This is a genomic window from Prochlorococcus marinus subsp. pastoris str. CCMP1986 (assembly GCF_000011465.1).
GTDB lineage: Bacteria > Cyanobacteriota > Cyanobacteriia > PCC-6307 > Cyanobiaceae > Prochlorococcus_A > Prochlorococcus_A pastoris.
Map to the genome: position 1 here is coordinate 342815 of NC_005072.1, position 110663 is coordinate 453477.

Here is a 110663-nt window from a genome sequence, read left to right on the forward strand (position 1 = left end):
ATCTTGATGTCAATGGAGGGAAAAAGTGGTTCATAAATAAATTTATTAATACTCAAAATACGCATTGTAGTGGATGTACTTTAAGTGCTGCAATTTGTGGCTATCAAGCATTAGGATTTGATCTTATCGAGTCAATTCAAAAATCAAAAATTTTTATTGAAAGATCCTTGAAGAACTCTTATCAAATCGGATCAGGCCCAGGACCTCTTGGACATTACCAATCACTCTGAAATAATTGATTTTAAAAAAATTTAAGAAAAGAATAAATTATTAAAATCTTTTATTTGAAAATCTTATTAAAACCACCATTTTTTATTTTTATTTTTTAAAAATAAAATTTCTTCTGTTTCCCACCCACCTTCTAACCACTCAAGATGTTCTAGCAATAAAGATTCGCTTTCTCCTTTTGTTAAATGACCTAGTCTATTTGCAATTCCATCAAATCTTACTTTCATTAACTCTTCGATTTTGATGTTATTCACAATTAAAACAGATAATTTTTATCTAAATAAACTTGATTGATTGTTAATGTCAATGAAATTATTCTTTTTTTATATTTTTAAATATGTAATTTGTATTAAATGCAACTATTTTGTAGTGATAGTAATTAAGACTTATTCTCAAAGATTGTATTTCTAGGTATTTTAAAAAATAAATCAGAAATTTTTTATGAAAAACCAAGAAAAAACAACTTCAAAAACAGTTGTTAATGTCGGTTATTGTGAGAGCACTTCTGAGTGGCTTAATAGGATAATGACTGAACTTGCAGATGAAAGTAAGAATTTTGTGGATCTATCAGTTTTGTGCGCATAAATTAAATTATTGAAAGTCAATCGCTTAAGGCCTATTTAAGGCCTTTTTTTATTAGATAAACTTATATAAGTTATTTGAAAGGCATATGGTTATGACTTTTTATCGGTATATCTCGTGACAATAAATATATTTCAAAATAATTAATTTATTAAAAAATCCTTCCTTCTATGCGGCCTATCTCAGAGAAACTTTATAAGAAATTAGTTAAAGCTTCCAAAAAATGAATAGATTACTTCTTTACTTTTCAGCTCTATATTTTGGAGCAAATATCGGAAAAACTATTGCAAGTGATAGTTTTACATATTATTTAATGATTTCTAATTAATCTTTTTTTTTTTCTTGGAAATTTTTAAGCATTTCTTTTTGACTATAAAATATTGAAGTAATCTTAAAAAACTCTCAAAGTGCATTTAGATAAAAGTAGTTCTGAAATCATAAATAAATTTAAATTATCTCCTCACCCTGAGGGAGGATGGTTTAGAGAAATCATACGAAGTAAAAATCATGTAACCAGAAATGATGGTCAAAAAAGAAATAATATTACTAGCATTTACTATCTACTTTGTAAAAGTGAGAGAAGTAAATGGCATCGAGTAAATTCTTCCGATGAGATATGGATTTATCTTCAAGGGGCACCCCTTAATTTATATTTTCTCGATGATAATAAAGAATTAAGAAATATTAGATTAGATTTAAATAATCCTATTGAAATGATCCCCTCTGGATATTGGCAGGCTGCTAGCAGTACAGGAGAATTTACACTCACAAGTTGTTGTGTTGGCCCAGGGTTTGATTTTAATGATTTTCAAATGCTAAGAAATATAGATCCTTCTCTAAGACCAGCCAAGGCTATTAAAGAACTAATTTAATTTTTAAAATTTTTTTATAATATGATTGAAATGAATCATGATCTTATTAATACAATCGGCATAAAGCAGATAGCAAGAGAAGAAGCCCATCTTTACCAGGTGAGTGATGTTCAAGGATTAATTGATACTCTTGATAAGGATATTTCTGAATGGTCTGATTTTGATTGTTGGGAAAATATACGAGTTCAGCAATGGATTTTTGAGAGAGCTATGGATATTTATAAAGGTAAGAAAATTGATATTAAATGTAATTGTTGTGAATACAATTACATAAGTCAAAGAGACTTAGTAAAAAGTTCAAATAAAAAATGTTACGGGATAAAAAGTGCTTATATGATCGAAAAGGTTTTCCATGAAATTACATTAGCTGAAGCTAGAAGAGAAAGTGATGGTACATATTCAGCATAGAGTTGTTAAAAATTTACCTTTCTAAGATTAATAAGTGAAACTAAGCTATTAGTTCATAGACTTTATGAAGATTATGGATAATTTTGATGATGATCTTTCTTTAAAACAAAAAGAATTTGTAGAGCCTATAGATAAAGCTACAAATAAAGATTTATTTGAAAAAAAAGATGAATTTAAAGAGGCAACTCCAAAAGTTCTTCATCTTAATTCACTTATTACAAAAAATATTTATCTTTTTACAAAAGATCCAAACTATAAATTGTTTGCCTGGCTAATGGTTCAGCTATTTATATTTTCATTATTTGTTTTGGTGGCGACATTAATGAAAAATAATCTTGTCCCCTATATTAATTCTCTTTAAAGATTTAGACTGAGTTATATTTCTTATTTTTTTTATTCATTAATTATTATTTTGAATTGGTGATATAATCAAATCATTCCACTTATGGATCTATAATCACATATAGTCACTTTTAATATTAGAATTGAATAATATATATAGGTATGAAAAAGATATGACCCAAGCAAAATTGGAGGGTTTATTAAAAATAGATAACGAATCATATAACCTTTTACGAGTCCTCACAATGTTCATGAAGTTAGATAATTCTCAGGACGTTCCTCTTCAGGCAATGGCAGTATTTTGGTACGTAGCAACCTATCAAAATTGTACTAAGAAGGATATTGAAAAATACTTCGATATGAGTAAAGCTAGTGCTTCAAGGATGACGGACTATATAAGTCGATATCATAGGCTAGGTAAGGCAGGCTTAGGTCTAGTTTCTAAAGAACAAGATCCAAAAGATAAAAGAAGAACACTTTTGAAACTTACAAGGAAAGGTAAAGATCTAATTGAAAAGTCTTTTAATACTCTCTATGAGGATATGAAAAGTTTTGAAGCTGAATTTGAAGAATAAATACTTGCAGCTCTTTTGATTCCTTAGCTATTGGAAACTTTTAAAACATTTAAACTTGCTCTGAAACACAAATAACAGGTTATCCTTTTTCTTAATAGAAAATAACAACTTAGTAGTTACTCCATAGACTTTCTTAGAAGTTAGAATTTAATAATTCATTAATTCATTATCACCAGCAAAAACAGCAATTGAGGAATATAGAGAAAAGTTAGAAAAGATTTACCAACAATTAAATGAAGAAGAAGATCCCCTTTTAAAAAAATGGTATTAATCACTTATTCCTAAGGCGATATTATTATTTCCTGTAGTTGCTTTTGGTCTTACATTTTTAAAAGTAAATACTGATAAATCAATATTAGATTTACTCTCTTTTGCTGCAGTTGGTAGTTTATTAGTTTTTGGAGGTATTTTTTTGAATTATTTCTTATCTAAACGAAGATAATTGAAGCATTTAGTCAAATAAAAATCTTAAATATTAAAAAATTGATTTAGCTCTATTAGCTCTGCGGATTGTTTTTTTTAAAATATGATTTTTTATGGAAAGGTCAGAAATCGCATAGAGAGTTAAAAAGAAAACTGCTTTTGCAAAAATTGAAATTTGCATAATAAAAATAAACTTATTTATATAGAACCAAATCGCTAAATATAAGCAAGTCCTTAAAGACCTCAAAATCGTCAAGAAATAATTAATTAACAGTCCAATAAGAATAAAGAGGCAATTTACTTTTCTCCGATAATCTTTTTATTTGTAGATTATCTATATTAGAAATTATTAACAAAATTATTTTTAGTAATTAATACTCTAGATATTTAATACCTTCCCCAAGTAATGTAATAATATCAGAAACTCCTCACACACTAATTTCTGATAATCAGGCACCCTTATCTCTAAATTAGGGTGTTTTTTATTGACATAAAAACATAAAGTCATAACTGGCACATGTGACAATTAAATTACTTTTCTCATCCCCTTCCGGTTTAGGAGAATGTATGGCATATTAAAAAGGTGTGTAGGAGAGGTTTTACTGAAACAGTGGAAACAAGGAAACACTTGATTTAGTTAAACCAAGGAAAGACCTCTATTAGGGGTCTTTTTTTTTATGCTTCAAAATAGATTGAATATTAAATTATTTTATTGGTGAAAATTATTAGAGGAGCCAATGGTTAAATTCTGAGTTGAAATCTTATAGAACTTCTCATGTACTGAATCACTAAATTCCTTTTCATTTGAATAATTCATTAGGTCCAGCGGTTCAATATTTTCGTCGAACCATTCGTCATATTCAATATTATTAGGTTCAGCAAAATAAGTCATATTTAATTATTAGCTATCAAAAAATATGTAAACGGTACATGCTATACAAAATTAAAGATTAATTAATAGAAAGGAAATTGAAAAATCTAAATTCAGAGACAAATTAAGTGCTTCCTTAATTATTGGTTTTAAATTAGTAATTACACAACTATTTTTTATATGGCTCATTATCATGTTCATGGATTAATTCCTGATGGAATCTCTCAATCTGAAGGTTACAAAATGTTTGAGCAATATATTGCTTCCGGTTCACCAATGGATAACTTTGAAGGATTTGAATTAATAAGTAGACTTCATGCCCCTGAAACCGGAGAAGTCTTTGTGACTTTCAAAGCTGATAATCACTTAGCAATATCTGAACATTTCGGAGTATGGAGAGCAAAATTTGGCCTCGAATGGAATATCACTGCTGTTTTAAATGATGAAGAAGTCATTCAAAGAAATAAGCAGGTTGCAGATGCTGTTGCTGCGATGGGATAATTTAATTGATTGACAGTCGATCTATATTAGAGGGTTATAACCCTCTTTTTTTTAATAGCAAAGAACACTATCAGCTTTAATTGATTCTTCAATTAGTAAATCAGGCATAGCAAACTCTGCTTTATATCCATTTAGAAGCTTCTCATCGTAACCTCTAGATTTGGCTGACATTCCTGAGACATATATGGTAACTTTTGAATTTTTTAAATTTTCAAGATGTTCGTATAAATCTCCAGTACCTTGACCAACTATTTCTCCAGCTTGTTTGCAATTTAATATGTCTACTCCGTCTCCTGCCAGAAAAAGAGTTACTTTATGATCGTTTTTTTCTGCAGTAAGTGCAACAAGTAAACCTAAAGTTATTTTATTTTGGGATTCTAAACCGCTATAAATATGCACTAGCACTGTATTGTCGGTAATGATAGACATTTAAATCTCCCTAGAATTCAGTTATTTAATCTTAAAAAATTCTATCTTTATTAGCTGCATTTTTTATGAAACCCTTACCACTGGCAAAGCTAATTATTAGTAATTGAGATTCAATCTGAATTGAAGGGCAATTAGCTTCTTTTTTTCTTAATATTGAATTAAAAAGTATTCAAATTTATGAGATCTCTTTTATTCTTACCTTTACTTTTTGGTTTCTCAGGACCAGCTATTGCAGATTCAGAAGTATTTAAAATAGATGTATCAGCAGAGAGTTATCGAAACTATATTCTTAGTGGAACTGATAGGAATGGATCTGTAAGTGGGGAAGATCCTACCGTTACACTGAATAAAGGAGACACAATTATTTTTGATGTTGATGCATCTCGTCATCCGTTCTATATAAAGACTGAATTTTCTCGTGGAGGTGGTGATCAGGTAATCACAGGGACAATTTCTGGAACTCCTGGAACGCAAAATGGAAAACTATCATGGAATACCACGGGCGTATCAGCAGGTAAATACTTTTATGTTTGTTCTCCGCATGCATCTTTTGGAATGGGCGGGACAATTATTGTTGAATAAATAAATGAAACGCTTACTACTTACTCCTATATTTAAATGTTTTAAAAAGAGTGCTTTTTTCTCATCACTTAATCAGAATACTTGTCCTGTTTATGATGCTGAAGAAATAAAAAAACAAGAACAAAAAGAAGCTATTAATAAGTTATATCCATAAAAAAAGGGCGTTAAGAACGCCCTTTTTAAAAGCTAGATCATCCCCATCACCCAGCCTTTATAAAATCATAGCACTACATATGGTGTTTGACTGTAATATTTCTTGCTTTAGGTGGGGTTGTTTATTTCTATTTTATTTGCCATGATAGAAATCCCCATCACCTAGACTCGCAAGGGTCTTTTTTTTATGCCTAGTTTTGGATCAGACACTCCATTTATGCTTCTTGCAAAATTAAAGATTAAGGAAGATAAAGTTGCCGAATATTTAGAAATTGCTGATAAGACAGATAAGGCTGTTGAAGCAGACGAACCAGGAATGCTTCATCATACTTTTGATCAAGATCCAGACGATCCACTTTGTTTTGTATGGTCAGAAGTTTATAAAAACGATGATGCTTTACTTGCACATTTAGCTAATCCAGCAGTAGGTGAATATCTTGAAGCTCATGCTGAGTTAGGGACTGATTTTTCTGTTGAATTTTACGGGACTGTGGGAGATAAAGTGATTGAAGCTATGAAAGGAACTGGGGTTCCTTTTAAAGTCTTCAAAACACAATTCGGTTATAGCAGGTTTTAAGGTTAGTGAAATAGCTAATTATTTATTACGCCGCTGTTTCTATCTGATCTGTAACTGCAACGAACTCTTCATCAGTAAGAACAGGTGTTACTTCTATTTCATTTCCAAAGCCAGCACTCCAAGGCTGACACCACTGCCAAATTTTTGAATGGTCAGAAGCTTGAACTATTGCCCAACCATTAGCTCCCTGAGGATTTAAAACTCTATTTAAAACTTTGAATCCTTCGAAACTGTCATAGGGAGATCCCTCTTTTACATAATCAGTAAATGTTTTGGTTGCTTTCATTGAAGCTTCCATTGATGGGAACTGCCATTGAACTATGTATGTTTGCATAAAGTTTTTATTGATTAGTTAACTAATTATGAACAAAATTTTTTAAAAGAAAATTGAAAGTTAAATAACGAATACCAAAATACAGACAGCTATGTTTAACAGCAAGCCTAAAGTTTGAGAATTAAATTTTATCTCTAATTTGCATGACTAAAGGATCAAAAAGAATCTTAGTCCTAGTGGCAACCACAAACATAGAAGAAGCATAAGTAATAAAGAAATAGCATGGACATTTGGAATGTACCGCTCTTTAAAAATTTGTGTCTTCATAATCTATCTGGCTTTCCTAAGTTTGATTTCTCTTCTGACAAGTAAACCTAAAACTACAACACACATATTTATTAGAAAAACATCTAATGGCATTAAATAAAAAAAAGTATCTACTTAATTAATAGCAAGAATATTGGTATATGAATCAAGAAAGAATCACTAAAATACTTAGACTACTTATTCAGATTCTTTATGAAGTCTCTGAAAGAAACCTTCTCTTCTCCAATAATCTTCATATATAAGGTTTCTTTTTTGATAATCTAATGCGTTCATATTCTTGTCGAGTATGGCAAAAGGAGAATTAGTAAATTTCATAGTAAATCCTAAAATAATTGTTTATTAAATATCTATTAGATATGAGATCTTTTATCTCGAATAACTAGATCCTCTATAAGTAAGCTTTATTGTCTTCTCTTCTTGGCTCTTGCAATATACAAATGACTTGCCATTAAAATACATGTTTACCATGATGCAGCTCCTGAACTTGCTCAAGTCCCCGTCCTTTGGCTTGAGTCGTACTGCGGTCTATCTAGTGGTAGATCGGACGATTTGGTAGCTGTAGCTACACTTTATTTATAGAGTATTTGTACTCAATTGTCAATATATTTAGTTAAATTCAATATTCGGAGATTAAGCAGATTCGGTTAATTTGTTCTTCATATCTTCAATTTTATTAATTAATTCATCTAACCATTTTGTATTATTTTCTGATCTTTCTTTTAAATATGAAATTTTTGGTTGATTCATTTCATGTGTCTCGAAATCTCCGCTCATAAAATTTTTCCTTTTCTAAATTTTTTTATGTGATTAGTGAATTAATCAGCATCAATAATTAAATAAATAATTAGATAGAAATCCTGTCGATCATCAATACATCTTGGGTTTGTATTGTATCTCTCTTATTTTCATCCTCAGAATCTTTATAAGAATCGATTTCAGCTTGAACTCTTCTCTTATAAACTCCTTTTATGTAATCCAGTTCTCTTCTTTCTTTATTTAAAATTGAGAATGGTGAGGTTTTTAAGTTCATTAATAGCTCCTTTAAAATAATTTTGAATTAACACCAGTTTTTATCAGATTCAATAAAAATATCTATAGTTTGCTGATTTCTGGTTTCTTCCTCTAGAAGTTCTTCTTCTGATCTTTTTTGAATCTCGGAGTCATAAACTTCTTTTTTTGTTGGTGTGGTAGACATTTTGTTATGACAACTACTCATATGTTCTAACTAAATAGATAAGTAATACGATTAATAAAGATGTTCGGTTTGAGGTACTCCAATATACGGATAGAGGATCAACAATTAAATTTCAAAATGGTTAAAATTGGCAAGGTTTAAATAGAATAAGATAAAATATTTACTATTTACGAGGTACCTAAATAAGTATTAATTCGCAGGTTTAATCATAATTGGGATTCACTTCTTAGCAATATTTTTCATTCGTAAACAATATTTTTTTTGAGTTTGTTATGTAAGTAATCAAATTTAAAACAAAATTTGGAGGTAAATCTAAAGGCTTTAAAGTAGTAAAACCATTCCTTGAGTTACATTAAAACCTTTATGTTCCAATTAGCTAGGAAGTTGGTGTGTAGGTGGTGCATGAAATTTTCTCTTTTTTCTTTTTGATCTCTTGTAAATAACAAAAAGACCTAATCCTAATAAAGGAAATAATAAACCCTCTACAAATAAGGGAAAGTTAATCATAATCGTTACCCCTATGTAATCGTTATGGAATTATTTAGCCCAAAGTAACACTTTAATTATTATCGGTCGATCACTTGGGTCTCATGATTCAATTTTATGAGACCTTTTCCCTTTAAGAATCATCAATAAAGGCAAACCTAAAATCATCAGACCCCCATCTATCATTAAAAAAGTATTCAAACTCATTTATTTATTTCATCTAAGTGGTATTCCTTTTTTTACGGTGTCTTTTTTCATATCGTCCATCTCTTCCATGATTTTGTTGTAAAAGGCTAGCTCTTCAGGATCCTTAGAACCGAGTCCATATTTCAATGTTGCAGCAAGATATATTCTGTGCTTTCGATATGAAGATAATGCCATAGACGACCTTAATTACTAAATCATATCTAACTTCTTTGTACGTTATATGTATCTCCCTTACCAAGGGGAGTAGTTGCTAGATATAAGATAGTTATAGCAGTTATTTATAGCGAAAAATATATTAGATATTACTAAAATAGTGCAAAAACTAGTGCATAATAAGGTTAATCTGTTGTGCTTATGCAAAAAAGAGCATCAAAATTAGAAACGGATTTCAGGATTAGAGAAGCTGCTGATCTTGTCATTGAAGGTCTAGCTTTTAGTTCAATTACGTCCTATATGTCCAAAAAATATACCATTAGCAGAAGACAGGCTAGAAGGATAGCTGTTGATGCGTATAAAGTTATTAGAACTGATATCGAGGAAAGTGATTTAGATAGAAAAGAGATGACATCTAAATTAGTTTGTTTACTTGAGAATACAATGCACTTAGCGATGAAGGAAAAGCAATATTCTGCAGTTGCTACAAATGCGAGAGTATTGATGAGGCTTATTAGGCTTGAATAGTTATTTTGTATTTCTTAAATGGGATACTATGAGATTTTGTTAAATGTTTTAACAATAAATTTATAATTATTTTTTTATTTTTCTTTTACTAATGATTAATAATTTTTTTTCAACATAAAAAAATATTGATAATAATTAGATTCTTAAATTAATTCAAATTAAATATTTATAATTTAATAATTAATATGCATTCAATTAATAATTTATACTAAATATAAATTTATTTAATTAAAGAAATAATCTCTTCTTGTCCAGTTGAAAACTATATTTCTAGGTCTTATTTAGATTAAAAAAATATTTCACAAAATTATAAATGAAAATGATTATTATTTTTAAAGCTAATTTATTTTGAAAACTAAATTATTAAATCTAAGAAAAATGTATTTGTTAATACAACACAAGTGAAATTTAAAATAAATACTGGAGCTGTTATTAAATATTTAATTGATGCTTAATCCAGTAAATAATTCTACTAAAAAGTATAATTTTAAATGTGGTCCCTCATCTGCAGATAATTCAGATCAGTTCCAAGATAATTCTCAAAATTCATTAAATAATCTTTTAAATCCAGCTAATAATCATGGATATTTGTGTGCATGCGTTGAATGCAGACCAATAGGTAATGATCATGAAAACTTCATGTCAGATATGCCGGACGATCCAGTAGAGATAATATCTGATTTTTCTCGCATGGGTCTTATCAAAAATCAGGCTTACGAAGTAGCTGATGCCATTTCTACTGCAGAAATGCGAGATCTTTTATTCTACAAAAATGCATCTAATGGTGATCCTTATAAAGAGAAATTATTAAGAGAATTAGCTAAAGAGGCTGGTGGATTAGATCAAGCATTTAGAGCTGCCTTTGGACCTCAAGCAGGTAAGTTTTTTGCAAATACAAGGGCTTCATCTCCTATGGGTAGGAGAGCTTTTTTATCGAGTCTTGCAGCAGGTGCAGCTTTAATTACAGTAGCTTGTTCTAATCAAAATAAACCTACAAAACAACCTATTGATGATACACCGATAAATATTAATAACTTAGAAAAACAAACTTTACGAGTTGGTTTTATCCCAATAACATGTGCTTCGCCAATCATTATGGCAGAACCAATGGGCTTTTATAACAAGTTTGGAATGGATGTCAAAGTTGTTAAAATGCCAAGCTGGGGAGCTGTAAGAGATTCTGCCATAGCAGGTGAATTAGATGCTTACCATATGCTAGCTCCGATGCCAATTTCTATGACTCTTGGTCTAGGAACTTCACCATTTAGCGTAAAACTAGCAAGTATTGAAAATATTAATGGTCAAGCAATTACTGTTGCTAATCGTCATAAAGGCAAAGTAAAAGGACCTGCGGATATGAAAGGCTTCATTTTTGGAGTCCCTTTCCCTTATTCAATGCATAATCTTCTTTTGAGATATTATCTTGCAAAAGGTGGTGTTGATCCAGATAAAGACGTTCAAATTCGTCCTGTTCCACCCCCAGATAGTATTGCTCAATTAGTTGCAGGTGATATTGATGCTTACTTAATGCCTGATCCATTTAACCAAAGAGCCGTTTATGAAGATGCAGGATTCATTCATCTTCTTACAAAAGAATTATGGCCTGGTCATCCATGCTGTGCATTTGCAGCAGGAGAGCCTTGGATAAATGAGCACCCTGAAACTTTTAGAGCGCTCAATAAATCAATTATCGATGCGGCAGCCTATGTTTCAACACCTTCAAATAGAAAGGAGGTAGCTAAGGCTATTTCGGGAAGAGGTTTTTTAAATCAACCTACTGAAGTTGTTGAAGCAGTTCTTACAGGTAAATTTGAAGACGGATTAGGTAAAACTCAAAACGTGCCTGACCGAATTGATTTTAAACCTTATCCTTGGCAGAGTTTTTCTCATTGGATACAATCTCAGCTTATAAGATGGGATCTAGGAGGGGCTGTAGCGGCTATTCAGGCTGGTGATTTTAACCCAAATAGTGCCTCTATTTTTCTAACTGATGAAGCTCAGGCATTAGAAAGAGAAATGGGAGGTAATCCACCTACCGCTAGGTTTAGAAAAGAAGTTTTGGCTTATGATGAATTTGATCCAAGTAATCCAATCAAATATGTCAAAGATCAAATAAAAAGAGACGGTTTCTAATTTAAAAATTTTAATAAAAAAATAACTTAAATGAATAAGGTTATTTCCAAAAGACTTACTTTTGTAGTTACTATTTTCAGTCTTTTAATTTTCATAATTATCTGGCAAATAATTGCTCAACAGGGTTTGTTAGTTAAAAATTTTCCAGGCTCATTTAAAACTATAAATGCTTTGATTTGGTGGGTATCTGATCCGTTTTTTGATAATGGCCCAAATGATTTAGGGATTGGATTTAATTTACTCATAAGTTTGAGAAGAGTTTTAATTGGCTATAGTCTTGCCGTTTTAGTAGCTATTCCATTAGGTGTATTAATGGGGATGTCTAAATTGGCTCAATCATCTCTCAATCCATATGTTCAACTACTTAAACCAGTTTCTCCATTAGCTTGGCTACCTGTAGGACTATTTGTTTTTAGAAATTCAGAAATCACCGGTATTTTTGTTATTTTTATTACTAGTATTTGGCCTACTTTAATAAATACTGCTTTTGGTGTTGCAAGCATTAATCCTGATTATTTAAGAGTATCTAAATCCTTAGGCGCAAGTAAATCAATAACTATTAGAAGAGTTATTTTGCCAGCAATTATGCCAAATATTTTGGCAGGCATGAGAATTTCTATGGGAACGGCATGGCTTGTGATTGTAGCTGCTGAAATGTTGTTGGGAACTGGAATTGGTTATTTTATTTGGAACGAATGGAATAATTTATCTCTCGAAAATATATTTGTAGCAATCATTATCATTGGATTTACCGGTTTTATTTTAGATCAATTTTTTGGTTTTCTTCAAGATAAGTTCGATTACAGTATTTAGTTCGATAACTTTTATTATGCAAAAAAATTCAAATTCAAAAAAAAATTCAACTCATCTAGAACTGGCTAAACTAGGAAAAATTTTTTTCAAAGAAAAAAAATTTTTTGATTTCTATTCAAAACATAAAAAGAGTTCATTTGAGGCAATTAAGAATATTAATTTAAAAATAGAAAAAAATACATTTGTTTCGATAATTGGCCCTTCTGGTTGTGGTAAATCAACTTTATTAAATTTAATAGCGGGCTTACAAGCTCCAACATCAGGAAAAATTATTATTGATGGGTTGGCAATAAAAGGGCCGGGTCCAGATAGAGGTGTTATTTTTCAAAATTATGCTCTAATGCCATGGTTGACAACTATTCAGAATATTGAGTTTGCACTTAATACTGTTTTCCCAGAAAAAACAAAACCTGATATTAAAGAAAGAGCTATAAATTATCTCAGAATGGTGGGTTTAGAAAAAGCTTCAAATAAATTCCCAAAGGAGTTGTCAGGAGGGATGAAACAAAGAGTTGCAATAGCAAGAGCTCTTTCTATAAATCCAAATATGTTATTGATGGATGAACCATTTGGTGCTCTTGATGCATTAACTAGATCCTATTTACAAGAAGAATTATTGTCTATTTGGCGAAAAAATAAAGTAACAGTCGTTTTAATTACTCATAGTATTGAAGAAGCTTTACTCTTGTCAGACAAAATTATCTTGATGTCAAGTGGACCATCTGCAACAATTTCTGAGGAAATTTCAGTTGATTTGGACAGACCACGTGATAGGCAAAATATAGAACAAGACCCTAAATATTTAAAAATAAAAATGCGTCTTGAGAAGCATTTATTAAGAGAAACAAGAGCAGTAGAAGAGGTGACTTAGCTTCTCCTACTAAAAAAAAATTAAAATTTATCATGACTTTACCATCATTAACTAAATTATTATTAAAAGCAAAAAAGGAAAAAAATCTATCATTTGAAGATTTAGGAAATTTAATTAATCGAGATGAAGTTTGGGTAGCAAGTCTTTTCTACGGTCAAGCCACTGCTTCAGAAGAGGAAGCTACTTCTTTGATAGCCGCACTAGACTTGACCTCAGATTTAAAAGAAGATTTATCAACTCCTCCAGTTAAAGGATGTTTAGACCCTGTTATTCCTACGGATCCTCTTATCTATAGATTTTATGAAATAATGCAAGTTTATGGACTCCCAATGAAAGATGTTATTCAAGAAAAATTTGGAGATGGCATTATGAGTGCAATTGACTTTTCTATTGAAGTTGACAAGGTCGAAGACCCAAAGGGAGATAGGGTTCTAGTTAAAATGTGTGGGAAATTCTTACCCTATAAAAAATGGTAGTTGAATTGATTTAATGATTTCTTAATTCAAGAATATATAAAATACTTTGTAAATTAGAATCTTTATTATCAATAAATTTTTTAATTAATCATCATTCTCATTTAACTGTAAGGTTTTATTGATTTCACTCTCAAATTCTTTAGAAGCAGTTTGTATTCCTTTTAAAGTTTTACCTATAGTCTTACCAAGTTGAGGCAGACGTTTAGGACCAAAGATAAGTAAACCTAGAATTAAAATTACAATTATTTCTGGTAAACCAATTCCAAATATATTCATTAGAAATTTATAATTGATTATTATGTTAGAAAAATTTCAATTTTTATAAAGTAATCAAAGTAACAAATGATAATTTTTATTTAATCCGAATTTTTTAATATGGAACGAAGTTGGGATCCTTATTATAAGTATTTTAAAGAATTTGATTTTAATCTTTTTGAAATATTTTTACATAAAGAATTTCAAAAAGAAATTCTTGATTTAGGTTATCTAGAGCAAAATGAAATCAATCAATTTGTTCTTAATCCTGGTCAGTTTTGCGTTGTAAATGGTGTGATAAAGATAGTTCACGATTTGCCAATATTTTTAAATGATAAAAAATTTAAAGACAATTTGAATATAGAAAAATGGAAACTTGATTCTTACAATCTTCTATCAATTGATATTAAATGGGTAAAGGAGTCCTCCATAAAAATAATCTAAGTTGATTCTTAAAGATTAAAATTTAAGTTTTGTTTTTACTCTATTTTTATTTTCAGAATTAAATTTAAAAAGTCCCGAATCAGTAAATATAGTCAATTCATCGCCATATGATTTCTGGATAGATAAACCTTCAGATTCTAAATTTTTAACAAATACATTTCCAACTAGTTTTAAAGTTTTCGCATCTTTGTCGTAAGTAAGCTTATTTGAGGAGGCTTCAAAATTATTGTTAGTACTTTTGATAATTACATTTCCAATAGCTTCAAAATTGCCTTTAATACTTTGTATTTGAGAATCAGATGTAACCGTGTAATTCAGTTTCTCTTGTGCAAATGAAATTTCAGTGAAAAGAAATAGCACTGCTGAAAGTAGTGAGAGTTTCATTCACTCAATAAGTTCAAGATTATAAACAGTATCAACACAGTTGTTATCAATATCCCATTGTTTTAATTCTGGTTGTTCAAGCATGGAACCAAACTTTTCCAAATCAGAACAGCTCATAAGAATCATTGCTTTATGTTCATTAACTTTGATTATCTCCAGCTCAGAACAAAAAACGTATCCTTGTTCTTTATCTACTTTTTTAACCATTGCTTCAAATTCAGAGAAAGGGCAACCAAATGTCGAGACAACTAAAGTATTAGGCATAGAAAAAGGAGCTAGTTGCTCCTTATTTTAGATCGACTGTCAATCACTTTCTATGAGTAGACTTTGGCAACTAATGGACCAGCTTCCTCATCAGTAAATACAGGTGTGGTTTCCCAATTTAGAAATTCACCCCATTCAGCGGCATGTTGATATATTGCTTTTGGATCATCAGTCTTTAAAACTATCCAACCCTCTAAAGAACCAGGTGCGTGATATCTTCCAATCATCTCAACTCCAGGATAATCTCCCCCACCACCAAGAAATTTTTCTGCACCTTTTTGATGATATCCGGCCTTAAATGACCAATGCTGAACATAAAGCATTTTATTTTTTAATTTTTATTGGCTTTCTATTACTAGCAAAATAAATAATTCCTGAAAATAAATATTACTAATTGCCCATTTTTTTAGATCGACTGTCAATGATAAAAGTTTGTATCAAAAAAGAGGTTGAACTCAGCCTTTAAATGAAAACAACCTCTTTAGGAATACTTAGCTTATTTTTATTTAATAGGATTTGGCTGTTTAAACCAATCTCATTAAATTCTCTGGTGGACTATCAATCATTTCTGATCCCTCCATTTGATTAACTAGAAATTACTATGGATAATATTTTCTGTATATCGGTATTAATGCCGATTTTTAATATAGAAAGCCAATACTAATAAAACTACAGTAAAACTTAAAACAATAATCCCAATGTCTGGTTGCTTTGCATTTGTGAAATAAGTAGGATTTTCTACTGGAATTTCAATTATTTCTCCTTCTTCAATCATTACTTATATGTATTGAGTAAAAATATATAAAATCCCAACAATACTAATGTTGCTGTACCTACACCAATAACTGTAGCTGGTTGATTATTCCAAAGTTGATTAAAAAATTCCATTTATTTTAATTTTCTTGTTCCACCATAAGAATATTGGCTTTCTTTTGAAACAATATGCCAACACTTTTTACAGCAAAAAATCCACCTTTTATAATTTATAGATTTTACTCTGTAATGGATCACATCTTCCTTATTGCATAAATCACACTTTTTCATTTTTTTATCATTTTAAAAGTTAAATACGCAAAGCCACCAAGTAATAACAGACTAATAACTCCATAAGTAATTGCTATTCCATACATAATTATTCTTCCGAGTTATATCTCAAAATAGTTGCAATTGAACTCTTGTCACTTGAGGTAAGTTCTCTATCTTGATATTTCCATTCAAACCATGTAATACATTCATTTAACTTTGGATTTTCCTTATAAGTTTTTTTCCAGTTTTGTATCCAATTGGCTAATGCACTTGCTTCATCTGTATTTAACATTATCCATCTAACCTATCTGCGTAATCTCTTAAAACTTCAGCCATCTTTTGGGGTGGAATTTCTTCTTGATATTCTCTACATAAATCAAAAAATTTATCTAAGAAATCTTTCATTGAAGAGGACATGAAAAAAGGGGCTTCTGTACCTTCTACTTTAGATCGACTGTCAATAAGTAACTTAATGGTTCAAGTAGTTAGTGTTTCATTAACGATATAGAGCTACTGTTTCATCTAAATCTGCGCAAGGTTCAATAGTAATCTCCATTAATTCTCTCCAAGGTCGCCATTGACGCCAAATAGTTTCTAGAGAATCCGTATTTACCACAGAGTAACCGTTTCCATGTTGAGGTAAGAAAATCCAAGATTTAACGTTATATCCCTCTGGTCTATTTTGTGGACCTCCTTTGTCGTACCATTCAGTTAGCATTTTCGCCCCTTTCTCTTGGGCGTTTGCGTCAGAAAATTTATAAGAAATTAGAAAAAGCATTAATGAAAATGAGCTAATTTGCCCTTATTTTAGATCGACTGTCAATATCAAATCCCTAGCTCTGTGAGTCCAGGAAAATCTTTTGGACGGGGTCCATCTCCCCATGTAAAAAGACAATCTTTTTTATCTATAGAAATATCATTTATGCTCGCCTCTCTTCTACTCATTAAACCTGTTTCAGAAAATTCCCAATTTTCATTACCATATGCACGAAAATAATTAAATTCTGGATCGTGCCATTCATATTGAAAACGTACAGAAATTCTATTTTTATCATAAGCCCATAATTCTTTGATAAGTTTATAGTCAATTTCCTTGATCCATTTGCGTTTTAAAAACTCTATAATTTCTTCTCTTCCTTTAATAAATTCGCTTCTATTTCGCCAAAAACTATCTTCTGTATAAGCATGTGATACTGTTACAGGATCTTTTGTATTCCATGCATTTTCAGCTAATCTTACTTTTTTAATAGCTGTTTCAAAATTGAACGGAGGAATAGGTGGTTTTATTGACATTTAATATTTAATAAATTTACTTACTTAATAATATTTAGAAAAAACATCAATCGCCCCTATTTTTATATTGAAAATTTAAGAAACTTTTTTCTTTATAAGTTATTTTTAATTTGAAAAAAATATTTGCATAATTTCTTACAACTGGTAATTTTAGTTGACTTGGATAACTCAAATGCAAGATCAAAGAATTGAAAAGATAGCAGCAGTCACAGTAAACATAACTAAGGTTCTGGCAATAATTTATTTTGGCTTAGTAGAAGTATTTAAAATAGGCAAATTAACTAGAAAGATATTAGTTACTGAATCTAATAATTCTCAAAAATGGGCTTCAAAAACTTATTCAATTTTAAAAATACGACAAGCTAGACAAAAACTAGCAGCATAAAAAATTAGTTATTTTTAAGCCGCATTATATTCATCCCTATCTTCAAGCTCTCTCATAAATCTTTTATCTCCTATAAAATATTTTTTTATATTTAACTTTTCAGCTTCCTTTGCACTTGAAGGCATCTTTAGCCATTCAATAGGTATATCTTTTTTATATTTTATTTCATCATTTTCCACTAATAAAAATTTTGGTTTGTTTTAAATGACTGTTTTAAAGTTAATTACGTTTCCTCATTTGTTCAAACATTGTTAGGTATTGAAGAGGAAATACATCCGCTAAGTTTTCAATCCTTTCATCATCTAACTCAACCCCTTCGGGCAGTTTTTTTATTAATTTTGGAATAGCCAATTTTGTAGCATCTTTACAAAAATTGATTCTATATACTGACTCTTTTTGAATGGTCTCTTTAATTGACCCATCTTTTTCAAAAATAGAATTTATATCGAGATTGTTTCCCTTCAAGAGAGCAATCAATACGCCATCAGCAATCCTAAGTGCTTCTTTTGAATCTTTTCCATTTTTAATCCCAAATACCCATGTGCAAGCACCTACTCCAAAAGCTCTTGCAATACATTCATCATTACCTATTTCATCACAAGGCAATTTGAATGAATCCTCAATTTTCTTTAAGTCATAACCTTTTTCTCCCTCTGGAAAACCAGCAGAAGTTTTAATTGGAGAAATTAAACTTATTAATAGTGATAGAAGAAATAATTTTTTCATTTGGTAGAAGGATTTAAAAATAATTTGTTTTCTGATTTAACATTTAATTGTTTATGATCTCAGTATGACTTTAAGTTCTTACAGAATGCATAGAATTTATCTGGCAGCGACCATGGGCTATGGCCTCGGTTCTGATGATCCTGAGGAAGTTGCATACTACAAGAAATTAAGGAAAGAAATGGATGAAATGAAGAAGGATGTGGTTAAAAAAGGTATCCCACTTACATGGGATATCCCAGATGGAATGGATAAATGAATCTGAATACTTTTTTATTAATTGATGGGAGTCTTATGCTTATTGGATTTCCTTTACTGATGATCCTCAAAGGCAAAAAGAGGACTCCCTAATTCAATTATTTAACAGCGAAAGTTACTCCCATTACGGCAGTAATATCTTTCTTTATAGTAGACGTGTCATAAGATCCCCAGCTGCTTACACTTGTGGAATTAGGAACTGTTATCTGAAAAACTCCAGTATTAACTCTTTTCAAACCACCTACTTCAGAACCTGCCTGTAAAGCAATTGCCTCGGCTCTTACTCTTGCATCTTTCGCTGCCTTAGCGAGCATATCAACTCTTTTATCAGCAAGTTTTGAATAGGTAAATTCAGGACGACTTGGTTTTACTCTTACACCTTTACCAAGCAATTCTGTTATCTGACTATGAGTCTTCTGGATGTTATAAACATCCCTACTCTCAATCTCAATATTCTGATAAGTGATCCATTCAGTTCTAATGATTTCATTAGTCTTTGGATGCTTAGTTTTATATTCACTAATACTTGCAGGACCAAGATAAACGTCTTGCTTCACGCTGTCCTTAATTCCATTGGCGTTAAGAAATTCCATTGTCTTGTTTATAGACTGTTTATGCTTGGTAAATGAGTCAATCTGAGTTTTACCTGAGGTCTTTACCTGGACAGACCATTTTGCTATATCACTTTCAAAACTCTCAGTACTAGCACCAGTAACAGTAATCGTATTCTCCACAGTCCTGAACCCTCTGACAAGAACAGTGGATGCACCTATAAAACCCCCAAGAGACAAAACTGCCATTGCAAATACGAGTGGCGGGGTACGGCGAATAATACTCAGAGAATCGCCTGGAAGCGACCTGAGATATTTAATGATTTTCATTTTTATAAGTATGTGTGTAGGAACTTTTTAACAGCTGAACCGAAAGGAAAATATTTTTAAAAACCCTGATCTCAAATCCTTCAGTTCTATTTGGCCATTAAGGGAAACATCTTAAGTTGATGTGCCAATTTTGGAGTCGGTTACTAATATTGCCAAATGAAATAATGATACGCAAGAAGTATATTTGTATTATGAATAAAGGTAATTAGAATTAATTACATAAATAATATTTTTACTGATGAAGAGTTAATAGATTTAGTCTCTAAAATTTATCTAAATTTCAAATTCTTCTCTTGAAATTACAGTGTCGAAAAGTCCAACTTCATCATGAGTATTTTTTGTTAGACCGATATAACTAAGGCTCGAGTCCTCATATCTTTTGAAATTATAAATAGCATCATTCATCAAACTACTATTAAAGACATTTAGGCTAATAAGTAAATCAAAATCTTTGAGACTAAGACCAGTAACCTTTTTAAAAAGTCCTGGCTCTAATTGTGTAATTACATCTTTTAAAGACCTTTCTCTGTAATCAGTTAAATACATGAATATTGGAATTCTGGTAGCAAACTTGATAAGTTGCTTTTGAATTTTTTTTCTTAGATTGATAAATTCTTTTTCCTGTTCTGTTAGTTGTTTTTTTTCTTTTTTATTTAATTCCTCCTCATTAGCTTTTGTTTTTAAATTTTTTATTGATTCTGAGGAATTGATTATCGAAGTTATATCCTCATTTAGACTCCTAAATCCTTCAATAGCTTGTAAGGCTTTCATTGCTTCATCGTTACCCATAAGCCTTTCTAAAGTTGAATTATCTACGTTAACTAGAAGCGCACTTTCCCAACGACGAGCTAAAAGAGTAGCGGTTGTTCCGCTTATTGTCATGTCCAAAATTGATGTAGCATCTACCTCAATCATTGAGCTACCGTCATAAGATAAAACTGGTAAGAATTTTATAAACTCACCAACTTTTTTTTCAGGATCATTTTCTTGATAATTCAAGTTACAACTATAGTCTGAAATCTGAGTTAGAGCTCTGTTAGGAGCAAAATCAAATACATAACAATTATGCTTTAGGACGTCTTTCTCATTAGGCGATTTACTATCTGGATTTTCTATTTCCCATGGTGTTTGAACTCTGAAGGCAGATTGAAAATATGTTTCGGGACTTGATATATTTCTAAGCATGAATATCCCACTCCAGGGTTTAACAGAGACACCAGTTGTTAATTTTCCGCAAGAAAGTGTTATTGATTTTGACTCAAGTGGATTATCCATAGCATCCCTTACAGGCCATAAGGCTTTCAGACCAAGACCTGCTTTATTACCTGCAGCAACAATAATTTTATAACTATGAAAAAAAGTATTTTGTCTCTCTTGAAGTAAATTTCTCATCGCAAAACACGATGAAACATTTGGTAGGTACCAAAAAGTATGGCTAAGTAGTGATAATAATCTACTATCACTAAAAGGATAGGGTGGTTTCTTATCTTTTAATTTTAAAGTTGTTTTAATTTCTTCTAAATTTTGACCTCTAATAAGATCTAACCATTTTTGTACTTCATCTTTATAAATAAATTCAGAAGCATCGTCCTCATATTTTGCAGAGAAGAAGGTATTGAGATCAAATTCATCAAATTCCCCCTCATTTGCAACTTCTAAAATATAATCCGGCACTTTATAAGTCATTAAAATCATTCTTGGTAATGATGAATATGGATTTTTATCACCTACCCAATTATTTTTTGCATTTTGTTCATCTGAATAGGTCCAATTAAAAATTTGTTCTTCAATGAATTCTCCAGTTGATATTGCTCTGAAAGGCGTTCCTGAAAGATATAAATAAAAATTTGTTGAGATTGGCATATTTTCCTCTTTAAAAAAAGATATACCTTCACCCTCTTGCAGCTTTATTTCTTTATTTTCTTCCCCCTCAAATAGCTCTTTCGCTCTTTCTCTCCACGCCCCATAATGATATTCATCTAGTATTACGCAATCCCATTTTATGGTGTGAACCCATTCATTTTTTGGTTTAATTCCCCCTGCATTGTTTTTTCCAAGAAAATCTTGAAATGATCCAAAACAAACAAAAGGTTTACTTTTATCAGCTTCTCCAAATGACATCCCATTTCTGTTTATAAATTGCCAACCTTCAAAATCAATATGTGTAAGTAAATCCTCTTCCCACGCACTTTGAACTGCTGGTTTAAAAGTTAAGACAAGCACTTTCGTCCATTTCATTTCTAAAGCCAACTTATAAGCTGCAAAAGTTTTACCAAATCTCATTTTTGCGTTCCATAAGAAATGGGGAACTTTATTAGATTTTTCCTTTATGAAACCATTTATATAATTTTTTGTTTTCTCTATCGCTTCTTTTTGTTCTGGACGAAGTCCAAAATTATTTGGCCTGCCCTCTACTCCAATATCTCCAAAAGCAACTAGATCTATAGCAGCATTCACATCAGTTACTTTGCAGCGGAACCACTCACCGGCTGGATTAGGAAAACCTTTAGCTCTTAAAATTTTATGAACATCTTTATCAATAAAAGAAGTCCCATCTTTCCTAATAGCACTTCTATCTAAATGAATAGTATATGTTTCTTCTCCGGGAGTAATTATGGGATACTGTGCTTCAACTCTTTGCTTAACAGTATTTTTAGATGTGAATCCTACTTTTAATAAACCTTGATATTGCGGATGTGAATCAGAATAAGCATATATCTTGGGATTCCCTTCATACCTTTTATAGAAAAAGTCTTTAGCCATATTATTCCATTTTCATAATGGTCTTTTCAATAAAATTTATTTCCTCACTATCTAGTTCATACTTTGAATAAAGCTCGTTATCAGAGTACTTTTTATTCCAATTAAGTTTTGGTACAAATGCAAATCTTCCTTTTGTTATATGTTGAGAAACAGTCATCTGAGCAATTAGAAATCTAGTAAATTTAAGTTTTAGAAATGCTTCTAAATTCTCAGCCATTTCTTGGTTATCAAAAGTATCTATAACTAAATAAGTTTCAGTACATACTGTATTTGGAGGTGCTAAAAATAATTTTGCTAAAACCTTTCTCTCCCCATTTTTATTTGGTTGTCCAGCATGATCATAGGAAATGTTAGAGGTTAAGACTTTCCATTTTGGTATTAATTCTTTATTGTTAAGCACCTCACCTGAAGATATTTTGCCCTCACCTTTACTTGTTATGAGATTTAAGTCTCCCGTCTCTTTTGCTTTCACTGTTGTTGTCAAACCAAATGCTGCTCGACTACTAACGACAGAATCCAAAGTTAATTCATTTTTGGTTCTGATTTTTTTAATTATGTTTGAAGCTATTCCAAACCTTATAAAGGTGTCGAATTCATTTAATTTTCTATAAGAAATTTGTTTCTCATCTCTCCAGTTATTTATTACTTCAGTTAAGCCTTCATAATCTCTTTGCCAATGAAAATAGCAAACCCCACCTGCTATATCAACTCCTGGAAAACAATCTTTTGCTTCAGGATAATCAACAATTTTTTTTATTCTTTTATCATTCAACATTTCATTTCTGAATTCGTCTAATCCTTTACCCCCTGCATACCACCTTGATGGAATAATCATTAATAAATGTCTAGGATTTAATTTCTTCGCCTGTTCAATAAACCTATTGTAAATTGGTTTAGCACTCTTACCAAAACCACTATCAGATATTTGATAAGGGGGATTGCCAATAACTACATCAAATTTCATATCAAAAAATAAATTAGGATTATCTTTATGAATGAATGGGTAAGCATATGTTTCTAACTCATCATTCCTATTGTAGGCATCCTGCGGGGCTCCACAATATTTACATCGTGAATTTACCCATAAATGATTTGATCGACTATAAAAAATATTTCCACTCTCATTTACTGATGCATCAAAAAGAGAATATTTGCTATCAGCTTTTTTGGAACAGTACAAAGTCCTCCTACCCATGAGGCTTGTTAGTTCAGTTGTCGCGATTCCAAAAACTTGATTTTTAAAAATATTCTCAATACGTTTCGTCTTCTCAGGTAATGTATTTACTAATTGCTTATCTAATCTTTTAGCTATTTCCCTTAAAAATATTCCTGATTTCAAGCATGGGTCTATAAACGTAGAAGTTTTATCCTCAAAAATTTCTTTTGGCAAACTGTCCAAGATTTCATTGGCTAATGATGGAGTGGTAAAGACTTCATCGCTACTCAAATTAGCTAAACAATTTAGTACATCAGGATTATGTCTCTTTTTCATTTTTATTAATCTTCAGGAAATGAATTAAATCAAACTCAGCAATAGGCTCTGGTATAAAAGCTAATTCACCAAGATCTGAAAACAATGGCAATGCATTTAGTTCTTCATTATTAATGATTGATTTGAAAGAATAGTCAAGTCGTTTCACTTTATATTTGGATATTAAACTCCATTTTGAAAAAATAATAGGTGTATCACTTGAAGGGAGCTTTAAAGTCAATGCATCCCCCCAAGTAATATTTTTTGATAAAAGAAATTTAATTACTCCAAAGAAATCAGTATCTTCTTTGTATTTATTCTCGTAAAATTTTTTTATTTTTTTAAAAAGTCTTAATTGACATTTAGAAACATTTTCCTTCTGGATATCAATACCATAAAGGGATGAGACAGCAAGAAATATATCTATTTGATAATTTAATTTTATTGATTTATTTAACAATGAAATTGACTTAAGCTTTCTATCAAGTACTTCTATTAAAAAATTGCCATCGCCACATGCAGGCTCTAAAAAAGTAGAATCTAATCTTCTTGTTTCTTCATCAACAATATCCAGCATTCCATTAACTTCGTTTGATGAAGTGAAAACTTCTCCATATTTTTCAATTTTTGTTTTAATATTCTTAATCATTCCGTAATTCTAAAATTTCGAAAAATTTATACAACTAAGTTTTTAAAAATATTACCTTTATCTACATACTATAAAAATTTAAAATGTGGGAAAAACGTGGGCAAAAGTCAACCTCTAGTGAACATTTACGAACAATACAAAACACTAGCATATCGCTACTAATAAGGTTATGACTAATAATTCTAGTTATAGCTTATTTTGCACGGTTGCTTTGGGAGCACTAGGTCGCAGGTTCCAATCCTTTAGCCCTGACTCTAGAAATCCAAGTTATAAAAAAGCTTCCTTAGACTCACTTTTTTTAGATAATTATGATGAAATACGTTTCCATCATAATCCCAAAAAAAATGGAATCTCTATTTTTTTTTGATAACCATTAACACTATTTTTAATTGTTGTAATTTTGCATCATCGTATCCCGAAATTTCCTTTCGATGGGTAAGGTTTGAGAGGTTCTTTTGTTTGCAGAACCTAGTCCTTCGTTATAAACATATAAAAGTTTGGTCCTACCGCTATTTTCGCCATTCACTCTAAATCCACGACCAAAATTAGTGCAGATATTTTTTCTTAATTCTTTTTCCCAAGAAGTGCTGTTAGCACTAGTCATTATAAAAATGTAATTAGTGCAAATATAAGTGCAGAATTGCTATATTGTCGATATATCTAGATATATTTGGTGTTTATAGATTCTTCTTGAATTTCTTAAAAGCTAGTGATAGAGAGGTTTCGAGGTATGCCCTCGTCGGGACTTGAACCCGAGACCTCTCCCTTACCAAGGGAGTGCTCTACCGCTGAGCTACAAGGGCTGAAAAAAAGTGGGCCGGGTTGGATTTGAACCAACGTAGGCAGAGCCAGCGGATTTACAGTCCGCCCCCTTTAACCACTCGGGCACCGACCCCCACTATTTGAACTTATCAGTTAATGGTCACTTTGTGTGAAAATGTTTTGGTTTTTTTGTTTCTTTCTAGATAGCATTTAAAAGAAAAGACTTAATTGCTGATGAATATTTTATTGATAAATGGGCCAAACCTTAATTTGTTGGGTACTAGAGAACCTGAAATATATGGAAATAAAACCTTGAATGATATTGAAAAAGATTTAAACAAAGTTGCTAAGGAAAAAAGTATTAATCTTGAATGCTTTCAAAGTAATCATGAAGGTGAAATCGTTGATAAAATACAATCCTCGGTAAGTAGTATCAGTGGAATCCTTATTAATGCCGGTGCTTTTACTCATACTTCAATTTCTATAAGAGATGCTTTAATTGGATCAAAAATCCCATTTGTAGAACTACACATATCAAATATCTTTAGCAGGGAAGAATTTCGAAAAGAATCTTTTCTTACAGACAAAGCAATAGGAATAATTAGTGGATTTGGTATTACAAGTTATTTTCTTGCTCTTGAGGGAATAATTGAATTTTTAAGTATTAATAATTAAATGCTAGTAGATTTTAAAAGGCCCTCTTCTAATATTAAATATTTATCCTCATTATCCTCAGAAAGTTGGCTAGAGCAAGCTTTATCGAATCCAATAGAGATACTTATTGATCATGCTCATTGTGAAAGAAAAGCTGCTGGAGTTGCAATTCAATTAATGTTTAGATATCCATCTGAACCTGACCTGGCAGAAGTTTTGAGCCCCATAGCAAGGGAAGAGTTGGAGCATTTTGAAAAAATACTGGTTTTACTAAAGGATCTTGGTCATTCGCTTAAAGCTCTTAAGCCTCCCCCATATGGAGCTGAATTGGCGAAATGTGTCAGGAAAGAGGAACCATATAGAATGTTAGATAGTTTCTTAATAGCAGGACTTATTGAAGCAAGAAGTCATGAAAGATTAAGTTTACTAGCATTGAATTCTGAGCACAAATCTTTCAAGTTGCTTTATGTGTCTTTACTTGAAAGTGAAGCAAGACATTTTGGAATTTATTGGAAACTAGCACAGACTAAATTCTCTAAAAATGAAACTAACAAAAGATTAGAGGAATTATCTAATATTGAATCGGAGATCTTATCCCAAACGTTTGCTTTGCCAAGAATTCATAGTTAATTGAATTTTGTTATTAATTTATGGGAATTAGAAATACTCTAAAAAATCTGCTTGGTTTTAAAAGTGATCTTGCATCATTAACAGTAGTTGGTGTAGGTCCTGGAGATAGTTCTTTACTAACTTTTGCTGCAGTAGAAGCAATTAAAAAAGCAAAACTTATAGTTTTCCCAATTTCAAGTGATAATAGAAAGAGTGCATCTGCGGAAATAGTCAAAAAATATATCAAATTCAAGAAAAAAATACCCATTATTTTTCCAATGGCAAGACAAGAATTTGATCCAGATCAAATCTGGTCTAGTGCTGTGGATATAATTGTTAAATCTGTTAGAAACAATAAATCTGTTGCTTTACTTTGTCTTGGAGATCCTTCACTTTATGCAAGTTCCTCAAATATTCTGAGAATAATAAATAATAATTATCCTGAAATAATCACAAAGACAATACCAGGGATATCATCTATCTCAGCAGCAGCAGCTTTAAGTAATTTTGATTTAGTAAAGAAAGGCGAGGCTTTGATAGTAAAAGAATGTCCTTCTTCTAAATCCGAATTAATAACTCTAATAATTCAGACTAAAGCAAATAAAACAGTTTTAGTACTTATGAAAGTTGGGAAAAGATGGGGGTCAGTTAAAGAAATTTTAAAAAAAGAGAAAATCATTAATAAAGCTTTAATCGCTTTAAATGTAGGGATGCCTGATCAAATTATCCAACATGCTTCAAAATATAATGTGGAGACAATGCCTTATTTTTCTTTAATTTTGATAAGACCTAATTAATGAATAAGGACAAATTTCTAAGAAATGATTTTAAATGGTCCATAAGTAGGCAAATATTGTCTCTAATACTTGAAGATAAAGTAAGTGATATTTTTGTATGTGAATTAGTATGGGAAAGACTTTTTTATATCAATGAACCTTCTATTGATGGATGGACTTCAAGTTCCTTAACTCCATCATATTGGTCAGAAAAATTTTCAAAAGCCCCTCAAATTATTTCAGAACGATCAGCTTCTGTTCATTTGACACGATCTATACCGAAAGATCACAAACAAAATTTAAAAAAAGTTCTAAATTTTAAAGGTTATAAAATTAACGAACTCTATCCTAGAAGAACAAGAAGAGCAACTGCTGTCAATTGGCTTATCTATTGGTCTATTGACTCGAGTTCTTCTTTAGATGATTTTCCTAAGTTACCTAAAATATCTCCCCCATCTCCTAATCCAGCAAAAGGTCATTTTGGAGATCCTGAAATCAAATAAATACTCCTGGATAGAGTAAAAGATAGTATTGAGGTTATAGTTGTAATAGATCTAATTTTTTTAGGGGAATAATTGACTCTTCCATCAATAGCAATAATCGGAAGACCTAATGTTGGGAAGTCTACTTTGGTTAATAGGTTATGCCAAAGTAATGACGCAATTGTATTCGATAAACCAGGAGTTACTAGAGATAGAACTTATCAAAATGCTTCTTGGGCTGGGAGGGAATTTCAAGTTGTTGATACGGGAGGATTAGTTTTTGAAGATGATAGTGAATTCCTCCCCGAGATTCGCACTCAAGTATTTTTAGCATTAGAAGAGGCTTCTCTTGCTTTGTTTGTAGTTGATGGAAATCAAGGTGTAACTGACGGTGACTTATCCATAGCAAAATGGCTGAGAAATTCAGCTTGTAAGACAATTGTTGCAGTAAATAAATGTGAATCTACATCCTTAGGAGTTTCTTTGGCCTCTGAGTTCTGGAAATTGGGTTTAGGTGAACCTTATCCTGTCTCTGCTATTCATGGCTCTGGAACGGGGGATCTATTAGACCTTGTTATTGATGGATTCCCTAAAGATTTAAATGTTGAAGATAAAGAGGATAAAATAATGATGTCAATTATTGGGAGACCAAATGTTGGTAAATCGAGTTTGTTAAATGCTATTTGCGGAGAAAAAAGAGCAATAGTTAGTGATATAAGTGGGACTACAACTGATTCAATAGATACTCTTATTAAGAAAGATTCCCATCTATGGAAAATAGTGGATACAGCAGGAATAAGAAGAAAAAAAAATGTAAAATATGGAACTGAATTTTTCGGAATTAATAGAGCTTTTAAATCTATTGATAGAAGTGATGTTTGTGTCCTAGTTATAGATGCTATAGATGGAGTGACTGATCAAGATCAGAAATTGGCAGGGCGAATAGAAGAACAAGGTAGAGCATGTGTAATTGTAGTGAATAAATGGGATCTTGTAGAGAAGAATAATTCCACAATCTATCAAGTTGAAAAAGAACTTAGATCAAAATTATATTTTTTGCATTGGTCAAAAATGATTTTCATTTCAGCTTTGACTGGTCAAAGAGTTCAAAATATTTTTGAGCATGCTCTTAGTGCTGTAACGCAACATAGAAGGAGAGTTACAACTTCAGTCGTTAATGAAGTTCTTAAGGAGGCTCTTGGATGGAAAAGTCCACCAACAAAGAGAAGCGGAAAACAAGGAAGACTTTACTATGGGACTCAAGTAAAAAACCAGCCTCCAACTTTTACTCTTTTTGTAAATGACCCTAAATTATTTGGAATTACATATAGAAGATATATTGAAAAACAAATAAGATTAAATCTTGGGTTTGAAGGGTCTCCAATAATTTTACTTTGGAGAGGAAAACAGCAAAGAGACCTAGAAAAAGAGACATCAAAAAAGAATATTAATATTATTCAAAAAGATTAATGAATATTCTCACTAAATTTCCTATTGGACAATATGTTGATGGTAATAGAAGTTGGTTAAGAATTGTCGACAGTAGATTAAAGATAATTGCAGTATTTATTTTTCTAATTACTCCAATCTGGGCAGGCCCATTGTGGAGACTAAGTTTAGTTATTTGTTTGCTATTTATTACTTTTATCAGTTTGTTACCCTTTAGAGTTTGGTGGCGATCACTTCTCTTCCTTTTAGGATTATCAATGATAATTGGATTAATATCAACAATAGCATTTTCTGATATTCAATCTCTTGATAGCTCTTTAAGAGATCCGAATGAATTGAACTTGATTTTAGAAAGTCAGAAAACTTGGAATATTTTAGAAATTCCATCTAAGAAAATAGGATTTATAACTCTTGGGTCTTATAACTTATCTTGGAAAGCTTTCGAGTTAGGAATAAAAACTTCAACATTAATATTTACTGTTATTCATAGTGTGAATTTGATGCTGTTAACAACATTACAGGAGGATATAGTCTGGGCCTTAAGTTGGTTTATGATTCCTTTTAGAAAAGTTGGGTTGCCTATTGATAAATGGCTTTTCCAATTACTTTTAGCATTGCGTTTTATTCCTTTAGTTCAAGAAGAATTACAAAACATAATTAAATCAGTATCAGTTAGATCAATAAATCTTAGAAGTTTGGGTTTTAAGAAATCTATTAATGTTTTATTAACAATAATTGAAAGACTTTTTTTAAATATATTCTTAAGAATTGATCAAGGGGCAGATTCGTTACTTTCTAAAAAAAAAATAACTATAAAAACTTATAGATATAAAGCTTTTGATAAAAAAAATTCCCTAACTTTTATTTTTAATTCATTATCGATTTGTTTTATATGCATAGCAATTTTTCTTAGAAAACAGTATGGTGCATTGTAAATAAATAATTTTTTAGTTTGAGTTCAGAGCGTTATTTAAATCACCCAACATTTGGAATGTTATATCAAGTCTCTCTAGGGATTGAGGGAAAAGATATTTATGCGACTTTGTATGCACAAAAAATGTTTTTTTTAGTAGAAGTTAAACAACGAGAAGTCTTTTTTGAAGTTATACCCTATTTAGATGCTCGAAATCAGTCTGAATTAAACTTGCAAAGAGCAAGAAGACAAGGATCAGAAGATTTCTCAAAATGGGATAATTTATTTAGACAAACTTTTTTATAAAATTTGGAAATTTCAAATTACTTGCAAATTAAAAAACAATTACCTCTTAATGTAAATTTACTGGCTGTGAGTAAAGGGTTTAGTAGTAAAGAAATCAAAATTATAAATAATTTAGGACAAAATGATTTTGGGGAAAGTAGATTTCAAGAAGCTATTGAGAAGAAAATCTTATTAGATGATTTAAAAAATATAAAATGGCATTTCATCGGAAGAGTGCAGACTAATAAAATAAGAAAAATAGTCCAAAATTTTGAATATATTCATTCTGTAGACTCATATGAAAAATTGTTAAAGATTTCCAATGTTTCATTTGAAGAGAAGAGAAATCCAATAGTAATGTTGCAAGTTAAATTAAGTGATGATCCAAATAAAGGAGGATTTAATCCTAAAGTATTGCTAGAAAAATGGGATCAGATTAAGGAATTTAAAAGTATCAAAATTAAAGGCCTAATGACTATCAACCCAAAGGGTTTGAGTTCAATAGAAAATATTAAACTATTTAAAAAATGCAGGTACCTAGCAGATTCCCTCAAACTTCAGGATTGTTCAATGGGAATGTCTGGAGACTGGGAGGAAGCGGTTAAAGCAGGATCTACTTGGCTAAGGTTAGGATCAACAATTTTTGGTAACAGAACATATTAGTCAGCAATTAATTATATTTTATAAAAATCTTGTTTTTAAACTTGCAGTAAACTATAAGTAACGTTATTTAAGTATAGGTAGTTTATTCATTCATAAAAGATGGATACCTTACTAAAGGTTTTTTGGCCTTAGTTATCAATTTCAAGAGGATTTAAAAGTGTCACTTATTTCTCGATTAAAGGCAGTTGTTGCAGGGGATGATTTTCTGGATGATGATTTTGATGAGTTGGATTATGCATCAGAGGATGAATTTAATGGTAATGATGATTTAAAACAAAATTATAAAAAATCGAATGCACTTTCAAATTCAAATCCATTTGAATTTATGAACAATAATAGGACATCAAATGTGGTAGGAATGCCAGGTATTGCTAATTCATCTTCAGAGGTAAACTTGATGGAGCCTAGAAGTTTTGATGAAATGCCTCAAGCAATACAGGCATTAAGAGAAAGAAAGACTGTAATTTTAAATTTGACTATGATGGATCCTGATCAAGCACAAAGAGCTGTTGATTTTGTTGCAGGAGGTACATATGCAATAGATGGTCATCAAGAAAGAGTCGGTGAAAGCATTTTTCTTTTTGCTCCTAGTTGTGTAAATGTAACTAGTTCTTTCCCAGAGGAGGCTTCTCCCTCTAATGTTTCAAGCAAAAAAACATCTCAATATAAATTTGAAACTAACACAACTCCAGAGCCAGCTTGGGGAGAATCTAAACTATCGGCTTACAATTAACTAATCTGTGACAAGTAAAATTGCAGTAATTGGGTTTGGAAATATTGCAAAAGCTATTATAACTCCGCTATTTGATAAAAAATTACTAAAACCAAAGGATGTTTATTGTTTAGTAAATACAAAAAAAAGTTTAGAAAATATTAGAAAAAACTATAAATATGATATTAATATTTTTCAGGCAAACTCCAAAGGTTCGGAAATTATATGGGATTGCGAAGTTAAATTTCTCTCTGTAAAGCCTCAGCAACTTAAAAATATAATTGAATTAGAAAAAAATAAAAATTATTTATTGGTTTCTATTTTAGCTGGTGTATCTTTAGAAAAACTTATAAAAAAATTTCCAAATCATAAATGTGTTAGGGTAGTGACTAATATTCCAATAACAATTGGTAAAGGTTTAACTGGAATTTCATGGGGAGATGAAATAAAGGAAGCTCAGAAGCAATTCATAAAAAGATTATTTGAAAATTCTAGTAAAATTTATGAATTTCCTGAAGATTTACTCGATATTTTTTTATCATTAACTTCTTCCGGGCCAGCTATAGTTGCCCTGATTATTGAAGCTTTAAGTGACGGAGGTTTAAGCGGCGGATTGCAAAAAAGACTTTCTGAAGAACTTGTTGTAGAGATGATTTTAGGCACTGTTAGTTTAATAAAAGAAACTAATTTAACAACTGCTGAGCTTAAGAATATGGTAACTTCTCCTGGGGGCACCACCATATCAGCACTAAGGGTTTTAGAAAATAGGAGTTTAAGGTCTGCTCTTATAGAAGCAGTAGTTTCGGCCAGTAATCGTAGTAAAGAATTTCGTTAAGGGTTAGATATTTTTATAGTATTTAAGTAAAGTTTTTCCAGGGCTTCAATATTTTTTTTAATTGTATATCTTTCAATTACTCTTTCACGTCCTTTTTCCCCCAGAGCCTTTGTGAATGAAGGATGATCTACCAAAATTGGAATTATAGTTTTTAATTGAGTGACAACATTTTCAGTAGAGATCACAATGCCTGCTCCATTATCTAAAACTTCACCATCAGCTCCAGCATCAGTTGCAACACATGCCGTACCAGTGGACATTGCCTCTAAAAGTGATAAAGATAGTCCCTCTATTAAACTTGGTAAAAAAAACACCTCTGCGATTTGCATAATTGCTACTCTGGTTTCTAAATCAGTTTCTGATCCCCACCAAATTAATTTATCTTTTCCTAGGTTAGAAAAACTATTTTCCAGTGTAGGCTTCATTGGTCCGTCTCCAACAATTACTAGTTTGCAATTATTAGTTTTTGTTTGACGCCAGGATTTTAAAAGAGCCTCAATATTTTTTTCGTTAGCAATCCTTCCCATATATATAAATATTCTTCCTTCCCCTAGTTTACTTTTAACTAAATTATATTTTTTACTTTTTACTTTAACAGGTTGCCAAATACTTTCATCAACTCCATTTGGAATAATTATTTGCTTTTCTTTACTAACGCCTAGGTTTTCTAAAAGTGTTTTTTGAGGTTCTGAAAAAACAATTATTTTATGAAATTTAGCAAGAGAGGGCGCATAAAGTTGATAAGTTAGTTGTTGAGTACTTGCAGTTAAGTTCCTATTATTTTTATCAAATGCGGGATGAAATGTCCCTACAAGTGGGAGGTTTATTTGTTTGCAAAGTTCAGGCAATCTAAAGTCGAGAGGAGATAAAGTTAGACTTGCATGAACTATATCTGGCTTTAATCTCTCTAATGAATGTCTTAGTTCTTTTTCTGCTCTTGGAGAAGGGATCGTATAAACTTGTGATTTAATTAAGTAAGGAAGACTGACCTCAGGATCGTTGGCTAAAAATAAGGGTTTAGATTCGTTTGTATTAGAGGGTTTATCAAAATGTATAAAACTTACTTTATGGCCTCTCACTTTTAATTGTTCAGTAGTTAAATTTCCATAACTTACATTTCCACAAAAGGGAGATTTTTTACCTAACCAGGCAACATGAACCACATCAAATTAATCAACTATTTATAAAGTTAACAGTCAAAGTTACAATCATCGAGATCTTTTAATTTAATAACAATTTAACCCTTAATTATCTATAAAATTCTCTTAACATTTTTAGTGAAGATAATTCTTTTTCTAATTGGGCAGAGATCCAATTTTCAACAATTGATAATATCTTAAGCCAAACTTTTTTAGGTCCTAATAATTCTCCATTTGATTTGATGGGTAATTCTGCAAAAAGAAGTCTTTGTAAAAGAGCAATTTCAGAAGCATTAACTTTTAAAATACTACGTTCATCTTCTACTGTAGAAAATCCCTCATTTGGTAAATAGGAACATTGCCAATCCCAGTTACCTAAGGGGGGGATGATAGCCTCGCCCGTTTTACAGCAAAAATTTACGGGAATATTTATCCCTCCAATTGCTAATAAATGAATTAAAGATTGAATACTCATTGAAAGCATTTTGAAGTCCTCTTCACTTTCAAGGTTATATTCATAAATTCGATCTAAATGAATAAGTACGCTAGATAAGTAATCTTTTTGCTTGTCGTTGTTTCCAACTAATAAAAAGGTTAATTCAGTTATTGCTTGAGCTGCAGCAAGACATTCAATATTTTTCCCCAACCCGTTGTAGCTTTTGAGAATTTTAATCTGACGAACAGACTTGAGACTTCTTTTTCCAAAGATCTGAAAACTTAAATATGTTAACGGAGTAGCTGCAGCAAGACTACTTTTTGGACGCCTGGCACCTGGAGCTGCAAGCCTAATAATACCTTGTTCATCTGTTAAAACAGTAATTAATCTTCCACTCTCACCTAGCGGACTAGCTTTAATACAGAGACCTTTTATTCTACTTTCGCCTGACATTTAAATAAGTCTAATTTCTTTAAAAATCTCATTAAAATTTGATGTTCCAATACAATCTATACCTGAATCAAATAAATCAACAACTTGGGTTAGTGTTTTTATGCTTCCTACCACTTTTATAGAATTCTGGTTGCCAATAAATTTTAATATTTCAACTATATCAACTTTAGAAATAGCAGCTCCAAAACCATCTCCAAATTGAAAATTTGTTATTCCTAATTCAAGAGAAATTTCTATGGCTTTTTCAAAAAGTTCTTTATCTAATTTTGTTTTGTTTATGATTATAGTGACTGGTAATTCTGAAGCATTAATACTCTCAATTTCACTAGCAAAACTATTTAAATCATTTTTAGATAGTTTTAGAAAATTAGGGATGTATTCTATTCCGCTTGCACCATTATCTTTTGCATAGCAAACAAATTCATCAATAAAATCAAGTGGTAAATCAGCTAATGGATAAGAAATTAGAGTATTTATATTTACTTTATGATTGTTTAATGCATCTTTTATAGGACTTAAAAAGTTAAGAGATGTAGAAACATTTCTAATATTATATTTTTGAATTAAATCGCAGTTGGCATTTAATTCTTCCAAAGATAAATACGGATTAATTATTATTGCATGTATCTTTTCATTTAATTCATAATCGATATTAAACATTTTTAGTATTATTTAGACTGGATTAATCCATAACCACCATGATTCCTTTTATAAATAACTTGTAGTTCATTATTTAATTTATTTCTAAATAAATAAAAATCATGATCAATAAAATCTAATTGTTTTCTAGCCTCTTCCAAAGAGATAGGAATCATTTCAAAATATTTTTTTTTAATAGATGGTTCAGGTAATCTCACCTCTCTTTCCTCGTTGAATATATCTTTATCTATAGAATCTGATTCTTCAATTGCATTGGAATAAGAATTTTTATTCTTTACAAGATTATTATGTAATTTTTTATTATGCCTCTCTTTATATTTCCGTAGTTTTCTACAAAGTTTATTTGAAACCAAATCAATACTTGAATATAGATTCTCTGTTTTTTCTTCAGCTCTGATAATAGTTCCATTAGCAAAAATTGTAACTTCAGCTGTTTGGAATGAAACTCTTGGATTCTTTTCGATTGAAAGGTGTATATCTGCTTCTTTAACGATATCCTTATAGTGATGCGTTGCTTTTTCTATTTTTGCCTCAGTATATTCTTTTAAAGGTCCTGTAAGTTCGAGATTCTTTCCATGGATTAAAATTTTCATAATAAATCTAAAAATATTTTCATATTTCCTAAATCTACATAACTATGATTAATAGAACATCAATAATTAAACAACCTGATAAAATTTCATTTTTTTATGACGTATATAAATTACAAAAAGAATATCAAGACTCATTAATTTCAGGTAAATCAAATATGAATTTTATTTGGTTAGGCGAGCATCAACTTTGCTATACAGTCGGAAGAGGTTCGAATATGGATAACTTGCTTTTCTCAGCAGATGAACAAGATGTATTTAAAATTGATAGAGGTGGTGAGGTTACATGCCATATGCCAGGACAGTTAGTCACTTATTTAGTTTTAGATTTGAGTAATTTAAATAAAGATTTAAATTGGTATTTAAGAAAAATTGAAAAAATAATTATTAAAACTCTAAGGAGTTTTAATATTAATTGCTCTACTAAAGATGGATTTACAGGTGTGTGGATAGGAGAAAGGAAAATTGCTTCAATCGGTATTGGATGCAAACGGTGGGTAACAATTCATGGCTTCTCAATAAACGTTAACTGCAAATTAGAAAATTTTAATAAGATTGTTCCTTGCGGTATTAAGGGCTGCCAAATGGTAAATATGTCTGATTACAATAAAAATGTAGATATAAAAGAAGTTAAGAAAATTGTTAAAAAAATCATTCATGAAGAGTTTAATTTTAATTTTGTATCAGAATAGAAACTTAAAAGATTTGGAAATTTCATAAATATGAAAGAATTAGCATATTGGCCTGCAGCAAAATCTCTTTCAAAAAATGAAAAATTTACAAGTACAAGGAAAGATATAAATAATCTTGATCATGTTGATCAAATATGGGAATACTTAAAATTAAGATGTGGGAATACAATAGCTATTAATGATTTGAGAGGAAAAAATAAAGAAAAAATTTCCTATTCTGAGTTAGCTGATTTAATCACTAAAGTCTCTAATTCTTTTAAAAATTATGGATTAGTTAAAGGTGATGTTGTCACCTTAATATCTGAAAACTCACCAAGATGGTTAATAGCTGACCAAGGGTTGATGCGATTAGGAGCTATTAATGCTGTAAGAGGTATTAATTCACCTTCAGTAGAATTAGAGTACATAATTGAGCATTCTAATTCTGTTGGTCTAATTGTTCAATCTAAAGAAGTCTGGTTAAAATTAAATAAAAAAAATGAATTAAAAAAAAGATTCAAATTTATAATTAATCTGGAAGATGAACAATTTGAAGATCTAATAAATTGGCCTGAATTTATAAAAGCTGGAGAGGAAAATCTTTTAAAAAATAATAGTTTCGAAAAATATAATCATCAGATTAACGATATTGCCAGCATTCTCTATACATCAGGGACAACAGGTAAACCAAAAGGTGTTCCCTTAACACATGCAAACTTTTTACATCAAATCATTAATCTGGCCAATATCGCCGATCCAGAACCGGGAACTTCTGTCTTGAGTGTATTACCTATCTGGCATTCGTATGAAAGAAGTGCAGAATATTTCTTTTTTTCATGCGGGTGTACTCAATTTTATACAAATCCAAAATTCCTGAAAGATGATATTAAACAAGTTAAGCCAGTTGTTATGGCTACTGTCCCTAGGCTATGGGAGGCCATTCACGATGGCTTTTTCTTGGCTTTAAAAAAAATGCCTCCTAAAAAACAGAAAATTATAAAGATCTTGATAAAGAATAGTTCTATTTTTAAAAGAAATTTAAGAAAGATCAGAAATTTAGAAATTAATCAAGTAAGTTCCTTAGCAAAAATATCTTTGACAATATCTGTAATAGGAAGATTTTTTATACATAAGATATCTTCTACTTTTTTATGGCCAAGTATTTTGAAACAATTATGTGGAGAAAAACTAAAATTTCCAATCAATGGTGGGGGTGCTTTACCTGAGCACGTAGATTTGTTTTTTGAATCTTTAGGTATAGATGTTCTAGTCGGTTATGGATTAACAGAAACCAGTCCAGTACTCACTTGTAGAAGAAGAGAACTTAATGTTAGGGGATCTTCTGGACAACCATTGGCATTTACTGAAATTAAAATAATGAATGAAGAAAAAGATAAGATTTTGAAATTTAAAGAGATAGGCAAGATTCTTGTTAAAGGACCTCAAGTAATGAAAGGTTATTTGAATAATATTTCAGCTACTAAAGATGTTTTATCAAAAGATGGTTGGTTTGATACTGGAGATTTAGGTTTTCTTATTCCAAATGGATCTTTGGTTATAACAGGGCGAGCGAAGGATACGATAGTTCTTTCTAGTGGAGAAAATATAGAGCCAAATCCCCTTGAAACTGAGATTCTTAGTTCTGAATTTATTAATCAAGTTCAATTAGTAGGTCAAGATAAAAAATGTTTAACAGCACTTGTCGCTCCAAACATAGAATTAGTAGAAAATAAATTCTTTGAAAATGATATTTCCAAATTAAATTCGAATAAAAAAATTGGTTTGTTTTTTAAGTCGCAGATAAATAATTTGCTAAAAAATAGATTAGGAGCAAGATTTGAGGAACAGATATTAGAATGCTATTTTGTTGATGCTTTTACTTTAGAAAATGGTTTATTGACTCAAACTCTTAAGCAGAAAAGAAGAGAAATAGTTGATTTATATTCAACACATATAGAAGAAATGTATAAAAAATAAATTAAAAAAGAAAATCCTCTTTGATATCTCTATATTGAAAGGGTAAATTAATTTTTTATGGAAACTAAAAACTCTATATCCATCAAACGTTCAATAGCAATAAAAGCTATTGTTACCCCTACTTGGAAAGAAGATGCTGAGAAGGAATTAAGTAATGCGATTTCTGCAGTTGACCAACAATTATCACAACTTGAACAAGAAGGTCAACAAATAGTTAGTAATATAAGATCCCAGTCAGTAAATCCATTAGATCCAAGAGTTCAAGAGCAAGTTGGCCAAGTTCAGCAACAAGTTGGTGCGAAAAGAAACGAACTTGAAGAGCAAAAAAGAAATCTATTGCAACAACAAAGCCAAGTTCGTGATTTAAAAATGGATGAAATTGTTGATCAAGGTCAGGTTGATAGCTTTTGTGATGTTTCGGTTGGAGATAATCTTATTAAGAAGATGCAAGTTTCAATAACAGTTAAAGATGGGATAATTCAATCGATTAATAACAACGAATAAATTTAAAAGTTTAAATTCCTTTTTGAATGTAAATCATAGTTTCTTTGGGGCAAATTTTGTCATGCCTTCACTAAATTTTCGATCGCTTTTACTCTTTCAGAATCGCCTATAAGGTTATTGAATTTTAATTTTTTCTAAATTCCATTTATCAAATATTAGTTTCATTTCTCTTTCGTAGAATCTTACTTTCTTTGAGAAAGGTAGTTGTTGAATAATTATTCCAAAGGGGAATTTAAAAAAAGAAGAAACATAAACAATATAAAACTCGACAAATGAAGGTTTTGGTGGGAGAGGTAAATTTTTTAAATATGCCCAATCAATGCATGGTTTTAGTTGCTTATCACTAGCAGCAATATTTTTTTTACATCTCCAGTAAGAGAATAGATAAATGCCTATAAAAATCGGTAGTGGAAGAAGTCGCAACATTAAATATCAAGGATAATTTTTCTTCTCATTGATTCACACTTATATTTGATAATAAATGGATAGTTTTGTTTTTATGGAAATTCTGCTCATTGGATTATCACTAGGTCACATCAAAATTTGAGATTTGTTTTAATCATTTTGCCAGAAATTAAAATTTTGTCCTTTACTCTTTACCTTTAAATAAATCAACTTTGATATCAAAAGTAACCACTATTCCAATGCTTATTAGCAATAATCCAATCGCAATTTGAGCTGAAGGTAAAACCATATAAAACTTATTTGCATTCACCCTATCTAATCCATTCAAGTATCGATGAAAGATTTAGTAATATTAAATTAAAATAAAGCAGTACATTTCAACATGGCACGAGCAGAAAATGATCTTGATATCTATTATGCAGTAGGTAATGCGAATACTCAAAGACAAGAAAGTGAAATTGCAGCAATAATCAATAATAGGAATTCTGGAGGGTGGAAATTAATCTCAACATGTACCGCAATTGTGGATACTAAAAATCAATTTTCAAACCTTTATTTATTCTGGGAAAAGAAATAGTGTGTAAACACTACATTGAATTGAAATCTTTTCCATTCGATTAATAACATCAGAAACTCCTCATATACAAATTTCTGATCACTAAACACTCCGATTCTTAAGAATTGGGTGTTTTTTTAATGCAATTAAGTCTGAAGAGGTATAACTGTCATATGTGACAATTAAGTAATATTACTCACCCCCTTCCACGAAAAAGAAATATATGTAATAGTTTATTGTTGTGTGTAGGAGAGTTTTTACTGAAACAGTGGAAACAAGGAAACACTTGATTCGGTAAAACCAGAAAAAGACCTCTAGAAATAGGGGTCTTTTTTTGTGCAAATGATCTCTAATCCACCTGTAACTCGATATCCTTTTTATTACTTTCTTAATCTTCTATGGTTCCCTATAGAACCTGTTTTTGTATAATATGAATAACACGGATTTAGTGAGTCTGACGTAGAAAAGTGTAGACACTTTTGTAGACACCACCACCAGATCCCTTACTATAACTGATCTTGTATGTCTCACGAAATATTTATGCCAGCTCTTAGTTCTACTATGACTGAAGGCAAAATTGTTGAATGGTTAAAGAATCCTGGAGATAAAGTTGAAAGAGGAGAATCTGTTTTAGTTGTTGAATCAGATAAAGCTGATATGGATGTTGAATCTTTTCAAGATGGATATCTTGCTGCAGTACTAATGCCAGCTGGTAGTACTGCTCCAGTTGGTGAAACCATTGGACTTATTGTAGAGAATCAGGATGAGATAGCTTCTATACAAGAACAAAATAAAGGTAAACAGACTGAAGTATCAAGTGATGGTCAACTCGAATTACCAAATAATAAACCTGAAATAAAAGAAGAAAAGCAAAAAGAGGTGCCTCAAAATAATGAGCAGGAAGTCGAGATTAAAAGGGAAAAAGTGCTAATTACCTCTAATGAGATTCAATTTAACGCCTCTACTAGTAATAATTCTTCAAGAGTAATAGCATCTCCAAGGGCAAAAAAACTTGCTTCTACAATGGGAGTCGAATTAGCAAAAGTGCATGGATCAGGACCTCATGGAAGGATTCAGGCTGATGATGTATTGAAGGCAAATGGCCAACCTGTGTCTATTCCATGGATAGGAGAGGGAAGTTCTCCCGCCAGTATTTCTAGTCCTCATGTTCAAGCCGAAAGCAAGTCAGAGACATTAGGGAATAGTTTTGGAAACCCCGGGGAAACTGTACAATTTAATACTCTTCAAAAAGCTGTAAATAAGAATATGGAATCAAGTTTAAATGTTCCATGTTTTAGAGTTGGGTATTCAATTAATACTGATAAATTGGATAATTTTTACAAGAAAGTAAAGCAAAATGGAGTTACTATGACTGCGTTGTTAGTCAAGGCAGTTGCAAAGACACTTAAAAAACATCCCCAAGTTAATTCAAGCTTTTCAGAAAACGGAATTTCTTATCCAGAAAATATAAATATTGCTGTGGCTGTTGCTATGGAAGATGGAGGGTTGATAACTCCAGTATTAAAAGAACCTTGTAACACTGATTTATTTGAATTATCTAGAGAGTGGAAAGATCTTGTGAAAAGATCTAGAGCAAAACAATTAGAACCAGATGAATACTCAACAGGAACATTTACTTTGTCAAATTTAGGAATGTTTGGTGTTGACAGGTTTGATGCAATACTTCCACCAGGTACAGGTGCGATTTTAGCCATAGCATCATCGAAGCCAACAGTTGTTGCTAATAATGATGGCTCAATATCTGTTAAAAAAATAATGCAAGTAAACTTAACCGCTGATCATAGAGTAATTTATGGTGCTGATGGTGCATCATTCTTAAAAGACTTGTCTTCTCTCATTGAAAACGAGCCAGAAACACTTGTAGCCTAAATATAATTGAATTTTGAAATTCATAATGAAGAAATAGATCATAAGCTAGAAGCTTATGATTATATTCTTGATGAAACATTAATTGCTAATAAACCTTCTAAAGTAAGGCACGAATCTAGATTAATGATAGTTAGAGATAGTTCATTAGAAGAAGACTTTACAACAAATAAATATACAAAGAATCTCTTGGACGAACTTAGAAAGGGTGATTTGGTCGTTGTAAATGATACGAAGGTGATGAAAGCAAGGTTAAAGGTTGAATTAGAAAATGGGAAATTAGTCGAATTATTAGTTTTGGAGAAAGCAGATCAATCTACTTGGCTATGTTTAGCAAGGCCTGCTAAAAAGTTAAAAATAAACAGTCAATTAAATTTAAAATCATCCTTGGCAAAAGATATAAAATTGCATATTTCTGGGACTGATAAAGAAACTGGAGGAAGATTTATCAAGTTTCCAGAAAATATAAATGATCTAATTTCAATGAATAATCTCCTTGATATATATGGAGAAACTCCCCTCCCTCCATATATAAAAAGCGCCGAAGAAGAATCTTTTCATGAAAATAGTTATCAAACTGAGTATGCAAGTAATCCTGGAGCAGTTGCTGCTCCAACAGCAGGATTACATTTAAGTAAAAGTCTTATTTCAAATTTAAAAAAAAAAGGCATATTAGTTATGCCAATTACTTTGCATGTAGGTTATGGAACATTTAAGCCAATTGATCAAGAAGATTTATCTAATTTAAAACTTCATAAAGAGTGGGTCAGGGTTAGTAGTGAAGTCGTAGAAGAAATAAAAAGAGTAAAAAAAACGGACAGAAGAGTAATAGCTATTGGAACTACAAGTGTAAGAGCTCTTGAAAGTTGCTATTCGTATGAAATGGGAGACTTAATTCCTATAGATAAGTATGTTGATTTAGTAATTAAGCCAGGTTATAAATTCAAAGTAGTTGATGGATTATTAACTAATTTTCATCTTCCAAAGAGTTCATTATTACTACTAGTAAGCGCAATGATTGGTAGAGAAAGATTACTAAATCTTTATAAAAAAGCCATAAGAGAAAAATTTAGATTCTTCTCTTATGGCGATGCTATGTATATTTCACCAGATTCATTTCTGGTGAAAAAATAAATTTAAGCTTTAACTGGCTCCTCAATTATTCCATTTGGAACTTCGGTAAACATAATTGATGATAAATACCTCTCAGCTAAATCTGGTAAAACAACCACTATAGTTTTTCCTGCATATTCATCTTGCTCAGCTAATCTAACAGCAGCAGCAGCAGCAGCTCCACAAGATATTCCCACGAGAAGCCCCTCTTCTTTTGCCAATCTAAGAGCCATCTCGATTGATTCATCATTAGTAACCTGCTCAACTTTATCAACAATTGATAAATCAAGGTTTTTAGGAATAAATCCTGCGCCTATTCCTTGTATTTTGTGTGGTCCAGATTTAACTTCTTCGCCATTCATTGTCTGTGTAATAACAGGGCTATGTGATGGTTCTACTGCTACAGAAACAATATTCTTGCCCTTCTCTTGTTTGATGTATCTTGAAACTCCTGTAATTGTTCCACCTGTTCCAACCCCTGCAACAAAAACATCAATCTCACCATCGCAATCATCCCAAATTTCAGGCCCAGTTGTTTTGAAATGAATTTCTGGGTTTGCTGGATTATCAAATTGACCTGGCATGAAATATTTAGAGGGATTACTTTCTGCGATCTCTTTAGCTTTGGCAATTGCTCCTGGCATACCTTTAGAAGCCTCTGTTAAAACAATTTCGGCGCCCAATACTGCCATCACCCTTCTCCTCTCAATAGACATAGATTCTGGCATTGTAAGGACTAGTTTGTAACCTCTTGCTGAAGCTGTAAAAGCTAAGGCAATTCCAGTATTTCCAGAGGTAGGTTCAACGATAGTTTTGTCTTTTGTAAGTTTTCCGCTTTTCTCCGCATCCCATATCATGTTTGCACCAATCCTGCATTTAACACTATATGCAGGATTTCTACCTTCAATTTTTGCTAATACAGTAGCTTTAGCGTTTTTAGTAACTGATTTTAATTTTACTAATGGAGTGTTTCCAATAGCAAAGCTGTTGTCCTCATAAATTTTTGCCATTTATATGTTGAAAAATATATATTAATACTAACTATTATTTAATAAAAAGAGTACATAAGTTTTTATACGGTAAATACTAGGTATTTAAAAATTATTTAATGCTTCAGAAAAGGCTCTCCATAAGTGATCTTTATCTTCTAGTCCAACAGATACTCTAATAAGGTGCGAAGGAATGTTAAAACTTTCAACCCAATCTAATTCGTCATAATGAGCTAATAAAACATAAGGACATACAAGGGTAAATTTTGTACCTAAACTAGGTCCTTTTGATATTTGAAGAGAATCATAAAACTTTTTAGCTTTCTCAAGACCTCCTTTTAATTCAAACGATAATAAGCAACCATATCCCCCATCAGAAGTAAGTATGGAATTGAAATTAGGACAATTTTCGGGATGGAAAATATTTTTGATCTCTTTACGGTTTTCTAATCTTTTTTTTAATTCTAAACATGCTTTATTTTGCTCAAAAACTCTTTGTTTTACATCTCTACTAGCTTTTTCGAGTGAAACCATATCGCCATCTGAAAGCATTGGAAGGTTGACTTCATTTACGGCATTTCTAAACTGATCAATCCATCTGCTTTTTGGATTTAGTATTAGTGACCCAGCAAGAATATCCCCGCTACCGGAAAAGATTTTTGTTAGTGAAGTGAAAACGATATCTGCATGTTCTAAAGAATTTATATTTAAATTTGAACCAATAGTATCGTCAACTATCACAGGTATATTTAATTTATTAGCTATTTCTGAAATTTTTTTTATGTTCACACATTTGAGCATTGGATTACTTGGTAATTCAATTATCAAGGCTGCTGGATTTATTTTTATCATTTCTAATTCAATATCCTTGCAATTTTCTTCTGTTATTAACTTGGCTCCATGAAAGATATTCATTGGTAATTTAAGTACATCTACATATGGAAAACCAATTTGAAGTGTAGGTCTATCTGGAAATAATTTATATATTATTTCTAATGATGTGTATAACGCTGACATGCCAGATGAGGTCAAGTGAACATCATTAGAGTTTGTTTTTGTAAACTTAGAAATTCTATCTTTTATTCTTTGACAACTTTCTATCGCTAAAGATTTCGAAGGGCAATCCTCTAGGCCCAATTCAATTGCAGCCGCTCTTGAAGATATACCGAGACCGGTATGTTGCCAAAAATATCTTGCATATTTGCTCGCTGATTCTCTAGTAATTAAAAAAGCTAAATTATGCCTTCTTTCAATATATGTAGATCCTTTAGAAGAATTTCTATCACAGTATTTTTTTGCTTTTAAAGCTATTCTTTCATTTGGATAAGGCCAGATACCTACATCATTTAAGTGACTTTCTTTTTTTACCTTTTCACATAATCTTTTTACTAAAGGATTGAGTCCAAAACGAGGATAGATTGACTTTAACAATTCCATGCATTTTGGATTTTTTTCCTCATAATTAATTACATCTTTCCAAGTTGGTAAAGCTACAGAAACAGCATGTTCATTATCAGGAATCGAATACCCCAACTCTAAACTTCTCCATATTGGATTTTTTAGTAAATTCCTCACTTTTTAGAATCTATTTAAGGCAAATAAGATATCTGAAATTAAATCATTTGTATCTTCACAACCTACCGACAATCTTATAAGTGAATCATCAATACCTAGGAGGTTTTTTGTTTTGTCATCAACAGATGCATGAGTCATTGTTGCTGGGTGGCAAATTAAACTTTCAACACCACCAAGACTCTCTGCTAATGAGAAATATCTGAGTGATTTACAAAATTTAAAAGTGTCCGATTTGTTTAAATTTAATTTAAGGGTGATCATTGAACCACCAGATTTCATTTGTGATTTTGCTAAATTAAATTGTGGATGTTTTTGATTAAAGGGATAAAAAACTTTACTAATTATTCTATGATTTGCAATTTCCTTAGAAATTATCTCTGCACTTTTTGTTTGTTGTTCGATTCTTAGAGGGAGAGTTTTTACCCCTCTTGTAATTAACCATGTATCAAAAGGCGAGGGTTGAAGTCCTAAAGCTTTTTGAGAGAAAAGCATCTTACTATTCCATTCCTCATTGTTTGTTAGGACTGCTCCACCAAGTGCATCACTATGGCCATTTATAAATTTTGTTGTACTTATAAGAGATAGTGTTGCGCCTAGTTCTAGAGGTTTTTGAATAAGAGCTGTAGAAAAGGTATTATCTAGAACAACAGGTATTTTGTACTTATTAGCTTCATCACAAATAAGTTTAATATCAAGTACTTTCAAAAGAGGATTTGTTGGACTTTCGAGCCAGATTAAAGTTGGCTGAAAGTCTTTAATTTTTTTTAAATTTTCTTTATTTGCTAAATCTGTATATAAAACTTGTATTCCAAATTTTTTGAATATTTTATCGAACATTCTTACAGTACAACCATATAGATTTGACTCGCATAGTATTTTATCGCCTGATTTTAATGAAGATGTAATTGCAGTTACTGCACTTATGCCAGACCCAAAAATTGTACAATATTTGGATTCTTCTATGGATTTAAGTATATTTTCTAGAATTTTAAAGTTTGGATTACCTGATCTGGTGTAATCGAAATTGCCCTTATTACCATGTTTAAATGTTGAGGTAGAAAAAATTGGTGGCATGACACATCCAGTTTCTTCAGAAAATGTTTCTCCATGATGAATTGATAAGGTTTTAACACCTGGCTTTTTGATAATATTTTTCTTATTTCCCATTGTTTTCAAAATAAGAATTAATTAAACCTCTCACCAACAAGGTGAGAGATTTAATAATTTGAAGAAAAGGATTTTTATACTTTTCTTGAATAGTATTCAACAACTAATAACTCGTTTATTTCAAGCGCGACCCATTCTCTATCACACTTTCCGTTGATTTTGCCTGTTAACTTAGGTTTGTCTAACTCTATATGAGGAGGAACATTAGCTAAACCAGGAAATTCAATATTACCTTCAACAAGTTTTTTACTCGCTTTGTTTTCTTTAATGCTAATTACATCTCCTGGTTTACATTGGTAACCTGCAATATCAAGAACTTTTCCGTTAATGGTTACATGCCCATGATTTACTAATTGTCTTGAACCTGGTATTGTTCCACCAAAACCTAATCTAAAACAAACATTATCTAATCTGTTTTCTAAAAGTCTAAGGAGATTGGTTCCTGTAGAGCCTTCTTGAGCCCTAGCTTTTTTAACGTAACGAACTAGTTGCCTTTCAGAAACTCCATAGTTGAATCTAAGTTTCTGCTTTTCTTCTAGACGAATTGCGTATTCTGATCGCTTGCGACGGGCTTGACCGTGCTGACCTGGAGGATTAGACTTCTTTGAAGCTTTCCTAGTGAGACCTGGTAGTTCTCCCAAGCGACGCGTAACCCTTAATCTTGGGCCGCGGTATCTTGACATAAGTTTAAATTAAAATTGAGATTTGCAATAAATTGGATAATTGATTAAATTCAACTAAACTAAATACTACTGAACTGTTATTTTACATCATTAAAGTGTTCAAAACTATTAATAAATCAATTACTTCTATACTTCTATTTATGATTTCCTGTTATCAAAAGTGGTTTTCTCCTTTTTTTGGACCAAGATGTAGATTTATACCAAGCTGCAGCTCCTATGGATACGAGGCAATTACTAGACATGGACCTTGGAAGGGAGGGTGGTTAACTTTAAGAAGATTAAGTAGATGTCATCCTTTAACTCCCTGTGGATGTGACCCTGTGCCTGATTGAATGAATGAAAATATTTATTTTTGTTAGGCAGGGATGTTGCCTTTGTGATTCATTAAAAAACAAACTGGCAAAAATAAATCTTAATGAGTTATTCCCTAATCTAGAGGAGCTTAAAGAAATTGATATTGATAGGATCGATTTATATAAAGATAAATATAAAAAATATGATTATGAAGTACCTGTAATTGCTGTTGAAGGAAATAGGTATGAGGAAATTATAGAATTACCTCGTATTTCTCCAAGATTAAAAGATGATCAATTAAAGAATTGGTTTCAAAAAAATATTAATACCATTCTGAAGAAATAATTTTTGTTATATGAGATCTATAAAATTACATAGACTTTTAGATTTGGTAGGAATTATCCCCTCATTAGATCTAATTGATAAAGAAATCAATAATATTTCTTTTAACTCTAAAGAAGTACAAAAAGGAACTTTATTTTTAGGTATGCCTGGTTTAAATGTTGATGGAGGAAAATATTGTATTGAGGCAATTGAAAATGGTGCAGAGGCTGCCATTATTGGATCTGCTGCAAAACAGAAAATTGGATCTATTGATCGAGAAAGGATTTTGGTTATAGAGGATAATTTAGATTATATTTTTGGTCAAATAGTCTCTGAGTTTTGGAATAGGCCTTCAAGAAAACTAAAACTTATTGGTGTTACGGGTACAAATGGAAAAACGACAATTACTTTTTTACTGGAATATCTTTTAAAAAAATTAGGAAAAAAGACTGCATTATTTGGGACCTTATTTAATAGATGGCCTGGCTTCTCTGAAGTGGCTTCTCATACAACTGATTTCGCTGATAAACTTCAAAAAAAATTAAATGCTGCTGTTGATGCAGAATCTGAATTCGCGATATTAGAAGTAAGTTCTCATTCTATTGCTCAAAACAGGATATCTGGCTGCGAATTTGAAGCGGCTATTTTTACTAATTTAACTCAAGATCATCTTGATTATCACTCAGATATGGAATCTTATTTTCAAACAAAAAGAAAATTATTTTTCCCACCTTATTTAAAAGATAAAGATGGAATTTCCGTATTAAATCATGATGACCTTTGGATATCTAAATTATCATCTGATCTTGAAAAGAGATCGTCATTAGTCTCTACAAAGATTACTAAGAGTGAATTTAAAAATGATGGTTTTTTTTACGTAACAGATAAACAATTTACTGAAAGTGGCTCCACCTGTATTTTTCATACACCTAAGGAAAAAATTAAACTTTTTGTTCCACTTGTGGGTGAATTTAATTTAATGAATGCGATTCAAGCAATAACAATTTTGTATAAACTTAATTTCTCTTTAAAAGATTTATCAAAGTTAATACAATCTTTCCCTGGTGCTCCTGGGAGAATGGAGAAGATAGAAATTGATAATAATGACGTTTCAAGATCACTTCCAATAGTAATTATTGATTATGCCCATACTCCTGATGGATTAAAAAAAGTTTTGCAATCAATTAAAAAACTTTGTAAAGGGAAACTCATTACTGTTTTTGGCTGTGGAGGAGATCGAGATCGTAGTAAAAGGCCTTTAATGGGATCAATAGCTGAAGAGTTTTCTGATCATGTATTTATAACTTCAGATAATCCAAGATCAGAGGAACCGCAACAGATAGTAAATGATATTTTAATGGGTATAGAAAAAAGAGAAAAAATAACATTTGATATTGATAGATTTAAAGCAATAAATGAATCTATCAAATTTGCTAATAAAGAAGATATTGTTTTAATAGCTGGAAAAGGACATGAAGACTATCAAATTCTCAATGATAAAGTGATTAATTTTGATGATAGAAAAATAGCTCAAAAATTATTACAAGAAAAAAGTAAATCTAAATAAAATTTGCTAACTAAATCAGAAAGATCTTTACACAAATCTCAAGAAAAGTGTCTTAAGATAGATTAAGTAATTTTTAATAAGATGAAGGGGTTAGCCTTAATCGTAGGCGCAGGTGGAATTGGAACGCAAATAGCTAAAGATTTGAATGAAAGTGAAAAAGAATTAGATGTTGTTTTGTGTGGAAGAAAAAGTCAATTTAATTCTTTTTGGGAATTAGACATAGAGGATTCTCAATCACTTTTGCAGTTTAAAAGTAAAATTTCGAATCATTCTTCAAAATTAAGATTGGTAGTTAATGCTACTGGAAAACTTCATAGTGAAAATCTTAAGCCAGAAAAAAGATTACAACATCTTGATAAAAAAAATATGATGGAAAGTTTTTCAATAAATGCCTTTTCTCCTATTTTATTAGCTAAAGCTATTGAAGAATTTATACCAAAAGATTGTGAGTTTAATTTTGCAAGTATAAGTGCAAGAGTAGGAAGCATTGGAGATAATCAAACTGGAGGTTGGTATTCATATAGAGCTGCAAAATCTGCGCAAAATCAGTTTTTTAAATCTTTAAGTATTGAGTGGGCTAGACGTTTTCCAAAAGCTACAATTACATTGCTTCATCCAGGTACAGTAGATACTGATTTATCTAGACCTTTTCATAAATTTGTTCCAGAACATAAATTATTTAGTACAGAAAAATCATCCCAATTCTTGATCAGTATTATTAAAAATCAATCACCAGCATCTACCGGAAAATTTATTGCATGGGATAGCTCAGAAATTCCCTGGTAATTTTTTTATTTCTTCAGAAAGTAAATCAATTTCATCGTTTGTTGTCATCTGATGTACGCATGCTCTAAACCATTTTGGGTCTTCTAAAACTCTAATCCAAATTTTCTTTTCTCCAAGTTTCTTCACAAATTTGTACTTATCTTCAATATTTTCGATATTAAAACTAACTATCCCATTTAAGTATTTTTTTTCTAAAACTAATTCAATTTCTTTAAATTGACTTAAACTATCCCAAAGTTTCCCACTTAATCTTTTGATATGTTTGCTTTTTTCTTTTTCAGTACAGTCTTTATCCAAAAGATCTAAAGAATTCCGAAGACCTGCAAGTAAAGGAATACAAGAGGTAGCTACTTCAAACTTTCTTGCATCTTCATGAAAAAGATTATCTGAAGGTTCATAAATTCCTTGTTCTTTTTTTAATGATTTCCAACCAATTATTGTTGGATCTGTTTCATGAATAAATCTATCTGAGACATAAATAGCTCCAAGTCCTTCAGGACCACATGCCCATTTATGAGAAGTTATGGAATATAGATCAGAATAAAAAACTTCATCTTCAATTTTTATATGACCAAAGGTTTGAGCACCATCAACAAGTAGATAAGAATTTTCTCGATTATTTTTTAATTCGATAGAAATTTGTTTTAAAGGAATTTTATATCCAAAGTTCCACAAAATATGAGAAATAATTAGGATCTTAGTCTTACTATTTAGATTTTTTGAAATCTCTAAAATTATATTTTCATCGTTTAGATTTTTAATTTTTTGGATTGGTAAAATTTTGAATATTAATTTATTTCTCCTACAAAATTCTCTACTTGCAGCTACTACACCAGGATGTTCACAGTCACTTATTAACAATTCTTCTCCCCCTTCTACTTTTATACCCCAAAAAGGCAAAATCATTCCAGAAGAGATATTCTCAGTTAAAGCTACATTTTTTGAATTAACACCTAATTTTTGCGCAATAATTTTTTTTGTGGTCAATATTTCTTTATAAATAAAAGGCCACATATCATTTGTAAATGGTCCTAAATCTTGAATGATTTCCCAAGTTTTGACTATTGCTTCTAGAGAAGATTTTGGTAATGGTCCTTGACCTCCATAATTGAAGTAATATTTATTTTTTAATGCGGGTATTTGATCTCTTAAATTAATTATCATTCAAATTTTAAAATTAAATTTCTTGAGAAGGACTAAATATTCCCTACTAAAGTAACTGTTCTAAATTCAATATCTTCAATAACTTTCCAAGGTTCATTACTTCTCTCCGCGAATTCTAAGTTTTTAAAACCTAGATCTTTAAAATCATTTAGTAATTCTGGCTCATACCACGCTCCACTAATACATCCTGTCCATAGATCATGATCATTTTGCAACCTTAAAGGAACTCTTTTACTTGAGACAATATCGCTTATGGCTATTCTTCCATTATCTTTAAGAACTCTTTTTATATTTCTTAAAAGATTTTTTCTAGATTCAGGATTTACTAAATTTAAAACACAATTACTTAAAATGATATCAACTGATTTGTTTGCGATTAATGGATTTAAATCTTTATCTAATACATCGAGATTTTCAATTGATCCACTAAGAAATTCTGTGTTGATGAAACCTATCTTTTCTGAAAACTTTTTGGAAGCATATCTTGATAATTTAAGCATATCAGGATTTTGATCAACCCCAATTACTTTCCCCTCTTCCCCAACAATTTGAGAGCAAATAAATGCATTTTTGCCACTCCCACTGCCAAGATCTAAAACAATATCATTCTTCTTTACATATTTTGTTGGATTACCACATCCATAATCTCTCTCAATAACTTCTTCAGGAATTGCTTCAAGTAAAACAGGATTAAAACCAACAGGTGTGCAAAGACAACTCTCTTTTTCTAATGCAGCAGAACCATACCTTTCTTGAATAGCATCTTTATGATCAAGACCTTTCAAATTTTTATTTGACTCATCAGTATTGCAGCAATCGTTAGACATTGAAATTATTCTGATTCTTAATTAATATAGCCAAAAAAAAACCCCTACTTAGGGGTTTTTTCTTTTTTGAATTAAATTATTTAGTGTATTTAGCACCTCTGTAATTTAATTCTGCCTTTTCATTACTTGAAGAAGCGTCATCCATTCTATTGGTGTATACGTTTCTTCGGTAGGTAAGTTCAACAGGTTGCTTTTTAGCAGCCTTTTTGTTTTGAACGTAGTTTTTACCTCTGTAAGTTAAAGTAGTCATGTTTCGATGTGACAAAACGGCCATCCCCCGTTCCCTGGTATGACTCGAACTGCGCCTTCTAAAGAAGGTGAACGAAATGTAGCAATAGCTACTTTTTAATTATAGACGTATTTTTGTATTGCTGTCCAGATATTACGGATAGAAATAATTTTTTAATTTTTTTTTAATTATTATCTTAAGTAAATTTTGGTGTGATTTATATCTAAAAGGGATTAGGTTTATATTTAATTTCCTCTTTACTAATTAATTTAAATTTATGACAGGGTTTTTATATTTTTTGGGAAATACTTTGAGATGGCCCGCTTTAAAACCAAAAGAATTTTTTTCTTTACATGCATACTTTACTATTATTTATTTGATAACTTATACATTAAGTAAGAATGAAGTTAATCAGTCAAATTTAGTTTTTACATTAGGAATTCTAGCTCCTCTTTTAATAGCTATAGGTCAAGGTCTTCCTGTAAATTGCTTAGATTTTAAATCATCATTAACTAAGGAATTAAGCCAAGAGTCGTAAAAAGATTTTTTAAAAAATAGCTTACAAAACTTGGACTACTTCACTTATTTCAGGAATCATTTCTTTTAGCTTTCTTTCTATTCCCATTTTTAATGTCATGGTACTGCTTGGGCAGCTTCCACATGCTCCTTGAAGTCTTACTTTAACAATGGGACCATCAATTTCTGCTATTTCTACATTACCTCCATCTGATATTAAGAAAGGTCTTAGTTCATCTAAAACCGTTTCTACATTTTCATTTGTAAGTGGTAATGTTTCAGTACTCATAATTTTGAATTAACTTTATAATAAGCGTAGAAAGAAATGCGATTAATTGCAAAAAAAAATAATTTTCTGTTGTGACTTCTAAAAACATCTTAAATAAAAATAATTGTTATGATGCGATATTGGTAGGGGCAGGAATAATGAGCGGAACACTTGCGTTATTGATTACAGAGATTTTACCTACAATAAAAATATTAATTATAGAAAAGTTAAATAAACCAGGTAGTGAAAGTACGGGTGCATTTAACAATGCAGGAACTGGTCACGCTGCAAATTGCGAATTAAATTACACCCCCGTAGATGAAAATGGAGATTTACAAATAGATAAAGCCCTTTTTATAAATCGTTCCTTTGAAAATTCAATGTCTTTATGGGCCTCATTGTACTCAAAGGGGAAGATAGATATTAAAAAATTTTTAAAATTTATTCCTCATATAAGCTTTGTCACAGGGACTGAAAATATTTCTTTTTTAAAAAAAAGATTTAAAGCAATGTCTAAATATCCAGAGTTTGCAGACATGGAATTTTCATCATCTTTTAATCAAATAAAATCATGGGCACCACTTATTACTACTTGTAGAGATCCATTAGATAAAGTTGCAGCTACTCGAATAAAAAGAGGAACTGATATCAATTTTCAAGCTTTAACAAGAGAATATCTAACTTACATTTCTAAGAATAAGAATGTTGAAATTTTTTATAACACAGAATTAATAGATTTAAAGAAAACAGACAAAAAACAATGGAAATTAAAAGTTCGTTCACTAGGCAAAATCGTTTCCCTGAACACTTCATACGTTTTCCTTGGAGCTGGTGGCAAAACAATAAACTTTTTGCAAAAATCTAAAATTCCTGAAGCTAAAATATATGGTGGTTTTCCTGTTAGTGGAAAATGGCTTATATGTGAGGAAAAGTCTTTAACGGAAAAACATAATGCAAAAGTTTATGGGAAAGCAGATATAGGATCACCTCCAATGTCAGTGCCGCATTTAGATACAAGATGGATTGAAGGCAAAAAATTTCTTCTCTATGGCCCTTTTGCTGGTTTCACGACTAAATTCTTAAAAAAGGGCTCTTATTTAGATTTATTTAGTTCAATTAAAAAAAGTAATTTATTTTCTATGCTTGATGTTGGGATTAAGAATAACGAATTAATTAATTATCTTTTTTCACAATCTTTTAAGAGTCATAATTCTAGAGTTGAAAATTTAAGGAATATGATGCCATCAGCTGAGCCTTCGAATTGGTATTTAGAGAATGCTGGGCAAAGAGTTCAAATAATCAAAAAAACTAAAGATGGAGGTTCTTTGCAATTTGGCACGGAAATTGTCAACTCGGGAGATGGTTCACTTTCTGCTTTATTAGGTGCTTCTCCTGGAGCTAGTACAGCAGTTTCAATAATGATTGAGGTTTTAAAAAAATCTTGCCTTTTTAATGCTGATAAATTTGAGCTTGAGAAGAAATTAAGTAATCTTCTTTATGAATCTGAAATAAAAAATGAAAGTGATAATAATTTTTTAGAAATTATTAAAAAAAGAAATAATTCTATTTTAGGTTTCCATCCATAATCTTAATTAGCTATTATGAATTAAGTGAAAAAAATATAGGAATCGTTCTTCAATATATGACTGATATATCTGTTTCAAAAATAAGAAATTTTTGCATAATAGCTCATATTGATCATGGTAAATCTACTCTCGCAGATAGGTTGCTTCAAGACACTGGTACTGTGAAGCAAAGAGATATGCAAGATCAGTTTTTGGATAGTATGGATCTTGAAAGAGAAAGGGGTATAACAATCAAATTACAGGCTGCAAGAATGAAATATAAAGCAAAAGATTCGCAAGAATATATTTTAAATTTAATTGACACACCAGGACATGTTGATTTTTCTTATGAAGTAAGTAGATCTTTGCAGGCTTGTGAAGGTGCTTTATTAGTTGTTGATGCAAGTCAAGGTGTAGAGGCTCAAACATTAGCCAATGTTTATCTTGCCCTTGAAAATAATTTAGAAATAATTCCTGTCTTAAATAAAGTTGATTTACCTGGTGCTGATGCTGAAAAAATAAAGCAAGAAATTGAAGAGATTATTGGATTAGACACATCTAATGCAATAAATTGTTCTGCTAAAACTGGAGAAGGAATAGAAGATATATTAGAAGCAGTTGTGAGTAGAATTCCTCATCCTCAAAATGAAGTTAAATCTCTTACTAAGGCGCTAATCTTTGACTCTTATTATGACCCCTATAGAGGTGTAATTGTTTACTTCAGAGTGATAGCTGGGTCAATCAATAAAAAGGACAAGATCTTACTTATGGCAAGTAAGAAAAACTATGAGTTAGATGAAATTGGAATAATGGCTCCTGATGAGAAGCAAGTTAATGAACTACATGCGGGAGAAGTTGGTTATCTGGCTGCATCTATTAAGTCAGTCGCTGATGCAAGAGTGGGAGATACAATCACACTATTTAATTCTCCTGCAAAAGATCCTCTTCCTGGATATAAAACAGCCAATCCTATGGTGTTTTGTGGATTGTTTCCAACTGATGCTGATCAATATCCAGATTTAAGAGAATCTTTAGAAAAACTGCAATTATCTGATGCGGCGCTTAAATACGAACCCGAGACAAGTAGTGCTATGGGATTCGGCTTTAGATGTGGATTTTTAGGACTTCTTCATATGGAAATTGTTCAGGAAAGATTGGAGAGGGAATATGATTTGGATTTGATAGTAACAGCGCCTTCAGTAATATATAAAGTTAATTTGAACGATCAGGAAGACATATTAATTGATAATCCTTCTACAATTCCAGATCCTCAATCAAGAGAATCAATAGAAGAACCTTATGTAAAAATGGAAATTTATTCTCCCAATGAATTTAACGGGACACTAATGGGTTTATGCCAAGAAAGACGAGGTGTTTTTATTGATATGAAATATATCACTACAGATAGAGTGACTTTGATTTACGAAATACCATTAGCAGAAGTCGTTACTGATTTTTTTGATCAAATGAAAAGTAGAACTCAAGGATATGCATCAATGGAATACCATTTAATTGGATATAGAAAAAATGATCTTGTTAGGTTAGATGTTCTTATAAATTCTGAAAGAGCTGATCCTTTAACTTCTATTGTTCATAAAGATAAGGCCTATGGAATTGGTAGGGGCTTAGTAGAGAAATTAAAGGAGCTAATACCAAAACAACAATTTAAAATACCAATTCAGGCTTCAATAGGCAGCCGTATTATTGCAAGCGAAAGTATTAGCGCATTAAGAAAAGATGTCCTTTCTAAGTGCTACGGGGGAGATATCTCTAGAAAAAAGAAACTTTTGAAGAAGCAAGCTAAAGGGAAAAAGAGGATGAAGGCAATGGGTAAAGTTGATGTACCTCAAGAAGCTTTTATGGCAGTTCTGAAATTAAATCAGTAATTAATTTCAAATTAAAAACTAAAAGCTATTTAATCTATGAAACAATAGGTATATTTTAGTTGATTCGAATAATCATAAATTTGTGAATTCAAACTCATCAAATCAAGTTGGTAAAAATATTAGAAGGACTGGATTTTTAATTGTACTTTCATATCTATTAATAGTATTAATTATGAAAGTATTAGAGGCTAATAACTTTTTTGGTTATTCTTTATCATCATTTAGTAATGATATTTTTGCACCACCTTCCTTAAAACATTTATGTGGTACAGATAGATTAGGAAGGGATGTTTGTTTAAGAACTTTACAAGGGTCATCTATAGCTATTGAAGTTGTATTCCTTGCAATTTTCTTTGCTTTAATTTTAGGCCTTCCTTTAGGGTTATTGAGTGGATATTTTGGAGGGATCCTTGATAAATGCTTATCACTTGTAATGGATACTATTTTTTCAATTCCTGTTATTTTGCTCGCAGTAGTAGTAGCTTTTGTACTTGGTAAAGGGATTATTAATGCCTCTATAGCCTTATGTATAGTTTATTCTCCTCAATATTTTAGATTAATCAGAAATCAAACAATGTTAATAAAATCAGAGACATATGTTGAAGCTGCAAGAGTTTCGGGGGCTGATGTTAAAACTATAATTTTTAAATATATACTTCCAAATGTAATAACCCCTTTACCTATTCTCCTTACTTTAAATGCTGCTGATGCTGTTTTGGTATTAGGAAGTTTGGGCTTTTTAGGGTTAGGAGTTCCTGCAAATGTTCCAGAATGGGGAAGTGATCTTAATCTTGCGCTTGCTGCTATACCAACTGGGATTTGGTGGACTGCATTATTCCCTGGATTAGCAATGTTTTTTTTAGTCTTAGGTCTTTCTTTTATAGGAGAAGAACTAGAAAATATTTTTGAGAATTGAAAGTTAATTTTAATATTTTTTAGTTATTAACAACTTCATTAATTTCTCCATACTGATTCATCTTTGGATATTTATTTCCAGACTTTCTGTATATAGAAGCTAAGTCAGGATAACTCCATTCAAATAATGTTTTTTCGTATTCCTCTGCACTTAAACCTTCTCCTTTAAGAGGAAGTAAACTCTTACTTTTTCTTTGTCGAATAGCTTCAAAAAGTAAAATAGAAGTTGCTACTGAAACATTCAAAGATTGAACCATTCCTGACATTGGAATGAAGATTGATTCATCAACTTTTGAAATTAGTTGATCACTTAAACCCCACTTTTCTGCTCCTAAAACAAAACAAGTATTTTCTGAATAGTCAAAATTCCTGTAATCAGTTGATCTCTCATTTAGTGTTGTTCCATATAATTTAAAACCTTTCTTTTTTAGTTCAGATACTGCAGAAATTGTTGTCTCATGATTATTTAATTTGACCCATTTTTGACTGCCTTGAGCTGTACTGTTAAAAGTTTTAACTTTATCTTTTTCACTAATAAAATTTGCTTCAAAAACTCCCGCCGCATCACATGTTCTTAATATCGCAGATAAATTGTGTGGCTTATTTACTGCCTCTACCAGAACCGTTAAGTTTCTCATTCTGCAATTTAAAACATTTTTTATTCGCTCAAATCTTCTTGGCAAAATTGACATCTTAAAAATGTTTAAAGTTAATTAAATTATATTCGTTCAAAAAAATATAATTTAAAATATAAATTTTTTAAAGTTTTAAATGATTAATTTTATATTACTTCAAATTCAATCTATAGATTAATTAATCGGTTATTTGGTTTATAATATTTTAGTAATTTAGACGAGATTAAATGGCTTACATTGAATGGGATTACACGGTTATAACGAGTATGGTGGAAGCCCAAGGCTGGACGTTACCAGAGAATGAATCAAAAGAATGGAAACAATTCAACGATGAGCTTGGAGAGAAGATGAGAGGAGTTGGAATTGTGTTCGAAAAATATTGTAAATTTGCTCCAGATATTGGAGAAGGAGTTCATCTTTTAGACGATTAAAAATTTAAACCATTGATGTATCCCTTAATCAATGGTTATTAATTTATACATTAGGAAAATTTTGATTGAATTAGAGAAAGAAATTATTAAGGATTTATAAAGCTTCTTTTGAAAATCTATCAGTAACGTTCGTAAAAATTTTTTAATTTTTAATTGTCCACAAAAAAGTTATTTAAATTTTATATTTAAATAAAAAGGTAAGATGCAAAATAAATTAATCTTTCTATTCGATGGTGGTTGTCCATTATGTCTTAGAGAAACTAATTTCTTAAAAAGCAAAGACGAGTTAAATAAAATTGACTTTGTTGATATCAACAATATTAATTATAATCCTAGTCTTTTTAAGGACATCTCATATGCAGAAGCAATGTCAAATCTTCATGGGATTTTAGAAAATGGAAATATTATCAAAGGGTTAGACGTATTAGCATATTCATATGAATTAATAGGGTTAGGGTGGGTTTACTACCCTTTAAAAATTGAATTCTTTGCTCCGGTTTTGAGGTTATTTTACAAATATTGGGCAAAATACAGACTTAAAATTACTGGCAGATCAAATATTGAAAAACTCTGTACTTCTGAATGTAAGCAATAAAAATGGAAATTATTGACATAGATAGATTAATCGAGATGTGTTGGGAAGATAGAACTCCTTTTGAAGCGATAGAGTATCAATTTGGTTTAAAAGAAGAAGATGCTATTAAAATAATGAGAAACAATCTTAAGCCAAAATCATTTAAAGTTTGGAGAAAAAGAGTTTCTGGAAGAAAAACAAAACATATGGAACTTAAAGATTCAACTAGATTTAAATCTACTCATAAAAGAAAATTTTAAATTTTGAAAATCCTACCAAGCAAAATATGCCCCGTTTGCAACAGGCCATTTAATTGGCGCAAAAAATGGAAAGATTGTTGGAAGGAAGTTAAATACTGTTCTAATAGATGTAGAAATAGGAAGTCATTAGTATGAATCAGATATCGATCATATTTCCAAATCAACTTTTTAGAGAAAGCTCACTCTTGAAGTTAAGTTGTGAAATTTTGATTATTGAAGATTCATTATTTTTTGGTAATGATAAATTTCAAAAGTCAATTAACCACAAAAATAAATTAATTTTCCATAAAGCTTCAATGCTTGCATATAAAAAATATCTGCAAAATTCAGGATTTAAAGTTATTTATATTGAGAATAAAAATAATCTTTCCACCGTAGAGTATTTATCAAAATATTTGCAAGGAAAATATCAAAAGGTAAATATTATAAATCCTCATGATTTTTTAATTATGAAGAGGATAAATAGATTTGTTGAAGCCAACAATCTTAAATTACAAGTTTTCCAATCCCCAATGTTTGTAACTAATGAAGACTTACGAAAGTCTTTTAAATCTAATTCCAAAAAACCCTTAATGGGTAGATTCTATGAGAATCAAAGAAGAAGTCAAAATATATTATTGAATCCTGATGGCTCACCTCAAGGAGGTAAATGGAGTTTTGATGAATTAAATAGAAAAAAATTACCCAAGAATATAAACATTCCTGAAATCCCAAAATTTCAAAAAAATCAGTTTGTAATTCATGCTGAAAAGATAATTTCTAATTTACAGATTGAGTTTATAGGTGAAAGTAATTATTTTATATATCCAACTACTTTCGAAGAAGCTGATAGTTGGCTTCATGATTTTTTCGAAGATAGATTTTCTTTATTTGGCGATTATGAAGATGCAATTAGTAAGGAAAAAGTCTTTTTATGGCATAGTTTACTTTCTCCTCTTTTAAATAGCGGTTTATTGACTGCAAAAGAAGTTATAGATAAGGCATTAACTTATGGTGAAAAAAATAAAGTTCCTATTAACTCTCTAGAAGGTTTTATTCGTCAAATAGTTGGATGGAGAGAATTTATTTGCTTAGTTTATGAAAAATATGGTACCCAAATGCGTACTACTAATTTTTGGAATTTTGATAATAAGCCTATGCCTGAGTGTTTCTATAAGGGAAGCACAGGAATCGATCCAGTCGATATCGTCATAAATAATATTATTAAATACGGTTATTGCCATCATATTGAGAGGCTTATGATAATAGGTAACTTTATGCTTTTATGTCGTATACATCCTGATCATGTTTATAAATGGTTTATGGAAATGTTTATAGATTCTTATGATTGGGTAATGGTCCCTAATGTTTATGGAATGAGTCAGTTTAGCGATGGAGGGATCTTTTCAACAAAACCTTATATTTCTAGCTCAAATTATGTGAAAAAAATGTCTGATTATAAAAGTGGTCCTTGGTGTTCAATCTGGGATGGTTTGTTTTGGAAATTTATAAAAGATAATGAAACTTATTTTAGAAAACAATATAGGCTTGCTATGTTAACGAGAAATTTAGATAAAATGAGTGACGAAAAGCTAAATGGTCATTTAAGAATAGCTGAGGAATTTATAAGTAATCTTTATTAAATTAAACACTAAATTTATAGTCAATTTTAAAACTTAAGAGAATCTAATGATATTAATAAATATTAAAAACACGTGTTAGATTAATAGTAATATAGATCTTATATTAATCTAATATAAATTTAACTTGGTGCAAATTTTACTCTTTTGTTTACTTTTTTGAAATTTAGATTGGATAACTAATTTGTATTTTAAATTAAGTGATCTAAAAAAATTAATTCCTTTCGCAGCCAGAGAGGTTATTGATTTAGAAAAAATTAATGGGGACTCACTTTTAACCTCTTTAACTTTTTGTTCTAATAACAAATGAAAAAAAATAAAAAAAATAAATTTTTTTCAAGAGAAAAAGTCCATTCTCTTAACATCTATATATTTTTGGGATTCAATTTAACCTTAGTTAGTGTTCTTGGTTTTATTTGGTTTAATACTTCAATTAATAGCTAAGAACAATATTCATAATTAATAGTATATTTAGCATATATTACTAAACAAGATTTTATACATTGATTAAAGGGTACCTTCAAAGAAAAGCATCTTGGGAAATTCTATTAAAAGTAAGTTCAGGAATTTATTCAGATCATGCTCTAGAAAAGGTATTAAAAAATTATGAGTTCAATTCATTAGATATAGCATTCATAACGGAATTATCTTTTGGATGTATTAGGTATAGAAAATTCCTTGATCTTTGGATAGACCATACATCAAAACTTTCTCATACTAAGCAACCACCAAAACTAAGATGGCTTTTACATATAGGTTTATATCAATTATTAAAAATGGATAAAATTCCATTTTCTGCAGCTATTTCTTCAACTGTAGAAGTTGCAAAGAAAACTGATTTAAAAGGTTTGGCTGGAACTGTAAACGCAATATTACGAAATACCGTTAGACATATAGAAAAAGAACATGTCCCAAAAATATCCTCAGATGAAATAGAGAGATTGTCTTCTCTTGAGTCATTACCAATATGGCTTGTAAAAGAAATTGTTAATTGGGTAGGAATAAAAGAAGCTAAAAATATCGCCAAGGCATTTAATAAAAAACCTTCAATTGATTTGCGAATTAATTCTCTTAAAACTGATTTAAATAAATTTTTGAATGAACTTGCTGAATGTAATATTAATGCTACCGCAATTAGTCAATTAAAAAATGGGATCGCCTTAAATTCTAATCCAAGGTCTATTAAAAAACTCCCTGGCTACAGCGATGGGCTGTGGGTAGTCCAAGATAGATCTTCTCAATGGGTCGCTCCTCTTTTAAATCCAATGAAAGGGGAAAAGATTCTTGATGCCTGCTCTGCCCCAGGAAGTAAAACAACTCATTTAGCTCAGTTAGCTAATGACGATGCTGAAATCTTAGCTGTTGATAGATCAGAAAAAAGATTGAAAATACTTCAATCAAATTTGGAAAGATTAAATATAAAAAGTGTTAAAACTTTGAAAGCTGATGCTACTAATTTAGTTGATATTCAACCAAATCTTATCTCTTATTTTGATAAAATCTTAATTGATGCTCCATGTTCAGGGATTGGAACCTTAGCAAGAAATCCTGATTCAAGATGGTCTTTAAGTAAGGATAAAATAAATCAATTAATTCTTTTACAGGAAAGATTATTAGAAAGCGTTTTACCTCTTTTAAAAAGAAATGGAACTTTAGTTTATTCAACTTGTACAATATGTCCTGAAGAAAATAATTTTCTAATTAAAAGATTTTTGACAAAAAATAAGGAAATTAAATTAGATAGTGAAAAACAAATCTTACCGAAATTTGATGAACCAGGAGATGGATTTTATGCAGCAAAAATTTCTTATAAATAAAAAATTAAGTATTTTATTATTAAATCTCTAAATCATATATTTTACTTATGAACTTTTTCCAAAAATAAGCTGCATTACCGCTAGATAACTTAGTTTCTTTGTTTTCATCAAAACCTATCCAAACTCCGGTAGTAAGATTATTAATTGAACCAATAAACCAAAGATCCCTGTTCCCGTCTGAAGTTCCTGTCTTGCCATATACTCTTTCTCCTTTAATTGAGGCTGCTATCGAAGTACCTTCCGAAACTGATTTTTCAAGTAGATTATTTAGGCTTTTGTTTACTTCGGAATCTAATATCTTCTCATGAATAAATTTATTTTCCCAAATTAATTCATTATTATTTGATTCTATTTTTTCAAGAATGCTTGTCTTATATAGATTCCCATTGCTATTCAGAGTTGCATAGGCATTTGTAATATTTAGGAGGCTATCTCCATAAGATCCGATAGCTAATGGTAGAAATTCTTCAAGCGGTTGTTCATACCCTAGGCCAAATAAATTAGCTTGGTTTATAATTTTTTTAAGACCTATATTACTAGAAATTTTTAGAGGAACTATATTTGAAGAGGTTTTAAAAGAATCTATTAAAGATATCTTACCTCGATAAATTTCAGAAAAATTTTTGGGACAATAGTCTTCCCAGCACTTAGGTAAATCTTCGAATTTATCTCTTAATTTTATACCTTCTTTTAATGCTGCAGTATATGGAATAATTTTAAAAGTTGAACCTAAAGGCCTTATGGCTGAGGTAACTCTATTAAATTCGTTTATTGTTGGATTCTTACTAGTTATCATTGTTCGAATTAAACCGCTATTGGATTCTATTGATAACAATGCTGTTTCAATATTATTAGACCCTATAGACCTAGAAATTTTTTGTCCTATTTCCTGCCAATCTTTATTGATGCTCGATTTTATCCGTAAAAATTTGTACTTTTTATGATTTTTGATTTTGTTATTTGTTTCCTTGAGTATGAAATTTACTAATAAATTATCTTTAGAATCTTTATTATTTATTGAATAATTTAAATTAACTTTTTCCTTTAAGGCTTCATTTCTCTCGTCCAAAGATATGTAGCCATCAATATACATATCTTTTAAAATTTTATTTCTTTTTTTAATAGCTAAATCGATATTTTCATAAGGCGAATAAATCGAGGGAGCAGGTGCTAATCCAGCTACTAAGGCAACCTCAGATAATGATAATTCAGTTATAAGTTTTCCAAAATAAACTTGGGAGGCTTCATTAATACCATAAGCTCCTGATCCTAAGTAAATATTATTTAAATATAATTTTAAAATTTGATTTTTACTGAATTTCAAGTCTAAAACTAAGGAAATTATTATTTCTTTAATTTTTCTTTGAAAACTTAAATCATTATTTAAGAAAATTAATCTTGCTACTTGCTGAGTAATAGTGCTTCCACCCTCTTTAAAGTATCCGCTCTGAATATTACTAATAAACGCTCTTGATAAACCTATTAAGTCAATTCCATTATGGTTAAAAAATCTTTTATCCTCACCCGAGATAAAAGAATACTTTAGAAAAAATGGTATCGAATTTGCATTATCAAGAACATCGAATTTTCGACTTAATTTTCTTAATGTTTTATTATCAGAAGAGAATATTTCATAAGAATAGGGTATTGATTTTGAAGTATTGATTTTAAGTGGGTCAAAATTTAAAGTAATCCTAATTAAATTAAATATGGGGAAAAATATGACAAAGAAAATAAATATCGATGAGCTAAAAATAAAATATTTATATTTTATTTCATTCACTTTAAGCTACTAAAAAACTATGTCCTATGGCTAAAGCGGTTACTAACATTCCAGTTATAAGAAATGGCTGAGCACTTGCCTGGTATTTGACATCAAATTTTAACGGGTCCCTTAGTAACCACATATCTTGAAATGTAATTTGAGGAATTACTAGTAAAACTAAAATTACTGATGCTAAATGTTGTCCAATAACAATTAATACGATAACCATTGCTAATTGAAAAATATCAATGAGACCAGCACTTATTCTACTAGCATTTTTAATTCCAAATATTACAGGTAACGAATTTAATCCTAGTTTTGAATCCCCTTCAACACTTTTGAAATCATTTATAACTGCTATTCCTAGTCCAGAAAGACTATAAGCAAGAGTTAGTAATGCTGTAACAATAGTTAATTTCCCAAATAAGGCTTGTCCCGCCCACCATGGGAGAGCTATATATGAAGCTCCTAAAGCATAATTTCCTAGCCATCCATTTTGCTTCAATTTTAAAGGAGGAGCAGAATAGATATAACTTACTAAAGACCCACCTAAAGCCAGAAGAAAGACAGAGGGGAAACTATGTTTTGCATATAAATCTAATAAAAAAGAGACTACTAAACCAGCAATAAGTAATACCCAAATTTGTATTTTTACTTCCTTAATCGAAATCTTTCCAGAAGGTATTGGTCTATTAGGTTCATTAATAGCGTCAATTTCTCTATCAAAAAAATCATTAATAGTTTGGGTATAACCTGCTAAAAGTGGTCCGCTCATGAGCATGCATGCTAGTGAGGCTAAAACATTACTTATTGTCCACTGAAAATTCCCGCTTGCTGCAGCTCCACAGATTACCCCCCATATCAAGGGGATCCATGTGATTGGCTTCATTAATTGTATACGTAGTTTCCAAATACTCGAAGTCTCTGAAGCCCCTTTAATTCCTAATAATTGTTTTGGATCATTCACTTTTAATATTTAACCTTTCTCAATTTCTTCAGGGAAAAACCAATTTTCCTCTCCATTTTGTAATTTAACAGTAATACCAATACTTCTACCATCGGTCATTTTATATCCAGTTGTTACAACTCTTGGGTTTGATGATATTTGATCAATTAGCTTTGCAGGTAATCTATCTTTAACTTTGTTAATGTTAATGTTAATTTTAACTTTACTACCAATTTTGGGTAATAATTTTGTTTCAGCCATAAAAGGTAAAATGGAAGCTATTATTCAAGATTAACAGCCTTTGGACAATTTTTATTAAAATGGTAGCTCTTCGTTTAATTCCTTGTTTAGATGTAGCTAATGGAAGGGTAGTTAAAGGTGTTAATTTTGTAAACCTTAGAGACTCTGGTGACCCTGTCGAATTAGCTTGTAAATACTCAGAAGCAGGAGCGGATGAATTAGTATTTTTAGATATAAGAGCTAGTGTGGAAAATAGAAAAACATTAGTTGATCTGGTCTCTAGAACAGCGAAATCAGTTAAAATTCCATTTACTGTTGGTGGTGGCATAAATTCGATCAACTCAATTAATGATCTTTTAAGAGCAGGAGCAGATAAAGTAAGTTTAAATTCTTCTGCAGTAAAAAATCCAGACATCATTTCCAAAAGCTCTACGAATTTTGGAACACAATGTATAGTTATTGCTATTGATGCAAGAAAAAAAATTACTAAATATAATGAATGGGAAGTTTATGTTAAGGGTGGACGAGAGAATACTGGTTTAGATGTAATAAGTTGGGCAAAAAAAGTTGAGGAATTAGGTGCTGGAGAAATTTTATTAACTTCAATGGATGGTGATGGGACACAAAATGGATACGACTTATTATTGACTCAAACAGTTGCAAATGCAGTTAATATTCCTGTGATTGCTTCTGGGGGTGCAGGCTCAGTAGAAGATATTTATGATGTTTTTACCAAAGGTAAAGCCTCTGCAGCACTTTTAGCATCTTTACTTCATGATAAAAAACTTACTATAGATGAAATAAAATCTTTTCTTATTGAAAAGAAACTACCAATAAGACCTAATTAAAAAAAATAATTTATCATTAATTAAAAATATTTAAATATGCGATATAAAAAAACTAATGAGGTTAAAAGTATTTTTAATAATATTTCTTGTAGTTATGACTTTTTAAATAGTTTGCTTAGTCTGGGATTACACAAATATTGGAAAAAGACATTAGTTGATTTATTAAAACCAATTAATGGGGAAAATTGGGCTGATTTATGTTGTGGAACTGGGGATCTATCATTTTTAATTTTTAAAAAAGTTAGGCCCAATGGAAGTGTTACTGGAATAGATAGTGCAAAAGAAATTTTAAATATTGCAAAGGAAAAGTCGAAATTGATTGAAAATAAATTTATCTCTTGGGAGATGCAAGATATCTTAGAAATAGATGAAGATTTAAAAAATTATGATGGAATTTGTATGTCTTATGGTTTAAGAAATTTAGTCAATGTAGAGGAAGGACTAAAAAAAGTCTTTAATCTTTTAAGTGATACGGGTAGAGCTGGGTTTCTTGACTTTAATCATTCTAAATTTAATTCTATAGCTGATTTGTTTCAAAAAATATATTTAAGATTTGTTGTGGTCCCAATTTCAAAAATTTTTAGATTAAGTAAAGAATATTCTTATATTGAAAAAAGTATAAAAAATTTTCCAAAGGGAAACGAACTTATGCTAATTGCAAAAGGAGTAGGGTTTAAGAAAGTTGAATATAGGACTATTTTTTTCAATCAAATGGGAATATTAATATTAGAAAAATAAAATTCATCTTAATTATTTTTTCTCCAACAAAAAGTACATTTCCCCCATCTTGATATCTCACCTTCTGGTGCAGGACTATTGCATATTTTGCAAATAACCATATTATTATTCTTTATTCTGCTCGGATGATTTTCCCAGACTGTTTTTGCATTGATCTCTTTTTTATCTAAGCTTTTGACTTCATAATTTTGAATTATCTTTATTTCATTTAAATTTATTCCAAATCCGCTAATACTCTCCTTTAATCTATGTTTGTTATAAATTAGTGCCTGCCTCCATTGTGGATTATTTACAGCAATAATAAGAGTCTTGTGTTCAATTTTTAAGGGCTTACATGCTTTAGATAATTCCAGACCAGTTAACTTTTCCCAATTCTCATTTAGTTTGGATAGTTTATCTAAGTCTTTCCATGATTTTTTGAAATTATCAATACAATTTCGCATTGATGATGGATATCTTTTATTCAATATTGGTAAATATCTTTTATTCAATTGATATAATTAGAGTTATAGGAGTTAAGATAATTTAATCTTGTCAAGATTGCCTGTTTTTTATATTAAGGATTTGTGAAAGTTTTAGGATCAGTAGCTAAGACCACATATTACTACAAAAAAATCCAAGGAGTTTATCCTAATTGGAAACTTCAATACAAATTAAAATGTAAAAGTACTGAATACGAACTAACAAATTGGCTCCAAGATTCTCCAATCAAAAGATATAAACCAAGAGCAATAGTAGCTAAAGAACAATTTTTAGGAACAGGTCAGAATTCAAGACGATGGATTTCTCCTAAAGGAGGAATATGGCTAAGTGCGGCTTATCCAATTTTTACCTCAAAATTTTCAAGTGAGATATTTAGTCTTTCATTCGCAATTAAGTTATGTGAAATGTTGAATAAGGAATCTATAAAAGTCGATTTAAAATGGCCAAATGATATTTTTTTTAATTCAAAAAAATTAATTGGATTTTTACCCAGAGTGATAACAAGAGGGAAAGAAATTATCTATTTAAGGATAGGTATCGGCATGAATTTTTTAAATAAAACTCCATTAGAGGGCATTGCTTTATCTGAAATACTTAATACCAAAAATATATGCGAATATTATTGGACTGCAAAAATACTTAAAACTATTCATGAGTCAGTCGAATGTAATGATAAAAAAGAATATATTATTAAAAATGCAAATAGATATCTTACAAAAAAACATTTACCTAGAGGTTATAACTCAAAAGATTGGGCAATAAAAGAAGTAGACAATAATGGCAATTTGAGAATTTATAACGGAATCCAAGAAAAAATATTAACGAGGTTTTAAATTTATTTAATTTTTAATTCAATTAATTTTCCATCTTTAAATCTTGCTATTTTTTTTGCCCGACTTGCAACTTCATCTTCGTGAGTAACTAAAACTATAGTTATACCTGATTCATGAAGTTTATCAAAAAGGTCTAATACATCTTCTGTCGTCTTTGAATCTAAAGCGCCAGTGGGTTCATCGGCTAATAAAATTGCAGGATTATTGATAATTGCTCTCGCAATAGCTACACGTTGTTGTTGCCCTCCTGATAATTGATTAGGACGATTATTTACTCTTTCAGAAAGTCCAACTTTGTCTAATGCATTTTTTGCTCGTTTTTCTCTTTCTATAGGATCTACCCCTGCATAAATCATCGGTAAAAGAACATTTTCTAGTGCTGTAGCGTCTGAGAGAAGGTGGAATTGTTGGAAAACGAATCCTAATTTTTGGTTTCTTAACTCAGCTAATTCATCATCAGATAAATTTTCAACAGGAGTTCCATTTAATTTATAAACACCTTGAGATGGTCTGTCTAGACAGCCAATAATGTTCATTGCGGTACTCTTACCTGAACCACTTGCGCCCATAACAGCCAAATAGTCCCCTTTATAAATTTCTAAATTCACATTATCTAAGGCTTTTACGATAAGTTCATCTTTGCCATACATTTTTGATACTTTTTCTAAGGTCGCAACTTTTTTAGTCATTTATTAATACTCCTTTAAAGAACATTATTTGTTATCGCTAATATATTCTGTAAAAAAGGAGTTTCTGATACTGCTGAATTAGCTAATTTGAAAAGAGGGTTAGAAAGTATTCCTCCTAAAGCTGTAACAGCTATGCAAGTATATAATGCAATTCTAAGTGGAGGTAATCCAATGATATTCCAGTTGATCTCAGGATAAGATTTAACTATTTCAGAAGCTTCTTGTGGTTCTTTAACTACCATCATTTTTATAACCGAGATGTAGTAATAAATTGAAATTACTGAAGTTATTAATCCGACTACTACCAAAAGGTATTGATGGTTAGCCCAACCTGCAAAAAACAAATATATTTTCCCGAAAAAACCTAACATAGGCGGAAGCCCACCAAGAGAAAGAAGACATAGGCTTAGACCCAAAGTAATTAAAGGATCTTTTTGATAAAGGCCTGAATAATCTGTAATTCTATCTGATCCAGTTCGGAGTGAAAAAAGTATTACACATGAAAAAGCCCCTAGATTCATAAACAAATATGCAGCTAAATATAAAACAGCTGATGAAAGTCCATCTTGTGTTCCAGATACTATGCCAATCATTACAAATCCCGCTTGACCAATTGAACTGTAAGCCAACATTCTTTTCATTGAGGTTTGGGCCAATGCCACAATATTTCCTAGGGCCATACTCAAGATTGCTAAAATTGTAAATAATAGTTTCCATTGTTCATCGAAGGAGGAAAAAGTAGTGCTTAAAATTCTTATTGCAAAAGCAAATCCCGCAGTCTTAGATCCAACAGATAAAAAAGCTACTACAGGTGTGGGGGATCCTTCATAAACATCAGGTGTCCACTGATGAAAAGGAACTGCAGCAATCTTGAAAGCAACAGTTGATAAGACAAATACTAGAGATAAGGATGTAATAAATGATGGTTTATTTATTATCTCTACTCCAATTGTTGATAAGTTTGTGGAACCACTAAGACCATAAAGGAATGAGGATCCATATAAATAAACAGCAGCAGCAGCTGATCCAACAAGTAGATATTTTAAAGCGGCCTCTGAACTCCTAGGATCTCTCTTGAGATAACCAGAAAGACAATAACTAGCTACTGATAAAGTCTCTAAAGATATAAATACACTAACAAGGTCAGTAGATCCACACAAAAGCATGGCTCCTAAAGTTGCCGATAAGACTATTGCAGCGAATTCACCAATTGGACTCCCACTCTGTTCTGTATAACGCCAACTAATTAGTAAAGAAATCAGAGTTGATAGTGCAATGATTGATCTAAAGGCAATAGCTAAATTATCTGAATTAAAAGAGCCAAGGAATGCACTGTTTACAGGGTTACTCCACTGTAAAGCGAGACTTATAAGAGAACTGCCTAATGAAATGTAACAAATTACTGGTGCCCACCTTGAGGCAGTTTTTTCGCCAGCAAGATCGACAAGAAGAGTTCCAACAATACCAAGCAAAATGAAAGCTTCTGGAATAATTGCTTGAGCATTTAAATTAATTGTAAAGATTTCGTTGGGCACTTAATTAAATTGAATGTTTGATTGTAAGGATGTAAGAGTTAAACTTACTTGATTATAATTTGTGGGTATGAGTTTTGAAAATCTCGAGCAATATTGCTTGAAGAAGTTTCAATTAATCATAATATGCCCTAATTGATTAAAAAAACACTAATTTTATCGAAATAGACCTTGGATCACACACTTGTTATTGTTGAAAGTCCCACAAAGGCAAAAACTATAAGAAGGTTTTTGCCCCCTAATTATGAAGTTCTTGCTTCCATGGGACATGTAAGAGATCTTCCCAAAGGAGCAGCTGAAATTCCTGCATCAGTTAAAAAAGAGAAATGGTCAAGAATAGGTGTAAACACTACAGAAGATTTTGAACCACTTTATATCGTCCCAAAGGAAAAGAAGAAGGTCGTTAAAGATTTAAAAAATGCTTTAAAAGATGCTACTCAATTGCTATTGGCAACTGATGAAGATAGGGAAGGAGAAAGTATAAGTTGGCACTTAATGCAAATTCTTAAACCGAAAATCCCAACTAAGCGAATGGTTTTTCATGAAATCACTAAAAAGGCAATTAATAAGGCATTAGATGAGACCAGAGAAATTGATATGGAATTAGTTCAAGCTCAAGAAACTAGAAGAATTCTTGATAGGCTTTTTGGGTATGAACTTTCTCCATTACTTTGGAAAAAAGTAGCTCCCAGACTATCTGCTGGCCGTGTTCAGTCTGTTTCAGTAAGATTGCTTGTTAACAAGGAAAGAGAAAGGAGAGCGTTTAAAAAAGCCTCTTACTGGGGATTAAAAGCCACTTTGCTTAAAGATAATATTTCTTTTGAATCTAAGTTATTTAGTCTAAATGCCCAGAAAATCTCTAACGGTTCTGATTTTGATGAAAAGACAGGTAACTTAAAAAAAGGTAATAAATCTTTAATCTTGAACGAAGACAGAGCAAAGAGTCTTCTCAAAACTTTATCTAAGGAAAAGTGGAAAGTCTTAAGAGTAGAAAAAAAACCAACAATTAGGAAGCCTGTTCCACCTTTTACTACTAGTACTTTGCAACAGGAAGCTAATCGAAAACTTCGACTATCTGCAAGAGAAACAATGAGATGCGCTCAAGGCTTATATGAGAAAGGTTTTATTACATATATGAGAACTGATTCAGTACATCTTTCTGAACAAGCGATTAGAGCGGCGAGAGAATGTGTAAATTCAAAATATGGGAAAGAATATTTATCAAGCTCAGCTCGTCAATTTAATTCAAATGCTAGGAATGCTCAAGAAGCACATGAAGCTATCAGGCCGGCTGGAGAAGTATTTAAAACTCCAAATGATACAGACTTGTCAGGAAGAGATCTCTCTTTATATGAATTAATTTGGAAAAGAACTGTTGCCAGTCAAATGGCGGAAGCAAAATTAACAATGATTAATGCTGAAATAGAAGTTGGGGAAGGATTATTTAAGTCAAGCGGAAAAAGTATTGATTTTGCAGGTTTTTTTAGAGCTTATGTAGAAGGTAGTGATGATCCAAGCGCATCACTAGAACAGCAAGAAGTCATTCTTCCTGATTTAACTCAAGGGTCTGTTCTAGAAGTTGATAGCAAAGAGGCTACTTATCATGAAACCAAATCACCAGCTAGATATACTGAGGCTGCATTAGTCAAAGTTTTAGAAAAAGAGGGAATAGGAAGACCTTCTACTTATGCAAGTATTATTGGAACAATTGTAGATAGGGGCTATGCAAATATTTCTTCAAATTCCTTGTCGCCTACATTCACAGCTTTTGCTGTTACGGCATTATTAGAGGAACACTTTCCTGATCTTGTTGATACTACATTTACGGCAAAAATGGAATCTTCATTGGACGAAATTTCTTCAGGTAATCTTGAGTGGCTTCCATATTTAGAAACTTTTTATAAAGGTAAAAATGGTCTTGAGGTAAAAGTTCAGAAAACTGAGGGTGATATTGATGGAAAAGCATACAGACAAGTTGATTTTGATGACTTACCTTGCGTAGTCAGAATTGGTTCTAATGGCCCATGGCTTGAAGGGGTAAAAATAGATGAATCAGGAAATGAAATACAGGCAAAAGGTAATCTCCCTATGGATATTACTCCTGGAGATTTAGATAAAAAGAAAGTTGATCAAATTCTTAGTGGCCCCTCAGATCTAGGAACTGATCCAAAAACTGGAGAGCAAGTATTTTTAAGATTCGGCCCTTATGGACCTTACGTTCAATTAGGAAATACTGAAGAAGACAAAGCGAAGCCAAGAAGAGCCTCTTTACCAAAAGAGTTAAAAACTGATGACTTAACTTTATTGGAAGCACTAGAACTATTAAGCTTACCAAAATTGTTAGGAGAACATCCAGAAGGTGGAATTGTTGAGGCAGATAGGGGAAGATTTGGTCCATATATTAAATGGATAAAAAATGAAGATGAGTCTGAAAATAGATCTTTAAAAAAAGAAGATGATGTTTTTAAGGTTGATCTTAAGCGCGCATTAGAAATCCTCGCGATGCCAAAATTAGGTAGAGGAGGACAAGAAGTAATAAAGGATTTCGGAAAACCTAAAGAGTTAAAAGATAAAATTCAGATTTTAAATGGAAGATATGGACTATATATAAAGTGTGGAAAAACAAACGTTTCTTTACCTAAAGATACTGATTTAGAAAAATTTACACTTGATAATGCTTTGGTTTTATTAGAAGAGAAAATGAAAGATAAAAATAGCTCTGTTTTCAAAAAAAATAAAGTAATTAGTAAAAAGACCTTAAAGAATAAAAAAAGTAAAAAATAAATATGGGTTTTATAAAAAATAAATTATTTATTTTTATTATCTTAATTTTATTACAATCTTGTTCTGGAGGAAGAATTGGAAATTTTTTTGAGTCTAGTTTTAAAAATATTGAAGAGACAAAAATAAAAGAAGATGTCAAAAATAATTTAAAGAATAAGATTGTTATTAAATCTGGGGGGATTGTGGAAAAAAACAAAAATATTGAAGAGACAAAAATAAAAGAAGATGTCAAAAATAATTTAAAGAATAAGATTGTTATTAAATCTGGGGGGATTGTGGAAAAAAACAAAAATATTGAAGAGACAAAAATAAAAGAAGATGTCAAAAATAATTTAAAGAATAAGGTTTTAAAAATGTCTGAGAAGAAATCAAAAAATAACAAAAAAATTTCTGATAAAAATATATCTCCTAAAAAAATAATATTTCAGCCTAAATCATACAAAATTATTTTTATTTTAAAAGATGTAGATCCAAAAGATCCCACTGAAGATTTAAGGGCCATTTTAAGAAATTCTGATGTAAATTTTGAAATAGAAAAGATTGAACGTTATTTTGATACAAAAAATAAAACTATAAAAAGTAATTAAATATTTATACAAAAAATTTCAAATGAAACTTTCACAAAAAAATGAGGCACTTAACATAATTGAACCAGCATATTTAGCCTCTCTCTCTTCATTACTTTGGATCGCTTTATATTACTTACCTATTGGAGGTGCATTGTTGAGATTAATATTACCTCTTCCTATAATCTTGTTGCATTTGAGGAGAGGAACTAAAACTGCATTTGAAGGTCTCATAATACAATTTCTTTTGTTATTGATACTTATGGGTCCAATTAGAGGAACTTTATTTTTATTCCCATATGGGATATTAGCTTTTTGGCTAGGCTGGTCTTGGTTTATGAAAAAAAATTGGTGGCTTAGTTGGTGTGGAGGTTTTATTCTTGGGACACTCGGTTTTTTTATAAGGGTATTCGCCTTATCAACCTTAGTTGGGGATAATCTTTGGATAATAATTACAAGGGCAAGTTATGGTCTTATAGATAAATTTATTGAACTATTTAATTTGCCTTTATCACCTTCGATCAGAATTATTCAATTAGTTGCAATATTATTAATCATTTTTCAAGAAATGGTCTATGTTTTAACCATACATATACTCGCATATTCTCTTTTCCCTAGATTAAATTCAAATATTCCTGATCCTCCAAAAATAATTAATGGATTTGTTGATTTAGGTCTTTGATATAAAGTTAAATAATGCAGAAATCGTATTTAGGAATAAAGTTATTTGGAAGTAAAGGAAATCAAAAACTATTTTTTGAAAAAGTAGATGCTCTTCAAAAAGAAATTAATAATTTTATTTTCTATCTTGTGATTGCAGGAACAGAAACATCTCAAATTCAAGGTATATCGGCAGCAGGAATTGATTCAAAAGCCAGAAGGAGAACTGCCTTGGCAGATGCTGAGTTCCTTCTTTTTGGTGCCTATAAAGATCATAAATATAAGTTACCCTTTTTAAATTCTGGAGTAACTCCTGCATTAATAAGCTATGTATGTAAGAAACTTATATGCGCAAGTCAAATAGTTGTTCCTATAGGAATAAAAGAAAAACCTTACTTTAGTCATTTAACTGTAGAAAATTATTTAGCAGGTCCAGCTAAATGCTTGACTACGGGAAAATCTATGAATAAAGAGAGAGTTTTGAGTCTTTACAAAAAAGGATTAGAAATTGGAAAATCCACGAAACAACCTATATTCATTTCAGAATCTGTACCAGGAGGAACTACAACTGCTCAGGCAGTAATGGAAGCTTTTGGCTTAAATGTAAATAATTTAATAGGAAGTAGTTTAATTAATGCTCCTAGGGCCTTAAAAACAAAAGTAATTAAAGCTGGTCTTTTAAAAGCAAATCTAAAAAATAATTTTGATTCTTTAGATGTTATTTCTTCAGTGGGAGATCCATTTCAAGCTTTCTCTCTGGGACTATTGATTGGAGCAAGATTAGCTAAGCAATCTGTTGTATTATCTGGAGGTAGCCAAATGTTAGCTGTAATTTTACTTGCGTTGGAATTTATTGACTCTACAGAAAAACAGGAATTCATTGATTTAGTTTTTATAGCCACTACAGGATGGTTGGTTAAAGATAATTCATTGGGTGATTTATTAGACTTAATAACTGAAAAACACAATGTAAACTTATTAGGATTAGCAAGTCCTTTGAATTTCAAATCATCTAAATTTAAAGAATTGAGTGATTATGAAATAGGTTATGTAAAAGAGGGGGTTGGTGCTGGTGGGATGTCAATTCTTGCTTTTCTTAAGGGTTTTAGTAATGAAGAAATAGTTTCAAGCTGTCAAGTTAATCTTGAAAGAATGAAGGATTTAGGTCAAATCTCCATAAATAAGGATTGTTAAATGCCTAAAAAACATCCTACAAGAAGGCAGTTCCTTAATTTTGGAAAACTATCTCTCCTTTTCTTTCTGAATTCATGTAGTAATTCTTTAAAAAAAATCAAAATTGGTTTTCAAAGTTCGACTTATCCAAAATCTTTCAGGGATACGTTCCCTGCGATTTGGCAGAAAGAAAATATTAATTTTAGTAAGCTTAAATTAGAAAAAAATAAAATAAAATTTTCTAAATCAGACTTTATTTTGATTAACGATGGATGGCTAAAGAGTATTAATTTTGCAAATTTTCAAAACATAAATAATTTATTTTTAAATGATCTATTAGATAATAGATCGAGAGATTATTTAAAAAGTTTTAAAGAATATCAGCGTAATAAATTATTTCCGATAGGTGTAGTTCCATATGCAGTAATTATAAAAAATAATAAAGATCTAATTTATGAAGCTAGTAATAATTGGGATTTTCTTCTCGATGAAAAGTTGAAAGGAAAAATTATATTCCCACAAAGTCCGAGAATATTAATTTCAATTTCAAAAAGAATTAATGTAAAAAATTCACTTAGCAAACTTAAAGAACAAGCAATGTTATTTGATGATAAAAATTCAATTAATTGGTTAATTAATTCTGACGCTTCTGTTGCGATTATCCCCTTTTCACTATGCGAAAAATATCTGAGAGTTGATTCAAGACTTTCGATGGTTTTCCCAAATAAGGGTGTTCCTTTAATGTGGAATTTTCTTCTTACTAAATCAAAAATTAATAACATAGTGTTATTTGATTGGATTAAGTCTTTAGAAAAAAGGAGTACTATCGATGAGTTAGCTAATCAAGGATGGTATTTACCTTTTAAAAATGAATATTCTCAGGATAAATACAATATCAAAACTGAAAATAGTAATTATGGTCCATCTGAAAATTGTTGGGAAAATAGTTGGTCTTTTTCATCTCTAAATTATGAAGAGAAGGTAAATCTAGAAAATTTGTGGAACCAATCATGAACCCCATAATCTTTTTTTAGGCTTTTCGATTAATAAGTTGTGAGTTTCTTTTAATAAAGCTGGAATATTTAATTTACTAGGACATTTTGGAATGCATTCATTGCAATCTAAGCAAAAAGAAGCATCTTTTTCTTCCCACCAGTGGCCTGCCCGCCCTATTAAATTATATCTTTCTTTAGCAAATTCTAATTGGCCATACCCAATAGATATATTTCTCAAACGAAGTATCTCTGGAATAGGAATTTCGCTTGGACATGGTAGGCAAGATCTGCATTGCTCACATTTTGAAGACTTTAACTCCTCGTTTGCAAAATTTTCGATATTTTCTAATGCTCTAATTTCAGAAGATGTTAGTTTTTGAGTTGAGTTTATAAGCTTTTTTGCAATATTAAAATCTTCAAATTTTGTAGCTCCTAAAGATAGAGTCGTGATTCCTTTCGATAGTAAAAATCTATAAGCTAGTTCCAAAGGATGGTATGGTGCAGATGCTTTTAATAAGGTTTCGCTTGGAGCATATAATCTTCCACCCTTATCAGCAGGTGATATTGCCAATACACCCATTTGCTTTTTTAAAGCTAGTTGGGCAAGGCTTATTTTTGATTGATCTAAAAAATGTAAATGAAGATTGCAAAAACTAAATACTTCACAGTTAATTGCATTCTCAATCAGTTTATAACTGCCATGTGAACTGAACCCAACTTGATCAACCAGGCCCTTTTTAATTACCCATTTTAAAAACTTTCCACCCTCTCCATTTAGAACCCAATCTAAATGCTCCTTTAAGTTTATTCCATGGATTGCAAGATTATTTATTTTCTCTAGCTTTAAATTTTTGAGTGAGTTTTCGAAATTCTCTTTTAAATAATTAAAATCTCCTTTAGGTAATACTTTGGTAGTAATTATCCATTCTTTCCTAAAAATATTTTCGGAAGTTTCTAATTCCTTTAATGAATCCCCGATCAGTTTTTCAGCATTACCGTAAGCAGCAGCAGTTTCTAAATGATTAATGCCCGCATCATGAGCACTTTTTATAAGGTAATTCATTTTATCAATATTTTCTGTGGCTCTCATTGTGCCTAAAGTAAATAAACTTACATGGCACGCTTTCCCAAATGATCTTTTCTTAGAATGAATTATCATCTTTATATGATTAAGACCTACTTAATAACTTTTTAATTTATTTATAGTAGAAAATGTTTTAAAGTAAATCAAAGTTAATAATAGTTTTTCAAATAATCTTTATTTAAAGTTATGTTTACAGGAATAGTCCAGGCAATAGGAAAACTTAAAAAAGAAAAAAACTTCTTAATTATTGAAATTCTAGATCAGCCTTTTGATACGCAAATAGGTGATAGTATTGCCGTTGATGGAATTTGTTTAACAGTAAAAGAGATTTCAAATAATCAATTTAAAGTAGAGGTAAGTGAAGAAACTTTAAAAAAGACTACTTTAGGAGAAAAATCTAATATTAACCAAATAGTTAATTTAGAGCCGGCTCTCCGTATCTCGGATCGTCTTGGGGGCCATATAGTTAGTGGGCATATTGATGGTTTGGGAAAAGTCGAAAATATAGAAAAACTTGAAAAATCTTGGCTTTTATCAATTAAGTGGCAAAATAAAAAATTTTCAAAATATATCGTAGATAAGGGAAGCATATGTGTCAACGGCATTAGCCTTACAATTGCAAAATCTGAAAATGAAGGAGAAATTTTTACGATTGCAATTATTCCACATACATGGGAAAACACTAATCTCAAAAATTTAACAATTGGCGATAGTGTAAATCTTGAAGGAGATGCATTAATAAAGTACGTTGAAAAACTACTTAAATTTAATAAGAATATAGATTCAGAAAACTTTCCGCAAGAAATCTCCTCAAATTGGCTTAAAGAGAATGGCTGGAATAAATAATATTCTTAATTTAATGGAGTAAGGGAGATTATTTTAGAATCTTTTTTTAGATCAATTTTATATTCTTGACCTGGCTCTAATCCTAATTTTTTTGTATAGGCATGACCTATCAATAAGTTACCGTTGCCATGAACTTTTGTTTTGAACTCTGCTCGCCTCCCCCTTGAAGATCTGTTCCCAGCCCTACCAGCGGCACTATTACTTAACTTGTACCCCTTAGCTTCAATAAGTGCTCTATAAAAACTTTTTCTTAAGACTCTTCCACTAGGACCTACATAGCCGCAGCCTCTTGCTATTTCATCCTCAGATTTATTGCTGAGTAATTTAGATTTTTCTAGAAGTTCTTTTCCTACAAGCATTATATGAGCTTTTTCTTATTATATATTCTTACCAATAATGAGAATTGTGGCAATACAAGTTAATAAAAAATAGATTTTTTGAAGAATAAATTCTTTATTATAAGAGATACAAAATTATAAATAAAATAACCCAAATTCCATCTACGAAATGCCAATATAATTCAACAGCTTCTAATGGGAACATATTTTGATTAGTAATTCTTCCTTCCTTTGGTCTTGTTTGCCAAGAAATAATTAATATCATTAATGTCCCTAAAGTTACATGTAAACCATGAAAGCCTGTTAAGGCATAAAAAGTACTTGCAAATAAATTATCCGTTAGTCCGAACGGCAAATTAAAATATTCAAATAGTTGACATATTAAAAAAGTAATCCCAAGTAGAGCAGTGACTAGCAACCATTTTTGAGTATCAGAATTTTTATTTTTAAGAAGAGCTTTTCCTGCTTTATGAAAAGTCGCGCTACTTACAAGCAATAAAATTGTATTTAATGTAGGTATAGGAAGTTCTAATTCATAAATAGCCCCATCTGGTAAAGGATTAACTGCTTTATATGTGAGGTAAGCAGCAAAGAAGCCAGCAAAAGTCATCCCATCTGCTATCAAAAAAGTTATTAATCCAAACATCCTAAAGTCTTCATGATGTTCACTCGCCTCAATATCATTTTTTTTAATTTCTTTTGAACTGTCTAGGGTTGTCATGTTTTTTCTTGATTAATTTTCTTGAGAAATTGGTTTGCCATAACCATAAGGTTCTTCAACTAAAGGTGCTTCGCCTTCCCAATTTTCAACAGGTGGGGGAGAGGATGTTAACCATTCAGGAGTTAAAGCATTCCAAGGATTATCCCCAGAATCCTTCCCATTTTTAATACTTAAGAATATATTTACTAAGAATGGGATAGTACTTATAGCCATTAAGAGAGCTCCTAGGCTACTAATCTGATTAACAAATTGAAATTGTGGATCGTATTCCGCAACTCTTCTAGGCATTCCATTAAGACCAAGCCAATGTTGAGGAGCGAAGCATAAATTAAAGCCAATAAAAGTTATGGCAAAATGTAGTATCCCCAGTTTTTCGCTCATTAACTTGCCGGTTACCTTTGGGAACCAATGATAAATAGATGAGAAGATAATAAAAACAGTCCCTCCATAAACTATGTAATGGAAGTGAGCAACAACGAAATATGTATCATGCACGTGAATATCAAAAGGTACTTGAGCAAGAGCAACTCCTGTAATACCGCCAAATACAAAATTTATAATAAATCCACATGAGAATAACATTGCACTATTGATAGATATTTTCCCACCCCATAAGGTTGCAACCCAATTAAAAAATTTAATTCCAGTCGGAACTGCTATAAATGCTGTCGCAATAGTAAAGAATAATCTCATCCAAGGAGGAGTACCACTTGTAAACATATGATGAGCCCACACAACTAGACCAAGCACAACTATTCCCATTATTGAAAAAACCATTGTGGTATATCCAAAAAGTGGCTTTCTTGAATGCACTGGAAGAATTTCACTTACTAGGCCGAAAGCAGGAAGAACCATTATGTAAACAGCTGGATGAGAATAGAACCAAAATAAATGTTGGTAAACAACTACGTTTCCGCCTAAAACAGGGTTAAAGAAACCGGTATGAGCAACAATATCAAAGCTAAGTAATATTAATGTTCCAGCTAAAACTGGAGTTGACAAAACTACTAATAAACTTGTGCCTAACATCGCCCAACAATACATAGGTAATTGCATCAGCTTTAATCCCGGTCGCCTTAATTTGATAATTGTTGCAATGAAATTTATCCCTCCAAAGATAGAGCTGCCTCCCAGTAATAAAACACTCATTATCCAAATGATTTGTCCTGATTGAGGGGTGGTTATACTCAAAGGTGGATAAGCCGTCCATCCTGCCTGTGCAGCCCCTTCAACAAAATAACTCGCTACTAACATTAAACCGGAAGGAGGTATCAGCCAAAAAGCTACAGCATTCAATCTTGGGAATGCCATATCTCTAGCTCCAACGTAAAAAGGAATTAAATAGTTCCCAAATGCACCATTTACTACAGGAACAATCCACAAGAAAATCATTATTGTTCCATGTAATGTTAAAACTTGGTTATATACATCTCTAGGCATAAAGTCCGACATTGGACTTGCTAATTCAATTCTTATTGCACTCGCCAAAGTTCCTCCAATTAAATAAAAAAGAAACCCGCATACAAGATATTGAATACCAATTACTTTATGATCGAGACTAAAACTAAAATATCTAAGCCATCCTTTAGGTTGAAGACTTTTGAGATTAGAATCCTGTGGATCAATTGATATCGTCATAAGCTAACCTCAGTTTTTGTGTTTTTGTTAAACCAATCTTTGTAGTCAGATTCTTCTTCAACTATTATTGAAGCCCTCATCCCCCCGTGATAAGGGCCACATAATTCCGCACATATTATTGGATATTTCCCAACTTTAGTAGGAGTGAAATTTAATATCGTAGGTTGGCCAGGAATAATATCTTGTTTTATTCTGAATTCTGGCACCCAAAAAGCATGAATTACATCTTTTGATTCCATCTTCATAGAAACTTTGCGATCAACTGGAACATGAAGCTCCCCAGAAATAAATTCCCCTTTCGGATAATTAAATAAAAAGGCAAATTGCATAGCTGAAACTTCAACAGATAAATTATTGCTAGCAACCTCATTATTTGATGCCTGGCTGATTCCAGCCCATATCTTTTCTGTGTTGGAGGTCATCATTTCATGGCTATGATTTAGTTCTTTCATACCTCCCATTCGATCGTAAATGTTGTAGCTATATAAACCTATTATTAAAACAATAATAGATGGGATAATTGTCCATACAATCTCTAGTGTTAAATTACCTTCTAAAGCTATCCCATCTCCATATTGATCTTTTCTTTTTCTGTATTTAAATAAACTATATATAACGGCTATGGTCATTCCTATGAAAATTATTAATCCAATGATAAAAAGAATTTTAAAAAGCTCATCATATATAGGCGCATTTATACTTGCTTCAACAGGAAGTAAGTTAACATTAAATCCGATCCAAAAAGATATACCAAATACAACGGAAATTATAAGTATTAAATAAAAGTTTTTATTTAACAATTGAGGAAATAAATCTTATTTATATTTTCAACATATTCAATTTTTTTAATTTTGCATTGTTTGTTAATGGAAAATTATTGAAATTCACAACTTCTTAAGATTTTAAAAAAAAAAGAAGTATTATTAACAACTTTTTATAGGTTTATGTCAGGAAAAAAAGATGAAAAAAACAAATAAATTTTAAAAATAAAACATTTACTTTTAATTAATGTTTGATATTTGAATCTAAATTAATATGCAAAAAGAAGAGCTTTGAATAATTTGTTCAAAAACGAAATATATCAATCAAAATACAAGTCAGTTTTCCTGAAATTGGGAACCCATACCGTTTGGGCCTTAATAGCCTTAATAGTTATTGGAGGCGCTACTAGGGTAATGGAGGCAGGTCTTGCTTGCCCTGATTGGCCTTTATGTTATGGGACTTTGCTACCTCTTAATCATATGAATTTAAGAGTTTTTCTAGAATGGTTCCATCGTTTGGATGCTTTCCTTGTAGGGCTGTTAATTCTTTCTGAATTCATACTTTCAATAGTTTGGAGAAAAGATCTTCCAAATTGGTTACCAAAAACTTATTCATTATTAGTCTTCTTAGTAATTGTTCAAGGCTCTATTGGGGCATTTACAGTAATTAATTTACTTAATTCCTACTCAGTAACTGCTCATCTTTTGACAGCTTTTTTACTCCTGATAACAACAATAACTATCAATCAGAATCTAGAAAATAATGGGGTTAATAAATCATTGACTTGGTGGAAGATATTATTATTTCTCCCCCTAATACTCACTTTGGTTCAATCTTTTATTGGAGTAAGGCTTTCATCAACTTGGTCTTCACATCTCTGCTTATCTTTTAATAAACAATGTTTAATTTTAGATACTCATAAATTATTTGCTATCCCAATTTCTATTTCTATTTTATTTATTTTTGCTATCTCAATATATAAACAAGATTTGTTCCAGAATAATTGGAGATACCTTTGCTCACTTTTTTTGCTTTTGATTTTCCAAGTTGTTCTAGGAGTATTAAGCCTTAGAACTAATTTAAGTGAACCTCTTTTTGTTATTGGTCATCAACTTAATGCTTCTTTGTTAATTGCGACCCTAACATCATTGATTTTTAGAAATCCTTACCAAAATAAAAAAATCAATCAACCATTTAATTCAGTAATAGTAGGTTTAAAATCATGAAAAGTAATTTAGAAAACTTAAATTTCCAGACTTCAATTCGTGAACAAGTTGTACCTTCAAGAAAAAAAGTAAAACTACCTGCGTGGCTTGAAGTTGCCAAGCCTAGGTTGATTCCATTATTACTGGCTACAACTTTAGGAGGAATGGCATTAACGGAAGAATGGCCTTTATCCTCTCCTAAGCTTATATGTACATTAGGAGGAGGTGCCTTGGCAGCTGCGGCAGCTGGAGCGCTTAATTGTTTGTGGGAAATGGACCTAGATAAGAGGATGAAAAGGACAAGTGATAGAGCTTTACCATCAGGTAAATTATCATTTAATACTGTTTTTTTAGGTGCAGTATCTTGTACATTGGCAGCTGCAATGCTTTTGATAAGTGGGGTAAATTATTTAGCTGCTGGTTTAACATTGTTGGGATTATGTAGTTATGTAATTTTATATACGATAATTCTTAAACCAAGAACAACTCAAAATATTGTTTTTGGTGGTGTTGCAGGAGCCATACCTCCTTTAGTAGGAGCTTCGGCAGCCACCGGTCATGTAGGACTTAGTGGTTGGTGGTTATTTAGTTTGGTAATGCTTTGGACCCCAGCTCATTTTTGGGCTCTTGCAATTTTATTAAAAGATGATTATGCGTCTGTAGGTATACCTATGCTCCCTTCCGTTAAGGGTTCAGAGTTTACCGTCAAAGCTATTTCTCGCTACGGATGGGCAACTGTTTTTATGAGTATTCTTGGAGTTTTTGCTTTACCTGAGGGAGGAATCCTTTATCTAATAATGCTTTTACCTTTTAATGGAAGACTTTTACAATTAATAAATAGATTGAAAAGTTCACCAGACGATTTAGAAAAAGCTAAAGGATTATTCAGATGGTCAATACTTTATATGTTTGGTATTTGTCTGTTGCTATTGATTTCAAGAACTCAACTTTCTGTGGATTTTGAACATCAGTCTATGCAAATGTTCTTATCATTAAAGGCATACTTTAATTATTAGATTGATGTAAAGTATTAGAGGATAAATTTTAGTTTGATGAATTATATACAAATTAAGGATCTTTCAAAATCATATTCTGATATTAAGGCATTAAAAAATTTATCAATGGAAATTAATGCAGGTACATTATTTGGAATCTTAGGTCCAAATGGTGCAGGTAAGTCTACTCTCATAAAAATACTAGCTACTTTAGTAGAACCAGATGGTGGTGAGGTTTTTGTAAATAATATCAATTTAATTAAAAATCCAAGAAAAATTAGAGAATTAATTGGTTATGTGGCTCAAGATATTGCTCTCGATAAAATCCTTACAGGGCGAGAGTTATTAGATTTTCAGTCGGATTTATATCATATGAATAAAAAGGAAAAATACGAAAGAATAAAATTATTAATAAATCAATTAGAGATGAATGATTGGATTGATAGAAAATGCGGAACATATTCAGGAGGAATGAAAAGAAGAATAGATTTGGCTGCAGGCCTTTTACATTTGCCCAAAGTTTTAATATTAGATGAACCAACGGTAGGTTTGGATATTGAAAGTAGAAATATAATTTGGCAACTTTTGAAAGATTTGAAGAATGATGGCATGACTATTATTTTGAGTAGTCATTATCTTGATGAAATAGATAAATTAGCCGATAGTTTGGTAATAATTGATGATGGTAAAGTTATAGCTCAAGGAACACCTGCTCAACTTAAAAATAAATTAGGAGGAGATAGAATAACTTTAAAAGTAAGAGAATTTAGTAATCATGAAGAGTCTAAAAAAATTAGTGAAATTTTATCCTCAATCAATGGAATCAGCCAGATTATCATAAATAAGGCTCAAGGTTATGCAATTAATTTTGTAGTAGATAAGGAAAAGGATTTGCTCACAAAACTAAAAGTAGAATTAGCTTTTTCAAAGTTTGAAATTTTTTCTCTTGCTCAAAGTCAACCTAGCTTAGATGATGTATATCTACAGGCGACTGGCAAAACATTATTAGATGCTGAAATTTCTATGACTGGGAAAAGAGATCTAAAAAAAGAATCGAAGCAATCAATGAGATAAAATAATAAATTTTTTGATAATTAATTATAATAATGATTAAAAGTTCTTAAATAATGGAATTAAAACAATATAATTTATTTTTTTTATATCAAGAAACTGTTGCTTTAACCAAAAGATTATTTATCCAATTAAAAAGAAGACCTTCTACTCTTTTAGCGGGCATATTGCAACCTATAATTTGGCTCTTTTTATTTGGAGCTCTTTTCTCAAAAGCTCCTGAAGGTTTTCTACCAGGAGTTGATTCTTATGGGAATTTTTTGGGAGCAGGACTAATTGTTTTTACTGCTTTTAGTGGAGCGTTGAATTCAGGCTTGCCTTTAATGTTTGATAGAGAGTTTGGCTTTTTAAATAGGTTACTTGTTGCACCTCTAGCGAGTAGATTGTCTATTGTTTTATCCTCATTCTTTTACATAACTATTCTGAGTTTTGTTCAAAGTATTGTGATAATGATTGTTTCATTTGTTTTGGGTTATGGATGGCCTGACTTTTATGGGTTAGGAATTGTTTTTACAACATTAATATTATTAGTACTCTTTGTGACATCAATAAGCCTCTGTTTGGCTTTTATTTTACCTGGTCATATTGAATTAATTGCTCTTATATTTGTAATAAATTTGCCTCTTCTTTTTGCAAGTACTGCGTTAGCACCCATTTCTTTTATGCCAAATTGGTTAGGGTGGCTAGCCTCCTTAAATCCATTAACTTTTGCGATTGAACCTATCAGGATTGCTTATACTCAAACTATCAATTTAGATGTGGTAGCTTTACACGCACCATATGGTGACTTAACTTGTAAGAGTTGTATCTCAATTTTATTTTCTCTAACAGTTTTTTCCTTAATTATTATAAGACCACTGTTAAATAGAAAATTAAATTAATAAATTTATGTTTTTAAAAGATCATCTAAAAGATACTTACCAAAAAGCATCTTTTGATAACAATCATTTGATGTTAGAAAATATAATTAATATATGGGCACATAGGTTTGGACCTGAATCTTTAAATGAACTATTTGTTAAAGATCAAGATCAAGATCAATTAAAATTGATAGAAGAGAATCAGGCAGAGGCAAGTCAGAATCAAATCAATTTGGAATTAATAGAAGATCATCAGTCAGAGGCAAATCAGAATCAAACCAATTTGGAATTAATAGAAGAGCATCAGTCAGAGGTAAATCAGAATCAAATCAATTTGGAATTATTAAAAAATCTTCAATACGAAGAAAAGATAGAATTTAAACCTAAAGAAACAAAAAAATCAAATAATACTGAAATTATTAATAAAGATATTTATGGTTCTTATAAAAATGAAAGTGAATTTAAAGATAAAGAAGAATTGCCATTACCTAATATAAAAAACTTGAGAAAATGGATTAATAACGAGAAAAAAGCCAGCTAAGTTTTTACATCATTCCTGGCATACCCATGCCGCCCATTCCTGGCATACCCATGCCGCCCATTCCTGGCATACCCATTCCACCCATTCCTGGCATACCCATTCCACCCATTCCACCCATTCCACCCATTCCACCCATTCCACCCATTGGATCTGCCCCTGGTCCTCCAGGTGCTGCCTCTGGTTCTGGGATATCAGCAACTGCAACTTCCGTAGTAATTATCATTGCAGCGATTGATACTGAATCTTGAAGAGCTAATCGAATAACTTTAGTAGGATCTAATATTCCTGACTCGTTTAAGTTTTCATATTCCCCATTATTAGCATTAAAACCCTTACCAAGTCTTTTTATATCAGCGATAACAACATCTCCATTAAAACCAGCATTTTTTGCAATTTGTTTTGTAGGTTCTAAAAGTGCGTTTGTAATAATATCTATACCTGTAGTCAAATCATCTGATATTTCTTTACGTGAATTAGAAAGTTCATTTGATATTTCAATTAAGGTTTGTCCTCCCCCTGAAACAACTCCTTCCTCGATAGCAGCTTTTGTAGCATTGAGTGAATCTTCTATTCTTAATTTTTTATATTTCATCTCTGTTTCTGTCGCAGCCCCAACTTTAATAAGAGCTACTCCTCCAGCAAGTTTTGCTATCCTTTCGTTTATCTTATCTTTATCGTATTCCGATTCAGTTATTTCTACTTCCCTTTTTAATTTCTCAACTCTTTCTTGGACAAGGTCTTTGGTATCGTCGAAAGCTACGATTGTTGTTTTATCCTTTGAAATTGTTATTTTTTTAGCTTTTCCAAGATCATTAAGAGTAACTTCTTCTAATTTCATTGATTGATCTTCGCTAATTAATTTAGCTCCTGTAAGAATTGCAATATCTTCCAGGGCAGCTTTTCTCCTTTCTCCAAATGATGGAGCTCGAACAGCCGAAACATTTAATACACCACTATTTTTATTTAATACAAGAGTTGTTAGAGCTTCCCCTTCAATATCTTCAGCTAGAATTAAAAATGGAGAAGCAGATTTTTGAACCTCTTCGAGGATAGGGACCAAGTTGGTTAATGTTGATATCTTTTGGTCAGTGATTAGGATCTTAGGATTTTCAAGTTCACAAATTTGTCTTTCTTGATCTGTTACAAAATAAGGTGAACTATAACCTCTATCAAAAGACATTCCTTCTGTGATGTCTAACTCTGTCTCTAGGGATTGTGATTCTTCTACTGTTATAACCCCATCTGAGGTTACAATATCCATTGCTTTTGAAATTATTGAACCAATATCTTCATCTCCTCCTGCACTTACTGTCGCAACTTTTTTAATATCGGAGCCATTTATTTTGATACTCTTTGATCTTAATTTTTCTAAAACAAAATTTAATCCTTTCTCCATTCCTTTTTTTAGCTCAATAGGACTAGCTCCCGCAGCTATATTTTTTAAACCTTCTTGAACCATTATTTGAGTCAAGATTGTTGCTGTTGTTGTTCCATCACCAGCACTCTCTTTAGTTTTTGATGCTACTTGTTCTATTAATTTTGCCCCTAAATTAGAGATGGGATTGTCAAGGTTGATTTCTTTAGCAACAGTAGATCCATCTCTTACTATGTCTGGAGAACCGAATTTTCTTTCTATTACGACATTCTTTGCCTTTGGACCAATAGTAACTTTAACAGCATTTGCGACAGTATTTATTCCTTTTTCAAGCGCTTCTCTAGATTCGTTCGAAAAGCTTAATTGTTTTGGCATGTTTATTAAATCTTTATATAATTATTCTAATGTCCCATGGAATTATATTTAAGGGATACTTAATTAAGTGGGGAAAGCCGAATTTCTCTTAAATAGCTATCCAAATTAATCAAATTATGAGTATCTTAATGTTATGGATAAAACAGGGAATCTTATTTTTACTTTAACTGCCACACTAGCAGCTGCAATGACTCTTATATATTTTCCTCTTAGATTTTTTTTGACTTTAACTGCTAGAAGTCGAAGATTAAAACTTCTACAAAAGATTAGAAGATTAAGGGATGAGTTGGTTCAACCATATGAAAGTACATAATTAAATACTCATGCCCCCATCAATACTTATTGTTTGTCCTGTTATATAGCTTCCAGCATTACTCGAGACTAAGAATGAAACTAAGTTTGCTATCTGTGAACAACTACCTAGCTTTCCTAATGGTATGGCTTTGATAATCTCTTCGTTATTTAGTTTTTCAGTCATTTCTGTTTCTATAAAACCTGGAGCTATAGCATTAACATTTATCCCTCTTGAAGCAAATTCTTTTGCACAGGTTTTTGTAAAGCCAATAACACCTGCTTTTGCGGCAGAATAATTTGCTTGTCCAGGATTTCCAATTATTCCGACAATAGATGAGATATTAATTATCTTTCCGCTTCTTTTTTTTATCATAAATTTTGAAGCATATTTTGTACAAAGAAAAACCCCTTTTAAGTTTGTATTTAGAACGTCATCCCATTGTTCTGATTTCATTCGCATTAAGAGCCCATCTCTTGTTATGCCAGCATTATTTACAAGAATATCTATAGCACCATTTATCTTTATGATTTCTTCAAAAGCCTTACTAACAGATTCTTCTTTTGAAACATCAAATTTTAATTTATGAACTTTGCCTCCAGACTCTTTAATTAGATTTACAACTTCTTCAGCTTTTTCATCAGACGAAGAATAATTTATTATGACTTTTGCACCTAAATTACTAAGTTCTAAGGCAATTTCTTTACCAATGCCCCTGCTAGCCCCTGTAATTAAAGCAACTTTACCTGTTAAAGATTCTGTATTTGACATTGTGAAATTTTTATAATTTAAAATCGTAGTACTATTTGTGCAAACATATTACTTTTATTTATAATTATCTAGAAAATATAAACTCAAATTATTGTGCATGTACTAATACCCGCGGCAGGCAGTGGTAGCAGAATGAAAGCTGGAAGAAATAAATTACTTATTGAATTAGAAGGGGAATCTCTTATTTTTTGGACTATAAAATCTGTATTATCTGCAAGTTTAGTCAGCTGGGTAGGAATAATTGGGCAGCCGTATGATAAACAAGAATTATTAAAATCAGTAAAAAATTTTTCTAACAAAATCAAATGGATAAATGGTGGAGATACGAGGCAAAAGTCTGTCTTTAATGGTTTAAATTCTCTTCCATCTACTGCTGAGAAAGTTTTAATTCATGATGGTGCTAGATGCTTAGTTGGTCCCGACTTAATAAATAAATGTGCTATGGAATTAGAACAAAATGATGCAGTTATTTTAGCTACCAAGGTTACCGACACAATAAAGATTGTTGATAATAGAGGTTATATTAAGGAAACACCAAATAGACAAAATTTATGGGCAGCTCAAACGCCTCAGGGTTTTTTAGTAAAGAGATTAAGAAAAGCTCATGAAATGGCAATTGAGAAAAATTGGACGGTTACAGATGATGCCTCGCTATTTGAAATGTTAAATTGGCAAGTAAAAATAATTGAGGGAAATTCATCAAATATAAAAATTACATCACCACTAGATCTGAAAATAGCAAAACTATTTTTAAAAGATTTTTAATAAGAAGGGATATGAATAATAAGTTTTCCATCGTCCCCATTTAATGTTGCTTCATAACCTAAAGGGATGCATGCATTACCAGATAAATGTCCAATAGGAAGGTCAAAAAGAATAGGAATATCAAATTCTTGAAGCCTCTCAATTATTAATTTTTTGAGTAAGCCGTTCCATTCAGGTGTACACACTTCATCTGAAAAACTTCCAAAACCAATACCTGAAATACCATTCAATTTGTTTGTCATTCTCAAATAAGTTAACATTCGATCAATTTTATAAATGTCTTCGTTTATGTCCTCAAATATTATTATTTTCCCTTTTAATTCAGGGAAATGATCAGTACCAATTAGAAAAGATGCAATAGTTAGATTAGAAACAACAATTTCTCCTTTTGCGATGCCTTTTTTTAAAGGTAAACCCTTAATATCATCAACATACCCCTCAAAAAGTAAATTTCTTAGTCTTCTTAAACTCCATTCAGGTTCTTTAAAAAGAGTAGTAATCATAGGTCCATGAATCGAGCCAAAAGATCCTTTTGAATATTTTGATAACAAGAGTGAACATGTATCAGAGAAACCAATCATTAACCCATTACCCCAATTTGGATTTTTTTCTAAAAGTCTTGCGGCGCCCCATCCACCTTTAGCAAAAATGATGACTTTCTTATTTTGAGCTTTTTCAAGTTCTTCAAATCTTGTTTGATCATCTCCAGCAAAATACCCAAACTTTCTTGAGAGGATATTATTGTGAACAATCTTCAATCCCCATGTTTTTAAAACATCTATGCCCTTTATAAAATCCTCTTCATTATCTATAAAAGAGCTTGGAGCTAAAATTTGAATCTCATCTCCTTTTTTTAATTTAACTAGCATTCTTTTTATAAGTTATGAGGCGATTATGAATCCCAATAATATTAAGCCTCCATATATAGATTGGTTTTTAAAATGATCACCAATTTTTTTAATGGATTGTTTACTTTCAGGAAATATTTTCAAAATATCTTTTTGCATTAAAAATCCTGTTATTAACCAAATTGGCCAAAAAACAAAATTTAGTTGATTGATGAAAGCACATATTGCAAGAAAACTGGAAGTTAAAAAATAACAAATTTGAATAGTTTTTTTTGTATTGTAAGCAAGGTTAACTGCGGAACTGTTTACTCCAATTTGAATATCATATTTTTTATCAGCCAAAGCATATACAGTATCAAAACCAAAAGTCCAAAAAATCGTAGCGAGCCAGCAAAATAATAAAACAATACTATTTATATTACCTTCGTTCGCAGCCCAAGGTATTACAACTGCAAATCCCCAGCATATAGATAAGATAAATTGCGGATATTTAAACCATCTCTTTGCAGAAGGATAAATTAAAATTAAAGGTAAAGCAAAAAAAGCAAGTGAAAGAGAAAGTAGTCTTCCATTCTCTGGAAGCGACAAAGTTAAAAAGAAACTACATATAATCAAAAATATAAGTATTAAGTATGCCGTTTTAGTACTGATTTTATTTGCAGCAAGAGGTCTGTTTTTGGTCCTTAAGACTTTTTGATCTATTCTTTTATCCCAAATATCATTAGCAACACAACCTAAGCCACTAACTAATAATCCACCGATTAAAATTTTCAACAACATGTAAATGCTTGGATTTGATTCGGGCGTAAGATATAAACTCCATCCAGCGGGAATAAGTAGAATAAGTCTCCCTGTCGGCTTATTCCATCTTAATAATTTAAAAAGGATATTAATTTTAGAATTTTGGTCTTTCTTTATCACAGGATCTTTATTTCATAACTTTAAATAATCTAACTAGAAATTAGGCAAATCTATAATTTAATAATCAATCTTAAGTATATTAATTACTGTATTTAGGATCTCTATTTTTTAGAGAATAAAAATGATACAGAAAAAAAAATTAAGTAATCTGCAAGAAAAAGATATTTCCGTAGCCTCAATTGATATTGGAACCAACTCCACTCATCTCTTAATCGCTGAAATTAATTCAGATCTCAAATCCTTTTCAATAAAATTTACTGATAAATCTACAACACGTCTAGGAGAGAGAGATGAAGAGGGAAATCTTACTGAGGAATCAATTCAAAGAGTTTTAAAGACCCTAAAGCGTTTTCAAGAGTACTGCAAAAGTAATGGTGTTAATCAAATAGTAACTGCTGCAACGAGTGCTGTTAGGGAGGCTCCAAATGGTCGAGACTTTTTAAATAGGGTTCAAAGTGATTTAGATATTCAAATAGAACTTATAAGCGGATCTGAAGAGGCTAGATTAATTTATCTTGGTGTTTTGTCTGGGATGGTTTTGGAAGATAAGTCTTACGTAATTATTGATATAGGTGGAGGTTCCACAGAATTAATACTTGCAGATCAAAAAGACGCAATAGCTCTTACAAGTTCTAGAGTTGGAGCTGTTAGGCTCAAAAATGATTTTTTTCTTGATAGTGAACCCATCAATAGAGAAAGATCTAATTTTTTGAGAACTTTTATTCAAGGCTCCTTAGAACCATCTATTGAAAAAATTAAAAGGAGATTACAAAGAGGAAAGACGGTCTCAATGATTGCTACAAGTGGAACTGCAATTTCACTAGGAAATTTAATTTTATCTGACCTTGGGCAGCCAAAACAAAAGATGCATGGTTATAAATTTAAAAAAGAAAATTTAGAGATTGTCTTGGAAAAATTAATTAAAATGCCAATTTCTGAAATAAAGAAAATTCCTTCACTCAGTGAAAGAAGATCGGAAATAATAATTCCAGGTGCATTAATTTTAAAAACCTCAATGGAGATGTTGAATTTTGATCAGTTGACAATTAGTGAGAGGGCCCTAAGGGAAGGATTAGTAGTTGATTGGATGCTTCGCCAAGGAATAATAAAAAATGAATTTAATATTCAAAGTAATATTAGGAAAACTACCATAGTTCATCAGGCTAGAAAGTTTGGTGTTGATAAAGAAAGATCTGAGAAAGTTACTAATATCGCATTTCAAATCTATGATCAAACTAAAAATATTTTTCATGGAGATACTGATTCAAAAGCAAAAGATCTCCTTTGGGCAGCCTGTAACCTTTATGATTGTGGGAAATATGTAAATATAAGTTCTTATCATAAACATTCTTGGTATTTAATTAAAAACTGCGAATTATTGGGATATTCTCAATCCGAGACAAATATTATTGCTTCAATAGTTAGATATCACAGAAAGACTTTACCAAAAAAAAGACATGAATCTTGGCAAAGTTTAATCTCAAAAGAAGATAAAACATTAGTACTTGAAATGTCTTTAATTTTAAGATTAGCGGCCTCTCTGGATCAAAGACCTGAAAATGTCTTGTCTTCTATAAAAATTAAATTACTAAATAATATTTTTGCAATTGAACTGATACCTTTAAAATCAAATAAAGATCTTCTTCTCGAAAAATGGAGCTTAGAGTTATGTAGTAAGGTGGTTAAAGAATTAAAAAATTTAGAGTTGAAAGTTGTTTAATTTTTATTCATAAGTTCTTCTTTAGGAAGTTGATTTTGGAATGATTCTGAAAAAATATTAAAAATCAAAGATGAAGCTAATAGGCCTAATATTCCTGAAATTAAAATAAAGATAATAACCTTGATAGAATTCTGATTCTTCAAGCTTCTGTCATTCTTCGCTTTTATTGAGACTTCTTGAACAATTTCTTCGATGTTTACTTCTTTCCGTTCAGTTTTGAATTCGCTCATTATAAAATCTGTATCAACTTTCAGCTTTTCAGAAATCCTACGAACCATTGCTTTTATAAAAACTTTTTCCGGTAAATGATCTTCATTACCCTCCTCTATAGCTTGAAGTTGGTGAGATCCAATTTTTAAATCAGAGGCTAATTCTTCAATTGATTTGTTTCTGCTTACTCTTGCTTCTTTAATGAAATTGCCAATTCTTTTTAAAGATGAATTAATTTTGGGATTGTTGTCTGAATTATTAGATTTTATTTCGTTCAAAGCAATTAATTTTTCCCCAATTATAGTGTTATAAATCTATCTATCAACTTTATTCAATTATTTGCCCCTAAAGAGATGCTTGTAAGATGGATTATAAAGATTAGACCTATTCGCAATAGTATTAATTGCAGGACTAACAATATAAATAGTAGTTCTAATAAGTTCTTTCTCAAGAGTAAATTTTTCCATATCCTTCAATTCAATTAAAGATGTCCAACCATCATCCCAAGATACTCTATAACCAACAATTACTTTGGTTTCTGGAGGGTAAAATTCTAATAAAGTTTTTTGAGAACTTTTTATGTGTCTAGCACTCAAATAAAGACATAAAGAGGATTTGTGCTTGGCAAGATCTTTAAGTGATTCTTTTTCAGGCATGCCAGTTCGGCCTCCTGCTCTAGTCAAAATTATAGTTTGAGTTATATCTGGAATTGTAAGCTCGGCCTGATGATAGGCGGCAGCGACCTGAAAAGCACTTACACCAGGGATTACTTCAGTCTCGATATTTTCTTGTCTTAATATTTCTAGTTGTTCTTTAACTGCACCATACAGGCATGGATCTCCATCATGCAATCTAATTACAGTTTTACCTTCATTAAATCTTTCTATCATTATTGAAGTGATTTTTTCTAAAGTAAGCGTACTGGTTTTTATTTTTTCAGAACCTTTAAGTGAAAAATTTATAATTTTTTCAGGAATTAAAGAATCAGCCCAAAATATAACGTCTGCAGACTCTATTTTTTTTAACGCTTTGATTGTTAATAAATCAGGATCGCCTGGACCAACTCCAATAAATGAGATCTTTCTAACCATTATTTCTTGTTTTGTTTTTATATGATTTTAATCTTAAAAAAAATAATCCAATTAATCCAGAGGAAAATAAAAAAATACTAATAAACTGGGCCATGCGTAATCCTCCATCACAAAAGGGTGGAAGTCCCCCAATACATAAAGGATCAGTCCTTAAACCTTCAATCCAGAATCTTCCAAAACTATAGCCAATTAAATAAAGACAACTAATAAAGCCAGGCCTCACTGAGTTTTTGTTGTTCTGTTTGTAAAAAATAGTAATTAATAATATAAAAATTAAAAAATTCCATAATGATTCATAGATAAATGTTGGATGGAAAAACTGGTAATTTATAAATTCTATTGGTCTATTTTGTATTGGTACAAATAACTTCCAAGGTAAATCCGTAGGTATTCCAAAAGCTTCATTATTAAAGAAATTCCCCCATCTACCAATAGACTGCCCAAGAATAATAGATGGAATTAATATATCTATAAAGGTCTTTAAATGAATATTTTTGGATTTACAAAAATATAAAATACATAGAAATCCTCCAATCAATCCTCCATGGATTGCTATACCCCCTTGCCAAATTGCAATAAAAGAGGGGATTTGAATTACGTTATTAAAAAGATTAAAAGAAGTAAAAAAGTTACTACCACTATATTGTCTCCATTCGAAAATTACATAGTACGCTCTAGCTCCAATTATTGAAGATATTATTAAAGAGGGTAAAATATCACTTATATATTGAGGATTAATATTTCTTGATTTTGCAAGCTTTTTAGAAATAAAAAGTCCTATTACTACTGATATGGAAATTAGCAGACCATACCATCTGATAGTTAGAAATCCTAAATTTAAAAATGTGTCTCCAGGGGATTGAATAAAAGCTTGATATGTAAGCATTTAAAGGTTAATTAAACACCCTCAGCAGCTTGTACTTTTTCAACCTGCTTCTTCTTGAGTACTAACAGTATTTGGGTTAGGCCTACACCAATAAAAAATGCAATTAAGCCTATTATTCTATAAGGGCTTTGTAACACTACTTCAGCATCTAGTTGCCCAAAACCTCCTACATTAGGGTCATTAGTTAGAGGATCTCCTGCACTTATTTGGTCTTGTTCTTTCACAATCAGTTTAGGACCAACAGGAACAGCCTCGGTAACTATGTCCCCGTTCTCATTCTCAATATTAATTTGATAACTACCATCTTCAATAGTTTCTATTGAATTTATAGTGCCTGCAGAAGAAGAAGTGAATATTACATTGTTACTCTTTTCACCAGTTGGATAAACTTGACCTCTGCCTCTATTCCCTCCTATATGCAACGAGTACTTTCCATAGTGATACTCTTTATTGGTAGCTGGATTAGGGGAAAGGACAGGAAAAACGATTTCTTTATTAGTATCTCCTGGTAATGGACCGACAAGAATTATATTGTCTTTTTCTTCGCTGTAATTAGTAAAATAAACTCCCTCGGTTTCTTCTTTTATTTCATCAGTCCATCTTTCCTGAGGAGCTAATTTAAAGCCATCAGGAAGCATAACTACAGCCCCAACTTGTAAAGGAACCGCTGAGCCGTCAGCACCTATTTCCTTTATGTCATCTTTATAAGGAATTTTGACTACAGCTTTGAAAACACTATCAGCTCCAACAGATTGAGGGACCTCTGCAATAGTTGGCATTTGTGCTAAATGGCAATTTGCGCAGACTATTTTTCCTGTGGCTTCTCTGGGAGATTCGTAATTTTGCTGCGCCCAAAATGGATAAGCAAAAGAGGATCTTGGGAAAATTACAATGCTGGAAATCAAAAGCAGTTTGCAAAGAAAGAAAGTTGTTTTTTTCATAATTTGTTTTTTAAAATTAATCATTCTCTTAGGCCCACCAGGGATTTTCATTAGTTCTAAAATCTGTCTCTGACCACTGTTTTACAAGTACAGCATCATCATCTACATCAACATGCGCCAAGGCCAAAGATAAAGGCGCAGGTCCTCTTACTACTTTCCCATTTGTGTCATATTGACTTCCATGACAAGGACATATGAATTTATTCGCACCGCTATCCCATGGAACAACGCATCCTAAATGGGTGCAAATAGCATTTAGTCCGAATTCTCCTATCTCTCCTTCACTGTTAACAATTAAGTAAGTTGGATCTCCTTTGAGACCTTGAACTAAACTTCTATCTCCTGCTTGATGACTTGCTAGCCAACCGGTCTTTGTTACTGGATTACCTAATTCATCTTTTGCAGAAGTTCCGCCGCCACCGCCGCCAGCTCTTAGTGGCATAAAATAATTTGCTACAGGATATAAAGCTCCTAATGCGACACCAGTTGCTGTTCCAAATGTAAGAAGATTCATAAATTGCCTTCGACCCATGGATGGGACGTCATTGGAACTTAATTGAGTCATTCGATACTTGACACTGTTATTTATTAGTTATTATGAATCAAATTGCATGATTTCTGTTGCAAATAGATAGGACTTTTAATAATTTAAAGTATAAGTTTTTATGAGATTGTTTATTATTAAATTATGAAACCTTTGGTAGTAGATGAGATTATCCATTACTTGATTCATCGATGGGGTAAAAAATATGACTTTAGACTTTTTAAAAGAGGAAAATATTTATATTTTCAAATGATGTGGGGTTTTTTAGGACAAGAATCTTTTCCATTAAATGAAGTGGAATATAAAAAATCAATAGCAGATAAAATTGAAATATTAAATAGATGCGGTTATTCAGATGAAGTAAGGGAATGGCTTAAAAAAGTAAATTCAAAACCAAGATTAGGAAGAGCTGTAAGCCTTCAACTACACATTAATGAGAGGATGAAAGAGTTTTTGATTTAAGGCTTTCAGATATGTAAGTTAGCCCAGCTCCTACAAAAAATAGAAAAATTATCGAAATTGAGAGCAATGACATAGTTAAAGGATCTGTTGAAGGTGTAATTACTGCGGATAAGATCGCAGAGGAAATTACTACTATTTTCCAATTTGATAGCATTTTTTCTGTAGTAATAATTCCAAGTGAACCAAGAATAAATTGCAAAACTGGTAACTGAAATGCTATTGCAGTACTTGACATTAACAATAAAACAAAATCAAAGTATCTCTCTATGGACCATGTTGGTTCAACTATATCAGCTCCAAAATTTATAAAGAAATTTATTGCCGCGGGAACTAATATCCACCAAGAAAAAATCAAGCCAAGAAAAAATAATAAACCTGATCCAAAAACAGCCGGTAAAATTAGGTTTTTTTCTTTTTTAGTTAAACCTGGCGAAATAAATAATATTAATTGATAAAAAATGTATGGAATAGAGACGATTATCCCGCTATATCCTGCTACTTTTATGGCTACAAATAAAAATTCTCCAGGAGCAAGTTGTAATAAATGTATATCACTTGCAGGAATCTCTAAAAATGAAATTAAAGGCTTAATTATTAAAAAACTAAAAAAAATGCAAATTAATATCGAATAAATAGAATTTAGTAATCTTTGCCTTAACTCCTCTAAATGATCAGTAAAACTCATCGAATCATAATTATTATTCTTACTATCTTCTTTCCTCTTCATTATTGAGCTTATTTTATAGTTTGAAATAGATAAACATTTGTTTTTTTATAAAAAGCGTAATTTTGATTATTAGTAGCTAAGAACTATTTACTTAATTTTGGATTCGTCGGATCAGGTAATAAAAATGGAGGAGCATCATTTAAAGAAGATTCTCCATATGTTTCATATTCTCTATAACCACCCATTTTCCCATTTGTTTTCATCAAAGCACTTACGAAAGCAAGTAATAGAAAAACAGTTGGGGCTCCAATAATTAATGCTGCTCCGAACAAGTACCCTACAATAAATTCTGGGAAACTATGATTACCTAAATATTCGTGTGTTCCAAGTAGAAAATCTAACATTTAACAAAATCAATTTTTCTTATTATAGGCTAAATTGCTTTTTTAAGATTTTTTTTGATGTAATCTTTTCCTCTTGTAGGATTACCCCAAAGAATTTCTACATTATTGAACGAAACGCAACCAGGACCTCCTTTTGTGATTTTTTGGAGATCTTTAATATTCACAAGACTAATAGGTACTTTAATATTCATTTTTGCTTTACTAAATAAAGCTGCTAAATCTGCTGATATTTGAATATCTTCATCTGATGGGATTTGCGATGAAGACTTTAAAACAACATGACTTCCAGGTGATTCTTGTGCATGGAACCAAAGATCACCTTTTTTGGAAAACTTAAAACTTATTAGATCATTTTGCCTCATATTTCTTCCTATTTGTACTGTTAAGCCTTTCGGGGTATTTATTTCTATTGGAGATGATTCTAATCCAGATGCGTCTTTTGTTTGTTCTCTTATATTTTTGATTCTCAAATTAAACTCTCGACAAATTTCAGCTTTAATTTCTTCCAGCAAATTGACTCTAGTTGTCGGATTTTCATTTTTTAGAGAATTTAAGTTATCTAATAGAGCACTAAATTCTTCTAATCTATCAAGTTTATTTTTATAAATATTCATCCTTTCTTTAATTAAGTTTTGTGCTCTTTTTAGTTTTTTTGACTTTTTATAAAGCTTTTGGCCTTTGATAATATCTTGTTTTTGTATCTCATGAGTCATGAATATTTTGTCAGCCTTTTCTTTATATAATTGATAATTTTCGGAGTTAATTAAAAGATCAGATTGCAATTTAAAATTTTTTTTCTCAAGATTTGTTTGTTTAAAAATTATCCCATCAATTTTTTTTATTAAGGCCTCAATTTTTTTTTGTTTTAAATGAAAATTATAATAATTTTCTAATCCATCAATTTGATCAATATTATCTTTGTTAATTATTTCATTCTTTAAAAACCAAACTGAATAAAAAAAATTGCCAAAAATTGAAAAATTAAAGTTGTTTTTATTAAATCTTTCAATCCATATTTTCCAACTTTGGTATATCTTTTTTAAGTTGGTTTCACTTATAAAATCAATATTTTTGTTCATTATTTCTACACTTTCCAGATTACTAAAAGTCTCAAGTTGCTTTGTAAGTATTGGACTTACACCTTGATAAGTATTTATTAAGCAGTATTTAAGTGATTCTGGAACTGAAGAAATAGACTCTTTCCATTCTTCATAAGATTCATTTGGACTAGGCTCCTTTTTCATGTTTGAGGGAGGCTCTGAATAGATAGATCCAGTAGAAACGACACGAAAGCTAGATTGATTAGATTTTATTTGTTTGCCAACTGCAATTATTTTTTGATTATTATCTAAATAAAAAATATTACTGTGTTTGCCCATTAATTCAAAAACTAAGTATTTTTTTATTTCATCTCCTGGCTTTTTTGCAAATCCAAATTTAATTACTCTCTCAAATTTATCTTGTTCTATGGTAACCAAAGCCATATATTTCAATCCGTATCTTAGTTGTTTGGAGAGTGTACTTTCAGTTCCTATTTTTTCAGGCCTATTTATTGTAAGAATTCGTGGAGAATCACTATCCCAAGATACTTCTATCCAAGTTTGGTTATTTATTCCTCTTAAACAGAATTGAATTATATTAGGTTCGGGTTGTTGAGCAGTTTCAAACCTTGACGGTAAAACTTCTTCTGATAAATCATGCAATACAGATTTTATAGATGTAATATCCATTATCTGAGGTACACCCTTTTGCATTATTTCTAAAAATTATTCACCAACATTTACTTTACTGTAAAAATTTTAATATGAAAAATTTAAAAAAACTAATAATTATCACAGGCCCTAGTGGAGTTGGGAAAGGTACTGTTATTAAAGAACTTTTAGATAGAAATAAAGATATTTGGCTTTCTATTTCTGCAACAACAAGAAATCCTAGAGTTGGAGAGAAAGATGATTTGAATTATTACTTTATAGGTGAAGAAAGGTTTAAAGATATGATCGATAAAAAAGAATTTCTTGAATGGGCCCAATTCGCAGGAAACTATTATGGAACCCCCTTATCTACTGTTAATGAAAAGATTGAAAAGGGATTTATTGTATTACTTGAAATTGAAGTTGAAGGTGCAAAACAAATTAAAGAAAAATTCCCAGAATCTTTATCAATATTTCTTCTGCCTCCTAGCAAAGAAGAATTAGAAAAAAGAATAAGAAATAGAGGTACTGAAAAAGAGGAGGCAATAGATAGAAGACTTAGCAGAGCCAACTACGAAATTGCATCCTCAAATCAATTTGATTTTGTATTAACAAATCATGATGTTGATGAGACAGTAAAAGAGGTTTTGAAAATAATTAAGTCTTGAAAGTTCTTTTTGAAATCTCAGCTCATCGGATGAAATAATAAATCAGGAAAAAATCTATTAAATTCAATAATTATTCCGGCGGTAAGACTTAGCCAAACTGCTGCAACCACTGGAGCTGACCTGATAAATTTTGTGTTAAAGATTTTAAGCATTTGATTTTTAGAATTGTGTGGGATGATGTTTTATCTAGGACCATTAAGTGTTATATTATTATCTTTTTCTCTTAAATCACCGTTCCTTCCTTGCTTATTGGCTAAGAGGGGCCATTGAGCACCTTTGATAAGGCATTTTCTCGCCAAGTCTAAATCAATAATAATTTCAAGGTCTGCTGGGTTCTTAGTCTTTTTGGATTCAATCAAATACTCTCTTCCAGACCATCCTATAATTCCTGCAATATAGATAAATAATACACCAGGAATAAGTAAGTCACCTTCATGACCTCTATTTAAGAGTGCTCCCCATGGTTCAAGTGGTGGACCTATTATTAAATGGGGCAATCCATCGTCACCACAAGCTGCTTTGCCATATCTTTCAAATCTTGTGATATCTTTTTGCGTTTTAGCAGTACTTGCTCGTTCAATAAATTTAGGATTTTCTGAGCATGTTGTTAGAGCTGAGGCTGTATATTCTGTGCTAGCTCTATCTGCATTTAATGCTGGTCCATTAGCTGCTAAAGCAATTGGGGTTATTCCAAGAAAGAGAAAAACCGAAGTTATGATTGAAAAAAAGAATTTCATAAGTTGCAATCTTTAATTCCTTTGATGTTTTAATTAAGAAATTATTATTAAAATAAAACAGTATCGAATCAAATATGCACAAAGTTCTAGCTATTGAAACAAGTTGTGATGAGACGTCTGTCTCAATTGTTTCTAATAGTGGTGATATTTATAAAATACATTCAAATATTGTTGCATCACAAATTGAAGATCATTCTAAATGGGGAGGTGTGGTCCCAGAACTCGCAGCGAGAAAACATTTAGAGTTACTTCCTTTTGTCCTAGAACAAGCTTTAGAAGAATCAAAAATTCGAATTGAAAAAATTGATGTTATAGCTTCAACAGTTACACCAGGATTAGTTGGCTGTTTAAGGGTTGGTTCTATAACTGCAAGATCACTATGTACTTTATACTCAAAACCTTTTTTGGGGATACATCACTTAGAAGGACATCTTTCGTCAATATTATTTTCAAAAAATTATCCCAAGCCTCCTTTCTTAACCTTACTTGTTAGTGGTGGACATACTGAATTAATAAAAGTTGGTGAGAGAAGAAAGATGCAAAGACTTGGAAGAAGTTATGATGACGCTGCTGGTGAAGCGTTCGATAAAGTAGGAAGATTATTAGGACTCAGTTATCCTGGAGGTCCTGCAATTGCGAAAATCGCCAAAAAGGGTAATGCCTCCAAATTTAATTTACCTAAATGCAAGATCTCTGATAAGGAAGGGGGTTTTTTGAAATATGATTTCTCTTTTAGTGGTTTAAAAACGGCTGTATTAAGATTGGTTGAGAAAATAAATTTAAATGGGGATGAAATACCAATTCCAGATATTGCTGCAAGTTTTGAGAGGGTTGTAGCAGAGGTGTTAGTAGAGAGGACAATAAAATGTGCAAATGATTATGGTTTAGATAATATCGTCGTTGTAGGAGGAGTCGCGGCTAACGATACGTTAAGAAAAATGATGATTAGTGAAGCTTGTAAAAAATCTATTAAAGTTCATTTAGCTCCAATAAATCTTTGCACAGATAATGCGGCGATGATTGGAGCCGCTGCCTTATATAGACTCAAATTTAAGGCATATGAAAGTTCTCTTAAATTGGGTATTTCAGGAAGACTCCCTATTGACCAAGCAAATACTCTTTATGAAAATAAACCTCCTTTCTAGTACTAATGAAAAAAGAATCAAAAATAAATCTAAAAGAAACAAAAAAGGTTGTTGATAAACAAGAGCTTAATTTATGGAAAAGAGGCTTTACGCCTCAAGCAGAAATTTGGAACGGAAGAATGGCGACGATAGGAATTGGAATAATATTGATTGTTATTGCTTTGATTAGTAAATTTTCATCTATATAATTGGAATTTAAAAAATTTTGTTTTTAATCTGCATAAGGGGTTTTTATTAATTAAATCTTTAATTAGATTTAATTAATAAATATTGTTTATAGTGGACTTAAAATAGGATTATTGATTTAATCAAATTAATTAATATTTTTATTATAAAGAAAAATTTATGACGCCTGAAAGGCTCGGCTTACTTTGGGGTATAACTGTTTTTGCAGGGGCATGCGCACGTTTAATTTCTTCTGTCTCTGGATTTCCAAGTGTAGTAATTTTATTAATTTCTGGATTATTTATTGGACGCTCAGGGTTCGGGCTAGTTGAGCCACTTGATCTTGGACAGGGACTTGAAACTATAGTTGGACTTTTGGTTTGTTTAGTTTTATTTGAAGGCGGGTTAAATTTAAAATTACCTGAAGGAAATATTAGAAATACTGTCTTAAGAATTTCGTTAATAAGATTATTTATTTCATTATCAGCAGGAATATTTATAGCTCATTGGCTGGCAGGACTATCATGGCCAGTAGCTGGAGTTTATAGTGCGATAGTTCTTGCCACTGGACCGACAGTAGTTTCACCCTTAGTAGACCAAATAAAATTAGTATCTCCACTATCCGAGGTCCTAAAAGCTGAAGGATTGGTTCTTGAACCCATCGGGGCAGTGCTCGCTTTGTTGTTATTAGAACTAATATTGGGAGATTTACATGGAATTAAGGAGGTGTTTATTGCCTTAATGCAGAGATTAGGTGGAGGAGTTTTGATAGGTATAAGTTCTGGATGGTTGCTGTCTGAAATTTTAAAGAAAATAAAAAACGAGGCATCATTTGGAATTGAGCTTCAGGTTACATTAGGATTTATTTTTCTTGTATATGGCATTTGTGAATATATTTTGCCTGAATCAGGTTTACCAGCTTCTGTTGCTGCAGGATTTATTGTAGGCAAAAGAGAAATTATTGATAAAGAAAGATTAGATAATTTGATTGGAGAATTAGCTCAACTATCCATAACAGTTCTTTTCCCTCTTCTGGCATCTGATGTCTCTTGGGGAGAATTAAGTCCATTAGGTTGGGGGGGGATTATCTGCGTATTAATGTTGATGATAATTGTACGTCCGATTTCTATATCACTGGCAACTTTGGGAGGAGAATTAGATGTAAAACAAAGGGTGTTTTTATCGTGGTTAGCGCCAAGAGGGATAGTTACTGCCGCTGTTGCATCTCTTTTTTCAATAAGACTTGAGCAGGCAGGAGTCCTTGGTGCAGGTCGTCTCCAAGGCTTGGTATTTCTAACAATATTGATGACAGTTGGTATTCAAGGACTGACGGCAAGACCTCTGGCGAATTTTCTAAATTTAATTGACAAGGAAATATAGTTAATTAAAACATCTTTCGATTAGAGGGATATCAATTTTGTTCTCAGAGAATAATTCCCAACTTTGAATTAAATCTGGTCCACTTAGACACCCAAAAAAAGCTACTCTCAATGATTTCATTAAAATCCCTTTTTTGATGGAGTGGTTAACTATAATTTTGTTGATTATTTCTCGAGCGTTATCCTTATTAACCTTAGTTATATTTGCTTCTTTTAAATAAAAAAGGATGTACTTCAACGATTCTTTTACCTCTTTTTTACTTTCCAGAAATTCTTCCCCCTCTTTTTTCATTTGGGACAAGATAAAAAAGGGTTTTGATTGATCAATTGCATCCTTTAATAGAATCATTGAGTCTTGAATTAAATTTGTCAATTTCAAATCCCATTCTGAAGAAGGAGATTCCCAACCCATTTCTTCCCAGTACTTCTTAATAAATTTACATAATTGTGTCAATTCCATTTTCTTGATGTATTGGGAATTAATCCAATTAAGTTTTTCCCAATTAAATTTGGCACCAGCTTTATTTACATCTGACAAATTAAAAACTTTAGATATTTCTGATAAGGAAAGAATTTCACTTTCAGGCGATTTTATAGACCATCCTAAAAATGCCATGTAATTGGCTAAAGCCTCAGGCAAGTATCCCATCTCTTTAAATTCATCGATGGAAGTTACAGAATCACGTTTAGAAAGCTTTTTACCTTCGCTATTTAAAATTAGAGGAGTATGAGCAAAAATTGGTAATTTAAAATTTAAAGCTTTATAAATCAATATTTGTTTTGCAGTATTTGAGATATGATCCTCACCTCTTACAACATGAGTAATATTCATAAAATTGTCATCTACAACAACAGCAAGATTATATAAAGGATTTCCTATCTCATCACCTAAAGCTCTTCTTGATAAAACTAAATCGCCCCCGAGATCCTTGCCTTGCCATTTAATTTCGCCTCTAATCTGATCTTCCCATTTGATCTCTGTTTCCTCATCAATTTTAAACCTTATTACAGATGATTTTCCTTGAGATATAAATTCTTTAATCTCCTTTCTCGTAAGATTTCTATGTCTATTGTCGTGCTTGGGTGGCAAGCCACTTTTTTTTTGTTTTTCCCTAAGATCAAGGATCTCACTTTCTGAAGTGAAACATCGATATGCAGCTCCACTCTCTAAAAGTCTTTTAATATAATTTTTGTGAACAGAAACTCGTTTGCTTTGGTTAATGGGCTCTTCATCCCAATTAAGTCCTAGCCAATTCAATCCATTTAATATATTTGTTGTATATTCAGATTTAGATCGTACAATATCGGTATCTTCAATTCGAATCAGAAATTTCCCATTTATTTTTCTAGCATATAACCAATTGAATAAAGCTGTTCTTGCTGTACCTATATGTAATAAACCAGTTGGACTGGGCGCTAACCTTAAATGTTTTTCCAATTTCCTTTAGAAAAGAACGGGACCGACGGGATTCGAACCCGCAACTTCCGCCGTGACAGGGCGGTGCTCTAACCAGTTGAACTACGGTCCCAGAATTTTTATTCTAATTTAATTAGATACTGAGTTTAAAATTATCAGACCATAATACTTTATTAATGTTGTTGTGATAAAAAAAAATTCATAAATTTGAGGATTTAAAGAAATAGTTTAGTTTCTTTTTTTAGAAGGGAACTTATTAATTTTTCTTTAAGGCCTAAAGCCTGCTGGTTCAATTAATCGAACTTGATTACCTCGAGCTGTAAATTCTCTGCCTTGATCGCTTTGAACAACAACTCTCCCACCAGATTTTACTCTGATGACTCTTGCACGAACCCATCCTAGAGCAGCTGATTCGAGGACTTTAACTACGTCACCAGGTTGAAGATCTAACTCCATCTAAATGAAAAAAATAATTTACAAAATGTTGATCCAAACGCGCCGTGGAGGACTTGAACCCCCGACATCAGGTTTTGGAGACCTGCGTTCTACCAACTGAACTAACGACGCAATAAAAATATTATAAGCGCCTTTATGACCGTTAGGTTGAAATAACTTTACAACCTTATCGATCAAAGCGTTGTTTTACGCGAGTAGCTTTTCCTACTCTATCTCGTAGATAGAATAGCTTAGCTCTTCTTACTTTACCTCTCCGTTCTACTTTTAGGGAGGCGACTTGAGGACTATGTAGCATAAATACTCTTTCCACTCCAATACCTTGAAAAATCCTTCTTACTGTAATGGTCTGATGGAGTCCGCCATGTCTCTTCGCAATCACAACTCCTTCGTAAGGTTGAACTCTTTCTTTGTTACCTTCTGTAATTTTTACTCCAACTTTAACCGTATCTCCAACATATATTTCGGGCAATTGTTTTTTTAATTGCTCTCTTTCAAATTCCTTGATTAAATTAGATGAACTTAAGTTTGTTTGGGCAATTAGCTCTTTACCTTGCTTTTCAACAGTCAATTCTGTGGTAGTGTCAGTTTCATTAGTGATTTCTAACTCAGTTTCTTGTTTCTCTTTTGCCATTTTATGCTCAATAATCATACAAGAATATCATTTTAACCTTTCGACTCGCCTTTAGTAACCTTTTTAGGAAATGAAATTTTTTTAGAAAACATTTGAAACCCAGTTATTAGCATCCAAATAAGACCTAAAGAATTCAAGATTACGTAGATTAGTTCTCCATTATCTCCAAGCCACTCCCCTTCGTGTAGAGACATTAACCAGTGAACTTCATCTCTTGAGTAGCCTAATAAATCTTTACAGATTCTATAGAATGTGCCTGTTAAAGCTGAAATGAATAATGGGAGGAAAACCCAAGGTGCCAAAGATTTATGAAATTGCCTAGAATTAGTAATAAAATTCATTTTTTGTTTTTCTTACTGTTAGATTTGAGGTGGCCATGCAGACTATGGCTATTTTGGATCATATTTACTTAATACTATTATTTATTCCAATGAAACATTTTGCAGATCTTTTATTAAATAAAAATAATTCTAAATCCAATGATCAAGTTCCTTTTATCCAAAGAAGAAGAGGAATCGAAATAAAGTCTGCAAGGGAAATAAATTTGATGAAGAAATCGAGTAGGATTGTTGGAACAGTTTTGAGAGAAATAAATGACCTCATAAAACCAGGAATGAGTACAAAAGATTTGGATGATTTTGCGGAAAAGAGGATAAGAGAGATGGGTGCTGTGCCAAGTTTTAAGGGTTATCATGGATTCCCATCAAGTATTTGTTCAAGTGTTAATAATGAAGTTGTTCATGGTATACCAAACAAAAATAAAATAATTAACGATGGAGATCTTGTTAAGATTGATACTGGAGCTTATCTAGATGGATTTCATGGAGATAGTTGTATCTCTATTTGTGTAGGTGAAGTAAGTAATCAAGCCCAAAAACTTAGTGATGTAGCTCTTAAAGCGTTGTTTGCAGGACTTTCGAAAATTAAATCAGGTAATACTCTGCTTGATATCGCCGGTGCAATTGAAGATATTGTTAAATCCAATGGATTCAGTGTAGTTGAGGACTATACTGGTCATGGAGTAGGTCGAAACCTTCATGAAGAACCATCTGTTTTTAATTTCCGAACTAACGAATTACCTAATGTTGTTCTTCGTGAAGGTATGACATTAGCTGTAGAACCTATTGTTAATCAAGGCACAAAGTATTGTAAAACTTTAAATGATAAATGGACAGTGATAACAAAAGATGGAAATTTATCAGCACAATGGGAACACACAATCGTTGTAATGAAAGATGGTATAGAAATTTTGACAGACAGAGATTTTTAATTACTAATTTTAGATATTTTTAAAAATTTACAATATAAAAAAATATATAACTCTTTAATGGGAAACAGAATGTAGGAAAGAGGGTTGGGGCTAATGATTATTAAAAAAAAATTTAAATTAGCAAAATTGTAAATGTTATTAGATACAAATTCAGCACTCATAATCCCGATAGGGTTTAATTCTGACTTGAAAGGACCTAATATAATTTTTTTAATTTTTAATTTTTTTTTCTCATGATTGTCTAGAAGGTTTTTTTTAAAGGAAACTATTTGACCGATAAGAGATTTACTTATTTCGTAGGGAGGATTTAAAGCTGGTAATATTTCTGCTTCTGAGGTATTTATCCAAATTTCCTTTGCAATTGATGAGTTTTTTTTGAAAGCAATTTCTTCAAATAAATTAAGAAATTTTAATTTACTTAAAGCATTTATTTCTATTGAATTTTCATAATTTGAATTTTCTTTACTTATGTCGTAGATTCCATGGTTCAAAATTAAGATGTCAATTTTTTTTAGGTGCTTGTTTAATAAGAATTCTTTCCCACATTGCCATTCAATCCATTCATTGGGAGAGTCGTTGTTTATTTCAAAATTATTTTTACTATGAGTAAATCCTATAACTTTATATCCTTTCCCCCGAAATATTTTTGTTAATTCTTTCCCTAATGCTCCTGATGCGCCAGTAATTCCAATAGTTTTTAATTCCCTCATTATTTAATTGAATTTTGTAAGACTCTTTTCATAGATCCAAATAGTATATATTATCTTACTTTGTACTATGTTTTTTAATTTATTTTAATTTATTTGATTAAAAGTATTAAATAAATAATTGTATAGTTCTTAAAAAAACATTATCTTAAATCTATGAATAAATTAATTCGTTCATTATGAGTCAAATATTGTTAATTGGTTCCTGTGAGCCATTTAGTGGTAAGTCAGCATTAGTACTGGGAATATCAAAAAAACTTTTAGAACAAGGAAAAAAAATACGTGTAGGAAAACCATTAGCAACTTGTATTGAACTTACTAATCTTCCTTCAATGACTTATGAAGGACTAATAGATGATGACGTTAAATTTATTGGTACTACATTAAA

General features: G+C 31.1%; 142 protein-coding genes and 4 tRNA genes (2 of these 146 running past the window's edge). 72 read left to right on the top strand and 74 right to left on the bottom strand.

Annotated features, from left to right (window positions below):
* Nucleotides 1-230: the final stretch of a bifunctional hydroxymethylpyrimidine kinase/phosphomethylpyrimidine kinase gene (gene thiD, locus TX50_RS01905; RefSeq protein ID WP_011131995.1), read on the top strand. The gene continues 559 nt to the left of window position 1, outside the view; 230 of the gene's 789 nt are visible here — the last part of the coding sequence; its start codon lies beyond the left edge, outside the window; its stop codon occupies nt 228-230.
* A gap of 66 nt (nt 231-296) precedes the next feature.
* Here the strand turns inward: thiD and TX50_RS09400 are convergent, their stop codons facing one another.
* Nucleotides 297-482, bottom strand: coding sequence for a hypothetical protein (locus TX50_RS09400; protein WP_152556154.1), 186 nt, complete (start codon nt 480-482; stop codon nt 297-299).
* 187 nt (nt 483-669) lie between these two features.
* Here TX50_RS09400 and TX50_RS09560 point away from each other — a divergent pair, with 187 nt between their 5' ends.
* The 5 genes from TX50_RS09560 to TX50_RS01925 all read left to right on the top strand — a co-directional run bounded on the left by TX50_RS09560 (nt 670) and on the right by TX50_RS01925 (nt 3007).
* Nucleotides 670-813: a hypothetical protein gene (locus TX50_RS09560; RefSeq protein ID WP_173027945.1), complete on the top strand. Its 144-nt coding sequence runs from the start codon at nt 670-672 to the stop codon at nt 811-813.
* A 404-nt stretch (nt 814-1217) separates the two neighbouring features.
* Nucleotides 1218-1682 (top strand): cupin domain-containing protein, encoded by a 465-nt coding sequence (locus TX50_RS01910; RefSeq protein WP_011131997.1) that lies wholly within the window; start codon nt 1218-1220, stop codon nt 1680-1682.
* A 30-nt stretch (nt 1683-1712) separates the two neighbouring features.
* Nucleotides 1713-2090, top strand: coding sequence for a hypothetical protein (locus TX50_RS01915; RefSeq protein ID WP_011131998.1), 378 nt, complete (start codon nt 1713-1715; stop codon nt 2088-2090).
* 73 nt (nt 2091-2163) lie between these two features.
* On the top strand, nt 2164-2451 hold the full coding sequence (locus TX50_RS01920; protein WP_036930928.1) for a hypothetical protein: 288 nt from the start codon (nt 2164-2166) through the stop codon (nt 2449-2451).
* 154 nt (nt 2452-2605) lie between these two features.
* Entirely contained in the window at nt 2606-3007 is a 402-nt protein-coding gene (locus TX50_RS01925; RefSeq protein ID WP_011132000.1) for a winged helix DNA-binding protein, read from the top strand.
* A gap of 1132 nt (nt 3008-4139) precedes the next feature.
* Here the strand turns inward: TX50_RS01925 and TX50_RS01930 are convergent.
* The gene (locus TX50_RS01930) at nt 4140-4322 is read right to left on the bottom strand and encodes a hypothetical protein (RefSeq protein WP_036930926.1); all 183 of its coding nucleotides are present in this window, start codon (nt 4320-4322) and stop codon (nt 4140-4142) included.
* Nucleotides 4323-4481: 159 nt separating this feature from the next.
* Between TX50_RS01930 and TX50_RS01935 the strand changes: the two genes are divergently transcribed.
* Nucleotides 4482-4802 carry a DUF3303 domain-containing protein gene (locus tag TX50_RS01935; RefSeq protein ID WP_011132001.1) on the top strand — a complete coding sequence of 107 codons (321 nt, stop codon included), beginning with the start codon at nt 4482-4484 and terminating at the stop codon, nt 4800-4802.
* Nucleotides 4803-4853: 51 nt separating this feature from the next.
* On the opposite strand, the gene TX50_RS01940 is transcribed toward TX50_RS01935, so the two are convergent.
* Complete coding sequence (locus tag TX50_RS01940; protein WP_011132002.1) at nt 4854-5231, bottom strand: DsrE family protein; 378 nt, start codon at nt 5229-5231, stop codon at nt 4854-4856.
* A 177-nt stretch (nt 5232-5408) separates the two neighbouring features.
* Here TX50_RS01940 and TX50_RS01945 point away from each other — a divergent pair, with 177 nt between their 5' ends.
* The 3 genes from TX50_RS01945 to TX50_RS01950 all read left to right on the top strand — a co-directional run bounded on the left by TX50_RS01945 (nt 5409) and on the right by TX50_RS01950 (nt 6543).
* Complete coding sequence (locus TX50_RS01945; RefSeq protein ID WP_011132003.1) at nt 5409-5813, top strand: cupredoxin domain-containing protein; 405 nt, start codon at nt 5409-5411, stop codon at nt 5811-5813.
* 4 nt (nt 5814-5817) lie between these two features.
* Complete coding sequence (locus tag TX50_RS09405) at nt 5818-5967, top strand: hypothetical protein (protein WP_157859384.1); 150 nt, start codon at nt 5818-5820, stop codon at nt 5965-5967.
* A gap of 186 nt (nt 5968-6153) precedes the next feature.
* The gene (locus tag TX50_RS01950; RefSeq protein WP_011132004.1) at nt 6154-6543 is read left to right on the top strand and encodes a putative quinol monooxygenase; all 390 of its coding nucleotides are present in this window, start codon (nt 6154-6156) and stop codon (nt 6541-6543) included.
* Nucleotides 6544-6568: 25 nt separating this feature from the next.
* Here TX50_RS01950 and TX50_RS01955 read toward each other — a convergent pair whose 3' ends face one another.
* The 7 genes from TX50_RS01955 to TX50_RS09575 all read right to left on the bottom strand — a co-directional run bounded on the left by TX50_RS01955 (nt 6569) and on the right by TX50_RS09575 (nt 9206).
* Nucleotides 6569-6877, bottom strand: a complete 309-nt coding sequence (locus TX50_RS01955) for a DUF3303 domain-containing protein (protein ID WP_011132005.1) — start codon at nt 6875-6877, stop codon at nt 6569-6571.
* A 444-nt stretch (nt 6878-7321) separates the two neighbouring features.
* The gene (locus tag TX50_RS09410) at nt 7322-7459 is read right to left on the bottom strand and encodes a hypothetical protein (RefSeq protein WP_157859385.1); all 138 of its coding nucleotides are present in this window, start codon (nt 7457-7459) and stop codon (nt 7322-7324) included.
* A 315-nt stretch (nt 7460-7774) separates the two neighbouring features.
* Nucleotides 7775-7918, bottom strand: coding sequence for a hypothetical protein (locus TX50_RS09565; RefSeq protein WP_173027947.1), 144 nt, complete (start codon nt 7916-7918; stop codon nt 7775-7777).
* Between the two features lie 70 nt (nt 7919-7988).
* Nucleotides 7989-8174, bottom strand: a complete 186-nt coding sequence (locus tag TX50_RS01960; protein ID WP_036930923.1) for a hypothetical protein — start codon at nt 8172-8174, stop codon at nt 7989-7991.
* A 27-nt stretch (nt 8175-8201) separates the two neighbouring features.
* Nucleotides 8202-8339, bottom strand: coding sequence for a hypothetical protein (locus TX50_RS09570; RefSeq protein WP_173027949.1), 138 nt, complete (start codon nt 8337-8339; stop codon nt 8202-8204).
* A gap of 372 nt (nt 8340-8711) precedes the next feature.
* Nucleotides 8712-8846 (bottom strand): hypothetical protein, encoded by a 135-nt coding sequence (locus TX50_RS09905; RefSeq protein WP_268741261.1) that lies wholly within the window; start codon nt 8844-8846, stop codon nt 8712-8714.
* Nucleotides 8847-9041: 195 nt separating this feature from the next.
* Entirely contained in the window at nt 9042-9206 is a 165-nt protein-coding gene (locus TX50_RS09575; protein WP_173027951.1) for a hypothetical protein, read from the bottom strand.
* A gap of 180 nt (nt 9207-9386) precedes the next feature.
* On the opposite strand from TX50_RS09575, the gene TX50_RS01965 reads away from it, so the two are divergent.
* From TX50_RS01965 to cynS, 5 genes are all read left to right on the top strand, one after another.
* Nucleotides 9387-9713: a hypothetical protein gene (locus TX50_RS01965; RefSeq protein WP_036930922.1), complete on the top strand. Its 327-nt coding sequence runs from the start codon at nt 9387-9389 to the stop codon at nt 9711-9713.
* 447 nt (nt 9714-10160) lie between these two features.
* Nucleotides 10161-11846 (top strand): ABC transporter substrate-binding protein, encoded by a 1686-nt coding sequence (locus TX50_RS01970; RefSeq protein WP_011132007.1) that lies wholly within the window; start codon nt 10161-10163, stop codon nt 11844-11846.
* Nucleotides 11847-11876: 30 nt separating this feature from the next.
* Entirely contained in the window at nt 11877-12659 is a 783-nt protein-coding gene (ntrB, locus tag TX50_RS01975; protein ID WP_011132008.1) for a nitrate ABC transporter permease, read from the top strand.
* A 16-nt stretch (nt 12660-12675) separates the two neighbouring features.
* Nucleotides 12676-13530, top strand: coding sequence for an ABC transporter ATP-binding protein (locus tag TX50_RS01980; protein ID WP_011132009.1), 855 nt, complete (start codon nt 12676-12678; stop codon nt 13528-13530).
* Nucleotides 13531-13562: 32 nt separating this feature from the next.
* Nucleotides 13563-14006, top strand: a complete 444-nt coding sequence (cynS, locus tag TX50_RS01985; RefSeq protein WP_011132010.1) for a cyanase — start codon at nt 13563-13565, stop codon at nt 14004-14006.
* An 84-nt stretch (nt 14007-14090) separates the two neighbouring features.
* Here cynS and TX50_RS01990 read toward each other — a convergent pair whose 3' ends face one another.
* Nucleotides 14091-14282 carry a TatA/E family twin arginine-targeting protein translocase gene (locus TX50_RS01990; RefSeq protein WP_011132011.1) on the bottom strand — a complete coding sequence of 64 codons (192 nt, stop codon included), beginning with the start codon at nt 14280-14282 and terminating at the stop codon, nt 14091-14093.
* Nucleotides 14283-14381: 99 nt separating this feature from the next.
* On the opposite strand from TX50_RS01990, the gene TX50_RS01995 reads away from it, so the two are divergent.
* A complete protein-coding gene (locus TX50_RS01995; protein ID WP_011132012.1) occupies nt 14382-14705 on the top strand; it encodes a hypothetical protein in 324 nt (107 codons plus the stop codon).
* A 15-nt stretch (nt 14706-14720) separates the two neighbouring features.
* On the opposite strand, the gene lptC is transcribed toward TX50_RS01995, so the two are convergent.
* The 8 genes from lptC to TX50_RS02025 all read right to left on the bottom strand — a co-directional run bounded on the left by lptC (nt 14721) and on the right by TX50_RS02025 (nt 17672).
* Nucleotides 14721-15089, bottom strand: coding sequence for an LPS export ABC transporter periplasmic protein LptC (gene lptC, locus TX50_RS02000; RefSeq protein WP_011132013.1), 369 nt, complete (start codon nt 15087-15089; stop codon nt 14721-14723).
* Nucleotides 15090-15353, bottom strand: a complete 264-nt coding sequence (locus TX50_RS02005; RefSeq protein ID WP_011132014.1) for a hypothetical protein — start codon at nt 15351-15353, stop codon at nt 15090-15092. It abuts the gene before it with no gap.
* A gap of 50 nt (nt 15354-15403) precedes the next feature.
* On the bottom strand, nt 15404-15676 hold the full coding sequence (locus TX50_RS02010) for a DUF3303 domain-containing protein (protein WP_011132015.1): 273 nt from the start codon (nt 15674-15676) through the stop codon (nt 15404-15406).
* A 305-nt stretch (nt 15677-15981) separates the two neighbouring features.
* Nucleotides 15982-16128, bottom strand: coding sequence for a hypothetical protein (locus TX50_RS09415; RefSeq protein ID WP_157859386.1), 147 nt, complete (start codon nt 16126-16128; stop codon nt 15982-15984).
* 357 nt (nt 16129-16485) lie between these two features.
* Entirely contained in the window at nt 16486-16671 is a 186-nt protein-coding gene (locus tag TX50_RS02015) for a hypothetical protein (protein ID WP_036930920.1), read from the bottom strand.
* Nucleotides 16671-16796 carry a hypothetical protein gene (locus tag TX50_RS09910; protein ID WP_268741262.1) on the bottom strand — a complete coding sequence of 42 codons (126 nt, stop codon included), beginning with the start codon at nt 16794-16796 and terminating at the stop codon, nt 16671-16673. The genes TX50_RS02015 and TX50_RS09910 overlap by 1 nt, the downstream gene beginning before the upstream one ends.
* Before the next feature lie 79 nt (nt 16797-16875).
* Nucleotides 16876-17157 carry a DUF3303 domain-containing protein gene (locus tag TX50_RS02020; protein ID WP_011132016.1) on the bottom strand — a complete coding sequence of 94 codons (282 nt, stop codon included), beginning with the start codon at nt 17155-17157 and terminating at the stop codon, nt 16876-16878.
* A 47-nt stretch (nt 17158-17204) separates the two neighbouring features.
* Nucleotides 17205-17672 carry a DUF1348 family protein gene (locus TX50_RS02025; RefSeq protein ID WP_011132017.1) on the bottom strand — a complete coding sequence of 156 codons (468 nt, stop codon included), beginning with the start codon at nt 17670-17672 and terminating at the stop codon, nt 17205-17207.
* Between the two features lie 172 nt (nt 17673-17844).
* Here TX50_RS02025 and TX50_RS02030 point away from each other — a divergent pair, with 172 nt between their 5' ends.
* The gene (locus TX50_RS02030; protein WP_036930919.1) at nt 17845-18057 is read left to right on the top strand and encodes a hypothetical protein; all 213 of its coding nucleotides are present in this window, start codon (nt 17845-17847) and stop codon (nt 18055-18057) included.
* 14 nt (nt 18058-18071) lie between these two features.
* Here the strand turns inward: TX50_RS02030 and TX50_RS09420 are convergent, their stop codons facing one another.
* The gene (locus TX50_RS09420) at nt 18072-18236 is read right to left on the bottom strand and encodes a hypothetical protein (protein ID WP_011132018.1); all 165 of its coding nucleotides are present in this window, start codon (nt 18234-18236) and stop codon (nt 18072-18074) included.
* 40 nt (nt 18237-18276) lie between these two features.
* Complete coding sequence (locus TX50_RS02035) at nt 18277-18783, bottom strand: hypothetical protein (protein WP_011132019.1); 507 nt, start codon at nt 18781-18783, stop codon at nt 18277-18279.
* A 64-nt stretch (nt 18784-18847) separates the two neighbouring features.
* On the opposite strand from TX50_RS02035, the gene TX50_RS02040 reads away from it, so the two are divergent.
* The gene (locus TX50_RS02040; protein WP_036930917.1) at nt 18848-19039 is read left to right on the top strand and encodes a hypothetical protein; all 192 of its coding nucleotides are present in this window, start codon (nt 18848-18850) and stop codon (nt 19037-19039) included.
* A gap of 97 nt (nt 19040-19136) precedes the next feature.
* Here TX50_RS02040 and TX50_RS02045 read toward each other — a convergent pair whose 3' ends face one another.
* From TX50_RS02045 to TX50_RS02080, 7 genes are all read right to left on the bottom strand, one after another.
* Nucleotides 19137-19919 (bottom strand): SIMPL domain-containing protein, encoded by a 783-nt coding sequence (locus TX50_RS02045; protein ID WP_011132020.1) that lies wholly within the window; start codon nt 19917-19919, stop codon nt 19137-19139.
* Nucleotides 19920-20192: 273 nt separating this feature from the next.
* Complete coding sequence (locus TX50_RS02050; protein WP_011132021.1) at nt 20193-22682, bottom strand: GIY-YIG nuclease family protein; 2490 nt, start codon at nt 22680-22682, stop codon at nt 20193-20195.
* Nucleotide 22683: 1 nt separating this feature from the next.
* Entirely contained in the window at nt 22684-24174 is a 1491-nt protein-coding gene (locus TX50_RS02055; protein ID WP_036930916.1) for an Eco57I restriction-modification methylase domain-containing protein, read from the bottom strand.
* Nucleotides 24158-24802: a hypothetical protein gene (locus tag TX50_RS02060; protein ID WP_011132022.1), complete on the bottom strand. Its 645-nt coding sequence runs from the start codon at nt 24800-24802 to the stop codon at nt 24158-24160. Before TX50_RS02060 ends, TX50_RS02055 begins: the two co-directional genes overlap by 17 nt.
* 385 nt (nt 24803-25187) lie before the next feature.
* Complete coding sequence (locus TX50_RS02070) at nt 25188-25406, bottom strand: hypothetical protein (RefSeq protein ID WP_042116016.1); 219 nt, start codon at nt 25404-25406, stop codon at nt 25188-25190.
* 127 nt (nt 25407-25533) lie between these two features.
* Nucleotides 25534-25605, bottom strand: a tRNA-Thr gene (locus TX50_RS02075).
* Between the two features lie 10 nt (nt 25606-25615).
* Nucleotides 25616-25697, bottom strand: a tRNA-Tyr gene (locus TX50_RS02080).
* A 101-nt stretch (nt 25698-25798) separates the two neighbouring features.
* Between TX50_RS02080 and aroQ the strand changes: the two genes are divergently transcribed.
* The 10 genes from aroQ (at nt 25799) to proC (ending at nt 32942) form a co-directional block, all read left to right on the top strand.
* Nucleotides 25799-26239: a type II 3-dehydroquinate dehydratase gene (gene aroQ, locus TX50_RS02085; RefSeq protein WP_011132023.1), complete on the top strand. Its 441-nt coding sequence runs from the start codon at nt 25799-25801 to the stop codon at nt 26237-26239.
* Nucleotides 26240-26848 (top strand): tRNA-(ms[2]io[6]A)-hydroxylase, encoded by a 609-nt coding sequence (locus TX50_RS02090; RefSeq protein ID WP_011132024.1) that lies wholly within the window; start codon nt 26240-26242, stop codon nt 26846-26848. It abuts the gene before it with no gap.
* 20 nt (nt 26849-26868) lie between these two features.
* Nucleotides 26869-27624 carry a precorrin-2 C(20)-methyltransferase gene (cobI, locus tag TX50_RS02095; protein ID WP_011132025.1) on the top strand — a complete coding sequence of 252 codons (756 nt, stop codon included), beginning with the start codon at nt 26869-26871 and terminating at the stop codon, nt 27622-27624.
* Nucleotides 27624-28106 carry a DUF1823 family protein gene (locus TX50_RS02100; protein ID WP_011132026.1) on the top strand — a complete coding sequence of 161 codons (483 nt, stop codon included), beginning with the start codon at nt 27624-27626 and terminating at the stop codon, nt 28104-28106. The genes cobI and TX50_RS02100 overlap by 1 nt, the downstream gene beginning before the upstream one ends.
* A 72-nt stretch (nt 28107-28178) precedes the next feature.
* Entirely contained in the window at nt 28179-29555 is a 1377-nt protein-coding gene (der, locus tag TX50_RS02105) for a ribosome biogenesis GTPase Der (protein WP_011132027.1), read from the top strand.
* Nucleotides 29555-30469 carry an energy-coupling factor transporter transmembrane component T family protein gene (locus TX50_RS02110; RefSeq protein ID WP_011132028.1) on the top strand — a complete coding sequence of 305 codons (915 nt, stop codon included), beginning with the start codon at nt 29555-29557 and terminating at the stop codon, nt 30467-30469. The genes der and TX50_RS02110 overlap by 1 nt, the downstream gene beginning before the upstream one ends.
* Before the next feature lie 17 nt (nt 30470-30486).
* Nucleotides 30487-30753, top strand: a complete 267-nt coding sequence (locus TX50_RS02115) for a PII-interacting protein PipX family protein (protein WP_011132029.1) — start codon at nt 30487-30489, stop codon at nt 30751-30753.
* A 3-nt stretch (nt 30754-30756) separates the two neighbouring features.
* A complete protein-coding gene (locus tag TX50_RS02120) occupies nt 30757-31395 on the top strand; it encodes a YggS family pyridoxal phosphate-dependent enzyme (RefSeq protein WP_011132030.1) in 639 nt (212 codons plus the stop codon).
* Between the two features lie 157 nt (nt 31396-31552).
* Nucleotides 31553-32128: a cell division protein SepF gene (locus TX50_RS02125; protein ID WP_011132031.1), complete on the top strand. Its 576-nt coding sequence runs from the start codon at nt 31553-31555 to the stop codon at nt 32126-32128.
* A gap of 7 nt (nt 32129-32135) precedes the next feature.
* Entirely contained in the window at nt 32136-32942 is an 807-nt protein-coding gene (gene proC / locus TX50_RS02130) for a pyrroline-5-carboxylate reductase (protein WP_011132032.1), read from the top strand.
* Here the strand turns inward: proC and TX50_RS02135 are convergent.
* The 4 genes from TX50_RS02135 to hpf all read right to left on the bottom strand — a co-directional run bounded on the left by TX50_RS02135 (nt 32939) and on the right by hpf (nt 36223).
* Nucleotides 32939-34105, bottom strand: coding sequence for a glycosyltransferase family 4 protein (locus TX50_RS02135; RefSeq protein ID WP_011132033.1), 1167 nt, complete (start codon nt 34103-34105; stop codon nt 32939-32941). The genes proC and TX50_RS02135 overlap by 4 nt on opposite strands.
* An 85-nt stretch (nt 34106-34190) precedes the next feature.
* Nucleotides 34191-34970: a DNA repair protein RecO gene (gene recO, locus TX50_RS02140; RefSeq protein ID WP_011132034.1), complete on the bottom strand. Its 780-nt coding sequence runs from the start codon at nt 34968-34970 to the stop codon at nt 34191-34193.
* On the bottom strand, nt 34971-35630 hold the full coding sequence (locus TX50_RS02145; RefSeq protein ID WP_011132035.1) for a deoxyribose-phosphate aldolase: 660 nt from the start codon (nt 35628-35630) through the stop codon (nt 34971-34973).
* Nucleotides 35631-35638: 8 nt separating this feature from the next.
* The gene (gene hpf / locus TX50_RS02150) at nt 35639-36223 is read right to left on the bottom strand and encodes a ribosome hibernation-promoting factor, HPF/YfiA family (RefSeq protein WP_011132036.1); all 585 of its coding nucleotides are present in this window, start codon (nt 36221-36223) and stop codon (nt 35639-35641) included.
* Between the two features lie 44 nt (nt 36224-36267).
* Here hpf and lipB point away from each other — a divergent pair, with 44 nt between their 5' ends.
* From lipB to TX50_RS02165, 3 genes are read left to right on the top strand one after another with little or no spacing between them, the layout of a single operon-like run.
* The gene (gene lipB / locus TX50_RS02155) at nt 36268-36912 is read left to right on the top strand and encodes a lipoyl(octanoyl) transferase LipB (protein ID WP_011132037.1); all 645 of its coding nucleotides are present in this window, start codon (nt 36268-36270) and stop codon (nt 36910-36912) included.
* Nucleotides 36913-36942: 30 nt separating this feature from the next.
* Nucleotides 36943-38868, top strand: a complete 1926-nt coding sequence (locus TX50_RS02160; protein ID WP_011132038.1) for an AMP-binding protein — start codon at nt 36943-36945, stop codon at nt 38866-38868.
* Nucleotides 38869-38925: 57 nt separating this feature from the next.
* Nucleotides 38926-39372: a YlqD family protein gene (locus TX50_RS02165; RefSeq protein ID WP_011132039.1), complete on the top strand. Its 447-nt coding sequence runs from the start codon at nt 38926-38928 to the stop codon at nt 39370-39372.
* A 114-nt stretch (nt 39373-39486) separates the two neighbouring features.
* On the opposite strand, the gene TX50_RS02170 is transcribed toward TX50_RS02165, so the two are convergent.
* Nucleotides 39487-39798 carry a hypothetical protein gene (locus TX50_RS02170; protein ID WP_011132040.1) on the bottom strand — a complete coding sequence of 104 codons (312 nt, stop codon included), beginning with the start codon at nt 39796-39798 and terminating at the stop codon, nt 39487-39489.
* A 361-nt stretch (nt 39799-40159) separates the two neighbouring features.
* Here TX50_RS02170 and TX50_RS02175 point away from each other — a divergent pair, with 361 nt between their 5' ends.
* From TX50_RS02175 to queA, 3 genes are all read left to right on the top strand, one after another.
* Nucleotides 40160-40354 (top strand): hypothetical protein, encoded by a 195-nt coding sequence (locus TX50_RS02175; RefSeq protein WP_036930912.1) that lies wholly within the window; start codon nt 40160-40162, stop codon nt 40352-40354.
* Nucleotides 40355-40855: 501 nt separating this feature from the next.
* On the top strand, nt 40856-42223 hold the full coding sequence (locus tag TX50_RS02180) for a dihydrolipoamide acetyltransferase family protein (RefSeq protein WP_011132041.1): 1368 nt from the start codon (nt 40856-40858) through the stop codon (nt 42221-42223).
* Nucleotides 42224-42229: 6 nt separating this feature from the next.
* Complete coding sequence (queA, locus tag TX50_RS02185) at nt 42230-43354, top strand: tRNA preQ1(34) S-adenosylmethionine ribosyltransferase-isomerase QueA (protein WP_011132042.1); 1125 nt, start codon at nt 42230-42232, stop codon at nt 43352-43354.
* A 2-nt stretch (nt 43355-43356) separates the two neighbouring features.
* Here the strand turns inward: queA and cysK are convergent, their stop codons facing one another.
* The 4 genes from cysK to rpsD form a co-directional block, all read right to left on the bottom strand.
* Nucleotides 43357-44343 carry a cysteine synthase A gene (gene cysK, locus TX50_RS02190; protein WP_011132043.1) on the bottom strand — a complete coding sequence of 329 codons (987 nt, stop codon included), beginning with the start codon at nt 44341-44343 and terminating at the stop codon, nt 43357-43359.
* Between the two features lie 84 nt (nt 44344-44427).
* A complete protein-coding gene (locus TX50_RS02195) occupies nt 44428-45897 on the bottom strand; it encodes a PLP-dependent transferase (protein ID WP_011132044.1) in 1470 nt (489 codons plus the stop codon).
* Between the two features lie 3 nt (nt 45898-45900).
* Complete coding sequence (locus TX50_RS02200) at nt 45901-47064, bottom strand: trans-sulfuration enzyme family protein (protein WP_011132045.1); 1164 nt, start codon at nt 47062-47064, stop codon at nt 45901-45903.
* A 74-nt stretch (nt 47065-47138) separates the two neighbouring features.
* Entirely contained in the window at nt 47139-47747 is a 609-nt protein-coding gene (rpsD, locus tag TX50_RS02205; protein ID WP_011132046.1) for a 30S ribosomal protein S4, read from the bottom strand.
* Nucleotides 47748-47842: 95 nt separating this feature from the next.
* On the opposite strand from rpsD, the gene yidD reads away from it, so the two are divergent.
* The 4 genes from yidD (at nt 47843) to TX50_RS02225 (ending at nt 50718) form a co-directional block, all read left to right on the top strand.
* Nucleotides 47843-48079: a membrane protein insertion efficiency factor YidD gene (gene yidD / locus TX50_RS02210; RefSeq protein WP_011132047.1), complete on the top strand. Its 237-nt coding sequence runs from the start codon at nt 47843-47845 to the stop codon at nt 48077-48079.
* Between the two features lie 4 nt (nt 48080-48083).
* Entirely contained in the window at nt 48084-48386 is a 303-nt protein-coding gene (locus tag TX50_RS02215; protein WP_011132048.1) for a glutaredoxin family protein, read from the top strand.
* Between the two features lie 10 nt (nt 48387-48396).
* Nucleotides 48397-49932: a UDP-N-acetylmuramoyl-L-alanyl-D-glutamate--2,6-diaminopimelate ligase gene (locus tag TX50_RS02220; protein WP_011132049.1), complete on the top strand. Its 1536-nt coding sequence runs from the start codon at nt 48397-48399 to the stop codon at nt 49930-49932.
* 81 nt (nt 49933-50013) lie between these two features.
* Complete coding sequence (locus tag TX50_RS02225) at nt 50014-50718, top strand: SDR family NAD(P)-dependent oxidoreductase (protein ID WP_011132050.1); 705 nt, start codon at nt 50014-50016, stop codon at nt 50716-50718.
* Here the strand turns inward: TX50_RS02225 and TX50_RS02230 are convergent.
* The 3 genes from TX50_RS02230 to TX50_RS02240 all read right to left on the bottom strand — a co-directional run bounded on the left by TX50_RS02230 (nt 50701) and on the right by TX50_RS02240 (nt 52959).
* Nucleotides 50701-51882 (bottom strand): aminotransferase class V-fold PLP-dependent enzyme, encoded by a 1182-nt coding sequence (locus TX50_RS02230; RefSeq protein WP_011132051.1) that lies wholly within the window; start codon nt 51880-51882, stop codon nt 50701-50703. The two genes, TX50_RS02225 and TX50_RS02230, sit on opposite strands and share 18 nt — an antisense overlap.
* Nucleotides 51883-51914: 32 nt before the next feature.
* The gene (locus TX50_RS02235) at nt 51915-52709 is read right to left on the bottom strand and encodes a methyltransferase domain-containing protein (protein WP_011132052.1); all 795 of its coding nucleotides are present in this window, start codon (nt 52707-52709) and stop codon (nt 51915-51917) included.
* Between the two features lie 76 nt (nt 52710-52785).
* Entirely contained in the window at nt 52786-52959 is a 174-nt protein-coding gene (locus TX50_RS02240) for a DUF4278 domain-containing protein (protein WP_071812982.1), read from the bottom strand.
* 256 nt (nt 52960-53215) lie between these two features.
* Between TX50_RS02240 and TX50_RS02245 the strand changes: the two genes are divergently transcribed.
* The gene (locus TX50_RS02245) at nt 53216-53476 is read left to right on the top strand and encodes a hypothetical protein (RefSeq protein WP_011132053.1); all 261 of its coding nucleotides are present in this window, start codon (nt 53216-53218) and stop codon (nt 53474-53476) included.
* Between the two features lie 21 nt (nt 53477-53497).
* Here the strand turns inward: TX50_RS02245 and TX50_RS02250 are convergent, their stop codons facing one another.
* Nucleotides 53498-53743 carry a NifU family protein gene (locus tag TX50_RS02250; RefSeq protein ID WP_011132054.1) on the bottom strand — a complete coding sequence of 82 codons (246 nt, stop codon included), beginning with the start codon at nt 53741-53743 and terminating at the stop codon, nt 53498-53500.
* 71 nt (nt 53744-53814) lie between these two features.
* On the opposite strand from TX50_RS02250, the gene TX50_RS02255 reads away from it, so the two are divergent.
* From TX50_RS02255 to TX50_RS02265, 3 genes are all read left to right on the top strand, one after another.
* Entirely contained in the window at nt 53815-55308 is a 1494-nt protein-coding gene (locus TX50_RS02255) for a malate:quinone oxidoreductase (protein ID WP_011132055.1), read from the top strand.
* Nucleotides 55309-55364: 56 nt separating this feature from the next.
* Entirely contained in the window at nt 55365-57173 is a 1809-nt protein-coding gene (gene lepA, locus TX50_RS02260) for a translation elongation factor 4 (protein WP_011132056.1), read from the top strand.
* Between the two features lie 172 nt (nt 57174-57345).
* Nucleotides 57346-58089 carry an ABC transporter permease gene (locus TX50_RS02265; protein ID WP_036930981.1) on the top strand — a complete coding sequence of 248 codons (744 nt, stop codon included), beginning with the start codon at nt 57346-57348 and terminating at the stop codon, nt 58087-58089.
* Nucleotides 58090-58108: 19 nt separating this feature from the next.
* Here TX50_RS02265 and TX50_RS02270 read toward each other — a convergent pair whose 3' ends face one another.
* The gene (locus TX50_RS02270) at nt 58109-58780 is read right to left on the bottom strand and encodes a TrmH family RNA methyltransferase (RefSeq protein ID WP_011132058.1); all 672 of its coding nucleotides are present in this window, start codon (nt 58778-58780) and stop codon (nt 58109-58111) included.
* 170 nt (nt 58781-58950) lie between these two features.
* Here TX50_RS02270 and TX50_RS02275 point away from each other — a divergent pair, with 170 nt between their 5' ends.
* The 6 genes from TX50_RS02275 to TX50_RS02300 all read left to right on the top strand — a co-directional run bounded on the left by TX50_RS02275 (nt 58951) and on the right by TX50_RS02300 (nt 63424).
* On the top strand, nt 58951-59154 hold the full coding sequence (locus tag TX50_RS02275; protein ID WP_036930908.1) for a hypothetical protein: 204 nt from the start codon (nt 58951-58953) through the stop codon (nt 59152-59154).
* Between the two features lie 202 nt (nt 59155-59356).
* Complete coding sequence (locus TX50_RS02280) at nt 59357-59749, top strand: thiol-disulfide oxidoreductase DCC family protein (RefSeq protein WP_011132059.1); 393 nt, start codon at nt 59357-59359, stop codon at nt 59747-59749.
* Nucleotides 59750-59751: 2 nt separating this feature from the next.
* Nucleotides 59752-59988, top strand: a complete 237-nt coding sequence (locus TX50_RS02285; protein WP_011132060.1) for a TIGR03643 family protein — start codon at nt 59752-59754, stop codon at nt 59986-59988.
* Nucleotides 59989-59991: 3 nt separating this feature from the next.
* Nucleotides 59992-60123 (top strand): DUF2256 domain-containing protein, encoded by a 132-nt coding sequence (locus TX50_RS09255; RefSeq protein ID WP_071812973.1) that lies wholly within the window; start codon nt 59992-59994, stop codon nt 60121-60123.
* Complete coding sequence (locus tag TX50_RS02290; protein ID WP_011132061.1) at nt 60120-61610, top strand: cryptochrome/photolyase family protein; 1491 nt, start codon at nt 60120-60122, stop codon at nt 61608-61610. The genes TX50_RS09255 and TX50_RS02290 overlap by 4 nt, the downstream gene beginning before the upstream one ends.
* A 500-nt stretch (nt 61611-62110) precedes the next feature.
* The gene (locus tag TX50_RS02300) at nt 62111-63424 is read left to right on the top strand and encodes a 16S rRNA (cytosine(967)-C(5))-methyltransferase (protein WP_011132062.1); all 1314 of its coding nucleotides are present in this window, start codon (nt 62111-62113) and stop codon (nt 63422-63424) included.
* 19 nt (nt 63425-63443) lie between these two features.
* Here TX50_RS02300 and TX50_RS02305 read toward each other — a convergent pair whose 3' ends face one another.
* From TX50_RS02305 to TX50_RS02315, 3 genes are read right to left on the bottom strand one after another with little or no spacing between them, the layout of a single operon-like run.
* A complete protein-coding gene (locus TX50_RS02305) occupies nt 63444-65207 on the bottom strand; it encodes a transglycosylase domain-containing protein (protein ID WP_011132063.1) in 1764 nt (587 codons plus the stop codon).
* A gap of 1 nt (nt 65208) precedes the next feature.
* Nucleotides 65209-66156: a chlorophyll synthase ChlG gene (gene chlG / locus TX50_RS02310; RefSeq protein ID WP_011132064.1), complete on the bottom strand. Its 948-nt coding sequence runs from the start codon at nt 66154-66156 to the stop codon at nt 65209-65211.
* 9 nt (nt 66157-66165) lie between these two features.
* Nucleotides 66166-66396 carry a cytochrome b6f subunit PetP gene (locus TX50_RS02315; RefSeq protein WP_011132065.1) on the bottom strand — a complete coding sequence of 77 codons (231 nt, stop codon included), beginning with the start codon at nt 66394-66396 and terminating at the stop codon, nt 66166-66168.
* Between the two features lie 59 nt (nt 66397-66455).
* Here TX50_RS02315 and hisF point away from each other — a divergent pair, with 59 nt between their 5' ends.
* Together hisF and ubiE are read left to right on the top strand one after the other, a co-directional pair.
* Nucleotides 66456-67223: an imidazole glycerol phosphate synthase subunit HisF gene (gene hisF / locus TX50_RS02320; protein ID WP_011132066.1), complete on the top strand. Its 768-nt coding sequence runs from the start codon at nt 66456-66458 to the stop codon at nt 67221-67223.
* A 36-nt stretch (nt 67224-67259) separates the two neighbouring features.
* Nucleotides 67260-67961: a bifunctional demethylmenaquinone methyltransferase/2-methoxy-6-polyprenyl-1,4-benzoquinol methylase UbiE gene (ubiE, locus tag TX50_RS02325; RefSeq protein ID WP_011132067.1), complete on the top strand. Its 702-nt coding sequence runs from the start codon at nt 67260-67262 to the stop codon at nt 67959-67961.
* A gap of 8 nt (nt 67962-67969) precedes the next feature.
* On the opposite strand, the gene TX50_RS02330 is transcribed toward ubiE, so the two are convergent.
* Nucleotides 67970-68404: a DUF721 domain-containing protein gene (locus tag TX50_RS02330; protein ID WP_011132068.1), complete on the bottom strand. Its 435-nt coding sequence runs from the start codon at nt 68402-68404 to the stop codon at nt 67970-67972.
* Nucleotides 68405-68527: 123 nt separating this feature from the next.
* On the opposite strand from TX50_RS02330, the gene TX50_RS02335 reads away from it, so the two are divergent.
* The gene (locus TX50_RS02335) at nt 68528-69277 is read left to right on the top strand and encodes a biotin--[acetyl-CoA-carboxylase] ligase (protein ID WP_011132069.1); all 750 of its coding nucleotides are present in this window, start codon (nt 68528-68530) and stop codon (nt 69275-69277) included.
* Between the two features lie 2 nt (nt 69278-69279).
* Here TX50_RS02335 and TX50_RS02340 read toward each other — a convergent pair whose 3' ends face one another.
* Together TX50_RS02340 and TX50_RS02345 are read right to left on the bottom strand one after the other, a co-directional pair.
* Nucleotides 69280-69966 (bottom strand): ABC transporter ATP-binding protein, encoded by a 687-nt coding sequence (locus tag TX50_RS02340; protein ID WP_011132070.1) that lies wholly within the window; start codon nt 69964-69966, stop codon nt 69280-69282.
* 14 nt (nt 69967-69980) lie between these two features.
* Complete coding sequence (locus tag TX50_RS02345) at nt 69981-71501, bottom strand: NAD(P)H-quinone oxidoreductase subunit N (RefSeq protein WP_011132071.1); 1521 nt, start codon at nt 71499-71501, stop codon at nt 69981-69983.
* Nucleotides 71502-71669: 168 nt separating this feature from the next.
* On the opposite strand from TX50_RS02345, the gene topA reads away from it, so the two are divergent.
* From topA to TX50_RS02370, 5 genes are read left to right on the top strand one after another with little or no spacing between them, the layout of a single operon-like run.
* On the top strand, nt 71670-74282 hold the full coding sequence (gene topA / locus TX50_RS02350) for a type I DNA topoisomerase (protein WP_011132072.1): 2613 nt from the start codon (nt 71670-71672) through the stop codon (nt 74280-74282).
* A 2-nt stretch (nt 74283-74284) separates the two neighbouring features.
* On the top strand, nt 74285-74869 hold the full coding sequence (locus TX50_RS02355; RefSeq protein WP_011132073.1) for a hypothetical protein: 585 nt from the start codon (nt 74285-74287) through the stop codon (nt 74867-74869).
* A gap of 22 nt (nt 74870-74891) precedes the next feature.
* Nucleotides 74892-75530, top strand: a complete 639-nt coding sequence (locus TX50_RS02360; RefSeq protein WP_011132074.1) for a DUF2232 domain-containing protein — start codon at nt 74892-74894, stop codon at nt 75528-75530.
* Between the two features lie 14 nt (nt 75531-75544).
* Nucleotides 75545-76702 carry a nicotinate-nucleotide--dimethylbenzimidazole phosphoribosyltransferase gene (locus TX50_RS02365; protein ID WP_011132075.1) on the top strand — a complete coding sequence of 386 codons (1158 nt, stop codon included), beginning with the start codon at nt 75545-75547 and terminating at the stop codon, nt 76700-76702.
* On the top strand, nt 76703-77695 hold the full coding sequence (locus tag TX50_RS02370) for a hypothetical protein (protein WP_011132076.1): 993 nt from the start codon (nt 76703-76705) through the stop codon (nt 77693-77695).
* Here TX50_RS02370 and TX50_RS02375 read toward each other — a convergent pair.
* Entirely contained in the window at nt 77690-78835 is a 1146-nt protein-coding gene (locus tag TX50_RS02375) for an aldo/keto reductase (protein ID WP_011132077.1), read from the bottom strand. The two genes, TX50_RS02370 and TX50_RS02375, sit on opposite strands and share 6 nt — an antisense overlap.
* Before the next feature lie 111 nt (nt 78836-78946).
* On the opposite strand from TX50_RS02375, the gene TX50_RS02380 reads away from it, so the two are divergent.
* Nucleotides 78947-79606: a riboflavin synthase gene (locus tag TX50_RS02380; protein WP_011132078.1), complete on the top strand. Its 660-nt coding sequence runs from the start codon at nt 78947-78949 to the stop codon at nt 79604-79606.
* Between the two features lie 5 nt (nt 79607-79611).
* On the opposite strand, the gene TX50_RS02385 is transcribed toward TX50_RS02380, so the two are convergent.
* From TX50_RS02385 to coxB, 4 genes are all read right to left on the bottom strand, one after another.
* Nucleotides 79612-79965, bottom strand: coding sequence for an AbrB family transcriptional regulator (locus tag TX50_RS02385; RefSeq protein ID WP_011132079.1), 354 nt, complete (start codon nt 79963-79965; stop codon nt 79612-79614).
* Between the two features lie 97 nt (nt 79966-80062).
* Nucleotides 80063-80665, bottom strand: coding sequence for a cytochrome c oxidase subunit 3 (locus tag TX50_RS02390; protein WP_011132080.1), 603 nt, complete (start codon nt 80663-80665; stop codon nt 80063-80065).
* A gap of 12 nt (nt 80666-80677) precedes the next feature.
* Nucleotides 80678-82303, bottom strand: coding sequence for a cytochrome c oxidase subunit I (gene ctaD / locus TX50_RS02395; RefSeq protein WP_011132081.1), 1626 nt, complete (start codon nt 82301-82303; stop codon nt 80678-80680).
* Nucleotides 82300-83103, bottom strand: coding sequence for a cytochrome c oxidase subunit II (gene coxB, locus TX50_RS02400; RefSeq protein ID WP_011132082.1), 804 nt, complete (start codon nt 83101-83103; stop codon nt 82300-82302). The genes ctaD and coxB overlap by 4 nt, the downstream gene beginning before the upstream one ends.
* A gap of 261 nt (nt 83104-83364) precedes the next feature.
* Here coxB and TX50_RS02405 point away from each other — a divergent pair, with 261 nt between their 5' ends.
* The 5 genes from TX50_RS02405 to TX50_RS02425 are packed head-to-tail and all read left to right on the top strand — an operon-like array spanning nt 83365 to nt 87737.
* Nucleotides 83365-84291, top strand: coding sequence for a COX15/CtaA family protein (locus TX50_RS02405; protein ID WP_036930905.1), 927 nt, complete (start codon nt 83365-83367; stop codon nt 84289-84291).
* Nucleotides 84288-85286 carry a heme o synthase gene (locus TX50_RS02410; protein ID WP_011132084.1) on the top strand — a complete coding sequence of 333 codons (999 nt, stop codon included), beginning with the start codon at nt 84288-84290 and terminating at the stop codon, nt 85284-85286. The genes TX50_RS02405 and TX50_RS02410 overlap by 4 nt, the downstream gene beginning before the upstream one ends.
* A gap of 36 nt (nt 85287-85322) precedes the next feature.
* Nucleotides 85323-86339 (top strand): ABC transporter ATP-binding protein, encoded by a 1017-nt coding sequence (locus TX50_RS02415; RefSeq protein WP_011132085.1) that lies wholly within the window; start codon nt 85323-85325, stop codon nt 86337-86339.
* A gap of 53 nt (nt 86340-86392) precedes the next feature.
* Complete coding sequence (locus TX50_RS02420) at nt 86393-87217, top strand: ABC transporter permease (protein WP_011132086.1); 825 nt, start codon at nt 86393-86395, stop codon at nt 87215-87217.
* A gap of 7 nt (nt 87218-87224) precedes the next feature.
* Nucleotides 87225-87737: a hypothetical protein gene (locus TX50_RS02425; protein WP_011132087.1), complete on the top strand. Its 513-nt coding sequence runs from the start codon at nt 87225-87227 to the stop codon at nt 87735-87737.
* Nucleotides 87738-87741: 4 nt separating this feature from the next.
* Here TX50_RS02425 and groL read toward each other — a convergent pair whose 3' ends face one another.
* Nucleotides 87742-89487, bottom strand: coding sequence for a chaperonin GroEL (groL, locus tag TX50_RS02430; RefSeq protein WP_011132088.1), 1746 nt, complete (start codon nt 89485-89487; stop codon nt 87742-87744).
* A gap of 133 nt (nt 89488-89620) precedes the next feature.
* Here groL and TX50_RS02435 point away from each other — a divergent pair, with 133 nt between their 5' ends.
* Complete coding sequence (locus TX50_RS02435) at nt 89621-89800, top strand: hypothetical protein (protein WP_036930903.1); 180 nt, start codon at nt 89621-89623, stop codon at nt 89798-89800.
* Here TX50_RS02435 and fabG read toward each other — a convergent pair whose 3' ends face one another.
* Nucleotides 89801-90550: a 3-oxoacyl-[acyl-carrier-protein] reductase gene (gene fabG / locus TX50_RS02440; RefSeq protein WP_011132089.1), complete on the bottom strand. Its 750-nt coding sequence runs from the start codon at nt 90548-90550 to the stop codon at nt 89801-89803.
* A 93-nt stretch (nt 90551-90643) separates the two neighbouring features.
* Between fabG and ispD the strand changes: the two genes are divergently transcribed.
* Nucleotides 90644-91315 (top strand): 2-C-methyl-D-erythritol 4-phosphate cytidylyltransferase, encoded by a 672-nt coding sequence (ispD, locus tag TX50_RS02445; protein ID WP_011132090.1) that lies wholly within the window; start codon nt 90644-90646, stop codon nt 91313-91315.
* Here ispD and TX50_RS02450 read toward each other — a convergent pair.
* On the bottom strand, nt 91312-92184 hold the full coding sequence (locus tag TX50_RS02450) for a S66 peptidase family protein (protein ID WP_011132091.1): 873 nt from the start codon (nt 92182-92184) through the stop codon (nt 91312-91314). The genes ispD and TX50_RS02450 overlap by 4 nt on opposite strands.
* A gap of 12 nt (nt 92185-92196) precedes the next feature.
* The gene (locus tag TX50_RS02455; RefSeq protein WP_011132092.1) at nt 92197-93084 is read right to left on the bottom strand and encodes a 4-hydroxybenzoate polyprenyltransferase; all 888 of its coding nucleotides are present in this window, start codon (nt 93082-93084) and stop codon (nt 92197-92199) included.
* A gap of 121 nt (nt 93085-93205) precedes the next feature.
* On the opposite strand from TX50_RS02455, the gene TX50_RS02460 reads away from it, so the two are divergent.
* Nucleotides 93206-94804 carry a Ppx/GppA phosphatase family protein gene (locus tag TX50_RS02460; protein WP_011132093.1) on the top strand — a complete coding sequence of 533 codons (1599 nt, stop codon included), beginning with the start codon at nt 93206-93208 and terminating at the stop codon, nt 94802-94804.
* On the opposite strand, the gene TX50_RS02465 is transcribed toward TX50_RS02460, so the two are convergent.
* Genes TX50_RS02465 through petC form a run of 5 tightly spaced genes read right to left on the bottom strand, consistent with a single transcriptional unit; the run spans nt 94801 to nt 98497 of the window.
* Nucleotides 94801-95292 carry a helix-turn-helix domain-containing protein gene (locus tag TX50_RS02465; RefSeq protein WP_011132094.1) on the bottom strand — a complete coding sequence of 164 codons (492 nt, stop codon included), beginning with the start codon at nt 95290-95292 and terminating at the stop codon, nt 94801-94803. The two genes, TX50_RS02460 and TX50_RS02465, sit on opposite strands and share 4 nt — an antisense overlap.
* 57 nt (nt 95293-95349) lie before the next feature.
* Nucleotides 95350-96105: a precorrin-4 C(11)-methyltransferase gene (cobM, locus tag TX50_RS02470; protein WP_011132095.1), complete on the bottom strand. Its 756-nt coding sequence runs from the start codon at nt 96103-96105 to the stop codon at nt 95350-95352.
* Nucleotides 96098-96991 carry a prolipoprotein diacylglyceryl transferase gene (gene lgt, locus TX50_RS02475; RefSeq protein WP_011132096.1) on the bottom strand — a complete coding sequence of 298 codons (894 nt, stop codon included), beginning with the start codon at nt 96989-96991 and terminating at the stop codon, nt 96098-96100. Before lgt ends, cobM begins: the two co-directional genes overlap by 8 nt.
* A gap of 11 nt (nt 96992-97002) precedes the next feature.
* Complete coding sequence (petA, locus tag TX50_RS02480; RefSeq protein WP_011132097.1) at nt 97003-97956, bottom strand: cytochrome f; 954 nt, start codon at nt 97954-97956, stop codon at nt 97003-97005.
* Between the two features lie 4 nt (nt 97957-97960).
* Nucleotides 97961-98497, bottom strand: a complete 537-nt coding sequence (gene petC / locus TX50_RS02485; protein ID WP_011132098.1) for a cytochrome b6-f complex iron-sulfur subunit — start codon at nt 98495-98497, stop codon at nt 97961-97963.
* Between the two features lie 123 nt (nt 98498-98620).
* Between petC and TX50_RS02490 the strand changes: the two genes are divergently transcribed.
* Complete coding sequence (locus TX50_RS02490) at nt 98621-98938, top strand: DUF3067 family protein (RefSeq protein WP_011132099.1); 318 nt, start codon at nt 98621-98623, stop codon at nt 98936-98938.
* On the opposite strand, the gene tatC is transcribed toward TX50_RS02490, so the two are convergent.
* The 3 genes from tatC to TX50_RS02505 form a co-directional block, all read right to left on the bottom strand.
* A complete protein-coding gene (tatC, locus tag TX50_RS02495; protein ID WP_011132100.1) occupies nt 98907-99665 on the bottom strand; it encodes a twin-arginine translocase subunit TatC in 759 nt (252 codons plus the stop codon). The two genes, TX50_RS02490 and tatC, sit on opposite strands and share 32 nt — an antisense overlap.
* An 83-nt stretch (nt 99666-99748) precedes the next feature.
* Nucleotides 99749-100009: a hypothetical protein gene (locus TX50_RS02500; protein ID WP_011132101.1), complete on the bottom strand. Its 261-nt coding sequence runs from the start codon at nt 100007-100009 to the stop codon at nt 99749-99751.
* Nucleotides 100010-100038: 29 nt separating this feature from the next.
* Complete coding sequence (locus tag TX50_RS02505) at nt 100039-101739, bottom strand: Rqc2 family fibronectin-binding protein (protein ID WP_011132102.1); 1701 nt, start codon at nt 101737-101739, stop codon at nt 100039-100041.
* A gap of 74 nt (nt 101740-101813) precedes the next feature.
* Between TX50_RS02505 and gmk the strand changes: the two genes are divergently transcribed.
* Nucleotides 101814-102368 carry a guanylate kinase gene (gene gmk / locus TX50_RS02510; protein WP_011132103.1) on the top strand — a complete coding sequence of 185 codons (555 nt, stop codon included), beginning with the start codon at nt 101814-101816 and terminating at the stop codon, nt 102366-102368.
* A 17-nt stretch (nt 102369-102385) separates the two neighbouring features.
* Here the strand turns inward: gmk and psaJ are convergent, their stop codons facing one another.
* Together psaJ and TX50_RS02520 are read right to left on the bottom strand one after the other, a co-directional pair.
* Nucleotides 102386-102520 (bottom strand): photosystem I reaction center subunit IX, encoded by a 135-nt coding sequence (psaJ, locus tag TX50_RS02515; protein WP_011132104.1) that lies wholly within the window; start codon nt 102518-102520, stop codon nt 102386-102388.
* A 30-nt stretch (nt 102521-102550) separates the two neighbouring features.
* Nucleotides 102551-103105 carry a photosystem I PsaF protein (subunit III) gene (locus TX50_RS02520; protein ID WP_011132105.1) on the bottom strand — a complete coding sequence of 185 codons (555 nt, stop codon included), beginning with the start codon at nt 103103-103105 and terminating at the stop codon, nt 102551-102553.
* 74 nt (nt 103106-103179) lie between these two features.
* Between TX50_RS02520 and tsaD the strand changes: the two genes are divergently transcribed.
* From tsaD to TX50_RS02535, 3 genes are all read left to right on the top strand, one after another.
* A complete protein-coding gene (gene tsaD, locus TX50_RS02525; RefSeq protein ID WP_011132106.1) occupies nt 103180-104250 on the top strand; it encodes a tRNA (adenosine(37)-N6)-threonylcarbamoyltransferase complex transferase subunit TsaD in 1071 nt (356 codons plus the stop codon).
* Nucleotides 104251-104255: 5 nt separating this feature from the next.
* On the top strand, nt 104256-104438 hold the full coding sequence (locus tag TX50_RS02530) for a hypothetical protein (protein WP_011132107.1): 183 nt from the start codon (nt 104256-104258) through the stop codon (nt 104436-104438).
* A 157-nt stretch (nt 104439-104595) separates the two neighbouring features.
* Nucleotides 104596-105795 carry a cation:proton antiporter gene (locus TX50_RS02535; RefSeq protein WP_011132108.1) on the top strand — a complete coding sequence of 400 codons (1200 nt, stop codon included), beginning with the start codon at nt 104596-104598 and terminating at the stop codon, nt 105793-105795.
* Here TX50_RS02535 and gltX read toward each other — a convergent pair whose 3' ends face one another.
* From gltX to TX50_RS02565, 6 genes are all read right to left on the bottom strand, one after another.
* Nucleotides 105796-107232: a glutamate--tRNA ligase gene (gene gltX / locus TX50_RS02540; RefSeq protein ID WP_011132109.1), complete on the bottom strand. Its 1437-nt coding sequence runs from the start codon at nt 107230-107232 to the stop codon at nt 105796-105798.
* A 17-nt stretch (nt 107233-107249) separates the two neighbouring features.
* Nucleotides 107250-107323, bottom strand: a tRNA-Asp gene (locus TX50_RS02545).
* Between the two features lie 155 nt (nt 107324-107478).
* Complete coding sequence (locus TX50_RS02550) at nt 107479-107667, bottom strand: hyperconserved protein Hcp (protein WP_006043540.1); 189 nt, start codon at nt 107665-107667, stop codon at nt 107479-107481.
* 38 nt (nt 107668-107705) lie between these two features.
* A tRNA-Trp gene (locus TX50_RS02555) sits at nt 107706-107778 on the bottom strand.
* A gap of 55 nt (nt 107779-107833) precedes the next feature.
* Nucleotides 107834-108298 carry a 50S ribosomal protein L19 gene (gene rplS, locus TX50_RS02560; RefSeq protein ID WP_225866766.1) on the bottom strand — a complete coding sequence of 155 codons (465 nt, stop codon included), beginning with the start codon at nt 108296-108298 and terminating at the stop codon, nt 107834-107836.
* Between the two features lie 32 nt (nt 108299-108330).
* The gene (locus TX50_RS02565; protein WP_011132111.1) at nt 108331-108639 is read right to left on the bottom strand and encodes a PepSY domain-containing protein; all 309 of its coding nucleotides are present in this window, start codon (nt 108637-108639) and stop codon (nt 108331-108333) included.
* 89 nt (nt 108640-108728) lie between these two features.
* Here TX50_RS02565 and map point away from each other — a divergent pair, with 89 nt between their 5' ends.
* Nucleotides 108729-109568, top strand: coding sequence for a type I methionyl aminopeptidase (gene map, locus TX50_RS02570; protein WP_011132112.1), 840 nt, complete (start codon nt 108729-108731; stop codon nt 109566-109568).
* Here map and TX50_RS02575 read toward each other — a convergent pair.
* Complete coding sequence (locus TX50_RS02575) at nt 109565-110278, bottom strand: SDR family oxidoreductase (protein ID WP_011132113.1); 714 nt, start codon at nt 110276-110278, stop codon at nt 109565-109567. The two genes, map and TX50_RS02575, sit on opposite strands and share 4 nt — an antisense overlap.
* A gap of 176 nt (nt 110279-110454) precedes the next feature.
* On the opposite strand from TX50_RS02575, the gene TX50_RS02580 reads away from it, so the two are divergent.
* A protein-coding gene (locus TX50_RS02580) for a phosphotransacetylase family protein (RefSeq protein ID WP_011132114.1) crosses the window boundary here: on the top strand, nt 110455-110663 show its beginning. It continues 901 nt past the right edge of the window; 209 of the gene's 1110 nt are visible here — the first part of the coding sequence; it begins with the start codon at nt 110455-110457; its stop codon lies off the right edge, out of view.

Excerpts from the sequence above, each read along its gene's own strand:
- TX50_RS02290 (WP_011132061.1), top strand. The coding sequence starts at position 60,120 with ATGAATCAGATATCGATCATATTTCCAAATCAACTTTTTAGAGAAAGC.
- TX50_RS02270 (WP_011132058.1), bottom strand. The coding sequence starts at position 58,780 with ATGTCAATTTTGCCAAGAAGATTTGAGCGAATAAAAAATGTTTTAAAT.
- TX50_RS02490 (WP_011132099.1), top strand. The coding sequence starts at position 98,621 with ATGAAACCTTTGGTAGTAGATGAGATTATCCATTACTTGATTCATCGA.
- TX50_RS09415 (WP_157859386.1), bottom strand. The coding sequence starts at position 16,128 with ATGATTGAAGAAGGAGAAATAATTGAAATTCCAGTAGAAAATCCTACT.
- fabG (WP_011132089.1), bottom strand. The coding sequence starts at position 90,550 with ATGTCAAATACAGAATCTTTAACAGGTAAAGTTGCTTTAATTACAGGG.
- TX50_RS02520 (WP_011132105.1), bottom strand. The coding sequence starts at position 103,105 with ATGAAATTCTTTTTTTCAATCATAACTTCGGTTTTTCTCTTTCTTGGA.
- TX50_RS09575 (WP_173027951.1), bottom strand. The coding sequence starts at position 9,206 with ATGGCATTATCTTCATATCGAAAGCACAGAATATATCTTGCTGCAACA.
- TX50_RS02575 (WP_011132113.1), bottom strand. The coding sequence starts at position 110,278 with ATGAGGGAATTAAAAACTATTGGAATTACTGGCGCATCAGGAGCATTA.
- TX50_RS09905 (WP_268741261.1), bottom strand. The coding sequence starts at position 8,846 with ATGATTAACTTTCCCTTATTTGTAGAGGGTTTATTATTTCCTTTATTA.
- TX50_RS01970 (WP_011132007.1), top strand. The coding sequence starts at position 10,161 with ATGCTTAATCCAGTAAATAATTCTACTAAAAAGTATAATTTTAAATGT.
- aroQ (WP_011132023.1), top strand. The coding sequence starts at position 25,799 with ATGAATATTTTATTGATAAATGGGCCAAACCTTAATTTGTTGGGTACT.
- petC (WP_011132098.1), bottom strand. The coding sequence starts at position 98,497 with ATGACTCAATTAAGTTCCAATGACGTCCCATCCATGGGTCGAAGGCAA.
- TX50_RS09405 (WP_157859384.1), top strand. The coding sequence starts at position 5,818 with ATGAAACGCTTACTACTTACTCCTATATTTAAATGTTTTAAAAAGAGT.
- cynS (WP_011132010.1), top strand. The coding sequence starts at position 13,563 with ATGACTTTACCATCATTAACTAAATTATTATTAAAAGCAAAAAAGGAA.
- rplS (WP_225866766.1), bottom strand. The coding sequence starts at position 108,298 with ATGGCAAAAGAGAAACAAGAAACTGAGTTAGAAATCACTAATGAAACT.
- TX50_RS02145 (WP_011132035.1), bottom strand. The coding sequence starts at position 35,630 with ATGTTTAATATCGATTATGAATTAAATGAAAAGATACATGCAATAATA.
- TX50_RS01935 (WP_011132001.1), top strand. The coding sequence starts at position 4,482 with ATGGCTCATTATCATGTTCATGGATTAATTCCTGATGGAATCTCTCAA.
- TX50_RS02265 (WP_036930981.1), top strand. The coding sequence starts at position 57,346 with ATGAAAGTATTAGAGGCTAATAACTTTTTTGGTTATTCTTTATCATCA.
- TX50_RS02375 (WP_011132077.1), bottom strand. The coding sequence starts at position 78,835 with ATGATAATTCATTCTAAGAAAAGATCATTTGGGAAAGCGTGCCATGTA.
- TX50_RS09560 (WP_173027945.1), top strand. The coding sequence starts at position 670 with ATGAAAAACCAAGAAAAAACAACTTCAAAAACAGTTGTTAATGTCGGT.
- TX50_RS02200 (WP_011132045.1), bottom strand. The coding sequence starts at position 47,064 with ATGGGAAATAAGAAAAATATTATCAAAAAGCCAGGTGTTAAAACCTTA.
- psaJ (WP_011132104.1), bottom strand. The coding sequence starts at position 102,520 with ATGCTTAAAATCTTTAACACAAAATTTATCAGGTCAGCTCCAGTGGTT.
- TX50_RS02025 (WP_011132017.1), bottom strand. The coding sequence starts at position 17,672 with ATGTCAATAAAACCACCTATTCCTCCGTTCAATTTTGAAACAGCTATT.
- TX50_RS02180 (WP_011132041.1), top strand. The coding sequence starts at position 40,856 with ATGTCTCACGAAATATTTATGCCAGCTCTTAGTTCTACTATGACTGAA.
- recO (WP_011132034.1), bottom strand. The coding sequence starts at position 34,970 with ATGTCAGGCGAAAGTAGAATAAAAGGTCTCTGTATTAAAGCTAGTCCG.
- TX50_RS02460 (WP_011132093.1), top strand. The coding sequence starts at position 93,206 with ATGATACAGAAAAAAAAATTAAGTAATCTGCAAGAAAAAGATATTTCC.
- TX50_RS02045 (WP_011132020.1), bottom strand. The coding sequence starts at position 19,919 with ATGAAAATCATTAAATATCTCAGGTCGCTTCCAGGCGATTCTCTGAGT.
- TX50_RS02100 (WP_011132026.1), top strand. The coding sequence starts at position 27,624 with ATGAATAAGGACAAATTTCTAAGAAATGATTTTAAATGGTCCATAAGT.
- TX50_RS02010 (WP_011132015.1), bottom strand. The coding sequence starts at position 15,676 with ATGCTTTATGTTCAGCATTGGTCATTTAAGGCCGGATATCATCAAAAA.
- TX50_RS02060 (WP_011132022.1), bottom strand. The coding sequence starts at position 24,802 with ATGATTAAGAATATTAAAACAAAAATTGAAAAATATGGAGAAGTTTTC.
- TX50_RS02215 (WP_011132048.1), top strand. The coding sequence starts at position 48,084 with ATGAAAATATTTATTTTTGTTAGGCAGGGATGTTGCCTTTGTGATTCA.
- TX50_RS02565 (WP_011132111.1), bottom strand. The coding sequence starts at position 108,639 with ATGAATTTTATTACTAATTCTAGGCAATTTCATAAATCTTTGGCACCT.
- TX50_RS01945 (WP_011132003.1), top strand. The coding sequence starts at position 5,409 with ATGAGATCTCTTTTATTCTTACCTTTACTTTTTGGTTTCTCAGGACCA.
- TX50_RS01930 (WP_036930926.1), bottom strand. The coding sequence starts at position 4,322 with ATGACTTATTTTGCTGAACCTAATAATATTGAATATGACGAATGGTTC.
- TX50_RS02385 (WP_011132079.1), bottom strand. The coding sequence starts at position 79,965 with ATGCTTGTAGGAAAAGAACTTCTAGAAAAATCTAAATTACTCAGCAAT.
- rpsD (WP_011132046.1), bottom strand. The coding sequence starts at position 47,747 with ATGTCAAGATACCGCGGCCCAAGATTAAGGGTTACGCGTCGCTTGGGA.
- TX50_RS02550 (WP_006043540.1), bottom strand. The coding sequence starts at position 107,667 with ATGGAGTTAGATCTTCAACCTGGTGACGTAGTTAAAGTCCTCGAATCA.
- lptC (WP_011132013.1), bottom strand. The coding sequence starts at position 15,089 with ATGAAACTCTCACTACTTTCAGCAGTGCTATTTCTTTTCACTGAAATT.
- TX50_RS09410 (WP_157859385.1), bottom strand. The coding sequence starts at position 7,459 with ATGAAATTTACTAATTCTCCTTTTGCCATACTCGACAAGAATATGAAC.
- TX50_RS02110 (WP_011132028.1), top strand. The coding sequence starts at position 29,555 with ATGAATATTCTCACTAAATTTCCTATTGGACAATATGTTGATGGTAAT.
- TX50_RS01980 (WP_011132009.1), top strand. The coding sequence starts at position 12,676 with ATGCAAAAAAATTCAAATTCAAAAAAAAATTCAACTCATCTAGAACTG.
- ubiE (WP_011132067.1), top strand. The coding sequence starts at position 67,260 with ATGCGATATAAAAAAACTAATGAGGTTAAAAGTATTTTTAATAATATT.
- TX50_RS02160 (WP_011132038.1), top strand. The coding sequence starts at position 36,943 with ATGAAAGAATTAGCATATTGGCCTGCAGCAAAATCTCTTTCAAAAAAT.
- TX50_RS02365 (WP_011132075.1), top strand. The coding sequence starts at position 75,545 with ATGCAGAAATCGTATTTAGGAATAAAGTTATTTGGAAGTAAAGGAAAT.
- TX50_RS02005 (WP_011132014.1), bottom strand. The coding sequence starts at position 15,353 with ATGCCTAATACTTTAGTTGTCTCGACATTTGGTTGCCCTTTCTCTGAA.
- TX50_RS02170 (WP_011132040.1), bottom strand. The coding sequence starts at position 39,798 with ATGTTGCGACTTCTTCCACTACCGATTTTTATAGGCATTTATCTATTC.
- TX50_RS01915 (WP_011131998.1), top strand. The coding sequence starts at position 1,713 with ATGAATCATGATCTTATTAATACAATCGGCATAAAGCAGATAGCAAGA.
- TX50_RS01995 (WP_011132012.1), top strand. The coding sequence starts at position 14,382 with ATGGAACGAAGTTGGGATCCTTATTATAAGTATTTTAAAGAATTTGAT.
- lepA (WP_011132056.1), top strand. The coding sequence starts at position 55,365 with ATGACTGATATATCTGTTTCAAAAATAAGAAATTTTTGCATAATAGCT.
- TX50_RS02035 (WP_011132019.1), bottom strand. The coding sequence starts at position 18,783 with ATGAAAAAATTATTTCTTCTATCACTATTAATAAGTTTAATTTCTCCA.
- TX50_RS02420 (WP_011132086.1), top strand. The coding sequence starts at position 86,393 with ATGGAATTAAAACAATATAATTTATTTTTTTTATATCAAGAAACTGTT.
- hpf (WP_011132036.1), bottom strand. The coding sequence starts at position 36,223 with ATGAAAATTTTAATCCATGGAAAGAATCTCGAACTTACAGGACCTTTA.
- TX50_RS02030 (WP_036930919.1), top strand. The coding sequence starts at position 17,845 with ATGCAAGATCAAAGAATTGAAAAGATAGCAGCAGTCACAGTAAACATA.
- TX50_RS02285 (WP_011132060.1), top strand. The coding sequence starts at position 59,752 with ATGGAAATTATTGACATAGATAGATTAATCGAGATGTGTTGGGAAGAT.
- TX50_RS02175 (WP_036930912.1), top strand. The coding sequence starts at position 40,160 with ATGGCACGAGCAGAAAATGATCTTGATATCTATTATGCAGTAGGTAAT.
- TX50_RS02245 (WP_011132053.1), top strand. The coding sequence starts at position 53,216 with ATGACAGGGTTTTTATATTTTTTGGGAAATACTTTGAGATGGCCCGCT.
- cobI (WP_011132025.1), top strand. The coding sequence starts at position 26,869 with ATGGGAATTAGAAATACTCTAAAAAATCTGCTTGGTTTTAAAAGTGAT.
- TX50_RS01955 (WP_011132005.1), bottom strand. The coding sequence starts at position 6,877 with ATGCAAACATACATAGTTCAATGGCAGTTCCCATCAATGGAAGCTTCA.
- groL (WP_011132088.1), bottom strand. The coding sequence starts at position 89,487 with ATGCCAAAACAATTAAGCTTTTCGAACGAATCTAGAGAAGCGCTTGAA.
- map (WP_011132112.1), top strand. The coding sequence starts at position 108,729 with ATGAAACATTTTGCAGATCTTTTATTAAATAAAAATAATTCTAAATCC.
- TX50_RS02535 (WP_011132108.1), top strand. The coding sequence starts at position 104,596 with ATGACGCCTGAAAGGCTCGGCTTACTTTGGGGTATAACTGTTTTTGCA.
- TX50_RS02530 (WP_011132107.1), top strand. The coding sequence starts at position 104,256 with ATGAAAAAAGAATCAAAAATAAATCTAAAAGAAACAAAAAAGGTTGTT.
- cysK (WP_011132043.1), bottom strand. The coding sequence starts at position 44,343 with ATGGCAAAAATTTATGAGGACAACAGCTTTGCTATTGGAAACACTCCA.
- TX50_RS01965 (WP_036930922.1), top strand. The coding sequence starts at position 9,387 with ATGCAAAAAAGAGCATCAAAATTAGAAACGGATTTCAGGATTAGAGAA.
- ntrB (WP_011132008.1), top strand. The coding sequence starts at position 11,877 with ATGAATAAGGTTATTTCCAAAAGACTTACTTTTGTAGTTACTATTTTC.
- TX50_RS02090 (WP_011132024.1), top strand. The coding sequence starts at position 26,240 with ATGCTAGTAGATTTTAAAAGGCCCTCTTCTAATATTAAATATTTATCC.
- hisF (WP_011132066.1), top strand. The coding sequence starts at position 66,456 with ATGGTAGCTCTTCGTTTAATTCCTTGTTTAGATGTAGCTAATGGAAGG.
- TX50_RS01920 (WP_036930928.1), top strand. The coding sequence starts at position 2,164 with ATGGATAATTTTGATGATGATCTTTCTTTAAAACAAAAAGAATTTGTA.
- TX50_RS02050 (WP_011132021.1), bottom strand. The coding sequence starts at position 22,682 with ATGGCTAAAGACTTTTTCTATAAAAGGTATGAAGGGAATCCCAAGATA.
- TX50_RS02165 (WP_011132039.1), top strand. The coding sequence starts at position 38,926 with ATGGAAACTAAAAACTCTATATCCATCAAACGTTCAATAGCAATAAAA.
- lipB (WP_011132037.1), top strand. The coding sequence starts at position 36,268 with ATGATTAATAGAACATCAATAATTAAACAACCTGATAAAATTTCATTT.
- TX50_RS02275 (WP_036930908.1), top strand. The coding sequence starts at position 58,951 with ATGGCTTACATTGAATGGGATTACACGGTTATAACGAGTATGGTGGAA.
- TX50_RS02240 (WP_071812982.1), bottom strand. The coding sequence starts at position 52,959 with ATGACTACTTTAACTTACAGAGGTAAAAACTACGTTCAAAACAAAAAG.
- petA (WP_011132097.1), bottom strand. The coding sequence starts at position 97,956 with ATGATTAATTTTAAAAAACAAATTATGAAAAAAACAACTTTCTTTCTT.
- TX50_RS02315 (WP_011132065.1), bottom strand. The coding sequence starts at position 66,396 with ATGGCTGAAACAAAATTATTACCCAAAATTGGTAGTAAAGTTAAAATT.
- TX50_RS02505 (WP_011132102.1), bottom strand. The coding sequence starts at position 101,739 with ATGGATATTACATCTATAAAATCTGTATTGCATGATTTATCAGAAGAA.
- TX50_RS02020 (WP_011132016.1), bottom strand. The coding sequence starts at position 17,157 with ATGCTTTTTCTAATTTCTTATAAATTTTCTGACGCAAACGCCCAAGAG.
- TX50_RS02450 (WP_011132091.1), bottom strand. The coding sequence starts at position 92,184 with ATGCTAGTTAAATTAAAAAAAGGAGATGAGATTCAAATTTTAGCTCCA.
- TX50_RS02230 (WP_011132051.1), bottom strand. The coding sequence starts at position 51,882 with ATGATAATTAATTTAAGAGATCAAATACCCGCATTAAAAAATAAATAT.
- TX50_RS02500 (WP_011132101.1), bottom strand. The coding sequence starts at position 100,009 with ATGTTAGATTTTCTACTTGGAACACACGAATATTTAGGTAATCATAGT.
- cobM (WP_011132095.1), bottom strand. The coding sequence starts at position 96,105 with ATGGTTAGAAAGATCTCATTTATTGGAGTTGGTCCAGGCGATCCTGAT.
- TX50_RS02250 (WP_011132054.1), bottom strand. The coding sequence starts at position 53,743 with ATGAGTACTGAAACATTACCACTTACAAATGAAAATGTAGAAACGGTT.
- TX50_RS02040 (WP_036930917.1), top strand. The coding sequence starts at position 18,848 with ATGACTTTAAGTTCTTACAGAATGCATAGAATTTATCTGGCAGCGACC.
- TX50_RS02390 (WP_011132080.1), bottom strand. The coding sequence starts at position 80,665 with ATGACAACCCTAGACAGTTCAAAAGAAATTAAAAAAAATGATATTGAG.
- TX50_RS02070 (WP_042116016.1), bottom strand. The coding sequence starts at position 25,406 with ATGACTAGTGCTAACAGCACTTCTTGGGAAAAAGAATTAAGAAAAAAT.
- TX50_RS09910 (WP_268741262.1), bottom strand. The coding sequence starts at position 16,796 with ATGTCCTCTTCAATGAAAGATTTCTTAGATAAATTTTTTGATTTATGT.
- TX50_RS02280 (WP_011132059.1), top strand. The coding sequence starts at position 59,357 with ATGCAAAATAAATTAATCTTTCTATTCGATGGTGGTTGTCCATTATGT.
- tsaD (WP_011132106.1), top strand. The coding sequence starts at position 103,180 with ATGCACAAAGTTCTAGCTATTGAAACAAGTTGTGATGAGACGTCTGTC.
- TX50_RS02360 (WP_011132074.1), top strand. The coding sequence starts at position 74,892 with ATGAAACTTTCACAAAAAAATGAGGCACTTAACATAATTGAACCAGCA.
- TX50_RS02370 (WP_011132076.1), top strand. The coding sequence starts at position 76,703 with ATGCCTAAAAAACATCCTACAAGAAGGCAGTTCCTTAATTTTGGAAAA.
- TX50_RS01960 (WP_036930923.1), bottom strand. The coding sequence starts at position 8,174 with ATGAACTTAAAAACCTCACCATTCTCAATTTTAAATAAAGAAAGAAGA.
- ctaD (WP_011132081.1), bottom strand. The coding sequence starts at position 82,303 with ATGACGATATCAATTGATCCACAGGATTCTAATCTCAAAAGTCTTCAA.
- TX50_RS02435 (WP_036930903.1), top strand. The coding sequence starts at position 89,621 with ATGGATAAAACAGGGAATCTTATTTTTACTTTAACTGCCACACTAGCA.
- TX50_RS02355 (WP_011132073.1), top strand. The coding sequence starts at position 74,285 with ATGGGTTTTATAAAAAATAAATTATTTATTTTTATTATCTTAATTTTA.
- TX50_RS01950 (WP_011132004.1), top strand. The coding sequence starts at position 6,154 with ATGCCTAGTTTTGGATCAGACACTCCATTTATGCTTCTTGCAAAATTA.
- TX50_RS02015 (WP_036930920.1), bottom strand. The coding sequence starts at position 16,671 with ATGTTAAATACAGATGAAGCAAGTGCATTAGCCAATTGGATACAAAAC.
- TX50_RS01940 (WP_011132002.1), bottom strand. The coding sequence starts at position 5,231 with ATGTCTATCATTACCGACAATACAGTGCTAGTGCATATTTATAGCGGT.
- TX50_RS02380 (WP_011132078.1), top strand. The coding sequence starts at position 78,947 with ATGTTTACAGGAATAGTCCAGGCAATAGGAAAACTTAAAAAAGAAAAA.
- TX50_RS02235 (WP_011132052.1), bottom strand. The coding sequence starts at position 52,709 with ATGTCTAACGATTGCTGCAATACTGATGAGTCAAATAAAAATTTGAAA.
- TX50_RS01990 (WP_011132011.1), bottom strand. The coding sequence starts at position 14,282 with ATGAATATATTTGGAATTGGTTTACCAGAAATAATTGTAATTTTAATT.
- TX50_RS09565 (WP_173027947.1), bottom strand. The coding sequence starts at position 7,918 with ATGAGCGGAGATTTCGAGACACATGAAATGAATCAACCAAAAATTTCA.
- TX50_RS09570 (WP_173027949.1), bottom strand. The coding sequence starts at position 8,339 with ATGTCTACCACACCAACAAAAAAAGAAGTTTATGACTCCGAGATTCAA.
- TX50_RS02425 (WP_011132087.1), top strand. The coding sequence starts at position 87,225 with ATGTTTTTAAAAGATCATCTAAAAGATACTTACCAAAAAGCATCTTTT.
- TX50_RS02225 (WP_011132050.1), top strand. The coding sequence starts at position 50,014 with ATGAAGGGGTTAGCCTTAATCGTAGGCGCAGGTGGAATTGGAACGCAA.
- tatC (WP_011132100.1), bottom strand. The coding sequence starts at position 99,665 with ATGAAGAGGAAAGAAGATAGTAAGAATAATAATTATGATTCGATGAGT.
- TX50_RS02330 (WP_011132068.1), bottom strand. The coding sequence starts at position 68,404 with ATGCGAAATTGTATTGATAATTTCAAAAAATCATGGAAAGACTTAGAT.
- TX50_RS02220 (WP_011132049.1), top strand. The coding sequence starts at position 48,397 with ATGAGATCTATAAAATTACATAGACTTTTAGATTTGGTAGGAATTATC.
- TX50_RS02055 (WP_036930916.1), bottom strand. The coding sequence starts at position 24,174 with ATGAAAAAGAGACATAATCCTGATGTACTAAATTGTTTAGCTAATTTG.
- TX50_RS02340 (WP_011132070.1), bottom strand. The coding sequence starts at position 69,966 with ATGACTAAAAAAGTTGCGACCTTAGAAAAAGTATCAAAAATGTATGGC.
- gmk (WP_011132103.1), top strand. The coding sequence starts at position 101,814 with ATGAAAAATTTAAAAAAACTAATAATTATCACAGGCCCTAGTGGAGTT.
- lgt (WP_011132096.1), bottom strand. The coding sequence starts at position 96,991 with ATGCTTACATATCAAGCTTTTATTCAATCCCCTGGAGACACATTTTTA.
- TX50_RS02415 (WP_011132085.1), top strand. The coding sequence starts at position 85,323 with ATGAATTATATACAAATTAAGGATCTTTCAAAATCATATTCTGATATT.
- TX50_RS01925 (WP_011132000.1), top strand. The coding sequence starts at position 2,606 with ATGACCCAAGCAAAATTGGAGGGTTTATTAAAAATAGATAACGAATCA.
- TX50_RS02410 (WP_011132084.1), top strand. The coding sequence starts at position 84,288 with ATGAAAAGTAATTTAGAAAACTTAAATTTCCAGACTTCAATTCGTGAA.